Raw genomic sequence first — 89181 nt, forward strand, 5'->3', positions numbered from 1 at the left:
CCGTTACAGTGACTTCTGTAACGGCGCGTTTTTGTATCTTATAAGCTCATCATGGGTATGAACCCGATTAAGCTTTATGTTCCTGGTTACACTTCCATTCACATGGCACTTCATAAATCAGCTCTTCAATCGAGGTTGGATTTAGAGCCCACTCTTCATCAATATTGAACTTGCTGACCATCTGCGTGTTGAAAAGCTGCCAATGCTTAAGTAGGGCGTCTTCGGGTGAGGTGACCATATCACCTTCATTCCAAGTGCTTTCCATAAAGGGAGTGAGGCATACAGCGCCGTTTGCGTACATGATCATTTGCCATTTAACTTCGTAAATGTTGATCATTTTGTCTGGGTTAGCTGCATTGTACTCAGCGGCAAGCCCGTTAATCTCTTTTTCAACATCGCCGACATTGTCGATGAAGTAATCAACTAGGTTGTCTTCTTGGCGAACAGAGTCTGAAATAAGCTGCATTGGCCTACGTGAGTGAATCATGTTGGTGAACAGACGCATGCTAAACAGGTAGATAGCGATATTTGGCGCAACATCTTTTGGCAGCTCTTCCATAATCTTACTGATGTAAGACTGAAAATAATCGTGTAAACAATCACTTATTGCATGCCAAATCTTTTCTTTGCTACCAAAGTGGTGGCGGATAAGGCTATGCGAGACGCCTGCCTTTTCACTGATGTTTCGCAGTGATACACGATCGTAGCCAAAGTCACAGAACATGTCTGCGGCAACGCTCATGATCAAAAATCTAGTCTCTTCAGCGTCTTTTGCGCTTCTTCTACCTTGTTTCTTTTCGGTCATCTTCATTTCACATAATTACCTGATTACAACATTCTACACTGTTTTTACTGAAATAAAAAATACTGCACAAGTGGAAAGTAAAGCTTGAGAATTATTTAATATTAAATATACTGCCCACCTGTGTAATAAATCATAATAATTAAACGGAGAGGCATCATGCAGTTCAATTTGTCGATCAATGCCATATCGAGCAAGCGCATGGGAGCTGTTATTGCAGCACTATTGCTCGCAGGCTCTCTAACTGGATGTGACAAAGTTCAGTCAGAGGAAAATGTGCAGGTAATCAAGCCAGTCAAGCTGTTCGAAATCCCACAACAGACTGATATTGATCTCGATAGCTTCATTGCAAAGGTTGATGCAACCGACCGTGCGGCACTTTCTTTCCAAGTGGGTGGAGATATAGAAACCTTCGATGTTCGTATGGGACAAGAAGTGAAGAAAGGTCAGGTGTTAGCCGTATTAGACGCGACGGATTACCGTATTGCCGTTGACGCAGCCCAAGCTAAATTTGATCTGGCGAACAGCCAATACAAACAAGCTTCTGAGTTGTATGCGAAAAAACTGGTCAGTACCGATTACTACGACCAAGCCGTAAACACCTTTACTGCCGCTGAAGTTGAGTTGGACCAAGCAAAAACAAACCTTGGCTACACTACCTTAGTTGCTCCATTCGATGGCGTGGTATCGATGGTGTTTGGAAAGCAATATCAATTGATCGCAGAAAAGCAGCCTGTACTGAATATTTTGAATCACAGTGAAATGGATGTGACGTTTTCAATTCCAGTATCAAAGCTTGAAGACCGTTCTATTCAAGACCTAACGAGCTCAAACATGTGGGTTGTGATGGACAGCCACCGCGGCATTCGTATCCCGACTCGCTTTAAAGAAATCTCAACGCAACCAGATGAAGATACCAACAGCTACCAAGCGGTTGTGTCTATCGAAAAGCCAGAAGGCATCAATCTACTTTCTGGTATGACAGCGCAAGTTGAAGTTCAGAAAAGTAAATCTGACTACGGCATTGGTATTGTGGATTCAGCTTGGTTAAACAAAGACGTAGGCCATGGTGAACTATGGCGTTATAACCCTGACTCTCAACTGATTTCTAAAGTACAAGTCCTTCTTGATGAGCAAGGCAAGGTTATCGACGGATTGTCGTCTGGTGACCTTATCGTTGAAGCGGGTGTGGATGCGTTATCAGACGGACAACAAGTAAAAGCTTGGCTTCGTGAGGGCGGTATTTAATGAACCTTTCAAAATTATCAGTTGTTGTCGCGTCGGTTCTGTTACTTCAAGCCTGTAACAATGAAGCTGTACACCGTGAACAACCGCCTTTGTTGGTTTCTACCTTTGAAGTTGGCGCGCCGCTGACTAATCAGTTCAGAAGTTTTAATGGACAGGTGATGCCAGCTGAATTGACTCCCTTGGCATTTAAGCTTGCAGGCGAGATTCAACAAGTACTAGTCGAAGCGGGCGATAACGTCGAAAAAGGGCAGTTATTAGCCACCTTAGATAACGCAACGTACGTACAAGATCTGACTGATGCTCAATCTCAATTCAAACTGGCAAGCAAACAGTTGGCCCGTGGAACGGAGATGTTTGGCAGCGAAATGTTATCGCAATCAGAACACGACCAACTGACGGCTAACTATAAGCTCGCATCGGCGAATTTGGCGGCGGCGAAACGCAAGCTGAGTTACACAGAACTTTTAGCGCCGTTCTCAGGAACAGTTTCAACTGTCGATAAGCAACGATTCGAAAATACGACGCCTGGAGAAACACTACTGAGTGTGTACCAGAGCGACAAGGTGTATGTGCGAATTCAAGTATCAGATTCGATCTTGGCGTCAATTAGCCCAGACATGCGTTCAAATAGCTATCGTCCTGAGGCGACCTTTGGCGGTCACACAGGCCAGTATCCACTGACGTATCTTGAACACACCAGTGAACTGCACCCACAATCCCGTACCTACGAGTTTTGGATGCAGATGCAGCAGCCTGAAAGTGAAATTCTGCCGGGCACGAGCGTTACGGTCAATGTAGATATGGCGAAAGCGGGCCTGAGCGATGTTCAAGGCTACCAGTTACCAATGACAACGCTAGAAGCGGGCTCTGAAGCGAATCAGTTCTATGTGTGGAAAATGGAAGACGGACAAGCATTCAAAAGCGAAGTAGAAGTCGACAAGATCAGTGGCCAAGGCGCACTCATCGCTCATGGTGTTGAGCAAGGTGAGCTACTCGTAAATTCGAATTTAAGAAAACTCCGTGACGGAATCCAATTGTCAGGAAAAGCAGAATGAACATCGCAGAATATTCAATAAAGAACAAAGTAATCAGCTGGCTGTTTCTAGTCATTTTGGCCATTGGCGGTGTGACGTCTTTTGGTAATCTATCCCGTTTAGAAGACCCAGCTTTTACCATTAAAGATGCAATGATTATTTCAACTTACCCTGGCGCTACGTCAATGGAAGTTGAAGAAGAGCTGACTTACCCACTAGAAAAAGAGATAAGACAGCTTCCGTACATCGACAAGATTACCTCGACATCATCGAACGGTATGTCCCAAATTATGGTCAGTATGAAGATGGACTACGGTCCAGACGAGCTGCCTCAGATCTGGGATGAAATGCGCCGTAAGATCAACGATCTACAACCAACACTTCCAAGTGGTGTAAATTCCGTTCAGATCATCGATGATTTTGGTGATGTGTTTGGTGTGATGATCATGCTGACCGGTGATGGTTACGATTACGTTGAGCTCAAACAGTACGCAGATTACCTAACGCGTGAAATCGAACTGGTCGACGGTGTCGGTAAAGTAAGCATTGCAGGTGACCAACAAGAACAACTGTTTGTTGAGATGTCACTGGAACGCTTAGCCGCATTGAACCTAGATATGTCGACGGTTACGTCACTGCTAGCACAGCAAAACAGTGTGGTATCGGCAGGCGAGGTGATGCTGAATGGTCAAAGCCTTACGATCAAGCCAAACGGCACCTTAAGCACGGTTGAAGAACTAGAAAACCTGATCATTCATGGTCGCGATACAGGTAACCTGATTCGCTTGAAAGATGTCGCTGAAGTAACTCGTGGTATTCAAGAAAAGCCGGGCAATGTATTAACGTACAACGGTAAACCAGCAATCAACTTGGGTATTGCGTTCTCTTCTGGTGTAAACGTGGTTGAGATTGGTAAAGCACTGGATGCGGAACTGGATCGCCTAGAAAGCATTAAGCCAGCGGGTGTAGAACTGAATTACTTCTACAACCAAGCGCAAGAAGTAGACAAATCTGTGGCTGACTTCTTAATCAGCCTAGTTGAAGCGGTAGCCATCGTTATCATTGTATTGTTGTTCGCAATGGGCTTACGCAGTGGTTTGATCATCGGTTTGGTTCTTCTATTGACGGTATTCGGTACCTTCATCCTGATGGATTACAACGATGTTGAACTGCACCGCATCTCTCTGGGGGCACTGATCATCGCGCTGGGTATGCTGGTGGATAATGCGATTGTTGTCGTTGAAGGTATTTTGGTGGGCTTGAAGAAAGGCAAAACCAAGCTTCAAGCAGCGAAAGACATCGTCAAGCAAACACAATGGCCACTGTTAGGTGCGACCATTATCGCTATCACAGCGTTTGCACCGATTGGTTTGTCGAAGGATGCGACAGGCGAATTCATGGGTTCACTGTTTTGGGTACTGTGTTTCTCACTGTTTTTGAGTTGGGTAACTGCACTAACACTAACGCCATTCCTTGCCGAGATGTTGCTTAAAGAAGAAGACAAGGTAGATGAGAACGAAGACCCATACAAAGGCATCCTGTTTGTGGTATTCGGTGCGTGTCTGAAAGTAGCACTTCGATTTAGATGGCTTACTGTAGTTAGTATGGTCGCTTTATTAGCAGTTTCTGTCGTCGGTTTTGGTATGGTGAAGCAGCAGTTCTTCCCGCCGTCAAATACCCCAATGTTTTACGTAGACATGTGGATGCCAGAAGGTACCGATGTTCGTGAAACGATCAAGCAGACAGAAAAAGTTGAAAGCTACATTCGCCAGCAAGACGACGTGGAGTTTGTAACGACAACGGTTGGGCAGGGCATGCAACGTTTCGCACTGACTTACCAACCAGAGAAAAGCTACGAAGCGTACGCCCAGTTACAAGTAAGAACCACTGACCGCGACACTATGTTTAAGGCTCTAGCGGCGCTAGACAAAGACTTAGCGAACGAATTTGAGCAACCAACGTTCCAGTTCAAGTTGATTGAGTTTGGTCCGTCACCCGCTTCAAAAATTGAAGCGCGTATTATCGGTGCCGATCCACAAGTACTGCGTAACATTGCAGTTGAAGTCGAAGACATCTTGCTTGCCGATCCAGGCTCTCGAAATGTTCGTCATGACTGGCGTGAACGCACTAAAGAACTTGTACCACTGTTCAACGAATCTAAGGCTCGTCGCCTAGGCATTTCAAAAACTGACTTGTCTGAGACATTACAGATGGCGTTTGGCGGTTACAACATCGGCCTACTGCGTGATGGTACTCATATGTTACCTATCGTGGCGCGTTTACCGGAAGAAGAGCGTTTTGATTTCGAATCGCTAAACAATGTGAAGATTTGGAGCCCATCACTACAAACTTACATCCCAGTTGAGCAAGTGATTGATGGCGTAGAGCTTCAATGGTCTGAGCCACTGATTCAGCGTCGCGACAGAAAACGTACGCTAACAGTATTGGCTGACCACGATGTTCTTGGTTATGAAACGCCAGCGAGTCTGTTTGCTCGTGTGAAACCAAAGGTAGAAGCATTAGATTTACCAGAAGGCTACAGCATTAGCTGGGGTGGTGAGTACGAAAGCTCTAAAGATGCGCAAGAATCTCTGTTTGGTTCACTGCCAATGGGTTATTTGCTGATGTTTATCATCACGATGCTTCTGTTTAACTCGGTTCGTAAGCCGCTTGTGATTTGGTTTACGGTTCCACTCTCTATCATTGGTGTTTCAATTGGTCTGTTAGGTACCAATATGCCATTCAGCTTCACAGCGTTCCTTGGCTTATTGAGTCTAAGCGGCATGATTTTGAAGAACGGCATTGTACTGCTTGACCAGATCAACAGTGAGCTATCAACAGGTAAAGACCCATATTTAGCGGTTGTCGACAGTGCGATTAGTCGTGTACGACCGGTATCTATGGCAGCATTAACGACTATCTTGGGTATGATTCCTTTGGTATTCGATGCATTTTTCGGCTCGATGGCGATTACCATCATGGCAGGCTTAGGCTTTGCTACCGTACTAACGCTAATAGTAGTACCGGTGATGTTCGCTATTTTATATAGAATCAAACCGTCCACTGCGGGTTATTAGGGAATGATATAAAACAGATTCTTTTAAGCCAGCCCAGTCAAATTTGACTGGGTTTTTTATGCGTGTTGTCCCGTCCTGAAATGTGTTGACACGTGAGAGCGGTAAGAGGGTACGAATAGGCAAGCATTAAAAAATCCGCTACTCAATGGGCAAGCGGCTTTAAGAACAATAGGGCAATTCTAGATTGCTAGGCGTATGTCTAATTCAATCGGCTTTGGCATGGCTAAGTGATAGCCTTGATACATATTGAAGCCTAAGCTCTGCATCGCTTGGAGTTGTTGTTGGGTTTCTATGCCTTCAATCACTGTCTTTGCGCCAATTTGGTTTGCAAGATCAAGCACTAACTCCATTTCTCGAGTGTCGCCTTGTTCAAAGTCCAACATAACCGAGCGGTCTATCTTGATGATATGAGGGTTAATGTGACGAACGCGTTGTTCGGTTGATGCTTGTGTTCCGAAATCATCAACAGCGATTTGAAAACCATTTTCCGCCAATGAATGGGCTGCGTCTTTCAAACGTTCTTCACTCTCTACATTAAGCTCGACCAACTCCATCACAATTTGTTCGCACGATAAGTTAAGCTCATGCAGGCGCTTAGCTAACAAGCTATCGCTCACTTTCTCTGCGGCAAATAACTCGCCAACATTAGGAAGAACATTCAAGAATAGGTGTAAATGACGAATAGTCGACTGTGCGAAGTTGCGTATATGAATGGCTCGGCTCAGCCTCTCGACATTAATTTTGTCTGTGCATGAGGTTTCGTCGGAATGAAAGAAGTGATCAGGGCGAACAATGGCACCTTTGCTGTTCGAAATTCGAACTAAAGCCTCTACACCTATCTGAGTCATAGAAGAATCAAATATAGGTTGGTAGACACTTCTAAGTGTTAGGTCTTGATATTTCGCAATAAACTGCATATCGGCATCCACAGATATACAGCTAATAAATTCACTTCTGTCTGATAAAATCATAGTCGCTAATAAAGGTGTTTATTTAATGACGAGAATATACGTCACGGCTGTCACAATATTGACAGGTGTTACTAAATTGTCAATTGATAAAAATTCATTTGTAACGTCAATATTTAAATTAATATAACTAACGAAAAATCAGCATGATAAATGACATTAACCATTAAATTTACTTATCACTGGCTGTGTTTGATAGTTTAAGTGAATCTAATGGCTAAGTAACGTCTCACATATTAACCCCAACCAATATAAGGCTAGAACGCTGATACACCAGAGAAAAGTAGGGTTAATGGCTTAAATTATGGGGGAGTGTCAAAGTTATAAAATAGATTGACTAAGCGAGTTACACAGAAATGATATCTATCTCTCAAAATCGAGACTGTGAGTCGATCGGCTATTAATAATTAAAACAGGAAGTTCGAATAATTAATGAACAGGGAATGAGTTATCTTTTATAAAATGTTGGGATGGAGGTCTAACTATTTACTTTCAAGACTGATTAAAAAAGTTGACCCGTATTCTTACTGCCATTGAAGTACTGCGTAAAGTTGCAGATATTTACGAACCAGTTGTTGATTTCCTGACCGCTTTAAAGGGTGTCCAAATTTAATGAAGCAAGGGCTGATTTTAAAATTATTATTTAAGTCAGTAGCAAATTGAGAATCACTCTCTCTTAGCGTGATACCTTGTTGACTATATTCCGTGATCTCATCTGGGAGTTCACCCATCCACCAATGCAATAATTCGCCACTGTTTTTACTTCGGCTAATCCAATGGTCGGAGACAATGATCAAAACGTCATTGGGTTGAATGGAAAATCCATACTCTTGTTGCCAATTATGGATGTCCAACATCAACTTTCTACGACATGTTTTCCCGGCGCTCACCATATGATGACTGATCATCCAAACGGTACCGATTTCGGAAGATATTCGGAAGTGTCGAGGCGTTTCTCTAGAGGAAAGCATTTCAAGTGGGCTGATGTTGCTTGCATGATTAAAGCTAACGAAGGTGTGCTCCATTCGGCGGGCAAATGCCTTACCTATATGGTGCTCACTGATCCCTTGATTGTGTACAGTAGGGTAGTGGCGTTCACAGAGCTTTAGGCAATCGTCTTGAAATTGATTAACGCTTTTAATCACTAGATCTAATAACAATGAAGTCCCTTATACACAGCTACTATCTTATTGATGGGCAATAGTACGGTAATTGCGGTTCCGTTACCTATCGTCAAAGTGCGAGTTCTTGATCTCTCTATCAAAATTAACCATTGCTGAGTGATTTTATGGATAGCACTGGCGCTCTACAGGTCTGTATTCTAAATTATGAGGAATTCTAGCTAGTTACCTCGACTATAGTCTAGTCAGCAAATCACAATTGATCTACTTACTCTTTATTTGGAAACATTCATGACCATTCAATTAGATTCGAAACAAAAGTCTGAGCTTACTCATACGCTCCAAAAGTACCTGCAGGATGAACTCGATGTGGAGCTTGGTCAGTTCGACACAGAATTCTTGGTCGATTTCATAAGTAAAAAGTTTGGGGCGGTTTACTACAACAAAGGGATAGAAGACGCTCAAAAAGTCATGGAACGTAAAATGTTAGATATCTCAGATGAGCTTTACGAGATCGAACAAATCGTTGAAATCTAACGTTTAGCCCAAACTTGTTCAAATAATTTGAATAACTCGTTTAATTTGAAATGATGTTACCAATGTAAAGCTTGGTAAATAATATGTTACACAAACTTGGTGTAGGGTACGCTTTTCGAAACTACACTACTCGTTAACATTCGGAAGAGATGCATGGACAACAACGTTAGAAATTACAACCCTTTAGCAAGAGCGATGCATTGGATTTCAGCTCTCGCGGTATTTGGCTTATTTGGTGTAGGCCTGTGGATGGTTGATCTTTCATACTACAGCGAGTGGTACAAAACAGCGCCAGACTATCACCGCTCGGTAGGCATTCTTTTGGCTGCCGTTACCGTTATCCGCTTGGTCTGGAAACTAGTTACCGCGTCACCTAAAGTGGAAGGTAAAAGCTATGAAGTTGCAGCAGCGAAGATCGCTCACGGCTTCATGTACATCAACTTAGCGGTTTTGTTTATTTCAGGTTATTTGATTTCGACATCAGATGGCCGCGGGATAGAGGTATTCAATTGGTTCACTGTACCAAGTATGGGCGAACTGTTTGCAAACCAATCTGATCTCGCAGGTACGGTTCACTACTATGCTGCATGGGTACTGATCATTATGGCATCAGTGCACGCCTTAGCGGCGATAAAACACCACGTTATCGACAAAGACGATACGCTACGAAAAATGATAGGAGCTTCAAAATGAAAAAGTCAATTATCGCTACAGGATTAGCATTTGCTATGGCAATGCCTTTCGCTGCGAACGCCGCTGATTACGTGATTGATACAAAAGGTGCGCATGCTTCAGTTAACTTTAAAGTTAGCCACCTAGGTTATAGCTTTATCCAAGGCCGTTTTAACACATTCTCAGGTGATTTCTCATTTGATGAAAGCAACGTTGAAGCATCAAAAGTAAACGTAACTATTGATACAACAAGCCTTGATTCAAACCACGCAGAGCGTGACAAGCACATCCGTAGCTCTGACTTCATTGATGCAGGTAAATTCTCTGACGCTACTTTCAACAGCACAAAAGTGGTTGATAAAGGCAACGGCAAACTTGAAGTAATGGGTGACCTTAAGCTTCACGGCGTAACTAAGCCAATCGTTATCGAAGCTGAATTCATCGGTGCTGGTCAAGACCCTTGGGGCGGTGAGCGTGCTGGTTTCGTGGGTACAACTCGTCTAGAACTTGCTGACTTCAACATTCCAGTAATGGGCGCTTCAAGCTATGTAGACATGGAACTACACGTTGAAGGCGTAAAAAAGTAATCTAGCTTTCTAGCTCTCTGACAGGTATCAACATTATTTAGAAATATCAAAAGTTTGGTCGATACTAAATAGGTCAGCAGTTAGAAATAGAGAAAGGCGCAAAGTTTTCACTTTGCGCCTTTTTTATTGAGATAAATGGCAACGCGTTTAGGTCTGTTTTGTGTCAAACCGTTTAGTACGTTAAAAGCCACCATTTGCCTCTAGCCAGTCAACGTTGCCATGACTGAGTTATCTAATTGAACTACTAATCCCTAATAGTTCAACTTACGATTAGTTAAGCTGTTTCTAGTTCAGCTTGAGGAACCACGTTTAGTCGGTCACCGTAGATTGGACGCAGTGCTTGCATCACTTCAATGCGAGTCAACACACCCACCATCACGCCATTTTCTAACACTGGAAGCATATGTGGTTGGCTTACTTTCATCGCTTTTGCACGCTCTTCTAGAGAAAGAGATGTCAAGCGAGTTGCGAAGCCCATGCTTGTCGTCGGGTACAGTTGCTCTTTGTCGATGCATAGGAACTCAGCAACGTCTACTAGCTTGTCGTTTGCATCGATTGCCACAACGTCACGGCTCATTAGGTCTACAACTTTTTGGCCTTTAGTTGGGATGTAATCTTGGCACCAAAGGTCAACCATTACGTCATGAACAGAGAAGATACCCACTAGACGACCTTCAACATCGCAAACAGGAGCGCTAACAAGTTGCGCGTCTAAAAGTGTATCAATCGCGACTGATGTTGGCATTTCTACGCTCAGTGTAATTGGTTGAGTGTTCATGATTTGCTTGATAGTAGTTGCTGTGTTCATAGTAATTTCCTTAACTGACGTAATTTCTGTTGTTTGTGTAATAGCGGTAATTTTTGCTGCTTTAAGTTGTGGGCGACGGTAGATGCTCCAGTTCGCTAAGCCGACCAATACTGAACCACCTACGATGTTGCCGATTGTCACTGGTATTAAGTTTGCGGTGACAAATTGCATGACGTTTAGGTCTGCATACTGGGCTGGTGTTGCGCCGATTTGCATCCAGAAGCTTTCTGGTGCGAATGCTTGAATCGTGATGCCTAGCGGAACCATGAACATATTCGCCACACAGTGTTCAAAGCCTGAGCTTACGAACATTGCAACGGGTAACACGGTCATCATTGCTTTGGTCATTGCGTTAGCAGAGCTGAACGTTAACCAAATCGCTAAACACACCAACAAGTTACAAAGCACACCCAAAGCAAACGCTTGAACTGGGGTGTGGTGTAGCTTGTGTTGAGCAATGTTTAAAGCGTTTAAGCCCCATTGCCCGCCATCCAGTTGATACAAGCCTGCTGCGCTTACCAAAGCCAATAGGAACATGGCACCGATAAAGTTGCCGACATACACCTTGCCCCAGATAGACAGCATCTTAGTGAAGGTGATTTGCTTGTTAGCCCATGAGATGCTTGATAACACTGAGCTGGTAAATAGCTCACCACCGCAAATCACAATCAAGATCAAACCCATACTGAAGGCAAGACCGCCGGCTAAGCGACTCAGTCCCCATCCAGCATCAGCGCTGCCCGTGGTTACCGTGATGTAGAATAAAAAAGCAAGCCCGATGAATGCGCCAGCCATGATTGCCAAACTCAATGTCATGCTGCTGGTTTTATTTGCTTTACTTAATGCAAACTTCTCTGCTTCCGCCATCATTTCTGTTGGTGAGAACAGTTGATGATTTTCAGAAGTGCTGGTTGCCATATCCCCCCCTTGAACAATCCGTCATGTGTAATTCCTAGTGTTAATGACCTGGTTAATCCGTAATGGTTAATCAGTAATGTTTTGCAGGGCTCGTTGTGTCCTGCCATTCCAGATTAGGGCGTTGAGGGGTAGAGGTAAAATTGATAATTTTTAGAAACCACATCAAATTTATTGATATAGATTTGGTTACGCGTAGAATGAAATTGATTGCTCATTGGCTTTATAAAAAACGAGCATCAGGACACAAATAATTAAAAGCATTAAGGATGAATTTTGCGTTATTCATTAAAGCAACTCGCGGTATTTGATGCAGTAGCAGACTCCGGGAGCGTTAGTCAGGCAGCAGACAAATTGGCGTTGACTCAGTCAGCAACAAGTATGTCTCTTGCACAGTTGGAAAAAATGCTCGGCAGGCCTTTGTTTGAAAGGCAGGGCAAGCAAATGGCCCTGACTCATTGGGGCATGTGGTTAAGACCAAAAGCGAAGCGTTTACTGCAAGATGCGCAGCAAATTGAGATGGGTTTTTACGAGCAGCATTTGTTGAGTGGCGAACTCAAATTAGGTGCTAGCCAAACTCCAGCGGAACACCTCGTTCCGGATCTCATCAGTATTATTGATAACGACTTTCCTGAGATGCGAATCTCGCTTGGCGTGCAAAGTACCGACGCAGTCATTGATGGTGTATTAGATTATCAATATGACTTGGGTGTTATCGAAGGTCGTTGTGATGACAACCGAGTTCACCAAGAAGTGTGGTGTACCGACCATTTAACGGTGGTTGCATCGGCTCATCACCCGTTTGCGAAGCGTGAACGAGTCAGCTTGGCACAATTAGAACAAGCAAAGTGGGTATTACGCGAACATGGTTCGGGTACTCGCAAAGTTTTTGATAGCTCTATTCACCATTTAATTGGCGATCTCGATGTATGGCGAGAGTATGAACACGTTCCTGTTTTAAGAAGTTTGGTTGCAAACGGCCCATATTTAACGTGTTTACCTTATCTAGATGTCGAACAGTTTGTTGAGTCAGGTCAACTTGTGACGTTGAATGTTTCTGAGCTTGAAATGGAAAGAACCTTGTCCTTTATTTGGCGTGCTGACATGGCAGAGAACCCACTTGCTGAATGTATCAAGCGTGAAGGTAAGCGCATGATGAAAGGCAAACGGTCGGTTCTTTAGCCGCTATTCAACACCAATGCTAATAACTAAATGTGTTGAATAAGCGATTCCGGTCTCTATCTAGTGATAAATGAACAACTTCATACATTATTAATGTGATCGTGATCGGCTAAATAAGGGCTATCTTCCCATAGTATGCTTACTTGATTTTAAGTGAGGCTAAATCCGGTTGCGTTCAATTACGTAATTAGGCTTTAGAAATAGTATGAGTACATTAGTCGCGATTTCATTAACAACAGGTATTTTGTCAGGTCTATGGGGATGGATTGCTATCTCTTTCGGCTTATTGTCATGGGCAGGTTTCTTAGGTTGCACCAGTTACTTTGCTTCGCCAACAGGCGGCGTTAAAGGACTTGCAGGTAGCCTATTGACCAACATGACTGGCGTATTCTGGGCAATGGTGATTATCGAAAGCTCAACCTTCGCAGGGTTAGAGATTTTAGGCTACATGATTACTGCTATTGTGGCTTTCTTTATGTGTATTCAAGCGAAACAAGCGTGGCTAGGTTATATCCCAGGCACCTTCATTGGTTGCTGTGCGACGTTTGCTGCAGGTGGTGATTGGCAACTTGTAGTGCCATCTTTACTGCTTGGTGGTGTATTTGGATACTTGATGAAAGCAACGGGGCTATGGCTTCACGAGAAATCGACTCAATCTTCGGAAGTTGTTGAACAACACGCTAAACAGGCAAAGGCTTAATTCGTTAGCCTAACCTTAGTTAGTCACTGTGAACTCTTGCAAGATAACCCCCAATTAATTTGTATATCGATTTATACAGGCACACCGTTTGGTGTGCCTTTTTTGGTTGAGGTGACTAGCTAAATATTTCATCAGTAGAGCAACTGATAGCATCTATAAAACAAATTATGTTTAGGTATTTCCATTCGCCATGGTGATCACGCGTTTTAATGTCCACCTTAATAAAAGCGGAATGCATTCTTGTCCTTGATTCTCGCAATGAGAAACAATGGCGAGTGCAAGGTCGGGTTTTGCATGTTTCTTCAATACCTTGGCAACCACTTTCTTTGGAGGGATAGGGTGATCGTATGGAATCTTAACCATGTCACGGAAAAAGCTCTCAAATCCATTCATATATAGGTAATGCTCGATATCTTTATCTGGCAGTTCCGTGAGTCGATGTCTTTCCTGATCATTACCAAGCTTCGATAGCACCGTTGCTGCGTATTTTTTACCCGCCGCATCGCCGTCAGTTACCACATGCCAATCGATGCCAAACTCTTGCGCGACCTTAATCAGTGCCTTAAGTCCTGATTGGGCGAACTCAATAATCTGCACACCTTCTGCTGCTAGGTTATAGCCACATTGGTTGGCAAGTTCATTGAACAACCAAACCTCGGTTTCACCTTCTACTAATAGCCAACAGCGAGCAAATAGTGCCCCAGAGCGGTGGAAGCGGATATGAAAACCAATTCGTCGAAGTTCATCCTTACTGAAATGGTTCATGTTGAGTTGATTGGCGATGGTTTTGTCTGACTGACGAACCAAGCGACGAATCGATTGAAGTGGGACCGCCGCAAGTAGGTCGCCACTGTTGGTGGTCAGGATTTTCTGCATGGGCAATTTCTGCATCAAGCTCCAAGCCCTTGCCAAGTGTGTTGGGTGCAGTCGACCCTCTGGATCTTCAAGGATCAAAAGAGGGCGCGCACATCGCCTTAAGTCGTTTGGCCCTTTAGCTTGTAGATAAGCGTTAAGTAACCCCATGAATAATAAGCGAGTTTGTTTGTTCTTGGTCTCTTCGACAAGTTGATGAATACTCTGATCATTGGCACCCGCAGAATAAAGCAATCCGTCTCGCTGTTTTCTAGGGTTACGACGAGAAGTACTTTTGAAAGAAAAATAGTGCTCAATCAGACTTTGCATCGACTCTAGGCTACTACGCATTTCACCTTTATTAACATGTCCGGGTATCGCCATAAGACGGCGGCAGGTGTTGTCTATTCGTTTTTCTATTCTTGCTTGTCGACCATTACCGTTATTGGCGCCGTTTCCATTTGTTGTGCCATTGCTCGTGTGATGGTTCCCGTTCCCGTTCCCGTTTGAATTTGCATTAGTTGCGTGAACATTAGTCGGCAGGTGAGCATTGTGGTTAAGGGACTTGCCGTTGAAAGGACGATCAAAGTGCCTTGCATCACGCAAACGGATAACGGGATGTAAGGTCATTAATTCTTGAGCAAGCTTTTCTGAATGATGAAGCTTGAGCGGATTACCGTCCAAACCAAGAAATGCATAGTGTGTTGTTGTCTCATACTGTTCTAACGTCGCGCTGATGCGATAGTAGATGCGAAATACGCCAAATTCATCTTGAACCCAAATAGGTTTGAGTTTGCGATAACGACCTGCGTTAAGTTCGCTCTTATCGTTAGCTTTTAAAGCGAGAACAATTTGAAGATGTTGAGACTGCGGGTGTGAAACAGAGTAATCGACATGAAAATCGGTCATTTCAAAGTGATATGGCACACCGTCTGAGGGCAGAATGACGGAAAGGGCATCCAATAATGAAGACTTACCCCAAGTATTTTCACCAATAAGCGTGGTTAGCTCGTCAAACGCGAGTGACATGCGCTTGATACCTCGAAAGCCAGAAATCTCGATTCTTTCTAGTTGCATAGGCTTACTCCTAACGGAAGGCTCTGCTAATTATTTGAAAGCTAACAGATATCTTTAATCATAATCGAAAAATCCAAATCCGGTATGCTCACCTGTCACAAAACCCGTTGTTTATTAATACGGTGCAAAATGAGATTTTTGATCTATCTCGAGTATTTTTTTGCAGTGCAGTTTCATAAAATTCACGATTCTGTCATGATTCTCGACCTAGTATGAAGGGACAAAGAGAGAAGAAAATATGACTAAAAAGAATAAGCCGACAAAAATAGTGTTGGCACACATCAACGACACCCACTCATACTTTGAACCAACCTCGTTACAGCTATCACTTAAAATGAACAACCACATCATTGAACCTTATGTCAGTGCTGGTGGCTTTGCTCGAATTTCAACACGCTTCAAACAAATAGAACAAGATGCCCAGCGTCAGAAGGTTGGAACCTTGTTCTTGCACGCTGGTGACTGCTTCCAAGGCACGTTGTACTTTTCCTTATTCAAGGGAAAAGCCAATGCCGATTTGTTGAATGCCCTTAATATAGATGCCATGACGCTCGGTAATCACGAGTTAGACATGGGTAATGAGCCCGTTGCGATTTTCGCGAAAAGAATCAAATTCCCGCTGTTGGCCGGTAACTGGAATCTATCGAATGAGGATATCAATAAAACTCATACGCTAGCGGACAACGACATTGTTAAGCCTTATCTGCCTGAAACACGAAGTGCTTCTTTTATAACGAAAGAGTTTGATGGCGAGAAGGTCGCAATATTCGGCTTAAGCATCGACAAGATGGCAGGCATCGCTAACCCAGATATCGATACACCGTTTGAAAATGCTTTGGAAACAGCAAAAGGGACCATTGAGCAAATCCATCAAGCAGGTATCAACAAGATTGTGTTACTTAGCCATCTTGGTTACGAAGCTGATTTAGAGTTAGCAGCCAACGTAACAGGTATTGGTGTCATCGTTGGTGGTCATAGTCATCGCTTACAAGGTGATTTCTCTGATATCGGCTTAGTTAAAGATGATGAATACGGTGTGAAAATTGGCGATACCTATGTTGTGCAAGCGGGTTTCCACGCCATGAGCTTAGGACACTGCGAAATCGAGTTCGATTCTCAAGGCAAAGTGACGCACTTCAATGGTAAAAACGAACTGTTATTAGGCCGTCGACTCTTTATAGACGCGAAACTGAGTGAAGTAGGGCAAGACGATGCCCACGATATGGCGTGTGAGTTTTTAAACAATCACCCTAATATTGCAGTGTGTAAGAAAGATCCTGAGCTGCAGAGCATTCTGACGGATAAATACCAGCCGCGAGTTCGAAAGCTTCAGCAACAAGTGATTGCTCATGCAGACACTAAACTTCGCCATGTACGTATTCCAGATGCTAAAGGCCCGAGTCAACTAGCCCCCTTGGTTGCTCAATCATTTCACCATCTAATGAACAAGAAAGGGCATCAGGTTGACTTTGCCATTCACAACGCCGGTGGTGTAAGAAATTCACTGAACAGCGGCGATGTCTCTGTTGCCGATATTGCCGGAAAACTACTACCGTTTGCCGTACCTATTGGTGTGTATGAAGTAAAAGGTGAAACGATCGCTTGCATGCTTGAAGGTGCAATCAATAACGCGATTGATAATGGTGTCGTGGGCACAGGTTCAGGTAGCTTTCCTTATACACATAATTTGAGGTTTTGTTACCACAAAGAAGCGCCTATAGGACACAGGATTCACCATCTAGAAATTCACTCTGATGATTCAGGTTGGCAAGCTGTTTCTCGCAACCGTATTTACCGGGGCGCGTCGTCAGCCTATACAATGAAAGGCAAAGAGGGCTATAACGCTGTGTTGGATATGATCGGTGATGGCACGGTCACCACTGACTCTATGGCAGACTGCTTCATCGAGTTTCTGCAAGACCACCCAGAGTCGCTTCAACTCAATGAACCGTTGAATTGTATGGAGTGTTTTAGATAACTAAAGCTGATACTGATATTTAACACTATTACTTTGGGTTATTTATAAAATTGGCATTGTTTATGCTTTATCTCTGCAGGTCGCCTTCTTGTGGAGATATGCATGGATAAGAAAGATTGGTTAGATGCGGTAGCGGTTGTCGGTTGGGTATCAGTTTGGTCAGCGTTAGTGTATTTAATACCTGCCGCAGGGCTGTAAATTGCTCTTTTTGCAACTTCATTACGCAGTGCAATAGTGTGTTTGACTTGCGAATTTATTCTTAGAATCAATTCGCGTGTTTATTTGACAAAGTGGCATCAATCAGAAAGGAGCGTTTGCTCCTTTTTTGCTTTTTCCGTGCAAATTTATATAGACGAAACACAACCAGAGGATTATTATCCACGCGTTTGGGGAGTAGTTAGCGCAAGTTTACATATCGTCATCTCGTTAGGCCAAGAGTCTATCCGGTATGTAAAAGTGAAATCCCATATTTCACTTCAACGAGACCAACGCAATCACAGTCAAGATCCGTAATGGAGCTTGATATGCTTTGTTTGCGGAAGGTCTTTGTACAGTTCTTCCGCCCGGAGGAATAATGAACTCAACTCAATCTCTATTATCTACAAATAGTGAATCCTTTTTTTCATCGCCAATCATGACGACTTATGCGGGCTTTTTCCTGCTAACGGTTATTCTCGTCTCTATTGATATCTATCAGACTCGTGGCGGTAACGTTACTATCAAGAAAGCGGCAATCTGGAGTGTTTTCTGGTTTGTACTTGCGTTTTTGTTTGCTGGCTCGATTTACCTATTTTGGGACATTTATGCGCCGAACAGTGACTACACAGCGCAAAAAGCAACCGTGTCATTCATTACGGGTTACTTGTTAGAAAAATCCCTTAGCGTAGACAACTTGTTTGTTTTTGCGATGATCTTTGCTCAATACCAAGTTCCTGAGCATCTAAGACCTCGTGCGCTTCTTTGGGGCGTAATTGGTGCATTGGTGCTTCGTGCAATTATGATCGCACTAGGCGCACAGCTATTGGCGGAATATCACTGGGTGCTTTACGTGTTCGCTGCGTTCTTGATTGGTACAGGTATTAAGCTGGCCTTAGACAAGGGCGAAGAGGAGAGTGTGAATACTCTGCCTGAAAAGCTACTTCGTAAAGTGATGCCGGTAACAGAGGACTTCCATGGCCCTGCATTAATGGTTAAACAGGGTGCTAAATGGGCATTCACTCCAATGATGTTGGTCATCGGTGCGATCGCAGTCATGGACGTGATGTTTGCATTAGACTCTATCCCTGCGATCTTTGCGGTAACACAAGAACCGTTCTTGGTACTTGCGGCTAACGTGTTTGCGTTACTTGGTCTTCGCTCGTTGTATTTTGTACTGCAAGGTATGATGGACAAGTTCATCTATTTGAAACCCGCGCTTTCATTCATCATGGTGTTCATTGGTGTGAAAATGCTTCTGGTTGATAGCGAGTGGGCTATCCCAACTTACTGGTCATTGGCGGTATTGGTTTCTACGATGACGATTGCGGTTATAGCGTCGGTTTATGCGAAGAAGCCAGGCATTGAACAAGTAAATTAAAAACAAATATAACTTATCGAAAAGTCGATAATGAACACGTGGCTGATGAAGTGGAAAATTTATTTATGTAAATTTTCTGTGACATTGGCCACTTTTGTTTGCGGGGTATTTGTACTAAATGCATGATTTAAACACTATATTGAATTTGTACTCACATAATCTGCATATCTATTTTGTGGTATTGTTAATGGTTTGTTTTATTAGAAAAACTAATCCCAAAATCTAATTTTAGTCATTTTTTAACCTGCAAAAAATCACCTATTATTCTTGTCATCAGAACGAAACACATTAATAAATTTATAGAGAGGCAATCATGGCTCAAGCAGTACAAATGAATACTATCGCTGTTCCTAACTCTATGGATAAGAAAACCTACTCGGTTAACTTCAAAGGATTGATTGCACACATTTTCGATATTCTTTTCGTAGACAACTCTCCACGTAGTTACTACGCAAGCGACCTATCTGGTCACATGCAACGCGATATCGGTATTAACCGTTAATCTCAGCGTTAACATGTAAATATAGAATTTTAAGAAAACGCCAGCTTCTAAAGCTGGCGTTTTTGTATCTGAAATAAACTCAATCTCTTCGTAAACTAAGCACCTGAAAGAAACTCATCACCTGAAAGAAATACTTAGGCATAACGGTCTGTATTTGAGCGCCAGTAAATTCGCTTTGTACAAGGATCTCGGTATGTCACACGCCAAACGCAATTCATCATTGATTAAACTTTGTTTATTTGCCTTACCGATCGGCTTCTATTCCTCAGTGTCGCTTGCACAAACCTGGAGTAATGAAGGCCAGCCCGCACAGGTTATCGAGCTCTTCACCTCTGAAGGTTGTTCAAGTTGTCCACCTGCTGATGCCTACCTTAGTACTTTTGAAGACCACCCTAAACTTTGGACACAAGTCATTCCGCTCGCCTATCACGTCGATTATTGGGATTACCTAGGGTGGGGAGATAAGTTCGCGAGCAAGGCGTTCAGTCAGAAGCAACGACTGTATAAAGCTTATGGCGTAACAAGTGGGGTTTACACGCCGGGCTTTATCGTCGATGGAAAAGAGTGGCGTGGTTACTTTAACTGGTTAGACAGAACCTTGCCTTCGCTTAAACAACAAAATAACCCCAAGCTAACGGTCAATCACAAAGGTGATACGTTCAGCGTAAGTTACGAAGGCAAAGGGGATTATGTTGCTCATATAGCCTTGTTGGCGATGAACGAAGTCACCAGCGTTAAAGCGGGCGAGAACAGAGGTAAAAAACTTGAGCACGATTTTGTCGTGGTTTACGACGGCTATCAACGTGGTGAATTCAAATGGCAATTCAATATCGACTTCTCCCCGTTAGTCGCCACGCCAGATGCTGTAGCCGTGTGGTTAACTGAGCTCAACTCGTACACGCCAGAGCAAACGGTAGCGGGCTGGCTTAACTAAATTTGCGATAACTTGATATCTGGATGTGTTTTAGAGGGGCTTAATCGCTGAAACACGGGAGAAAGGGGCGATTTAGTTACGTAATACTGCTGAAATACGTTAATATAGCGCGCTATTATTTTAGCTTTGAGTTCCTGCAATTAATGACTAACACCACAACACCAACCAACTTCTCTGATCTTGGCTTAATCTCTCCTTTGATGGCTCGTTTAACAGAGCTTGAATACCAACAGCCAACGCCTATCCAAGCGCAAGTTATTCCAAGTGTGTTAGCAGGACGCGACCTAATTGCAGGTGCAAATACGGGTTCAGGTAAAACTGCAGCATTTGCACTGCCGCTGTTACAACAAATCCATGAAGATGCGCCTTTAGACCGCAGAGCAGGCAAAGGTAACTTTGTGTCTGGTCTTATCTTGGTGCCTACACGTGAACTTGCTAAGCAAGTGGCTGACAGCGTTAAGTCTTACGCAGTACACTTCAATGGTGCGATCAAAACGGTTTGTGTATTTGGTGGTGTATCGGTAAACACTCAGATGCAAGCGCTACGTGGCGGCACTGATATCTTGGTGGCAACACCGGGTCGTCTGCTTGACCTTATTTCAAGCAACGCTATCAAGTTAGACAAAGTGAAAACGTTAGTGCTTGATGAAGCTGACCGAATGCTAAGCCTAGGTTTTACCGAAGAACTTGATGCAATCTTGAAGCTCTTGCCGAGCAAAAAACAAACCTTGTTGTTCTCTGCAACTTTCCCAGAGCAAGTTAAAACGCTGACTCACGAACTTCTAAGCGATCCAATTGAAGTTCAACTTCAAAGTGCCAATGCGAGCACACTGGTTCAACGTGTATTCGAAGTAGAAAAAGGTCGCAAGACAGCGTTACTCGCACACCTAATTCAACAACATGAATGGCGCCAAGCTCTGATCTTCGTTAATGCGAAGAACAGCTGTGAGCACCTAGCAGACAAGCTTTACAAGCGCGGTATCATCGCAGAAGTATTCCACGGCGATAAAGGGCAAGGTTCACGTACTCGTATCCTAGAAGATTTCAAATCTGGCGAGATTGACGTTCTGATCGCGACAGACATCGCGGCACGTGGTCTGGATATTGAGAAGCTTCCAGTGGTAATCAACTTTGACTTACCGCGTAGCCCGTCAGACTACATGCACCGTATCGGCCGAAGTGGTCGTGCAGGTGAAGTTGGTCTTGCGTTATCTCTGATCGATCACGAAGATTACCACCACTTCAAAATCATCGAGAAGAAGAACAAGATTCGTCTTGAGCGTGAGCAAATTGAAGGCTTTGAAGTGGATGAAGAAGCGACAGCTGAACTGATCGCAGCACTAAAACCTGTTGCGCCACCGGCCGGTACTGGCAAGAAGAAAAAGAAGAAGAAAGCTCCAAAAAACCAAGATGTGTGGCTGAACAACAACTGATCTTGAGTCAGCAAGCCATATAAATCAATAAGTAATAGACATTCAAAAGGTGCTTAATTGCGCTTTTTTGTGTCTGTAGGGCTGGGATTTGAGTCGTTAATAAACGACTGTTGCGGTGTTAAACAACCCGATAATCCGTTCGAAGGATAGCGTCCTACATAAGAGATTCAGCGATTTAACGCTTTGCTTATAACCTGTTCGGGTTTTGAGCAATTGGGTAACCGCGTGAAGACCTCGATTAAACAATTAGTGCTGGCCACTTCATTTTTCCTGTTTACCCAACACTCTTCTAGTGCTGCTGAATTTGAGGTTAAAGGGGTTAATAAAACTCTCACCGAAAATGTAGAATTATATTTAGAACCTTTAGCCGATGTTCCTGCATCACAGCTATCGAAAACGAAGCTATCTAAACGTATTCAAGATGCACTCAACCCTTATGGTTATTATCACCCACAGCTCGATATCGACCTCAATGATTCTGATAACGTGATCATTAACATCGATTCTGGTCCTGTCATGCGCATCGCAGAATCGATAGTAAAAATAACAGGTGAAGCTAGCCTAGATGCGGAGTTCATCAATATACTCAATCAAAGCAAGTTAGGCTCAGGTTTAACTTTGTCTCACCAAGAATACGACCAAACTAAGCGTGCGATTTTCTCTTTAGCAAAGCGGAAAGGTTATTTTGACGGCAGGTTTATCGAGTCAAAGATTGAAGTTATTCCTAGCGAGAACATCGCGAATATACACTTGTATTTTGCAAGTGGTCCACGCTACAAGTTCGGTTCTATAAGCATTCCTGATGATGGGGTTGACCCTACTCGTATCGAGAAAATACCCACCTTTAAAAAAGGTGATGACTTTGACACCATCAAGTTAGGTGAACTGCAATCTGATTTGTCAGACACTCAATGGTTTCGAAGTGTCATCGTACATGGTGACTTTGACAAACTTGATGACAACCTAGAAGTTCCAATTGAAATCATTGCCGAGCCAAGTTCTCGAAATATCGTGCAGGTCGGTAGCGGCTATTCTACAGATCTCGGTTTACGCGCCTCTCTCAGTTGGTCAAAGCCTTGGTATAACCGGAGAGGCCACAGCTTTGAAACACAGACATATTTGTCTGAACAGGAGCAATCACTTCAGTTGGGGTACAAAATCCCCACAGAGAAAGTCACAACGGATTACTTTGGTATTCAGTTTGAATCGAAACGAATTGATCATCGAGACACCAATAGCTTTACAAACGATCTTAAGTTCGAACGTTACTGGCAATTAGACAGTGATTGGCAAAGCACCATTTATGTCAAATACTTGCACGAACAGTACCGTCAGGCGTCTGAGGAAGAGCAATCGCAATTGCTGTTACCTGGCATCAGTTTTTCTCAGGTTGATCGTAAAAATGATCAGTTGGAGCTCAATCATCGACACATCTATTCTGTCGAGTATTCTGACCCTAGTCTGTTCTCTGACTCAAGGCTGTTGCGGTTGGAAGGAAACAGTGTCCTTTCATGGGATATTAGTGACAGGCAGAAGCTCCATTTCCGCTCCAACGTAGGCATCAACATTGCCAAATCATTATCTGATGTGCCGTCGTCACTGCGGTATTTTGCTGGTGGCGATGGAAACCTGCGAGGTTATGGTTACGAATCTATTTCCCCTAGAGACGAGAATGGTGAACTAACGGGGGCACGTTATATGTTAACTGCTGGGCTCGAATATCAGCATCAAGTCTATCGTTCAATTTGGTTGGGCGCATTTCTTGATGTGGGTGATGCATTTGATCAACAAGCGGATTGGAAGCGTGGGACGGGCGTGAGTTTGATTTGGAACTCACAGTTAATGCCAGTTAAGCTCGATTTTGCTTACGGCTTAGATGCGCCTGAAGGCGACGAATTTCGTATTCATTTTTCCTTTGGTACTCAATTCTGATTTTTGTACGCTGTTTATGCACTCGCGAGGATGCGAACCATCTAATAGGATTCAAGTAAATCGAAAGAGCGTAATAACCTTTGTGCTTTAGCAAACACAAAGGTAAAAACAATGAAAAAGCTACGATTCGGTGTATTTGGTAATATGGGCCCTGAAGCAGATGCTCTGTTCCAAGATATCGTCGCCAAGAAAGAAATTGAACACGGCGCACTTAAAGACTAAGACCACATGGCCATGATAGTGGTGAAAAACTCAGATATCCCCGATCGATCTGAAGTGATTAACGAAGGCGGTACCGATCCTGTGCCTGAACTGATTGAGTCAGCGTGCATTTTAGAACATGCCAATGTTCAGTTTGGCGTAATGACCTGTAACACCGCTCATTACTTTAGACCTGAGGTTCAAAAGCACACCAACGTTTATATCGTCGACATGCTTCAAACCACCGTTGATCAAATCAAAGAGCAGAACTCTGAATCTGTTGTTGGTATTTTATGTACCAACGGCACATACAATTCGGGAATCTATGATCGTTACCTAACGGACGCGAATCTGGTGTTCGTTAAGCCAGATTCCTTTGAGCAAGAGCATAACGTGCATAGTGCTATCTATTGTGAAGTAACCGGTGAGATGACAGAGTGTGGACAAGCAATCCGAGAAACCAACGGGATCAAAGCGGGCGAGTTTGAGCGTAATGCCGCACTGCTTGCTGTAGCGATTCAATCCATCGTAGAGAAGGGCGTTGATACGGTTATTTGGGGATGCACGGAACTTCCTTTGGTTAGAAAGCAACTTGAAACGGCATTTCCAACAGTCACTTTTATTGATCCTATGGAAGCGGTAGCTGAGCGTGTCGTTGATATTTACCGTCTCGCTGAGCAATATGTGGAGCGTGGACATGTGGATTACAACATTAATGATGTTAATTCGATCTTCACAACGCTTGATATGGTGAACTACGTAGCCCAAAGAGCGATGACCTACCGTCTATAAGCTCAGATACGTGTATTTGAAACATGAGAAAGCCGCGAATTACGCGGCTTTTTTACATTTGGACTGGAGAAAATTAAAAATTAAGATTCGAAGCTGAACACTTAAAGCTCGAACTCGCCATTCATTTTTCGAAATAACCAATCAGGTACCTTGTTCCATGAACTGTAGTTCGGGTTCTTAGTATGGATTTGTTCCTCTGAAGCCCAGATGGTGTCACCTGATTGTTCTCGCGACACAGCCCAGAACAACTCCTCTTTCTGACGTGTTAAGTAGTGTGTCACTTGCTTCGCAAACTCTTCACTGTCAACCAACACCCCAAACTCAACGTTGAGAAAGTCTGATCTTGGATCGAAGTTAGAAGAGCCAATATAGGTGACACGCTCATCTAAAATTACTGTCTTGTTGTGGTAGTAGGTATCAACATGAAAGTAGTGATCATCATTGATCGCTTGGCTTTTGTACTCATAGATACTTACGCCTTTGTCGAGTAGAGTCTCACGGTGTTTTTCGTAATACGCAGGCACAAAGCCCGAATCATTAGAAGCCGATGAATTCGTCAGTAAGGTGACTTCGGCTTCGCTCTCTCTAAGTGCATCGACGAATACAAACTTGTTATCGCTTGGCACCATATAAGGCGTAGAAATAATAACCTTAGAAGGTGTCGGCACTTTTTGCTTCATCAAGTGTTCAATACGTTGGCGAAAGTAGGGCTTGTTGTCATTGAGTTTCTCCAGTGAGTCAAATACCGGCGTGACAGAGGCTGAAATGAACTTCGGTTGGTTTAAGCTCTTTATCTGCCTTTCGACTTCAGACGTGATCAATGCTTGATTCTTTTCACCTTTGTTCAACGCTTTGGTGAACGCTTGGTATTGCTCTTTCTCTTTGATTTTAATGCGTTCTTGAATTGGCACTACATGCTCACTGTTCCACAACGCTTGGTAGTTTCGGTCGAAAGCAGCAATCACGTCGCCTTTAAACAGCACATCCATATCAAAGAAGTTGGCACTTTCGCTGTAGCCAAAGTAGTCATCACCGATGTTGCGCCCACCGAGGATCATCGATTGGTGATCAACGTTAAAGTATTTCTCATGCAGCCGATTATCTAACTGTTTTTGATGAGTAGAGAAGTTGAGCGCACGACCAATCCAGCCAGCTTTACGTGACTCAAAAGGGTTGAACAGTCGAATCTCAATATTGGCGTGTGAGTCCAACTCCGCAAGCCATTTGTCATTGAATACCAACAAGTCATCCAGTGTGAGGCGCACGGCCACATCGCGGTCAGCGGCGTGTTTCAGCTCGTTTAACAGCATCAGACCCAGAGTGTCGTTTTCCCAAGAGAAGTAAGTCATATCAATCGAGTGTTTTGCTTGGCGAACCAGATCAATGCGGCGCGCAAAGGCTTCAGGCGCACTCGGGATCAAATAGACTTCGGCTTGATGTTCTGTGCTTTGCCAGTTAGCTTCGAAGTCAGGTTCAACATCGGGGTAAGGTTGGGCGCAGCCAGTAACTAAGATCGACAAAAGCAACACCATCAACGCATGAAGACGTGTGAAGTTCATAATGGGGTTCCGCGTGGAGTATAGAAATGACAGTGGCCGTATAACTGGCCACTGTTTTATGTTGACGTTACTTAATGTAGTGTTGAAGCAATTTCTTATCTTCAAGTCCGGTCAAGCGACCTGGGTATAGTTGTGCATCTTCGCTTTGGTTAAATGTACGATCCCAATCTAGTTCGTAGTTTAGGTCTCCATCTTTTGAAATGACTAGTACGTTATCAATAGAAGAATCGTATTCATTATTGAACAGCGCTTTGTTGAACCATACACGTGACATTTCATTCATAAGAGCTTTGTCTTTGGTTGTTGGACGTACATCAGTCCCATCCAATTTATATGCTTTGTTAAACACGAACGGAAGCTCCGAAGCATTACAAGCACCGTATAGGCAAGCAATAGTCTTAATCATCCCCCCGATATCGGGAATAGAACCATCTTCATTCTTTTCGTAACTCCAAACATTAAAACTCGGACTGTAATCAAAGCTGTACAAAGCGGAAGCATTTCCAACGCTTTTTATTGCCATATTGCGATTGGGACCTGCATAAAGCATGTCATTCATAAGACGCTTAAAGCGTTTCATATTTCCTGTTGCGTTACTTAACTCAGTTTCGTTAAAGGCTTGATAGTCAGTAAATGAAATCAAATTACCAGTTTCACTTGTATTTTCTAACCCAAAAAATAAATGGGTGATTGCTGAATAAGCCGAGTTAGGAATCAGTCCTAATTTACTTAATAAATCTATAATTGTGCCTAAGTCGAGTTCTTCAGCGAACGCATTATTTGCTTGTAATTCTTTAAGCAATGAATCGTGACTATGCAGGCTCAATATTTGGTCGAGTTGAGTTTGTAGTAACGTTATGTCTAGCTCACCTTCCTGTTCCATGTTTGAAGCTAGTTCAAGAGCCGGCGCAATCAAAAATGTTAAGCTAGGAAGCATTGTCATAGTCTCTGCGTCCTTAGCGTTTTTCCCTAGCACTGTAGGTACAACCAACGCGTTTTTTGCAGGCTGTGTCTTTACATGGTATCCACCGGTCGTTACAGGTATACATATATCACCTAAACATTTTTCCTCAATGTAACTATCAATGTAAGGCGCGAAAGGCATCAAACTGGCCATTGGTGATGCGTCTGATTGAATAGGGTCGATTCCCGGTATAATTGAAAGCTTTGAGAATGTTCCCCTAGTTAGCCAATCAACAAGTTTGTTCACGGGTGAAGTTAGCTTCGCTTGAATTTGTTTAATGTCATTGATATCAAACTGAACAGAGTCTTTTAGATCTTCAATTTTCAAGCAGTTGTCGTTTTCTGCACATATGGTTCTTGTATAATCTTTTGCCGTTTCATAGCTTTTATACTCGAAACCATAGGGGTTACTTTGCATAATGGCGTTTTGAAAATATGTTTCTTTCGTAACAATATTTTCCTCACTATCAGTTTGTTGAAGAATACCCACAGACATCGCACCTGATCCTTGTCCCATCAAAGTGACATCCTCAGCCTTACCGCCAAATTTAGAGATGTTCTCGTTCACCCATTGAAGCGCACGTTTTTGATCACCGATGCCGAAATTACCGCCTTGTTCGTCGTCTACCCACATTGTGCCCAAAAGACCCAAACGGTAGTTAAACGACACATAGATAAAAGGATTACCTTCACTAGCACCTTGAGCCACAACATTATCGCCTTGAATCAGAGGCTCAGCACCAGTGCCATATTCAAAGTCACCACCGTGGATGAATACATAAACCGGTAGTTCTGCATCAGAATCAACGCCTGCTGGACGCCAGATATTGAGGTTAAGGCAGTTCTCGTCTTGTGTTTGTGATGTCGTTTTTAGTTGAGGACAAGCATAACCAAACTGAGTCGCATCCAAAGTACCTTCAACAAGGCTTACAACCTCACTGTGCTCGAAGCGCTGAGCCTCGGCATATTGAATCCCTTTGAAAGATTCAACAGAAGCCAGTTTGTCGTCTTCGGTATTCGAAGTTATAACCAGCTCTTCTTTGGTCGCAGTAACCATCACATCGCCGATTTGAGTGGTAAAGGTTTCTGAAGGTGCTGGAATTAAAGGTTCAGGTTTATCAGGGAAAGGAACCGTTGGTTGGCTATCGTCGCCACAGCCTATAAGGGCAGTAGCAATAGACAATGCGATAAGTGAGCGGTATGCAATATTCATATTTAATTTTCCACAATAATATTCGGTATAGTTACGATCAAACGCACTTGTATCGACAATCCTGCAGTTCCATTGGGTATTGCGCTCCATCTATGGAGCATCGACATGGCATATATTTGAGTTGTCATCTTGCTGGACGACTGAGCTTCAGAGGCTCGTATGAAAATATCGCTCTAACGAATCTATATTCACAATAGAGCTATGGTTTGACCGTTAGAAGCGATAGCCAAGGTTCAATGTCACAGCCGAGCGAGTTTCACCTTTGTTGTACAACAGGGTCATGTTGTAGTGCTTGCCAATCTGTTTGTTGACTCCGGTTAAAAATGCCCACTGGTTAATGTCGACACCAACGTCGTAATCAAACTCAATATCGTCTGTCTTTACAGTACCTTGCATACGTGAATCTAAACCTTGGTATTCAGCACCAACGAAGAATTGAGCGCGATAATCAACTAATTGGTAGCCCAACATTGGCTGAATCGTGACAATGCCGTCACCCCAATCATCCATCCCTTTCAGACGGGTTTGTGAATAGGTGCCGGTCAGTGATGCAAAGAACTCTTTGTAACCAACAGATAGTGTTGTACCCGCACCGCGTAAGTCATATTCGAGATGCAGTGGTACATTTAAACGCCCACTGTTACACAGTGCTGATACGCCCTCGCACAGTTTGTCACCTAGACCAGGTAGTTTGTTATTGAGTTTATCTTGTAGATATTCTCCCGCAGCGCCGGTGTAAGAGGCATCAACATTCGCGTCAACGTTTACCTTTCCTACATATCCGAATACATTCCAGAACGGCAGAATATTCACATCACCACGTATTGAAAGACTTTCTGCTTTAACCGTTGCAACGCTATCTTCAGGGTCGAACAGGTCATTCAAGCGCACACCGCCAATCACGTAATCGGTCATAGGAAGGTTCATGTCTTGATTGCGATAAGCAACTGAAACACCGAATGGTAATGGCAAATCGATACCTTGACGACGCACCATGTCACCCATTAAAGGGAATACTCGATCTAACTTAACACTCGCTTCTTGCATACGAGGATCTGAAACTTCTTTTAGACGCTCTTCATGCAGGACATTAACGCCGTTGTCGTCTTCATAAATTGCGACGGGTTCAGTTACAGCGCTCATGGTCATCGGTTTCGTTTTAGACGTACCCTCGATGTTAATTGTCTTACGTTCAATAACGACTTTACCAGAGTCTAACGTTTGGAAATCAATCACTTGGTAATAGGTATCGACTTTTGACTTACCAAGATTAAATGGCTTGTCGTTGGTGATTACCATGCGTTTTGGTGTGCCGCCTACAAGTTCAATATCAACATTCAAGAAACGGAAATAGGCGATGTCTTGTGGTAAGCCGTATCTCGAATAGTTGAAGCTAATGGTCACGTCGCCGTTGTCTTTTTCATTGACTTTCACTGACGATGGATCGAAGCTTTCTGCATAATTTCTTAGTCGATACTCAGTGCGCGTAAACTCTTCAATTTCATCGACCAGTTTTTCGTTTTCATCCAGCTCTTGCGGGTTGTATTTGATGCGCAGGTCGATGTTGCCTTTGCTGTCTGTGTTTTTTATCAGATAGACGCTTGAGTCACGAACCTCATCGCCAATTTGTATGGTTCGATGTACGTGTTCAACTAGGTGTTCGCCCTGTACGAGCGAACTGATTGCTAGCTTTGGTAAATCATGACTGATGCCATATTTGTCAAATAGTGCTCGACCTTTTTCCATAACTTCGCTGTAAGTCTTGGTTTCTGCCGCAGACGCAAAATTGGGGGTGGTAAGTAATAGGGCGCTCGCTAACACAGAAAGAGTATGGGTCTTACAGGCGCTGGTGCGTATTTCAAAAAAACTCATGACGGTTTCCACGCTGAGTGGCCTCAAACCTTCGAGACTCAAACAGTCGATGTAATACTGAACGTCGTGTTCAGTTGTTATGTATTTATCCGTTAGGATTGCTAGTGTGAATGTCGCGACTAAAAATGCATTGCGTCAATCAATGAGAGGATTTTAATAGGAGGTGGCAGATCGCGTTAATCGCTTTTGATGGACGCTATCCTCACTTAGTAATAATTAGCATTAATCAATTGATTTATAATGATTTTCAATAGATAAAAAAACGGCCTGTGAAGTAAAAATACTTGGCAGACCGTTTTGTTGTGAGTTGTTAAGCGCATTTAGTTCTAAGCAGCTACCCTCACTCTAAATAGATCAGTAAACAACTTCGCTATCATCAGAATAATCAAAATGTTTACGAGCATCAAAAGTGGCGTTTCAATTCCATAAACAGGTGTGAGGTTGAGCGCACCAGATGTGAGAACAACTAATAAGTTAATACCCAATATTCGGTGTACCATGAGCTTAGGTGTCGCGAACACTTTCCATATCACCATAATGTTAAGGAAGTAAAATAGTCCCAGCTCCCATAGTTCTGTCATTAATGGCATCACAAAGATGTATTGCAACAGAACCACCGACCCTGTACCCAACACACCATAAAAAGCGTCCTTAATAACGCTTGGTGGCATGGTCGGCACCATAGAAGAGAATACACCGGCTAACATAGGAAATATGAAACCACCTGGAACTGGAAGATAAATCCAAACCAACAGCGATGTGATAAACATCGACACGCCTTGCAGCACTTTGCGCCCATCTTCATTCAAATGTTCAACAAACGTGCGATGTGCATGATGCCAAGACACGTCTTTATGATCACCTATGACATTGAGTTCACCCTCAACAAGAGATTGTTCTGGTGTTAATACATCGAACGTCTTCAAGTTGTGAGTAAGAACTGCCCATTGGATATCTAAGTCTGATTCGCTGTTACTTTGTTTGAGTAATGTATCTTGGATATGTGCCATTTCATCGATACGCAAGCGCCATGTTTGGATGTTCTCTTTAAGGTGGTAGCTTCCGGTCAGTGGCAGATCTAAAAGTTGATACAGCTTATCAATATTCGCGGTGTTGCTTTCAAGTGCGGCAATGTCGATGTTGTCTGTTTTTTCCATCGCATCTAACAACGCTTGTTTACTGGTTTCGAAACGTTGTACAAAGTTGAGTTCAGTATTCACAGGCCACACGATGCGATACACAATAGAGAACACAACAACACCTAATAGTGTTTCTTGAAGTCTAAGTACAGCAAAGTGAAAGGTGGTTTGGTTATCAAACCCGCCCATACAAGCAACAATCGAACACACGGTAAATCCTATTGAAAAGATGTAGCCGTATTTCTCGTCACTAGACATGAAAATACAAGTGCCTAAGAACACGGTAAGAAATGTTAGAAACAAAAATCGATCTTGTGAAAACATCGCAATGAGGAAAAAGGCATAACCGGTCCCTAACAAGGTTCCCATTAACCGGTTATGGCCTTTGTTTATTGAATGGGCGAAGCTCTCGTTCAATGCCATCACTGCGACGGCTATCGCAGCCCAATACGGTTTTTCCCAACCAAACCACAACGCTAGGCAGATTGCGATAACGATAGAGAGTGCGACTTTAATCGCGTCTTTAGTCGATGCAGTGAACATAAGAATCACCTAGCTATTTTTGATTATTTTGATCGAGGCAGTCATACCAACACGCAGTTGTACGTCTTCTGGTATTTTGTCTAACTTCACTTTGATAGGGATGCGTTGAGCTAGGCGTATCCATTGGAAGTTTGGATTCACGTTTGGCAATAAATCATTACCTGTGCTGCCGTCTTGCTTCGCGATACCAAAACCAATACTTTTGATATGTCCTTCTAGCTGAACATTGTTGTGCATCATTAAGGTCACATAAGCAGTGTCCTGAGCATCGACACCGACTAAATCAGTCTCTTTGAAATAACCTTCAATCCAGAAGCTATCTTCATCAATTAGCGCAACCACAGGTGAATTCGCGACAACTTGAGAGCCAACACGTAGGTTCAGATTGGTGATATAGCCGTTAGTAGGCGCATATACCTTGGTGTACTCAAGGTTGAGATGTGCTTCTTCTACGTTCGCTTTTGCCAGTTCGACATTTGCGGCGCTGGTTTCTACCGCGTTGTTCAAGTTGTTTAGTGTCAGCACGGGCACGGCACCGGGCGTTCTTTTCTCTAAATTCAACGCGCGTTGCTCTTCGTTTTTGGCTTTGGCGAGTAGGGCAAATGCTTGTTTTTGAGTCGCAAGTGCTTTTCTGTAGGTCGCCTTGTAAATACTCGGATCGATCTCAAAAAGAAGATCGCCTTTTTTTACCTTCGAGTTGTCTTCGACATGCACTTCAATGACTTGACCCGTGACTCGAGGTGTAATCGAGACGATATAAGCGCTGACTTGTCCGTCTCTGGTCCATGGGTTACTTGAGTACGACTGGTAATAGCTATAAACCACAGTTCCCGCAGCAGCCAATAATAAAAGTGTGATGAGATAACGTTTGATCACAGTAAGTGCCTCAAAAAATGGTAATAAAATGGCCGATAGCGCCAGTAAAAATCACGATCAAGCTCAGTTCTGCTATTGCAGGAAAGGCGACGTACTTATGAAGGCCAAACCGTGTCGCGATTGACCCTGTTAGCATTGTCAGTATGTAAGCCAGTGCGATAACCAATAACAGCGGTGGGAAGTAGACTTCATCCCACACAAGCTCATGCGGCATGGTATTCATGGTTCTGTTCTCTATTTGTTTGATGAATGCAACGATAACGGAGTTCGATTTATTGTGATAATCGCTTATAGAGGATCGTACCCATCAAAATCCAACTTTATTCGGTGATTATGCCAACTGCCTCTTTGTTGAGAGCCGTAAGCCAGTAAAACAACGGTAGGAGGTTGTCGTTCTTGAAGTGGAAACACTTAATTGAAATTGATTTCGAAAATCATCTACTTTTTCCGGTTTAAGATAAATCTATTTAAAACAATCACTTAAGATGTAAATTGCACTTCAAAAACTATGCGAACAGTTAAAGTGATGATTTGATCCATCAAATGGGATTACATAATAAAACCTTTTGTTCTTAATATTCGGTTCGAAGCAACGAGATGCTTTATTTATTTTGAATAATCCAACAAATATCATTATTAAGTTATTCGTTAGATTATTTACTCCTTATATTTAGTAACAAGAGTAAATTTGTCATGGACATTATTTCTAATCTGTTTGACATGGCACCATTTGTCGCACTATTTATTACACTCTCATTGGGTTATATGGTTGGTAAAATTACTATCGGCCGATTTGTTTTAGGCGGTGTGGCCGGAACATTATTAATGGGCGTAATTATTGGGCAATTTGGTGTTCAGATTGATCCCGGCGTAAAAAGTATTTTCTTTGCGCTCTTTATTTATGCTGTGGGTTATCAAGGCGGCGCACAATTCTTTAAAGCGCTTAACTTTAGAACCATCAACATTCTGTTGTCTGCGGTTGTTATGACGGTTTCAGGCTTATTGTGTGTACTTGCCGCTGCGTGGTTGTTTGACTTAGATAGAGGTACTGCTGCGGGCCTAGCTGCCGGTGGTTTAACTCAGTCTGCGATCATTGGTACTGCAGGCGATGCGATCGCCCGTTTGGGTGGTGTGTCTGAAGAAGCCAAACATCTGATGCAAACTAACGTTGCTGTAGGTTACGCTGTAACATACATCTTTGGTTCATTAGGTCCAATCTTGATGGTGACTTGGGTATTCCCAACGTTGATGAAGTGGGACATTCGCTCTGAAGCAATCAAAATGGCAGAAGCGAACTCAGATGGTAATGCAGAGCTTGGTGCTGGTGAATTCAATGCGATGACAAAACTTGAGACTCGCGCTTTTGAAATCAAAGCAGAGAGCAAAGTGAATGGTTTGACACTAGCCCAAATCAATCAAGATTCAATAGACGCATGCATCGAAGTTATCGAGCGTGATGGCAAAGCGATTGAAGCAGACAAATTTACTAAGCTTCAACAAGGCGATGTTCTGGTTATCACAGGTACTCGTAAAGCCATTGGTCAGTTGAAAGGTGACTCTGTTGGCTCTGAAGTTGTGCTTCCAGAAGAGTACGAAGTCATTGAAGAGAACCGTCAGCTTATCGCAGACAACAAACAACTGATTGGCCGTACACTAGGTCAAATCAAATCAGAAGCGAACAAAGGCACTTACCGTGGTGTTTATGTGACTGACTACCTTCGCGAAGGTGTATCAATCCCAGTTCACGCTGACCTTGTTGTTAAGAAAAATGATGTTATTCAATTAACTGGCTCACCAAGCGATATTAATCGTGTTCAAGGTACAATCGGTAAGCCAATGAACTCAGCAACAATGACTGACTTCATTGTACTAGGCATGGGTATGGTATTGGGTCTTTTGATTGGCCTAATCAACTTCAAAATTGCAGGTATTCCGGTCACTATCGGCTCTGGTGCAGGCTGTCTAGTGTCAGGTCTGATTGTTGGTTGGTTACGCAGCCGTAACCCACATGTGGCGCAATTCCCAGAATCAGCAGCAAGCTTTATTCGCGACTTCGGTCTAGCAGCATTCGTGGGTATCGTTGGTCTTGAGGCTGGCCCTCAAGCGGTAGACACCATCAAAGAACACGGTATGAGCCTACTATTCTTGGGTGTTGCGGTAACCATCATTCCACAGATTATTTCATTCTTCTTCTCGTACTTTGTATTGAAGATAAAGAATCCGGTAGAAGCTTTAGGTTGTGTAACCGGTGGTCGAAGTGCAAACCCAGCGTTCGCTGCATTGATGGAAAAAACAGGCAACGCAACGCCAGTATTCTCTTTTACTGTGACTTACGCCGTAGCCAACGTGTTACTGACTCTATGGGGCCCAATTATCGTCGGCATTATTACCGTTAATGCGGGTATGTAATTAAAACCTACAACTCATTATAGATTTAAAAAATCATCAACTTATTAACAGACCTACCCAATCAAAAATAGGGTAGGCCTGAATAATCACGCTTAAGTAAAACACTTTATTTAATTACAAGTGTTTAATATTAAATTATTAGGTAAATATTATGACTACACAAAATACAAATATCGACTTTTCAAAATTCGCTGATTTAAGCCCATTTGAATTAAAAGACAAATTAATTGAAGTGGCGCAAGCAGTGCCAGACCGTGCACTTCTTGATGCAGGTCGTGGTAACCCTAACTTCCTAGCAACGCTACCTCGTAAAGCATTCATCCGTCTTGGTGAGTTTGCGGTAGCAGAAGCAGAGCGTAACTACGCTTACCTAGGTGGTGATTTCGGTGGTATCCCTGATGGCGTCGGCATCGTTGAGCGTTTCGACACGTTCGCAAGCCAATATGCAACAGACAAAGGCGTTGATTTCCTACGTCGTGCACTAAGCTACGCAAAAGACCGTCTAGGCATCGAAAAACAAGCGTTCCTAAACGAGCTTGTACTGGCTTACCTTGCGTGTAACTACCCAGTGCCACCACGTATGCTAGTGAACATCGAGAAAGTGGTTAAACAATACATCGCAGAAGAGATGTACGGCCCAATGCCAATGACGACTAACTTTGACCTGTTCGCAACAGAAGGCGGCACTGCGTCAATGACGTACACGTTCGCAACCATGTTCAACAATGGTCTATTGAAAAAAGGTGACAAAGTTGCGCTAATCACGCCAATCTTTACCCCTTACCTAGAAATCCCAGAGCTTTCTGAGTACGAACTAGAGATCGTTGAGCTACGCCTTGATGAGACCACTTGGCAGCTACCAATGTCTGAAATCGAAAAACTGGCAGATACAGACATCAAACTGCTTTGTGTTGTTAACCCAGCAAACCCAGCATCAGTTAAATTCTCTGATGAAACACTGGATAACCTAGCAAACTTCGTCAACGAGCAGCGTAAAGACCTATTCATCATCACAGATGACGTGTACGGCACATTCGCAGATGAGTTCGTTTCTCTGTTCGCAAAACTACCGTATAACACACTATGTGTTTACTCATTCTCTAAATACTTCGGTGCAACAGGCTGGCGTCTAGGCACTATCGGTATTCACGATGAGAACGTGTTCGACGATACACTTCGCTCATTCAGTGAAGTGACACAGTGCCAATTGGACGACCGTTACAAAACGCTAACTCCAGAGCCACGTGACATCAAATTCATCGACCGTATCGTTGCTGATAGCCGCAGCGTAGCCTTGAACCATACTGCAGGTCTGTCTCTACCACAACAAGTACAAATGGCGATGTTTGCATTAACTTGTCTAATGGACTCAGAAGGTCGCTACAAAGCCGCTTGTAAACGCATCATCCGTGAGCGCTACACAACGCTTTACAAAAACATGGGTGTAGCAATCGAAGAGAACAAAGACCGTGTGGATTACTACACACTACTAGAGCTAGACACGCTAGGTGGCAAACTTTACGGTCAAGAGTTTGTCGACTGGTTCAAAGCTAACGAGAAAGGTAAAGACTTCCTATTCCGTCTTGCTCACGAAACCGGCGTAATCTTACTACCTGGTAAAGGTTTCGACACAGTACACGCATCAGTACGTGTATCACTAGCGAACCTTACTCACCACGAGTACGAGCTAATCGGCCGTGAAACACGCACTGTATTGGATGAGTACTTCGCTGAGTTTCAAGACGCATAAGTTCAAGTCTGGCTTAGAATCAAATACATGATTTAAAGCCGATGACGTCCAACTCATTAAGAATAAGCCTCGGCGATGTCGAGGCTATTCCGACCAAATAAGCACAGTGGTTAGATCGATAAAACTTCCTATCTTGATGTTCCGTTGTGTTTATTTAGTCGTCTTATCCAAGTATTCAAATCCATTTCAAACTGAAAGAGCGACGCATGAAAAGCATTATTTCTATTCAATCTCACGTGGTTTACGGGCATGCAGGAAACAGTTCTGCGGTTTTTCCAATCCAAAGAATGGGACTCGATGTGTGGCCAATCCACACTGTTCAGTTCTCTAATCACACTCAATATCAACAAGGTTGGACCGGGCAAACATTCGGCTCAGATGATATTCGAAACTTGATTCGAGGCTTAGACAACATCAACGTACTGAAAGACTGTTGTGCGATCCTATCGGGTTATCAGGGAAGCGCAGACCAATGTAAAGCGGTTGCCGAGTCGGTTAATTTAGTTAAAGAAAAGAACCACAGTGCACTCTATGTTTGTGACCCTGTAATGGGTGACCCAGATAAAGGTTGTATCGTTGAGGATGGCGTTAGAACCGCCATTACTAAACACTTGCTTCCTATAGCCGATGTTATAGTGCCAAACCAATTTGAACTAAGTGAATTGACCGGCATTAAAATCCTCTCCCTTTATGACGCGGTTACAGCATGTAAGAAAGCATTGGAGCTTGGTCCAAAGATGGTGCTCGTGAAGCATCTTCACTCATTACCCGATGACGCGTTCAGTATGATTTTAGCAACGAAAAAGGCATGTTATTTAGCCCAACGACCGAACATTGAATTTGCTCAACAACCGGTTGGTGTCGGTGACCTTATCTCTGGCCTGTTTACCGCAGGGTTAATAAAGAGAATGTCTCCCGTAGCTGCATTCCGACATGCAAATAACGCGGTCTATGGTGTGTTGGAGCTAACTAAAAGCTATGGCACTTGGGAGCTACAAACAATCAATGCACAATATGAATTTGTAGAGCCTACCCACGATTTCAACGTGGTCAAAATCGGGTAGAGCGTTTAACTCCGATAGTGGTGGAGGGTGTACCTATTCGATGGGTCGCATCCTACAAACGAGATTACGAGCTAAGACTAAACCTAGCTATATTACTCCCAGAAAGAGACGGACTTCACTTTATCCCTATTTATTAACTTCTCTGTTTATAGCTGTTCTTTTGATTAAACAGAGTCTCTGAATCATTTTAGATAACATTAAATGAGCCTAATTATGAACCGTCTAATTTCCTCGGGTTTTACCGTTGCTTTGTCATTACTTGTAGTGGCATGTAGCTCACCCCACACGTTGGATGTACGCGTACACAAAGACAATTACAAAGAAGTGGTTGTAGAAGAAGCGATATCAGTAAAAGAGCCATTGCGTATGTGGGCGAGTGAGACCCCAGACTTCTTATACTCTCCAATCGATCAAACAACGCCAATTAAAGTGTCAGGTGAGCAACTAAATATCTTAGCTTTGTCAGGAGGCGGCGCGAACGGAGCCTTTGGAGCCGGTATTTTGATAGGGCTGGAAGAATCTGGCCAATTGAAAGACTACTCAATAGTTACTGGCATCAGTGCAGGAGCGCTAATGGCACCATTTGTATTCATCGGCGGAGATGCATTTCCGAAGATGAAGGAGGTGATGTTAAACATCAATGACAAATCAGTGCTCGGCAAAAAGAACTTTTTAAACACCGTGTTTAAAGATGCTTTTACTGACGGTAAAAACTTGAATCAATTTATCGCTCAGGCGTTCCCTGAACCGATGATCGAGCAAATTGCTGCGCGACACCGCAACGGTAAGCGTTTGTTTATTGGTAGCACACACTTTGATTCTGGAGAGCTTGTCATTTGGAATGTGGGCGCAATTGCAAATAGTGACATGCCAGATAAGTCTGAACTTATATATAAGGTTTTAGCAGCAAGTGCTTCTATTCCTGGAGTCTTCCCACCGCAGTTTATCAATGTGAAGTACGAAGGTAAAAGTTATGAAGAACTTCACGTCGATGGTGGTTTAGCCGCTCAAGTATTTTTCAATCCATCTAACTTCGACTATCAGCAGATCTCAGATGCTCTTGGGTTAGAAAAACCACCACAGCTCGATGTTATTCGAAATGGAGCACTGAAAGCGCCGTACCACTCGCTGAGAGATAAGGGTCTAGATTTAGTAGCAAAGAGCGTATCAAGCCTGACTCTTGCTCAAACACGTGGTGATTTATATCGAATGAAATACATCTGTGAAATCAACAACATTGATATGCAATTTACTTACATCGAGCACGACTTTGGTTACGCCAAACGAACCAAAGACATGTTTGATGAACACTATTTATTAACCATATACGAATATGGTTATCACAAAGCAACTCAGGGCAAACCTTGGGTAACAGAATTACCTTAATTTAGGGATATCGTAAAATGAATAAAACAGTTTTAGCGCTACTTATCATGGCAACGTCTAGCGCTGCCATGGCACAAAATGTGACCTCAATGGAACAGCAAAAAGTCGATAACGACATGCTACAACTGGCCGACGTTCAACAACAAGCGGCGTTGTTCATGGTTGAAGAAAATTCAGACTACGTGGAGATTGACTACATTGGTCAGTGGGTTGACGTGAACAATTACGTCACACACAAAGAAGCTAAAGAACGCCAGCTTCAAAAGACCACCAAGAAATACATTTACTCGCAAACAGGTGAAACTCTAGAATCCATCGAGCAGAGAATTGCTGAGCATATTCAAGTGGACCAACCTAGATATTTCAGTGTCGATGTTTACCGTAATTACCACGGTGATTCTGGGGACTTTAACTATCTAGCTCGAATTATCGAATACATTTAAGTTATTCGTTTGACATCAACGATAAAACCTACTAGCTTAAGTAGGTTTTTTTGTTTCAAATTGACGAATTATTTTCACTAATATTATTCTGACAAAGTAGATATTTCGCCAACCTGTGATAATTTAAATACATAACGATTAAAAGTAAGCACAACAACATGAATTTCAGCATTGAACAACTTCTCGCGTTCGTTACCGTTTATGACCAACTCTCTTTCAGCAAGGCAGCAGTCAAGCTTAACAAGCACAGAACGACAATCGGGCAGGTTATAACTAACCTTGAAGACCAACTCGCGGTAAGCCTATTTGAAAGGGTTGGACGCTCTGTAAAGCCGACAGAAGATGGTCATCATCTTTACCACTACGCTAAGCAAACGATTGAACAGGCACGCACTTTCGACAAGGTAGCCTTGAGCTTGTCTTATGGCGGTTTGGAAAACATTACTTTTGCTTATTCAAGTGTGATACCTCATCAAATCCTTGTGGATATTCGAAAGAAGTTGCGTCGTGATTTCCCGATGATGCGAGTGAATTTTCTTGTACGAAATAAAAAAGACATTAAGCAAGGCCTTCAGAGCGGTGAGTATCATTTTGGATTGGTCAACGTGCATGACAGTCGTGGAATACACAGTTTTGATGCCACCTTTTTAGGCCATATAGAATTTTTTCCTTTCGTTCAAAAAAATGGTGAGTTTTCATCTTTGGCAAAAGAAGATGTACTTTTAGCGCTAAGAAATGCGAAGCAGTTTGTCTTAAAATCCTTCATTGAAGAAGGAATGTCCGAAAAAATAACCGTTAGTTCTGACAATGAAGAAGTCGACCAATTAGCGCTAGTTATCAAAATGGTTGAAGCAGGTCTAGGATGGGCACTTCTACCAAAAACGTTCGCTCATTCTGAATTTTCGCATTACGACATCGAACCTATACAATCGTCTGAAATGGAACAAGGATTTAAATTTGGCTTTGCACTATGGTGCCCTCATTCTAAACAAATTAGCGAAGTTAAGTCATCAGTATTATCAGTTATCAAAGAAAACGTAGAGCGATTGCTAAAGCGAGATTAATGAACCAATAACACAGTTTACTTGTTCACAGAGGCTCATTTATATGAGCCTTTTTCGTATTTGTCATCTTTAGAATGATTTGATTTTGTAGGGCTAGATCCTCCATATGAGAGTAGGGCAATACCACAGTTTGACCTATTCTAACCTTGTCGATTAAGGACCCCTTTATTGGCAATAAGTGTTTAATTTCTATGTTTATTGCAAGGAAGCAAACTTTCGGCCGGGTTTTATTACCCGGCCTTTTTTATTGAGGCCAATCTTATGAATCGCTGCGGCGGCTTTGCTCTTTTTTCTTACTCTTTGCTTACGATAACACCTTCCTTTGCATCGTTTTATGATCCTGTTGATAATCAATTTGATATGGGACATCACATTGCAGAAAATGCAACGGGGTTTTTACCTATACCTATACTAATTACCGAGCCAGCGGTTGGTTATGGTGGTGGTGTTGCTGGGTTGTTTTTACACGAGGGCGAAGAAGAAAAACGAATCCGTAAAGAAGCAGCGTTAAAGGCTATTGATGGTGGTGCGCAGTTAGTACCCTCAGCAATGTCAGTAGTGGGCGCAGTAGGGACAGAGAACGAAACTTGGTTTGTATTTGGTGGCCATAGACGATCTTGGATGAATGATTCCATTCGTTACATAGGAGGCGGCGGCTTTGGTGTTGCGAATTTGGATTTGTACACATCAATCAACTGGGGCCCCATAGATCATGACCTTAGAATAGGCACGTCAACTTCGGTAGCCGTACTTTCACAAAAGGTGCAGTTCCGGATTGGGCATACGCCTTGGATGTTGGGAATAAAGCAGTTATTAGCTAAGTCTGAGATTGAATTTGATAACATGGTTTTAGACCGAATTTTGGGTAACGAATCGGTTACTTCTGGTTTAGGGTTGGAGGCTGAATATGACACAAGAGATAATTTATTTTATCCAACCAAAGGTTACAAATTGTCTGCAGATTACATGGTGTACGACGATGCGATTGGCAGTGATTACAATTACCGAAATTTGAACATAGATGGCGAAGCCTATATCCCAATTGCCAATAAATGGACGTTAGGCTTGGCTGCAAATTATCAAAGCTTCGAACAGCAAGACCTGTTTGTATCACCCACAGCGAAACCGTACGTGTCGTTACGCGGGGTGTCATCTTATCGGTACCAAGGAGATGAGATTGAAACAATTCAAGGCCAATTGACGTATAGCATCACTCATCGTTGGAAGGTGTCTGGGTTTTACGGTTCAGGGGTTGCAAAGCAAGATAACGGCATAAGCCACGACAGTACCGTCAATGCCGGAGGTGTCGGCTTTCGATACCAAATCGCGAGACGTTACGGTTTGCACCTTGGGATGGATTATGCGCAAAGCCATGAAGAACGCGCTATCTACTTTAACGTAGGCAGTGGTTTCTAGAACAACGGAATAGGTTAAATTTTTCCAAGAAAAAAGGCGCTAATTAGCGCCTTTTCGTTTTCTATCACTTTCTTACAGTAAGATTACTTCTTACGGCAGAACTCAGCGATTACGTACATTGATTGACCGCCGTTTGTTTTACCAGAAACAAGCTTAGGATCGTCACCAACGCTGATACCACGAATAACAGTACCTTGCTTAATCACTTGGTTAGTACCTTTGATTGGCAGGTCTTTGATTACTGTTACGTCGTCACCTTTCTTAAGTTCAACGCCATTCACATCAAGAGGCTTGTCATCAGCAGACATGCCGATTTGTGCCCAAACTGATGTTTCTTCTTCAAGGTACATCATGTCTAGCGCGTCCTGAGCCCAGCTTTCTGTGTTCAGACGAGTAAGTTGACGCCATGCCGTTACTTGAACTGGCGCTTCCTGGCTCCACATGCTGTCAGTCAGACAACGCCAGTGGTTGATATCTTTAGGATCGTCAATCTCACCAAGACATTTGTCACATACCATGATGCCGTGATCCACTGTTACGTGGCTGTGTGGCGGCACTGCGTATGCAGTAAGAGAAGAATCAGAACCACATAGTTCACATTTAGATTGGCAGCGTTCTAGCATAGTAGCTTCAGAAGACATAATGGACTCACATTTATTAGGTATTAAATTACGGGGCTATTATCCACTTTATTTACAATAAAGAAAGAGGTCGTACGGTATTCTGTCTTGATTAATTTTAGCTGAGATCAACCATTTGTGTTTTAAAGTTTTATGCAAACGGTCAACTAGGGGACTTGTTCGAACGACAGATACAAAAATGCCAGCGGTTAGGCTGGCATTTGGTTAAATTAAATTTTGCTCATGCGCTTACTTACTCGCATCTAACAAGCCAGCGGTTACGCTTGCAATGCCAGTACCTTGCGACAAGGTAAATTGTACAATTTGTGAGGTCATTTCTGCGTTGGCTGCTGCATCACCAGCATTTTGCTGAGAAATTACAGTGGAGTGGTCTGCTTCTGAAGATGCTTTGTCAAAATACGAAGCCAGCTTGTCTCCCGAAGAGTCCAGTGCAGTATTAACCAAGGATAACTTTTTAAACAGGGGTTCGGTACCTGCTGTTGGAAACTCAGCGACCGAGTTTGGTATCGTTTCGTCACCATTCGCTTGAATACCAAGCACAGGTCCCGTAGTTGTAGATGCAATATTATATGGGTCAACGTTATCTAGAACTGTTTGCGCAGCATAAGTGAATGAAGTAAGGATCGAGTCGATTGTCGCTTTGACTGCTTTGTCTGAAGCTGAAGCACTATCATTACTTAGGGCTGTGTAGTATTCATTAAAGCAATCACCGCCTGACTTACTGACTGGCACACAGTTACTTACATAATGTGCTTGGTACTCGGTTACACTTGATAGGCTCACGGTGTGCTTAATCTCAGGAGAAAACGAGCCTGACTTAAGCAAGAAAGGGGCAATGCCACCACCTGGGTTAGCAAGTGTTGCACTTGTATAACTAAACATAGAATCAATAGCAGGGTTCAACGAACTGTTACCAACGGTATAAGAGCTGATACCTGTAATCGCCCCGATAGAATGCCCAAATAGAGACACATTCGTTTTGTCGAGGCTACTAAATGCTGCATCAGTAGCAGAATTTAACGCAAAACGAACTCCAAGACCATCAATGGCGCTCTGACGGATGTTATCTCGTGCAACAGGTAAATACTCAAGATTCATGTATACAGTAGGTGTTGTTGGTGTCGTAACAATATCTGCACTTAGTGCTCGTTGACCATGAAGCGGTTGGTCGATTGCGATGATAGCGTAGGGCTTGCTACTTAAACCTCCAGCAATATGTTGAATTGCAAATGCATAAGCACTCTCCTTCAAGTTAGTGATACCGTGTTGATATTGAAGAATTGGCAAATCGTTACCGATCAATGTTCCTTCAGGGACAAACATAATGAACGGTACTGACTTTACTGAGCGAATTTGCGGTACTGCGCTGTATTTAGTCATAACCCTAGAGCTATCCAATTGCTCTCCACTCGCAAGAGTTAACTTTTCTCCAATGAGTAATTGTTGGTACTCTGCTTGATATAGTTGAGTCGCAGGTTCAGTAATCCCGATACCTGCCAGCTGTGTAGCGATGGCTGTTTTGTCCGAGTCACTTCCTGAGCTGAGTACATTCAAGATAGTTAAAACACTAGGCATCGCACTGCGCCAAGGCGTTGTTTTCCACGCATTGTTAGTTAACGAATCTGACAGGAAGTACGGTAATTCAACTGTTCCTCGATACACTTGAATAGAAGCTGCTGCTGGTGTTGAAAAGTTAGTGTTATAACCCGCAGCTAATTGTGTTGCAGCATCGTCACCAAATGCACTCTTAAACATCGCGTCAGCTTGTACAGCTGTAGCAAAATCCTGTTTCGTTCCATCAACTGTAAATGTATACAGCTTGTCGAGATCAGCTTCCGAAATACTATTTGGATTCGCTAGGTTCTTCCATATATCAGACGGGGTAACTGCGGGGCTAACTGTTTGTGCAATTGCAGCTTTGGTCCCGTTCATAACGTTACCTGCCGACGCAGTAGTAAACCAAGATGAGTATATGATTTCATCTGAGCTTGATACAGAACCATAGCCAGCGAACAACGCTTCAACTTGATGGATGATTTTCTGTGGTAAATCGAGCGAGCCTGCTTGGTCAATATCTGTCGTTTTTAAAGATGCGTAAGAGCTTGATGTTCCAAGTGGTTCATCTGCACTATCAACAATTGAGTCAGTTAATGCGTAGATGTAGTCAGAGCTAGGGTCTAACCCCTTAAGAGGCAAAATATTAATGGTTTTGAAGTCGCTGGATACCACTAAGTAGTCAACACCAGCTGTTAGCTCAGTAAAGTTAGACATAACCCCTGTACTCAGATCAACATCCACTTTAGCGACTTTTACGCCAGCATTTAAGTGTTCGCTAAACGGTGTCGCCCCATTCATTACGACATCGTTCTTCAGCGTTCTATCACTTGGAAGATTCACATTAACAGTGAACGGCATGATAGTACTCCAACCATCAGCTTCCCCCATGGCTACTTTTGGATCATTCAATAAACCCGTTGAATTTGCATCTAACGGAATGTTTAACGTGTGATCGTTGGTATCGAATAGAAAAAAAGACGGGAGAGGAATATCTGCTTCAGGGCCTAGGAGTGTAAAGCTGACTTTTGAGCTTCGTTCCAAGGATTGTTCGATAGCATCAGAATAGATAGATCCTGAGCTTTCACTATTATCACCACATCCAGCAATTAGTAATGCCGAGCATACGAGAGATAAAGAAAATTTGTTGTTCATGTAATTGTTCCCGTACGGTTAGTTGAAGGTATAGTTTAGTTGGATCGCAGAAAGGTAAGCAGCGCCTTCAGCATCAAATGTTAACTTGTCATCGGCAGCATCAGTTTCTGTGAATGAACCACTTTTACTTTGCACGAGAGCAAATGCAGCATCGACAGTCATGTTTTCAGAAACTGCGTAAGTTAAACCCGCTGAATACCACATCCGATCGCTGTCTGGGATACTTAACGTTGCTTCACCTGCTTGTTCGTCATATGCCAAACCTGCACGTAAAGTCCAGTTTTGGTTAACCGTGTAAGTAGCACCTACAGACCATCTCTGATTGTCTTCGTAATGTTCGGTTTTTAAGAAACATTCATTGTTTTTACAATCTGAACTAGTGGCTTTTAACTCTTTGAACTTACTCCACTTAGTTAACTGCCAACCATAGTGTATTGCCCAAGCATCGTTAAGTTGATGAAAAGCAGATAATTCGAAGATATCGGGCAGTTCAATTTCTAGACGCCCTGTGGTTTTACCAGGAGCGCCGTTTTCCATTTTTAGACCTGTGTAATCAGTGAACTCACCGTCATCAAAGTCGAGTTCAACGGATGAGCGGTAACCAAACCCAAAACGGTTGTACTCGTTCAGTTCATATAACGCACCTACATTCCAACTAAAAGCAAAAGTCTCACCAGTCATCGAGATTAGTTTGTCACTTGGTGAGCCACCAACAGGAAGGCTGCCTTTGTGTCTGTTGAGCTCGGCCTCTGCATAAACAAAGTTAACTCCAGCTCCAACACTAAAACTATCGTTAACTCTGTACGCGATATTTGGATTTAAGTTGACTGAAATTAGTGATGTGTCACCTGCCAAATCACCAGCATAAATATCATCTGGGTAATCAGTGGCTACTCCGTAAGTCGTGAACATGCCAATTCCCCAAGCCCATTTGTCGTTGATAGGACTAATGTAATAAGCAGCAGGGACAATTTGTAAAGGAGCTACATCTGATGATTTTTGGTTGAAGTCGTTGTCATTGATTTTGGTTTGAGTAACGTCTACCTCGGGATCAACGATAGAAACCGCGCCTGAAAATTGGGCTGTATCAAATAGGGTCATTGCGGCGGGGTTTCTCGCTAGTACACTCGCGTTATCAGCTACTGCACCTTCACCTGAAAAGGCACGACCAAGACCTGAGGCAGAATGCTCAGCAACTTGGAAACCAGCCGCAAGTGAGTTACATGCAAATAGTACTGAAAGTGAAACGAGAGAGCGTTGTATTGTTTTCATCCTTGACCCTCCTAGGGCATCGAATTTCGTTATTATGGTTTGAAAACACACTGAGCATTTTTGGTGTTGAAGCTCTAATGTAAATGGCATGTTAAATTCATGTTTTATATAAAGTCAAAGAAAGAGTTGTTATTTTGTGAGGTTATGTTTTAAAGGGGCGGCACTTTAACATCGATAATATAAGTATAATCAATAATTTATTCGTGGTTGGAGGTGTGACCAGAGTGTTTATGCATCGTTGCGGTATAAATAGTGTTCAATAGCTCAATATGTAACAACTTTGTTTCTGTTTACCACCATTCGCTAAATCGGCATAATATCGACACTCGTTAGAAGTCATTAAATTGGAATTTTAAGTTTGGAATTACTCGCGATAGAGTTTCTTGGTAAACCGCTTCGTTTAGAGGGGTCAATGGCAGGGTGGCAACAGTTGTATTGGGACAACACTCTGGTATCTCAATTAGATGCGACCACAGACCAAGAAGACGCCCGAAAACACGAATTTACACTACGCGCTGGCGAAGAAACGTTGCAGTGTCACGTTGAATCGACCGTTCAGTGGCAACCGTTTGAGATGACGTATAAAGCGTCGGTGAATGGGCAAACCATTACCGAAGGCAATCGAAACACCAAAGATATTGAACAACAAACTCCTGTTGTCGCTCCTAAACCAGAGAAGCGTTTTAGCTTAATTGGGTTGGTGTCGCTTGGTATGAAAGCGCTTAAAAGCGCCAAGCTAATCAAGGTCGTACTTGCTTCTGCGAGTTTAGCGGCCTATTCATGGTTGTTTTCAATTCAGTTCGCTTTGGCCTTAATCGCCTGTTTAATGTTCCATGAGTACGGTCATATTAGAGCGATGAAATACTTCGGCATGAAAACCAAAGGGATCTATTTGATACCATTTCTTGGTGGCTTGGCGTTATCCGATGAAAAGATTAATACGCGTTGGCAAGATGTGGTTATCTCAATCATGGGGCCATTGTTCGGCCTGATATTGTCGTTAGTATTTATGGTGCTGTATTGGGCGACTGGCGAAATGTTCTTTGCCGGCCTTGCAGTATTTAATGCTCTATTAAACCTGTTCAATCTATTGCCGATTTTGCCTCTCGATGGCGGACATGTTCTTAAAAGTATCAGTTTCTCGATGAACAGTGTGCTTGGCATTGTACTTTGTGTCGCGGCTGCCGTTGCTGGTGTGGTATTGAGTTATCAGTTGAATTTAACCCTGTTTGGTTTCTTATTGATCATGGGCAGTGTTGAAATACTGTTTGAATGGAAAGGACGTCATCACAGTCACTTGTTACCGTTAGACAAATACGGGCAAGTCGTGTCGTTCGTTTGGTATGTAGGTTTAGTGAGCAGTTTGATTGGTGTTATCTGGTATTTTGCATCTACTGGTGATCAGCTATTAAGCCTACCATTACAAATTCTTGGTACTTAACGAGTGAGTTTCTGTTGTTGGAATTATCCAGCTGCTTAGTGCACTTGAACTGTTAGCAAGCAAGAAACTGAAAATGCCCTAACCAATATGGATAGGGCATTTTGTATTTACACCAGCTAGGCGATTCTTACTTAGATTACGCTTTGCAATTTGGTCTTGGTGAACCTGATTGAGGAAGCGTTTTTATCGTTGCTTGTAGATCTTTAATACGCGTACTGTGGGAAGGGTGCGTAGAAAGCAACTCTGGCGGTTGATTACCCCCTGATGCTTTCGCCATGTTTTGCCACAAGTTGACACTTTGGTTTGGATCGAAACCTGCTTGAGCCATATACTCTAAACCAACAACATCGGCTTCAGACTCTTGAGTTCGCCCATACGGTAGAATAACGCCATATTGAACGCCTAACCCTAACGCGGCCATCGTCATACCTTGATACTGTTTGTATTCTGATGCACCTAACGCAACGTTAGTAATAGATAAGCCCGTATTAGCGATTTGAGACTGAGAAAGGCGCTCATTACTGTGGTCCGCTAAAACGTGTGCCACTTCGTGACCGATAACCGTCGCGAGTTGGTCTTGATTGACTGCAACCTTGAGTAACCCTGTGTATACACCGATTTTTCCGCCAGGTAGGGCGAATGCGTTCACTTGATCACTATCAAACACAACAACTTCCCATTCACTAAAACCTTGTTTAGGAATATATTGAGTGATGCTGTTCGCTACGCACTGTACATAAGCGTTAGTTTTGGCATCTTTGCTGATGGGTTGTTCTTTTTTCATTTGTTCAAAAGACTGTGCTCCAAGCTGAGACATGTCTTTATCTGAAAAAAGCAGCAATTGGTTTCTGCCTGTCGGAGAAGCGCTACACGCGGTTAGGCCTGCAAGTGTGAGAAGCGAGGCAAACTTCATCCATGACGTCATACAATATCCTCTGTGTATTCGGTTTTTATGCATGTTAACATCAACTTGCGTAATAGCTAAGGGCTGTAAGATAACTAACAGCGGTAATATAGAAAAAAGCTATGCACGCGATAACAAGATCAATAATTAAGGAACCTATATGAGTATTTGGAAAAAGCCCGTTGACCTAGATACCTTCAACGCGACCTCAAAAAATACCTTAATTGAACACCTCAACATTGTTTACACCGAAGTAAATGACAATTCTTTGGTAGCAACCATGCCGGTTTGTCACTTTACGCACCAACCACTGGGTATGCTTCATGGCGGCGCATCGGTTGTGCTAGCAGAAACGCTTGGCTCATTGGCTGCAAACTTCTGCGTACCAGAAGGCTATTATTGCGTTGGGCTCGATATCAATGCGAACCACGTAAGGTCAATGCGTGAAGGGCATGTCATTGGTACTGCTGAGCCTATTCACTTGGGCGTCTCTACTCAAGTATGGCAGATCAATATCACTGATGATCGTCAACGCTTAGTTTGTACCAGCCGTTTAACCATTGCCGTTAAGAAACATAAGCGATAACAGACTAGGCAGTCGTACGCTGGTTTTGTCTTTAGAAGAAGTAATCAGTACTTAGAACAAGCAATCAGTATTTAAAGAAGTAACCCGAGAAGCCCATGGTCATAACGTTTAAAAGTGGAAAAGTCATCGCAACCGCACATGAATTGGTTGTTCGTTTAGATGGGGAGCATAGAGTCACGCTGCAAGCCCAAGTTGATGCAATTCAATTGATCGGAAAAGGGGCAAATGTTATTTCAGCTAACGGTTCTGAGTGTAAATGGTCGATAAAACTAGACGATGAACAGCAGCTCCGTGAAATCGCCAATGAAATTGGCTGCGATGTGATGTAATCCTATACTGTAAAAGCACTTACCCCTTCAGATTGAATAACATCTTAGGATGTCGTACTCAATAATTCACAATAAAATCGTGTCAGTAATATTGATTTTACGCCATAAAATAGGGAAACTGAATTCAATGTCTTTTGAATAAGTTTTCCTCTTTATGAGCAGCCCAAGACTTCGCGTTCAATTTGAAACCCTGTTTGAATACTTCGATGGTAAAGATTCTGATGTTCAACTCGACGACATCACGGATGTGCTTTGTTGTACCCGTCGTAATGCCCGAATGGTACTCAACAAGCTTGAAGAAGAAGGGTGGGTAGAATGGTTACCTGCAGCAGGTCGAGGAAAGTTATCTCAACTTATCTTTAAACAGAATCGTTGTGATGTCAGCGAGAACTTAGCAAGACGCTACTTGCAGGAAGGAAAAATTGGACAGGCGCTGTCAGTGCTTGATCACAATGCTGCCAAACTCACGCAAGTTATTCAAAACTACTTGGGCGTACAGTATCAAGAAGGCGAACAAGTTATTCGTTTGCCTTATTACCGGCCGCTTTCAATGCTTAACCCAACCAAATCGATGCGTCGTTCAGAGCAACATATCGCTTGTCAGGTATTCAGTGGGTTGACTCGTCTAGATGAGAATGACCAACTTCAACCCGATCTTGCTCATTCATGGCAAAAAATCAGCGATTACCAATGGCGATTCTTCTTGAGACCCGGTGTTCGTTTCCATAACGGGGAACCTCTGTTAACCAATCATGTTGTGGATACACTGCTTGCACTCGAACCTCTCAACATGTTTTCGCATATCAAAGATGTCTCTTCACCTGCAAATTGTGTAGTAGATGTTTTTCTCACACGTCCAGACAAGTATTTTCCCCTCGCACTAACGGAATCGGTCGCTAAAGTCACATTACCGATCACTTTACGTGGTGAAGACTACGATATTCGACCGATTGGAACGGGACCTTATCGCATTGAAAAGAACGACGAGAAACAACTCGTGTTAACCGCTTTCAATGGGTACTTTGGTTTCAGACCGTTAATTGATCGCGTTGAAGTTTGGGTGGTGGATGAGGCTTATTCTTCAATGGTTTACCCAAGCCTATCTAAGCCTGTTATGGCCGACCGTGGCGATAGCGATGAAGTAGAACTCGATCCTGGTTGCACGTATTTACTGCTCAATAGAAAGAAGGGTATTGCACAAGATCCCGCATGGGCACAGTTTTTATCTAACGCGTTGAATGCGGCGGATCTGTTTGTTCATATTCCAAAAGAGACTGTTATCGATTTGGGCGTGTTACACGCTTATGGGATAAAACCCGGTTGGTATGACATAAAGTTAAAAGTGCCCGTTTGTCCACCAGCAGATTCGAAGCCTACCATAAGATTAGCGTATCAATGCCAACACCCAATGTTCCCAACGCTTGCAAAGGCGATTGTCACGGTGCTGAAGCAATACAACGTCGATGTTGATCTTTACGGTTACGAAACCGATCCTCCGCACGCCGATGATGTTGATGTTTGGATTAACCCTATGGGCATCGCCAATAACAGAGACGACGCCTTGGCTGGCTGGTTAATGGACTACAGTTTTCTTGATGAATCTAGCCCGGCAGAAGACTTCGACCAATGGTGTCACATGATTGACCGTTGGCGTTCTGGTGAATTCGAGCAATTCCCAGCAAGACAGTTAGGTAAACAACTAGTCCAAAGCAATCAATTGATCCCGATGTTCCATTGCTGGTTAGGCGTCAATAAAGATCAATGTGGTACGTTGCAAAACGCGAAATGTAATGCATTAGGTTGGTTCGACTTTAGCCAAGTTTGGGTGAAGCCTGACGTTGATTGAAATCCAAGAAAACTCAATTAGGACCAAATAACTCATTTAGGAAAAACGATGCAAACTCTGATGGTTACATTTATTACGCTGGTGGCATTTGCTGCTAATTCAGTTCTGTGTCGCTGGGCCTTAATGGATCAAACGATCGATCCTTTGAGCTTTTCGATCGTTCGCATCTTATCTGGTGCGCTTACGCTTTTGATTTTATTAGTTTTATCTTCCCAATCTAAAGCTAAAAGTGAGTTAGCAAGTAACACATCGCTATACACAAAGCTCAAATCACAGTTTCAACTCACATCAATATTGTCACTGCTCGTGTATATGTTTGGTTTTTCGTTTGCTTACTTAGAGCTTGGCGCAGGTCTTGGTGCTCTGGTGTTGTTTGTCGCGGTGCAATTTACGATGATTGCCGCGCACTTGTTTTCTGGCAACAGAATGTCATTGATTGAATGGGGCGGATGTTTGTTATCGGTAGCAGGGCTTGTTTATTTATTAATGCCAACGGAATCGACACAGGCACCTGATTTAGTTTCTATTATCTTGATGTCTCTGGCCGGAGTTGGGTGGGGCATTTACACATTGGCAGGAAAGACATCGTCAAACGCACTGCAATCGACCACCGCTAACTTTGGATTCAGTTCGCTAGTTATCCTTTTGGCATTAAGCTTGTTAGTTTTGATTCCTAATGCGTTAACGCAAGTGTCTATCACTGAACAAGGTTTGATTTACGCGGTTATATCGGGCTCTGTGGCTTCTGGTGTGGGTTATAGTTTGTGGTATTACGTGGTGAAAAAGCTGAATACCGTGGTGGCGTCTATTGCACAGCTTTCTGTTCCAGTTATCGCAACACTTGGTGGTGTATTACTGTTATCTGAACCTGTCACCATGCAATTTATAGTCTCATCAACCGTTATACTTCTAGGGATAAGCTTGGTTCTTGTCGCCCCTAAACTTAAGAAATAAAGAGTTCAATCATTAACTTCTATGGCTAAACCAAACAAGAAACAACCGACCAAGACGGTTCAGATTTTCTGTGCCAAATGTAAAACGCAGCTTTTTAAGTATCGGAAAGGTGGCAAAGGTGCACTCGTGAAATGTTTTAAGGAGCGTATCGTTGAAGATTTCACGACAAAACCATGTGTGTGCCCTGAATGCGGGATTGAATTTGCGCGAGACACTTTGGTTCGAGGTACGCCAGCCTACAAGTTTGTTGGTGGCAAGGTAACGATGAAATAACCTGTCACGATGAAACGACCAGTCATATTAAAACGAGCAAACAATGCTGAAACTAAAAATGCCACAGCACGGTTTGTGTGTGGCATTTCAACATTGCTTTTGATACTCAGAGTAAAGAATTGAGCTCAGTAAGCTCTGACACGCCATTGAAGCTTAAGAAGTAATAGCGAGACAATTGCGCCCGTGGTGTCACACAGCATATCTTTCTGTGCATCCCAAATATCACCTTGTGAGCCAAGGAACGCGATACCTTCATCACCACCTGCAATCTCCGCGTACCACCACTCGATAATTTCATAACCTGCAGCCACACTCATGATCGCAAATAGCGCAAAGAAACATGCCAGCACCGGTTGAGCCAGTTTTTTACGAATCAAGTACTCAGCGAGTGGGTAAGCATAAAGGCCAATTGAGAAATGCGCGACACGATCAAAGTTATTACGCTCAGAACTTATCATGTTGTTGAACCAATCAAATGGCACTTCTGCGAAGGTATATTTCGCGCCTATCGTATGCAAAATTAGCCAGATAAACATTAAAACGTAAGCTGTCTTAGTGAAGGTGAGCTTTGTTGATAACCACCAGATTCCCAACAATATCGCAAGCGCTGGGACAATTTCGGCAATCCATACCGCTCTTGAAGAGGGAGCAAACGCTGAAAATAGAAACACAGTCAGATACAGCGTCGTCAATGACAGCAATGGTCGATTTTGAGCAAGTGGCGTGATTGTCATATCAAGATCTCTCGTCGAAGTTTTTAATAGTGTTACACAATAATGAACAGTGTTCAATTGGGTCTTAATCACCAGATTTGTTGAAAAGTGGTGTTATCGCCCAGTATCTAGACAAACGGTTGCTAGAGTTTCACAAAAGTTTGATTTACAACAAAGCGATCCTTAAAATCGCTCTATTACTACATAACAAGAAAGAAAGTCATGAAACTGGAAACTGTCGATTACCTTGCTGACGACGCAGCAGAACAATTTGTTCGCTCTCTACGTGAAACTGGTTTTGGTGTTCTTAAGAACCACCCAATCCCGAAAGAGCTTGTTGAGTCAATTTACGAAAACTGGTACCAATTCTTCATCTCTGAAGAGAAAGAGAACTTCCACTTTAATGTTGAAACACAAGATGGATATTTTCCACCTTCAGTGTCTGAAGTTGCTAAAGGCCACACTGTAAAAGACATCAAAGAGTACTTTCACGTATACCCTTGGGGCCAAATCCCTGAACAGCTGAAAGAACAGATTCTAGATTACTACCAACGTGCGAATGCTTTTGCTCAAGAGCTGCTAGGTTGGGTTGAAGCTCATGCTCCTAAAGAAGTACAAGAGAAATTCTCTATTGCGTTATCAGAAATGATCAACGGCAGTGAACAGACTCTGCTTCGTGTTCTTCACTACCCACCAATGCAAGGTGATGAAGAGCCAGGTGCAATCCGCGCTGCGGCACACGAAGACATCAACTTACTGACGGTTCTTCCTGCTGCAAGCGAGCCGGGCCTTCAAGTTAAAGCTCAAAATGACGAGTGGCTAGATGTTCCATGTGACTTCGGTAACATGATCATCAACATCGGTGACATGCTTCAAGAAGCATCTGGTGGTTACTTCCCATCGACAACTCACCGTGTAATCAACCCATCAGGTGAACGCCAAGAGAAGTCTCGTATCTCTTTGCCTCTATTCCTTCACCCGAAACCAGAAGTAGTGCTATCTGAAAAGTACACAGCAAACGAATACCTAATGGAACGTCTAAGAGAGCTTGGCGTTATCTAGTCAGTTCAATGCTTCGTCCCTAAAATTGGGATAGATGTGAAAGGTCAGCTAAGTCGCTGACCTTTTTTGTATCCGTACCAAAGAATTGCGGCTTTATTACTAGGGCGTGTTGATCTTTCGAGCTGATTTTTGAAGCGAGTTGTTGGGTATTTATACAAGGCAGAGGCATCGATGTGTAGCTAGCCTACATGAGAAGCCGATAACGTAGTAGAAATGACCAGCAAACGCTGCCCGAAGGGTTCGGCTAAAAGCGTTTTACTCTTTGTTGAGGGAGATTTGCTTAGAATGACTAGGCTACTTCTCCCTCGCCGCGATTAAAACGCTTTTATCTCGAACAAAATTTAACCGCGAAAGGTCAACACGCCCTAATGGTTGCATTCAACGAAATGGTACTCAGTTTTGACGATAAAAGGTGCCTTTAAGCCAAACGTTAGAAAGTTGTTTGTCCTTAAGCTCGACAAATCTTAGAAAATCGCTTTCAATTAAAGAAGATACGCAACGGATGCGAAACAGGTTACTTATAGTATCCACAGTTCTAGAAATCCATTAATTCAGAGAAGCTAACTGAGTCAACTATGTCGAATTATCAAGATGTGAGAGCAAACTTTCATTGCCATATGGAAAACCCATTGCTTTGGCCGATAATGGAAGTGCTTAAGCAAAAGCCAAGCGGATGGAAAGTACACACATTGGCAGCTCATCTGAACGATCTTGGGTTTGTGCCAGTGTTGGATGCTGTGCCTGAGAAAGAGTTGTTTAAAAAGAACTTCCTTATCATGAATGCGCTTTATCAGCTTCAAGAAACCTTACACCCAGATGGTTGGCTCCAAGTCCAAGCGATGGACATCGAATTGATGAATGGTCGTTATCACGGAAGCAGTCACAGCATCGATCATCAAGACCCACTTCGAGAATACTACATTAATTGGGTTAACTATGAAGCGGATGAAGGTGAAGTCAAAAGGCTGTTGAACGAATTTTGGACTCGGTATAGAAAGTATGTGGGTGGTGATGAACTCGATATGGATCGAAGTCGAGCATTGAACCTGTTTGAGTTACCTTTAGACGCGACACACCATGAAATTAGAAAACGTTGGCGACAACTGGCATTGAGATGGCATCCGGACAGAGACGAAGGCAACACCGCAAAATTTCAGACGCTCTGTGAAGCATGGCATGTATTAAGAAGCTCATAATCGACAGGCATTTTTAGCTGTCTAATTGCTTAGAACCCTAAAACAGAAAGCCCCACATTGTGAGTGACACAAGTGGGGCTTTGTCGTTATTACGTTATGTTTTGGGTAACTACGTTATGTGCTGTAGCGACTTAAGTTATTGGTGTTAGGAGTGATCTTTGCTCTCACCACTTTTATGTTCAAAGGCATAGTCGAGTACTTTACGGATATAAGGCGCACCAACTTTTGAGCCACCGTTACCGTGTTCAATAACCACAGTTGCGACATATTCAGGGTGTTCATACGGTGCGAAAGCCGTGTAAAGCGCATGGTCAAGCAAGTGTCTAGCGAGTTTCTTCGAGTTGTAGACCTGGTCTTTCGCAAGATCAAAGACTTGTGCAGTTCCTGATTTACCGCCGCTCGTGTATTCAGTTCCCTTAAATGCACGTCTGCCGCTGCCTCGATTACCGTGGTTTACGAGTCGCATCGCATTGATTGGCACATCCCAAATTCTATCCGGTACTTCGGTGATTGAGGGCATTGGCTCCGGTTCGACAAGTTGTTGTGTACTGAAATCTTCACCATGATCTAAGGTGGCTCTTAAGATATGAGGTGGCATCACCTTACCATGATTAACCAATACTGACGTTGCTTTAGCAAGTTGCATAGGTGTCGATGTCCAATAACCTTGGCCAATACCAATCGGAACTGTGTCACCCTGATACCAAGGGGTGCGATAACGCATCATCTTCCATTCTCGAGTCGGCATGTTGGCGGTACTTTCTTCATAGATATCAATGCCTGTCGGTTCACCAAATCCAAATCGGTTCATCCAACTTGAAATTCGGTCAATACCCAAATCGAAAGCGGTTTGATAGAAGAATGAATCTACCGACTCTTCAATGGCTTGAGTGACATCGACAGGTCCGTGACCCCAACGTTTCCAGTCACGCCACGATTTAGAGTTTCGTTTAGAGCCAGGAATTCTCCAAACGCCATGGTCGTTACGGATGGTATCTTCAGAGATGACATGTTCTTGCAGTCCTGCCACAGCCATAAATGGTTTAACGGTTGAGGCAGGAGGATAAACGCCTAGAGTGGTGCGGTTAACCAACGGGTGAGCCGGATCATTCAATAAACGTTGGTAGTTCTTACTCGAAATGCCGTCGACAAATAGGTTAGGGTCGTAACTCGGGCTTGATGCCATCGCCAACACGCTGTTGTCTTTCGGATCGAGAATAACCGCGCTTCCAGTTCGGTGATCAAGTTGCTCAAAGACGTATTTTTGCAGCTCAAGGTCAATATTTAACACGATATCTTTACCAGCTACTGGCGGCACGTACTCAATGGTTCGGACTATTCGCCCACGGCTGTTTACTTCGACTTCTTGATAACCTTTGGTGCCGTGCAGAATATCTTCGTAATAACGTTCAACACCCAGTTTTCCTATGATTGTTGTAGCTTGATAATTCGCTTCTATCCCTTGTTCTTCAAGCTTTCTGAGATCGCTATCATTGATGTGCGCCACGTAACCAAGAACATGGGTAAGCACTTCACCATTCGGGTAAAAACGCTTTAAGCTGGTATCGATAGATAAGCCGGGAAACTGATACTGGTGCACAGAGAACTTCGCAATCTCTTCTTCAGTTAAGTTCTCTAGAATAGTCACAGATTTAAAACGGCGGGTGTTGTGATAACGTTTTTTGAAACGAGCAATCTGCTCAGCATCACGCGGGACATATTTGTCTAGCTTGGCGAGCATTGCATCGACATCATCGGTTTGCTCTGGAATCATCGTCAGATCAAAGACAAGCTTGTTCTCTGCAAGCAATACGCCGTTACGGTCGTAAATAAGTCCACGAGTAGGGGCGATAGGTAATACTTTGATTCTGTTGCCATCGGCACGAGTTTGATAGCTTTTAAAATTTTCAACTTGAAGTCGGTATAGATTGCCGACTAAGACAAGAGTGAACATCAAGATCCCACAAAACGCGACGATTACGCGGTTTTTGAATAGGTTCACTTCGATTTTATGGTCACGCATCTTAACGCGTTTATGATTCATTGAAGCCTCAAGGGTCTGTTACATTTGGTTACACTTGTCGAATCGGGACTTTATCTGAATATCACTAGGGTTTTGTAAAAGCTGTGTCATGTTTTGAGGGATCGACAGCATTAGATGGCGGTAAACAGTGCCTTTAATTTTCTCATTATAAAAGATGATAAGTAATTGATGTAAAGATTGGTTTTATGAATTTATAAAGTTCAAGAGTTTTGACGACACTAGAGGTTAGGTCAAAAGAGGTTAGATAAATTTACGGCCCTCAGAATGAGAGCCGTAGAAGGTTAATTTGCTTATTTAGTGGATTAGAAGCTTTAGTAAATTAGAAGATTAAAACTTCAAAAACCTAGAAGCACAATAAATCCGATATTTAACGAAATCAGTTCGAAGGCTTGAACTGAGATTTACGCATACGGTTCAGAGCAGCCATCACATCTAACGTTCTTGGTTTCGCTAGGTCACCGTAGTTAGGCATGTTAGCGTGCCATTCGTTTTCTAAAATAGCGTTAAACTCTTTAGCAGGGTTGTTTGACCAACCTGGAGTTTGTGCGAATTGGAACCAAGCCCAACCGATCGCATTCACTTCAGACGGTGATTCTAATTGCTCAAGCGCAGAAAGGTCTGCAAACTCTTTACCAAAACGCAGTGACTCTTTGCCTTTAGCATTAACACGGAATTTACCGTCAGTCAGAATGTTCATCAGTGAAGCACGGTTCAATGAACGCGGTACAAACGTTTCTAAAGCAGTTTCACATTCGTTAGTACGCTGAGTAGGGTGCTGAGCAATCACGTCTTTTGCTTTTTCAGTCACATCTACCGCTTGGTAGTCGTGCATTTGAATCACAGTGTTCGCGACATCTAGGTAATCACCAGAGCCACCCATTACAACAATGGTAGAGATATCCATCTCTTCACGAAGCTGACCAATGCGGTCGACAAGTGGTGTGATTGGCTCATCGCCTTTTGACACTAGCGCTTGCATACGCTCGTCACGAATCATGAAGTTAGTCGCTGACGTATCTTCATCGATAAGTAGAGTTTGAACGCCGGCTTCAATCGATTCTTGTAACCAAGCCGCTTGAGACGTAGAACCTGACGCATCTTGTGTGCTGAAGTCAGATGTGTCTTTCTGCATTGGTAAATGGTTGATGTAGTTTGACAGGTTCAAGCTGTGCACACATCGACCATCTTCAGCGCGGATCTTCATCGTATCAATCGCAGTTACAATGCCTTCGCGACCGTCACCAGGAATATGGTTGTAGATAGAACGTTCAACGGCGTTCAACAGTGTCGATTTACCATGGAAACCACCACCAACGATCAGCGTAATGCCTTTTGGAATGCCTAGGCCGGTCACGTCACCTTGGTTTGGAGTATTTAACGTAACACTCAATGATTCTGGAGCCGCGAAAGGTACCGCGTCTTTCATTGGAAGGTCGCAGTTACCCGCGATACGAGGTAACACACTGCCGTTTGCAACGAAAGCGGCTAGGTTGTTTTCATCCAATTGAGCACGCAGCGCTTCTTGGTCTTCAACGGCTTCACAATGTTTGATCATTGCATCGATGTTTAACTCACGCTCAAGCGTCGCGCGACGAATAAACTTCGGTAAGTAGAAAGTGATGATGTTGTTCGCTTTCTTAGCAAGAATGCTACGACCATCAGCTGGTAAATTAATACGGAAACGAATTTCGATGCCGTGGTCTGTGAATACAACAGCTGTGTTGTCTAATACGGTTTGACCCGTCAGCGCGATAGAAACGGTCGACTCTTGTTTCGCGAACTCAGAGAAGCTACGTGCGATAAAGTCACGAGCGGCTACTTGGTATTCGTAAGATTTTTCTTTCAGCCAATCTAACCCGGTCAAAGACCACGCGCGCGTTGCACGAAAACGAGAAGCTGACGCGTATGGGTCACCTTGGATGTGGTCGATGTGTAATTCAAAATCAGCAAAGTCGTATTGACCTTTAATTTGTTGATATGCACGGTAGTTTTGTTTTTCGAGCTTTTTAAGCTTTGCAGTCAACTGATCCATAACGAGGAATGCCTATATAAGGGGAAAGATAAAAACAGAAAGGCGGCGATTATAAAAATCACCACCTTTAGAGTAAAGAGAAAGTAGGCCTAAATCCAAAACTAACTGCTCTTTTTCGCTTTAAGCGTAACGAGTTGTCCCCAAATAGTTTTGATTGATTAAGCTGTGTTCGAATTCTTGGCTCGGCATTGGTCTTCCGTAAAGGTAACCTTGGCCCACATCGCAGCCTTCGTTAATAATAAATTGCTCCTGAACCTCCGTTTCTATGCCTTCAATCGTCACTTTTAAGTCGAGCTTTTTGGCAATTTGGACAATAGAACGAACAATTTCCGAGTCTTCGTGCGAGTTGAGCATTTGGTCGATAAAGCTCTTATCAATCTTAATGGTGTCGAATGGGAACTTCTTCAGATAACTGAAGGAGGCGTAGCCCGTACCGAAGTCATCTAGTGACAATGTAACGCCAATATCGTGCAAAGATCCCAAGGTATTCTTGGCAACCACTTCATCTGCTATCAGTCCACTCTCCGTAACTTCAAGTTCTAAGAAACGAGGCTCTAAATGATAGGTTTCGAGTAGGTGAACCACTTGTTCCGCAAAGTGTACGTTCTTGAGTTGAATTGCAGACACATTCACAGCCATCTTGAAATCTTCAACGTATTCGGACCACTCTTTGGCTTTTTCAATCGCATTGCGTAAAACAAAGCTGCCCACTTCGAAAATCAAACCGTTTTGTTCAGCCATGTGGATCAGGGTTTCGTTAGAGATATCACCCAAAACAGGATGTCGCCAACGAAGCAAAGCTTCAGCACCGACCCAGCGATGCGTCAACGGGCTAACTTTGGGTTGAAAGTAGAGCATAAGGTCATCATTACGAACGGCTTGAAGCAAATAGCCTTCGATCTTATTAATGTGAGTTTGTTCTTCGGTATGGGATTGAGAGTAGTAAGCGAACTTTTGTCCTGAATCTTTGCAGGCTAACATCGCTTCAGAAGATTTCTGCAGAATGCTTTCCGCGTCATCTTCGTCGTTCGTAATTGCAATCCCAATAAACGCGTGCAAATGCACTTTGTCACTTTCGATGTCGAATTCTGAATGACCAACTTTAACGAGCGTCTGGCAAAGTTCTTCAAGGCGATGGTGTAAGTCTTTAACGCTAAACGCCAATACGAGGTCAACCGAAGTAGGGCGTGCAGTTAATACATAGATATCAGAAATACAGTCGATGCGTTTTCGGTATTCAACAAGCGCTTGGTCTAACGCGTTATAGCCGTAGCGTGCTTGTATGCGTCTACCGTTGGTAAAACCAATATGAACGACTGCAAATGAGCTGTCTGTCAGCCTTCTCTGTGACAGTAGCTTGTAGTTTAAGCGAGATTCAAATGCGTTTCGGTTTAAAAAGCCGGTGCCGAGGTCGTGATTCTTTTGGAAGTTAATCTTCTGTTCAGCCGCTTTTCGTTTATCAATTTCTTGATTCAACGAGTAATTAAGGCTCGCGAGATCTTTAGTGCGATTGTAAACGCGGTTTTTTAGGTCGCGATTCATTTGGGTAAGCTTGGCGTGTTGGAATAGGGTTTTAAGCTGAGACTCTATCGAGGTGCGAAAGCTCTGTAAAAGCTTGATATAGGTGGGGGTGTAGTGGTTTTCTTTCGAGTCTAAAATGCAGATAGTGCCAAATAATTCACCATTCGGCCAAAGCAGCGGAATGCCACAATAAGAGATTAAGCCAAGCTTCGTGTCGGGGTTGTTTTCCCAATCAACATCGGCAAGCGCATTGGGTACCACAAGTTGCTGCTGGGAATCCATCACCGTCTCACAGTAAAGCCCATTGCCTAGGGTTTCAGAATCACCTTTGTTGTAAGGGTTATTTTCATTTCGGCTGGTCGAGAATACTTCAATATAATTGGCGTGAACACGCATGATCAGTGCGGCGGGCACTTGAGTGATTTGAGCCAAGAGGTCGACAATATTTTGCCAACCAGACACCATATCGTCTGGGATATCTAAGTCTACTGTTTTTATCTTCTTCATATGACTCCGAGTCAATTATGCTAAATGCATCAACACATCCTGTGTTAATTATGATGAACCAAAGAAAACTATGAACCTTACGTTTAATAAGTATAAGAAATGTTGCACGAAAAAACCTCCGCAATTATGCAGAGGTTTTCAAATGTGAATCCGGGTCTCAGTAATGAGATAATTTTCGTTTAAGGCTTTAAGTTTATAAAATCTTCTGTATTAAGTTTTTGGCTATAATCTACCGAGGGTTGAGCAAACCCATTTAATTGCAGAAATTCCTCTTTAAACCCTTGGTAATCACCTAAAGTTTGGAAGTTGTTTTCATCCATCTTTTCTAGTAGTTCAGTTACGTGCGCTTGGGTTTCTGGGTCTAATTCCCAATCATCCATACGGATCAATCGCTCACCATCAAGTGGTACTTTGGATTGACCATAAAGTTTACTGCCAAACAGACGCTGCATTTGTTGGATACAACCTTCGTGGGTCTCTTTCTCTTTCATCACATTATACAAAGCAAGTAAGTAAGGGCTGAGTCCCGGGATGAAAACGCTCGCTTTAGTGACTAGTGCTTTACAGACAGTCGCGTAAGCGTTGCCATCAAAGTTAGCTAACTCTAGATTAAGAGCGTGGCTGGTTTGATGAAGGTCGATCTTAGCGCGACCTAAAGTACCGTCTAAGTAGATAGGGTGCGTCACTTCAGGGCCAACATAGGAGAAGGCGATCGTCTTACAACCCGGAGCAATAGACTCAGCGTTGATCAGTTCGTCTATCCAGTTTTCCCAATCTTCGCCTCCCATCACTTTGAGTGTGCTTTCGGCTTCTTCTTCCGTCGCGGCTTCAAGCGTGTTGGTGACCCAGTTGTCGTGTTCCAGAGAAATGGTTGCGCCAGTTACGCTTTCACCAATAGGCTTGATTGCAGAGCGCCAAAACTCATCGGAATCTGGTTTAGGACGAACGCCTGCAGCTAAGCTATAGATAATTAGATCTACTTCACCTTCGAAGTAGGTTTCGATGGCTTCGACAACTTGTGAGCGTGTTTCTTGCGAAAATGCGTCGCCAACGATGTTGATAGCAGTGCGTTGCTCTCGTTCGGCTTCTTTTTTGAAGTAGATGTTGTTGTACCAACCAGCACTACCTAGGGATTTTTCGTTTGGACCGCGCTCGAATGAGACGCCGATAGTGTCAGCTTTTGCGCCGCCAAAGGTAAGGGCAATACGAGCGGCAAGGCCAAAGCCTGAGGAAGCGCCGATAATCAGTACTCGTTTAGGGCCATCTTTGATTTGCGGCGCACTCTTAACAAACTTGATTTGTTGCTTTACGGCTTCTTGACAGCCAAGAGGGTGAGCGCTTTTGGCTACCACACCCTTGATAACAGGTTCGATCAGCATAAATAACCTTACAGTTAACAGTGATATGCACTCAGGCTAACGTAAAGCTGTGTAAAATTTATTGAGCTAGACCATTAAAACTTAAAGATACTGATATAATTCTTCGGCGACGAATTCAGCAATCCAAGGTTGAGCTTCTGGTTTTGGATGCAGTCCATCGTTCATCATCCACTCAGGTTTGAGGATGATATGCTCTAGGAAAAACGGCAAAAGTGGCACGTTTTGTTGATCAGCAAGCGCTGCAAAAACGTATTCAAACTGCTGGTTGTAACGCTTTCCGTAATTTGGTGGGATTTTAATCTGCATCATTATAGGTTTGGCGCCCGCAGCTTTTATCTGCTCAATGATCTGCTCAAGATTTGCAGACATCAGCTTAGGTGGGAAACCACGAAGTCCATCATTCGCACCAAGTTCGATAAGAACGGTGTCTGGAGCATGTTCTTCAAGCAATTGTGGTAGGCGGGCTAAACCATTGCCCGTTGTATCACCAGAAATACTCCCGTTAACCACGGTAACCGCTTTATCATGTTTTGCTAGCGCGTCTGGCAACAAACTTGGCCAACTCTGTTTGATATCCATGTTGTAACCAGCACTCAAACTATCGCCAAGTACCAATAACTTTGAATCTTGAGCTGACGCAGAGCCTTGAGCTAAAGAAGCGGTTGAAAATAAAATAAAAAATAAAAAGGAAATTAGTCGAGTCATGCATACATCCATCATTAAAGCAGAAGCTGTTTCCAAGACAGTGTCTACTAATCAAGAACATTTAACAATCCTAGAGCACGTTGATATCGATATTCGTGAAGGCGAAACGGTCGCGATCGTAGGCACGTCTGGTGCGGGTAAATCGACCCTAATGACGCTGTTAGCTGGTCTTGATGTACCAACGAAAGGCGAAATCAGTTTATTAGGACAGCCACTTTCACAGCTTGATGATGAGGCAAGGGCTAAGATTCGCAGTGAATCGGTTGGGTTTGTATTTCAAAGCTTCTTATTAATTCCAAGCCTTTCTGCGCTGCAAAATGTCACGTTACCTTGTTTGTTGAAGGGAGCAGACGAAGACATCGAACGCGCGACTGCTCTGCTTGAATCAGTAGGCTTGAAAGACAGGCTTGATCATTTGCCGTCGCAGCTATCGGGTGGTGAACAACAAAGGGTCGCGTTGGCGCGCGCATTTATGATTAAGCCAAAAATTCTTTTTGCCGATGAACCCACAGGCAACCTAGACCAACAAACGGCAGCCAAAATTGTTGAGTTGTTGTTTGAATTGAACTCATCCCACGGCACAACGTTAGTGTTGGTGACACACGATCCTAAGCTTGCACAACGTTGCCAAAGAACACTCAAGATGCATGTCGGTCAGATAGAGGAAGTCTAAATTGAATTCATCAAACGGACTGAATAAACGCCTGTTTTCATGGAGTATCGAAGAGATTCGACACGGCCAGTTGTGGCCAGTTTCAATCGCTTTAACGCTTATTATTGCTTGTGTATTTGCATTGTCGGCGTTGGCCGAACGTATGGAGCAGGTAATTGTTAAACAGGGCAAAGATGCGCTTACTGCTGATAGCGTGTTTATCTCAGCAAACCCAATTCCGCAATCCTTGTTAGACCTCACTCAAGTTGAACAATTAGAAAGATCTCAGTTGACTCGTTTTTCAACCATGGCATTCAGTGATAACTCAATGCAGTTAGTGACGGTAAAAGCAGTTGAAAGTAATTACCCATTACGCGGTGAAATGATCTTAGAGGGCGCTGATAAAGCATCAAGTAACCATGTTGAGCCGGGTGAACTTTGGCTAGACGAGCGTATATTTGCACAGTTAGAGGTTGAAATTGGTGACAATGTCACTATTGGTGATGCCGATTTAGCGATAACTGGACGAATCACTCAAGAACCAGGCTTAAGCTTTAACCCATTCCAACAAATGCCAGCTGTGCTGATTCATACAAGTGATATCGATGCCACGGGAGCGATTCAACCGGGCAGTCGCGTTAGCTTTAGATTGTTTTTAAATGGTGATGAATCTAAACTCAAAGCCGCACAAGACAGTATCGAACTGACACCAAGCGATCGCTGGCGTACTCAAGATTCTGCGAGCCGTACTAACGACATGTTCGAAAGCACGACTCAATATCTTTCGTTAACCGTTGCTATTGTTGTGATCATGGCTGCGACCACCTTGGTACTCACTTGCCAACATTATGTTGCGAGTCGCCGTAAAACCATCGCGATGCTTAAGAGTTTAGGTGCAAGCAAGCAGTGGATCGTTAAATGGTTGTCTGTACAGGTATCTTTGTTAGTGGTTATCGGTGCAGTACTGGGAATAACCATCGGTATCGGCTTGGAGTTTTTGCTTCGTATACCTCTGGGCGACTTATTACCAACGCCACTTCCTAGCTATGGTATTGAACCTGCAATCTTGGCGATTTTATCAAGCATCCTAATTGGTGTTCCTGCTCTTGGTATCCCGTTAATTGGCTTGGTCAACACCTCGGCAATCAGCGTTATCCAATCAAGTCACCAGTCCAATGAAAGCTACAAGAAATATTTGTTGTTACTGGTACCGATTATTCCAATGATGCTGATGTATGGCGACAATCTATTGGTATGGATAGTTTTAGCGGGTATCGCTTGCCTGTTCTTAGTGCTTGCGGTCGTCAGTACGCTTGTTCTGCGTTTAGTTAGTAAGTTGCCGACATCGACATCGATGCGTTTGGCATTGAGTCGAATTAATCGCACACCTTTAGCAACTGGGATTCAATTTGGCTCTTTAGCGCTTTCACTGATGTTGCTGTCTATCATCTGGTTGGTAAGAAGTGATTTACTGTCAGATTGGCAACAAACCTTACCCGAGAACGCACCGAATGCGTTTGCACTTAACATTGCAAGCTATGAGAAAGACAGTTATCTCGAGACGATTGATGCAAACGAAGTAGAGCGTACTCAAGCGTTTCCAATTATCCGAGGACGACTGACGACGATAAACGGTGTTGAAGCGTCGGAATACAGCGATACCTCAGGCGAAACAGACGCACTAAGTCGAGAGATCAACTTCACTTGGGGAGATAGCTTACCCGAGTACAATGAAGTGTTAGAAGGTAACTGGACGCAAGAGCATGGCGTATCTGTGGAATCGGATGTCGCGGAGCAACTGGATCTAAAGATTGGCGATGAGCTGTCATTCACAATCAACAGCCAGAATGTTTCTGCCAAGGTGAATAGCATCCGCAAAGTCGAGTGGCGAGAAATGAAGCCGAACTTCTACTTCATTTTTACTCCAGATGTCTTGAGTTCAATCCCTTCTACTTGGCTAGTGAGCTTCAGATTAGAAGAACAACACAATCAGATGCTCAACGAACTCTCTCGAAATCATCCAACCGTGAGTTTGATGGATATTCGTAAGATGGGTAGCAAGATCCAAGAGTTGCTTAAGCAGATTGTTTGGTCGATTACCGTACTTGCGGCGTTAGGTGTGGTGGCGGGGCTGTTGCTTATCTTCACTCTATTGCGATTGAGCTTATCTCAAAGACAACAAGAGATACGCTTGTATCGAACATTAGGCGCGAGTAAGAAGCGAATTCTCAATACTATTTGGTGTGAGTACGGTTTAATGGCGTTAGTCGCAGGCTCAATTGCAGCCCTTGGTTCTGAGCTCAGCGTGGCAGGAGTGATGAACTTTGGTTTTGAGTTACAACCTTCACTTCACCCGATGTTGTGGATAGCGCTACCGGTGCTAACGTTCATCACATTAGCCGCGGTAGTGAATAGCTTAATCAAACGTTTGTTAGCACCAGTAAACAAGGATTTTGGCTAGTCGTTAGCGAGATCTAGCCAAGCGCTTAAAACGGTCTAAAAGTGAGATTATTTATACTTAGTCATGCACTATTTATAATACGTCGCTTTAGACCGTTTTTTATTTAACCAACCGGCAGCATAAGTAAAAAATATCGCACCTTAGATTCCACTGTTTTTAGCATTTTTTAAGACTAATTACCCAATAATGCCGATTTAATGAACAGCGGTTAGTCCCTGTAAACAAAGGGTTTGCGCAACTTAGCAAGAACGTTATCAACAGTTATCCACAAAAACGGTGGATAACTTTAGGGATAAGTTAACCGCTATGTTTTAAGAGTACTGAGGCAGCCTTTATGTGGCGTCACTTAGGACAAATTTGACTGTTAGAATAACCTTTAAAACCCTATCTGGAGTTATTGAGTCAAGAGATTATTTATGTTTTTTACATAGATATTAAATCCCGCCTATCTAAGACCTTGATAAAAATGTGTTTTAATTCATCGCAGAACAAAAGTAGAATAGAGGCAGTTAATCTTATTCTACAGAACACGATGAACCACAACAAAACGGATACAAATCAACCTTCTATTGCCATTGTTGGTGGTGGTATTGCCGGAACAACGAGCGCGATTCACTTTAGTGAGTTGGGTTTTAAGGTCACTATCTTAGAAAAAGGGCCGAGTTTGGTTAATGGTCCACCAATTTGCCACCTGCACGCTGGCGGCAATTTGTATCGAGATATTTCTGTAGAGCAGTGTCTTCAATTGCTCACACAGTCAATTGATACCGTCCGCTTATTCCCTCATACGATCAATATTCGTCCGACAATCATCGCCGTTCCGCACAGTGATGGTGGAGAGCCGTTGGATCTGCTTCCTCGTCTCAAGATAATCAAAAGCGCTTATGCCGATCTTGTTAAACAAGATAAAAGCAACCAAGTGCTCGGTGATCCGGAAGAGTATTATAAGCTGTACAGCAAAGAAGATTTATTAGCACTTTCTGCGAAAACACAGCCTCTGAAACCAACATCGCTTGATGATTGGTGTATTCCTTTCGCCAAGCATACGGATTTAGAGACCCTAAAGTATCCTGTTGCGATGGTCCAAGAGTATGGCTGGAGCGTATTCCGACTTTCTGCGACCGCTCAACTCTCTTTGGGGCAACAAGCTAACTGTACTGTGTTAACCAACAGCCGATTACAATCTGTTGAGTCGACAGGTCAAGGTTGGTCTTTGACTTATACCGATGCCGAAAACCAAAGCTGCCAACTAACGACCGATTACTTGATTAATGCGAGTGGGTTTGAAACGGGTATCGTAGATGACTTTGTTGGCTCTAAGCAGCAAAGACTTGTTGAGTTTAAAGCTGCATACGTTACAGAGTGGCCATATTCGCAAGAATGTAAGGAAGAGTGGCCAGAAGTTATCTTCCATGGCCCGAGAGGCACACCGCAAGGCATGGCGCAATTAACGCCGTATGCTGATGGTGTGTTCCAACTTCACGGCATGACAGAAGGGATTACTCTGTTTGAGGGTGGGCTTGTTTCATCGTCAACAGACTCGTCACAGCCACAGTTGCCTTCGAAGCTGCTTAAGAAAATCGTATCGGGTTGGAGTGAAGATCAGCTTGAATTAAGAACTCGCGCGGCAATAACGCATATGTCTCAGTTCATCCCAAGTTTCAGTTCTGCATTGGTCGGTGGTAAACCTTTGTTTGGTGCACAACAGATTCCGGGAACCGATCCAAGCTTAAGAGCTTCAGACGTTTCATTCTGTGGGGATCGCTATGCTCGACTTGAAGTAGTAAAAGCTTCTTCAACATTAGAAGCGGCACAAAAGGTCGCTGAGCAATGGTTTGATGTATCAGAGGCGGCATCTATTGAAGACACACACTCAGTGACAATGTCACTTAATCTAAATGATATTGAAAACAGAGCGATAGATTTGACACAAGAACGTGGATACCCAGAAGCGCTTGCCAAGGTGTCAGGTCAAGATCACGCTTAATAGCCTATAATCATCGACTGCGTTTAATTTCTTCAATTCGGCTTACTGTAATAGGTAAGCCGAATCTTCATTTCAACATCTGCTTAGATACCGAACCTCATCTAAATGACATCTTCCTAGTTGATTATTCTCAGCTACATAGCATTTAGCACATAACACATCGCAAAAACTAATAGCCGAAAAACTGAGCCCATTGGCACCAAACATCTTGTAAGCCCAAGCGATCGCCCTTGCTGAACGATATCGCATGTCCAGGTTTTGCTTGCGCCAAGCGTGGTAAATCGATTCTGGCGACACATCCTATCTTCGGATAACCACCTATGGTCTGTCTATCATTAAGCAGCACGATAGGCTGTCCATCTTGTGGAATTTGAATCGCACCTAAGGCAATGCCTTCTGACAATAGCGAAATGTCAGGCGAGTCGACGGGTTCGCCACTGAGTCGATAACCCATCCGATTTGAGTTTTGGTCAACGTGATACTGCGCGTTATACAAAGTCTCTTTTGCTGACTCGGAGAATAGCTCGCTTTGATAGCCTTCAATCACTCGTAGGTTCACGGGTAGATTGTAATCAGGCGTGTATCGGAAGGTAACACTTACCGCTTTAAATGAATGTGATAGTTGGTGCTGGGTAAAAGCTATTTGTTGCCCTTGTTGGCATGGCTCTCCATCTTGCGTTAATCCACCAATCTTTTCACGAGTGACTGTAGAGCAGCTATCAAGAGTTGATGGAACATCGAAACCGCCCTTAATGGCTAAATACGCCCTTAGACCATTTTTAGGCAAACCAAATGAGAGAACTTGCCCCTTAAAAGCTTGAAAAGTGCTCCAGTTAGCCTGTGGTTTACCATCGAGTTTCGCTTGTAAATCACCCCCGCATAGTGCCATCTCGCAATCAAAATCGATTCTCAACGCACATTGCCCAAGCGTGATTTCCAACGCCGCTTGGTTGACTGGGTTGCCCAATAGATGGTTAGCCCAGCTATAAGAGTAGTCATCAACCGGTCCACCTTGCGTTAATCCAAGATGAGCAACACCAAATCGCCCAAAGTCTTGAATCAAACTCAACGGGCCGGGCTTAATCACTGTCAGTGTTGGTTTAGTTTTTGTCTTAGCCATTTACGATGCCTCCACCCAAATCTACAAATTCTTTTTTTGAAATCGCTATGAAACGGACGGTATCACCAACATTAAGCAGAGACAGTGGTCTTTGCGTGATATCGGCGTTCTTCAACTGGCTATGATCGAACAACGGAAGTGGGCAATTGCCAATAATATTCCAACCGCCCGGTGAATCCGAAGGGTACACAGCTGTTTTCGTATCCGCGATGGCGATACTGCCTTTGGGCACAATTAAGCGGGGTGTGGAGTGACGGGGCAAGGCAAGCTCATTAACCACATCCGACATAAAGGCAAAGCCAGGCGTAAACCCAATCGCACTGACGCTGTATGTCTGTGAGGTGTGATGTTGAATTATCTGGTCGAGCGACAGGCCTTTGTTTTGATATCGGTCTAAATCGAGCGCCGTTTCTGGTGAGTAATAGGCAGGAAGCTCAATCGTATCGCGAGTTTTACTAACACTAGAAAAGGACGACAGAGCATGACTCAACAAATTATTGAGCTGTTCAATGAGCTGCTGTTCTGATATTCGATAAGGGAGGTAGTCGACCAATATTGTTTGGTAAGCCGGTGTCACATTCATCAACACCGATGCTAAGTTTTGGCGAATGGCATCGGAAAAGTGAGCTATGTATTGCGCATATTCGGCGCTAGATTGATTATTTGAAGGCGATAGCGTCAAGGTCACCAAAACGCTGCATTCCGCGACTGGCGCTATATTGAATTCAATCTGATTCGTCGTCATTTCGTTTCCATACGTTTGTTATCTTGCCTTTTTTAGCTTACTTGGCGTGTCTCACTTCCGTGTCCAAGCCAATACAAATCAATTAGATCTCACGAGCGATTAGACCATGCGTCATACCAATCACACGCTTCATACTAATTAAAAGCGTTGAGGTCTTGTCTGATTTTTCTAATTAATGCGATGGATTGAGGGTTATCACCATGAACACAGATAGTATCAGCTTCAATAGGCAGTCTTTCGCCCTCTAAAGTCGTAACCGAGCCATAGTTAATGATTTGCATAACTTGGTTATAGATATCGTCTTGATTGACGTAAACCGAGCCTTTTTGAGTACGTGGCGCTAATTGTCCGTTATTTAAATAAGCACGGTCGGCAAACGCTTCAAACAAGAGAGGCAAGTCATGGTCGTCAGCAATATCCAAATACTGTTGATTGTCTGATGAAGAGAGAATCATCAACGGGATGTTAAACTCAGCGACGGCTTGGGCTACCGCATTGAACACATCAATGTTTGCCATCATATCGTTATAAAGAGCGCCATGAGGTTTCACATAGCCAACAGTGGTATGGTGATAGCGGCAAAGGGCTTGTAATGCACCGACTTGATAACAAACCAGCTCACTGATTTCGTCCATGGTGTGTGGAATAGAACGGCGACCAAAACCAACGAGATCTTGATAACCGGGATGAGCACCAATTTGGGTGTGATAGTGCTGCGCCAGTTTTATCGTCTTGGACATAACGTGCGGATCAGACGCGTGGAAGCCACAAGCGATGTTTGCCATATCGACCCATTCCATGACCGACTCGTCATCGCCCATCTTCCAATTGCCGAAACTTTCTCCCATGTCGCAATTAAGCAAAATCTTCGTTGTCACGTGGTGCTAATCCTTTACGTTGAGGTAAGTAATGACGGTCTTATAAATACCATAAATAAACAGTGACCTAACTCAAACTTTCGACACCGTAGATTTACCAGTATGGCATTTCATATATAGTTGAACTATTGATTAAAGGATTAATATCTATCTGTATATTAGGTGAGCACATGATATCCCGCCAGGTTTGCTTAGGACTAGCATTAACGATACCTGTTTTTGTCTCTGCTCAAGAAAACTCTCTAGACCAGCTCATGTCGATGAGCCTTGAAGAGTTGTCTATGTTAGATGTCGAAATGGAAACGGCTTCGAAAGTGACACAAAAACTTACCGAGATTTGTGTCAACCAAGAGTCTGTATATGTGAGGATCTCTCATGAATTCTAAATGGCTTAAGCACCGCATTAAGCTCGGCTTATCTAAACTAGGCTTAGCGGCTTTAACGATGCTTATTGTGCCGTTGAACACCTCAGCTGCTAGCTTCAAACCTTATGAAGTGAAAGCGGTGTACCTTTTTAGAATTGCGAATTTTATACGTTGGAATGATGAAAGCTCAATGAACGCTGTGAACTTTTGTGTGATTGGCGATGAAAAGGTAAGCCAAGTGCTAACGTCAATTACCGAGGGGAAATCTATTCGTTCGCTCGCTATCCGAGTTCAACAGTCGATTACTTCTAAGTGTGATATTACGTATTTGTCTGACCGTAAAAATGACCAATTTCTTAGTCAAGAGCACTCGCCACATACTGTGACAATCAGTGATATCCCTAACTTTACGGACTTAGGTGGAATCATTGAACTCACGCACATCGATAATAAGCTCAAACCTAAGATCAATCTAGAGAACGCAAGGCGCGGTGACTACGTCATTGGCTCGAACCTGTTACGAATCGCTATAGTGGAGGGCCAATAATGTTGTCTTTCATTAATAACATATCGATTAAAAACAAGCTGATATTACCCATTATCATCTTCATCGCAGTCACTTTTGTAACGATCCAATCGGTAAATTACACTGTCACGTTTGAGAGAGAGAAAGAGAGTCTTATTCAACGTGTTAAAGTGCTAGCACAAGGTGTTGCTTATAACTTGCAAGCCGCGATTTTATTTGAAGACAAGTCATCGGCTCAGGAAATATTGTCAGCTTTCGTCGCAGATAAAGATATTGTTAGAGTGAAGCTCTATGACATCAACGAACAGCTTTTTGCCAGCTATCAGGTGAGCAACACTCTGGTTCCAAGGCCAAACGCAGAAGAATTAGACGATATCGCCGATCATCAATTTGCCATCTCTGAGCATTTCATCTTCTTGCTCGTTCCAGTGACACTGGATGGCGCAGTGATCGCGAACTTGAGAGTAACAATATCGAAAGAGACGTTTAATTCGATCTTAACGAATATTTTCAAGGTTGCGGTCGTCTACCTGTTGTTTCTGGTGATGTTAGGCGGAGTAGTGGTCAAATTGGTGCAACGCTTGATTATCGAACCGATGTTTGACCTCAATGAGGCGATGCAAGCCTTTGTTGAGCGTCGTTCGAAGCAGCCTAAATTAGTCGTAACGAACCGCGACGAAATCGGCGATCTGGTTCGAGCTTTCAATACCATGTTAGAAAGGCTTCAACATCGCGATAACCAAATCAATTTTACGTTAGACAAGTTACAAGAAGAAAAATCATTCGCAAATGAGGTCGTTGAAACCGTTCAGCACTCTTTGTTGGTGGTGGATGAAAAAGGGCTCATTCTTCATGCGAACGCAGCTACTCGGGATATTTTTAAATGCTCGGAAGCCTTTCTTGAGAATTTGTTGATCCAAGAGTTGATCGCGACCAAGCAAACGGGTTACTTACAAGATGTTATTGATGCCAATATTGAACTTAATGACGAATTGCTGGAAACCACCGATCTCTTTCAATCAAAACGCTGGCTTCGTGTGAGCAGTCGTTCTTTGACAAAACATGGTCGTATTCTATGCAATCCAAGATGTCACCGACATAGAAACGGCCATGAGTCGCCAACGTATTGCTGCGGGTGTTTTCGAAAACAGTAAAGACGGCTTGATCGTGCTCAACTCATCCAATGTGATAACCATGGTTAACCCGGCGATCACACAACTTCTCGGTTATCACTCTGATCTGCTGGTGGGCAAAACACCATTTGAAGTATTTTCGTGGCAGCAATTTTCATCATTGATGCCGACAATTCGCAGTTCGTTAGAAAACTATGGTCAATGGCAAGGCGAAGTGTGGGAGAAAAGCGCGTCCGGCACGTTAGTTCCAATGTTTGTCAAAGTGAATCGAATTGCCTCAGACAACGAGAAAGACGAGTTTGATATGGTATTAACGCTGTCTGATTTATCCAACGTTAAAGAGATGGAAAGACTCGAACACTTGGCTCATCACGATGCATTAACCGGGTTAGCGAATAGAGCGCAGCTGTATAAGGTTATGGATGATGTTGTCACGTCGAGCCACTATTCAAATCAGCATTTTGCGGTTATTTACTTGGATTTGGATGGCTTCAAAGAAGTGAATGACAACTATGGTCACGATGCGGGTGACGAAATCCTTAAAGAAGTGTCAAACCGGTTATTATCTCAGGTAAGAGCGGGGGATTTGGTTGCACGTTTGTCGGGTGATGAATTTGTTCTTATTATTAAACAGACAAACAAAGTCTTATTAGCGAAGTTAGCCGAGCGATTGTTGGATCTGATCGGGCAAGAAGTGAATTATAAACAGCGTTCACTTCATGTTGGGGCGAGCTTAGGTATCAATTTAGTTGATGGCTCAGAGCGTGATATTGACGTGATTCTAAAGGTTGCTGATGAGGCTATGTACCAAGCGAAACGCAAAGGAAAAGGTCAGTTTGTGTTCGCTCGTGAGGGTAAATAGGCACCGGTGTTTGTGAGCTCACCCTAAGTTGTTGTATCATAAGTGATAGGTTGAATATTTTTAATTAAAAGGTCTGCTAAGCATGAATGTTTTAGTTACAGGTGGCATGGGTTACATTGGTAGCCATACAAGTATCCAGATGATCAACGCAGGTATGACACCTGTACTTTTTGATAGCTTGTACAACAGTAAACCAAGCGTTCTAGAGCGCATCGAAAAAGTCTCGGGCGTTCGTCCCAACTTCATTGAAGGTGACGTTCGTGATAAAGCGCTTTTGACTGAAACTATGAAGCAACACAACATCGAAGCGGTTATCCATTTTGCTGGTCTGAAAGCCGTCGGAGAGTCTGTGGAAAAGCCTCTTGAATACTACGACAACAACGTAAACGGCACTTTAGTTCTTGTTGATGCAATGCGTGATGCGGGTGTAAAAACCTTGGTATTTAGCTCTTCAGCAACGGTATACGGTGATCCTGCAAGTGTGCCAATTACTGAAGACTTCCCAACAAGCGCTACCAACCCATATGGTCGTAGTAAACTAATGGTTGAAGAGTGTTTAACCGATTTCCAAAAAGCCAATCCTGATTGGAGCATTACACTGCTGCGTTACTTTAACCCTGTAGGTTCACATCCAAGTGGTGAGCTAGGTGAAGACCCGCAAGGTATCCCAAATAACCTAATGCCATTTGTCTCTCAAGTAGCAGTGGGCCGCCGTGAATTCCTATCTGTATTTGGTAGCGATTATCCAACAAAAGACGGGACTGGCGTTCGCGATTACATCCACGTAATGGATCTGTCTGATGGCCACATCGCAGCGCTTGAGAAAGTAGGGTGCAAAGACGGTCTTCATATCTACAACCTTGGTACGGGTAACGGTTCAAGTGTGTTAGACATGGTTAAAGCATTCGAACAAGCAAGCGGTAAAGAGATCCCTTACAAGCTAGTTGAACGCCGTCCTGGTGACATCGCAGAGTGTTGGGCAGATCCAGCTAAAGCTCAGAAAGAACTGGGCTGGAATGCAAGCCGCACATTGGCTGAAATGACCGAAGATACATGGCGCTGGCAGTCAACAAACCCGAATGGATTCCCTGGTTAACCTAGTGGTTTCGTGAATGATTCAAAAATTAAAAGATGCTTTCGGGCATCTTTTTTGATCTTAATCGAATAAAAAGTAAATTAGTGGTTAAAAAGTATCATTCTGTATCCGCTGTGTTATTATGCTCGCGAATTATATGTTTAATGTTAATTTTCTTTGGAGTTAATCATGGAACTAGGCCTAATCATCACTTTCATCGTTGCTGCTGCAGTAATGGTTAAAAAAGAGATGGCAGAGAAGTAATTTCACTTATTACCTTTTTTATACAATTTTTTAGTGAAATAAATTAAAAGCCAGCAATTAAGCTGGCTTTTTAGTTTCTGCAATTCAGTTTTTTAACGAATTAGAATTCGTATTTAGCTGTAATTGACCAGTTACGACCTGCTTGCGTGTAATCTTTATCTTCTTGTGAGAATCCACGAACGTCATTCCACGAGTAGTACTCTTCATCCGTAACGTTGAAGAGACCTGCTCTAAGCGTAAGATCCTTCATCGGCAAGTAGTATGCTGTTAGGTCAACTACAGTTGCTGAATCAATTGGTAGAATTTCATCATTCAAACCATCGCTGTTGATATCACTAGACTTCTTACCTGCTGTGTAGCTTATGTTAAGTGATGTACCCCATAGTGCTGAAGGAGCATCATAGTTAAAACCAACGACAGCGTTCCAAGGGTTTACACTGTTAAGAGGATTACCTTCGCCATCTTCACCTTCAGTATACGTTGCAGAAACACGAGTACTAACACCTTTCACTGGCATGAAGCTATTCCAAGACTGTGTATTTGACGCTTCGATACCTTTAATTACGGCTTCATCAATGTTTACATTCTGATATATTGTTGGATCGGCCGGAGTGGCTGAGCCACTAACTGCTACGTTATCAATAAAGTTATCATAATCGCTGTAGAAGATAGCGATTTCGCTTGATGAATAATTTGTGTTATGACGCCAACCTAACTCGTATGAAATACTTTCTTCAGCTTCTAAGTCAGGGTTAGGGGCATTCAAATAACCGTGAGCAGGATTACCAAATGAGTAGTAAAGCTCTTGGAAATCAGGAGCTCTAAAGCCTTGGCTGATTTGACCGAAGATCTTATTTTCATCATTAAGCGTGTAAGTTGTACCCAAACGTCCGGTAACAGCTGAGTCTGAATATTTTGCATAAGACTCTTCTGGGTTACCACTTGGGTTTTGACTTGTATCACCTGGATCAGTTTCAAAACCATCAAAACGAACACCCGGAGTAATCATCCAATTTCCGATCGTCATTTCATTTTGAGAAAAGAATCCATATTTTCTTTCAGATGCGGCAGGGATGTAGAAAATAACTTGGTCTGCGCTGATGGAGTTATATTCGTTATTAACGTTTTTAATGTCTTTGTCCGAATATGAAGCGCCATAGATAAAGTAGTTTTCTACATTACCCGTCATGAAGAACTTATCGAATTGCACATCAAATTGATAACCTTCATCCTCGTAGATATAGTCCTTTTTCTGAACATTACCTGCCGGAGGTAGGAACATACCGCCATTAGAAGTACGATTAGTTACGCCATTCTCTTCTTTGCTCAGCCAGTCAGCTTGCCAAGTAATAGTATCTGCAAACGCTAGGTCAGCATCCCAAATATGTTTGATACCGATTTGCTGTTGGCTAGTTGTGTCTTCGCCAGTGTAGTCGGTGTAACTTGCACTATTTAAATCGGTATCACCAGAATTCTCAATGAAGTTACCAGAAAACTCTAAACGGTGTTGTTCGTTTAATTGGTACTGAAGCTTAACCAACAAGTTGTTGTTCTGAGTATCTTGCTCATCAGGTGTACCAAAGTTATCAGTTTGCTCACCGTCTCTGCGAGTATAAGCAACTAACGTTTCTAGGTCGCCAATACGATTTGCTAAAGCAACCGATTCGCTAAAGGTATTATCAGATGAAGAGTAGTTGAACTTCGCGTGGCCACCGAAGTCTTTGTCTTTTAAAAAGTCACTCGGGTCTTTTGTTTCGAACGCAGCAATACCACCAATCGCGTCAGAACCATACAGAGAAGAAGCCGCACCTTTAACAATCTCGACAGACTTCAACATATCCGTATCGACATCAATGCGTGAAGAGTTAATGAAGTTATATGACTGAGTACCACTTGGAGTAAATTGGCTAGTTTGTGATACTCCATCAACGATAACCTTTACTCGGTTACCTTCCATACCACGAATGTTAATACCTTGAATCCCTTGGCGAGAATTCGTAGTCACCGTGACACCTGGTGTGTACTTAAATAAGTCTTCTACATCCGTAACCATGTTTTTTTCGATATCTTTATCGTTAATCACAGTTACCGACGCAGCAACATCTTCAAGTTGTTGATTAGTACGAGTCGAAGATACAACAACCTCATCAAATAGGGCATAATCTTCAGCAAAGGCTGACGTTGATGAAAGCGCTAAAACGATTGAAGCAGAGAGTAGGGATTGCTTATACATCTGATAGTTACCTTAGTTCCATAGTATTATCTTGATTTGCGAAGATGATATTGGATCTAAATGATAATTACTATTATTTGCATTTAATTAATTTTCAACTTTATCAACTAATTCATAATTAATGCTCTTAAATATCTGTATTAAAAAGACTTTTACAGTTCCATTCACAGTCTGAATGCTTCTGTTTTTGTGATTCAAGTCTCATTTATAAAGTAGGAAAGCTATGCATAGTCCAATAACACTTGAAGCGTTACACATCCTAGACGCCATCGACCGACGTGGAAGTTTCGCCGCCGCGGCCAATGAAATGGACAGAGCGCCTTCATCACTCAGCTATCAAATACAGAAGCTTGAACAAGATCTAGACATCATGATTTTTGACCGCTCAGGCCACCGTGCAAATTTCACGGAAGCGGGTCAGTTGATACTTGAGCAAGGTAGAATCATTCTTGGAGCTACAGAACGTCTTGTTAACGAGGCAAGCATTCTAGCCAATGGTTGGGAGCTCGATTTGACCATCGCCTTTGATGGCATTATCCCGATTGCTAACTTTTTCCCACTGGTAGATGAACTAGGAAAAATCAGTAAAACACGCGTTCGTTTGCAAGAGGAAATCTTAGCGGGTTGTTGGGAATCTCTCACAGATGGTCGTGCTGACTTATTGATATGCCCTAAGCTCGATACAATTCCAAACGATATGAAAAGTGACGTAATTGGTAAAATGGAGATGGTGTGGGTCGCGGCATCAAGCCACTATGTTCACAATCGTTCTGGTGAATTCGATCAGAAGGCGAGAGAAAGTTACAGGGTTATTGCCATTGCAGACACCGCACGCGATCAGCCAGCACTAAGCATCAATATTCTAGAGAAACAGCCACGTTTAACCGTGACAAGCTTTCCTGCGAAAGTAGAGGCTTTGACATCAGGACTAGGGATTGGCACCTTACCGAATAGTGTCGCTAAACCTTTGATTGAATCTGGCGTACTACAGCAGATCTCCGGTACAGAACCACAACCGATCGATATTGTTATGGCTTGGCGACGCAACAAAATGGGCGACGCCAAGTCTTGGTGTATCCAACATCTTAAAAAGACATGGGCGTTAAAGTAACGGTAACACCATATCTGCAGTACCATCTTCAAAACTGATATCTAGCTTAAAACCGAGCTTTTGAGCTAGTGTCAGCATCCCTCTATTGGTTGGCATCGTCATACCCGACATCTGCTTGGTCTGCTTCGCACGGCAGTAATCGATAACCTTGGTCATAAGAATGCGACCTAGACCAACACCTTTAAGGTCAGAACGAATCAATATTGCGAATTCGGCGTCTGTGTTCTCAGGGTTAATCAGCGCACGGGACACGCCGATGATCGCTGGAACGCCTTGTTCCTCGCGAACGACCACAAAGGCGATTTCTCTATCGAAATCAATCTGAGTGAAATTCGCCAACGCCTCATGATTGAATTCACCGACATCACTAAAGAAACGCTTATAGAGATCTTCCTTAGACACACGGTTAATGAAGTCAGCATGAAGCGGTTCATCTTCGGGAAGAATAGGGCGTAACAACACTTCGGTTCCATCTTTTAGCTGGATACGTTCTTCAAGCTCGACCGGATAAGGGCGAATCGCAAGACGTTCCTGTGGATCGCCTTCGTACGCTTTCAAGATGATATCGGCATCTAATATCGTGAACTTGTCACCATTGGCCAGTACTGGATGGATATCCAAATCATGTATTTCAGGGCAATCCACTACCATTTGCGATATACGTACCAATAACTCAGACAAACCTTCTATATCGATGGGGTTAGGGAGTTTTTGTAGACGAATCTTGCCGCTTTTTATCGCTCGAATAATCAAGTAACGCGCCAGTGTCATGTTGAGCGGTGGAAAAGCAGCTGCGGCATCAATCGACTCATCCCACTCCGAACCACCTTGTCCAAGTAATATGATTGGGCCGAAGGTTTCGTCTGTTGTAACCTTAATACGCAACTCTTGGCCGCCCGCGAGCTTAGCCATACCTTGAATTAACAAGCCGTGGATGTTTGCTGTAGGGAAGGATAATTGAGAACGATCGAGAATTGCCTGAGCCGCATTGGCAACTTCACTGCTGTTTCGCAAATTGAGCATCACGCCTTGTACGTCTGACTTATGTGCAATATCCGGCGAACGTAATTTTACTGCGACGGGATAACCGATCGTTTCAGCGATGTGTACCGCTTCACTTGGGTCAGAAGCGATCCAAGTTGGTAACACATCGAGGTTGAAGCTCTTGAAAAACTGACTGTTTTGGTGAGTATCAAGGCTAACTGTATCTTTATCCAGTAGTTTTCTTTCTATCCAACCTTTCGCATCTGCTAGATCTTCAATGTGTACTTTTTCTGCAGTGGTCGGCGTTTCCATTAACTGACGTTGGTTACGTCTGTACTCGACTAAGTGCATGAATGCGACCACAGAGCTTTCAGGGGTCCGATAAGTTGGGAAACCCGCTTCGGTAAACAGCTTTCGTGCGGGCCTTGCTGTTAGCTCACCAGACCAATTCGTCAGGATGTTAAAGCGCTTGTGGCGAGGGTGCTTCTTAATCGCTTCAATAATTCGTTCTGCCGTTTTAGCGGAATGTGCGACCGCTGAAGGGCTGTGCATGATAAGAATCGCGTCTGCTTCATCGCCATCGAGTAAGATGTTTATAGTGTCGATATAACGTTGATCACCAGCGTCGCCGACAATATCGATAGGATTGCTATGAGACCAACTCGATGGCAAAACCTTGTTCAACTTATCAAGTGTCTCTTCTGAAAACTCTGCGAGCTTACCACCGCGGTCAAATAGGGTGTCCACAGCCATAATCGCAGGGCCGCCACCATTAGTAACAATAGCCAAGCGCTCGCCTCGCAATGGTACTGAATGAGTCAGTGTTTCTACCGCAGCAAACAGTTCATGTAAGTTCTTAACTCGTAGCATGCCGCTGCGTCGGATTGCGGAATCATAAATAATATCTAATGTGTCGGCACCGCCAGTGTGAGCCATTGCTGCGGCTCTGCCTTTCGCCGTTCGACCGCCTTTCAACACCAAAATTCGTCGGTTACGCGAAGCCGCACGCGCTGCAGAAATAAAGCGCCTCGCATCAGTAATGCTGTCTACATAAAGCAATATCGCTTCGGTGTGAGAGTCGGTACTGAGATAATCCAATAACTCCGAGAATTCGATATCGCTACCATTGCCTATAGAGATAAACGCCGAAAAACCGATCTCTTTGTCATTAGCCCAATCGAGAATAGTGGTACACACAGCTGCCGACTGAGAAACAAAGGCGATCTTACCGGGTAATGCTGTCACTGGAGAGAATGAGGCGTTCAAATTTAACCAAGGGACAATCACCCCCAAACTATTGGAACCCAACACTCGAATGTTGTGCTTTTTGGCAATCGCTAGGCATCGTTCATCATACGTCTCACCATTATCGCTTTCTTGCTGCATGTCTGAAGAAAGCAAAATGACAGAGGCTATACCTTTCTCAGCCAGTTCTTCAAAAATAGCGACATTACGGGTCGCATTGGTACACAAGATTGCGAGGTCAGGAACAATCGGTAACGACAAAATGTTCTTGTAAGAAAGCACACCGGCCACTGAATCATATTTCGGCGTAACCGGCATCACCGCACCTTTAAAATCCCCATGCAACAAATTGTTCATAACAATATATCCTGCGCGTGTTTCTCGTTGAGAAGCACCAACAACAGCGATTGAACGGGGTTTAAGTAGGGGATCAAGATGATTCATAGACATATCCTAGCAATGCACGTAAGTTCATCGTAACTTACTTTGCACTCACAGGTTGATGGCAAATTCACCGAATTCAGATGAATAAGCAAACACTGCATAAAGTTTGTGAAATAGGTCACCCACTAATGGTGTATAATCCCAAAGTTAACTTGATTCTAAACCGACGTATCGGCATGATTTATAGTAATTATTATTAAGGATATAGAGCTTTCCATGAAAAAATTTGCAATTGTGACTTTGCCACTGCTCTTGGCTGCATGTGTATCTGACGACTACGTTACCAATGTCACTTCAGATAGTTATCAAGAAGAGTACAAAACGGCAAAAGTTGAAGCTCCAGTTGTATCTCAATCTGAGCAAACAAGCGTTGTTGAAGAAAATGTTGTCAACGTTATCAGAACCGAACCTGTTGAACAGAAAGTCGCTCAAACGACTAAAGCTAAGCCAGTTGCAGTAGTGACAGGCCCAACCAAGAAACAACAAGACATGAACCAACGTTTTGGTTACACAGTTCAAGTTGTTGCTGTTGGCAGCCAAAGTAAAGTCGATTCTTTCGTGAAAATGCTACCTACGACTTCTCAGCCAGTTTGGGAAAACTACAAAATGGTTAACGGCACTAAGTGGTTCACGGTACTTTATGGTGACTACGCAACACGCTTAGAAGCTAAAAAGGCAATCTCAACACTGCCGAACACTTTCCAAAACTTGAAGCCGTTCGTTAAGAGCATTGATGACATCAAGAACTCTGAATACCCAACGCTTAACAAGTTGAACTAAGTTTTGATTCATAAAGAAGGGGCAAATGCTCCTTCTTTTGTTTTAAGACTCGCTGTTTTGTTTAATAGTTAATCGCTCGATCTTTCGAACGCAATTTTAACAATCAAAACACTGTACCTATCTCGACTTTTGTTTATCATTGAAGTCAGTACTCCTAGTTTCAAGGACCGAATTTACCCATGAACACCACAAACATCCTTCTACTTTGCGGCGGTGGATCTTCAGAGCATGAAGTATCTTTAGTTTCAGCCAATTACCTTTTTGAACAACTTAATAGCGTTGCAGATTTTAACGTTGTAAGAGTTGAAATTAAGAACGAAGGCTGGTGTCTTGATTCAGGTGAATTGGTTTATCTTGATATTAACGACCAAACCTTACGCGGTGACAATTTAGCATCTAAAGTCGATTTCATTGTGCCTTGCATACACGGTTTCCCAGGTGAAACAGGTGACATTCAATCACTGTTTGAAATGGCTAAAATTCCATACCTAGGTTGTGGTCCAGAAGCAAGCAACAACAGCTTTAACAAAATCACGTCAAAGCTTTGGTACGACGCACTTGGTATTCCAAACACGCCGTACCTGTTCTTATCAGACAACAATGATCAAGCTCACTCACAAGCAACTCAAGCATTTGAAAAGTGGGGTAAAGTGTTTGTGAAAGCGGCTCGTCAAGGTTCTTCTGTAGGTTGTTACCAAGTTAACCAAGTAGAAGATTTAAGCGAGGCTATCAACAAGGCGTTCACTTTCTCGGACCAAGTATTGGTTGAGAAATCAGTGGTGCCTAGAGAGCTAGAAATTGCTGCTTATGAAATCGATGGCGAGCTACACATCAGCAAGCCGGGTGAGGTGATTGCACCGAATGGCGCATTTTACTCTTACGAAGAGAAGTACAGTGCAGACAGCCACTCGATCACTGAAGTTGAAGCAAGTAATTTAACTGACGAACAGCGTGAATTGATTGCAGACAGCGCACGAAAAGTCTTCACCCAGATGAAGCTTCGTCACTTGTCTCGTATCGACTTCTTTTTAACGCAAGACAACGAGATCTACCTGAACGAAGTCAACACCTTCCCAGGTATGACGCCAATCTCCATGTTCCCTAAAATGGTTGAGCATCACGGCCACAAATTCAGCCAGTTCTTAGAAAACTGCGTGAGAACAAGCCTTTCTTAGGTTTCTAACTCGTTTTCGTTCACTTAGAGCTGAACCCAAAAGTGCCTTAAGCTTTCGCCAAGGCACTTTTTGTTTTTAAAGCTAGCCGTTTTTTACGAATCTATCATTTAGCCACAACTTATATCCAAGTAACAATATCCAAGTAATTACGAACCGTTTATTGCCAAGGTATTAGCGCCTTAAACTTCATCTTCTCACTCTCAGCCGTTCCCGTGAAACCCACATATTGGGCTGGCATGGCAGGGCTAAGCCAGCGACCAAAGTCCTGAATCTCTCTAACCTTAAGACCTTGTTTCGACAACTCTTGTGCAGCACCAACACGAATCGAATTTCCAGAGAAATGGTGATTTTCTGGCAGTTGAAGTAAGTCGCTAGCTCTTCTCAATATCCTATAGATGGACGAATCATCTAAAGGCTGCAAACCAATATTCTCATGCTTGTCTATCGCACGAAATACTGGCAAGTCATCTTGTATACCAGTAAACGAAAGCCAACGTTGAAGTGCAACACTGGCTATTTGTGACAACTGATAAGCTGAATCTTTGACTGTTACTTGGTAATGATCTTCAACGTACTCAACATCACTCATCGATAACAACTTAAGCTCTGAGCGCTTTAAAGCACACTCGAACATCACGTTATAAATAGCAATGTCTCTGATCTCTTTCAGGTTTGCTTTCTCATGGGAGAGTAACGTATTCAAATCAGTGAGATGCACAGATGTCATAGCATTGGTTTGTTTAGCGTCACCGGCCATTTGAGATTGTAAGTGGAGTAGGGTAAAGCGAACTTGCCTGTGCTTGATCGGGTTAGCAAAGCTCAACACAGTATGTAACATGCTAAGCGTTGCAGTGTAACGTTTTAGCGATGCGTATTTTCTATCGTTAGACTCCGTTTCAAGAAAACGACGAACAGCGGTTATAGATGCGGGAAGTGTGTTAATACGATGTTTGGTACAGAACGCATGATAGCGATTCCAATCACTGTAAATGCCCAACAGTGAATTGCGAGAGTATTGAAATCCTGTCAACTCATCTATAATTTCTATTGTCGCGTTGCTGTTTAATTTTTCAACAAATGAATTAATTATCACAGAGTCAGTTAAAATAGGGACTTTTTTTCTCAAATTACCATACCTCGACAGGTGTTTTTACCATATTATGCTTGATATCATTATTAGTATACTTATGATTAATGCAGTGAAAACAGAAAGATGATTAATAGATATGGCTAATTCAATTTACCGAAGCGTCCATCTTCAATCGATAGATGCTAACAACACAGTTTGGCGTGCTAAGTTAAAAAACAACGTTATTCAGGGCAACCTAGCTGCCGTGAAAAAGAGTATTGATTGGTGGATTGATACCGCATCTATTATTGATCCAAAAGAATTCATGTCATTAAATAAGTCGAGAGGAACTGGTGGCTCGACTGAAAACTTCAACGGCTACCAAATCAAGAATGACACCGGTGAGCCTAATGCGTGGTATTGCATGTTTAACGGTCGCTTAATCAAAGGCGGCAAGGTTGCAATCCAACGCCATATAGAAGCTTACTTACTCGCAAAACAAAAAGCAGAGCAACAAAAGAAGTAAATTATGAGCCTAGTATATTCAACAGAAACAGGTCGCATTAAGCCTGAAGAAGAGAAAGTCCAACGTCCTAAAGGCGATGGTATCGTTCGAATCCAAAAAGAAACCAAAGGCCGTAAAGGCAAAGGCGTTTCTGTCGTAACTGGCTTAGACCTAGATGACGCACCATTAAAACTAATGGCAGCAGAACTCAAGAAAGTTTGCGGCTGCGGTGGCTCAGTAAAAGATGGCAACATCGAAATTCAAGGTGACGCGCGCGACAAGATCAAAGCGCACCTTGAAAAGAAAGGCTACAAAGTTAAATTTGCTGGCGGTTAATCTCTAACTAATACCAGGGTTAAAATCGAAGATTATTATCACTGGTTATTAGGTATTTTATGGTAAATAGCCAGTATGGTTAAATACACAGTATAAATTAGAGAATATCGGCACAATACAAAGGCAGGGCATCGCACAAAGATACCTGCCTTATAAATACCAAACACCATTTAACATAACGTACATAATACGCACTTAGACTGTAAGCCCCAGATAGTAATGTCACTATTTTCTAAAGCTATTCTTTTCATCGTTTCCCTTTAACCCTTAATACAACTGGTGTCTCAAGCATATTGAGTTCATCAGCATTCTCTAAACGCTGTTTTAACCCAATCATTATTGTTCCGTCTGTCTAAGTACTAATGATTCACCGCGCAGTGTGCAAACCTTGTGGGCATTGCTGTCGTTTCTTTTTCAGATTTTACACACGCCACCGTGTTTCTTGTTGGCTATACACGTTGAACTCTGTTTTGATGAGTTATCCACTAGCCAGTTAAGTTTTCTCACACGAGCTCGTCTGTAAGTTTCCATGCTGAATTTTTTTAACTCAACTTGCAGCTCGCAATAAAGTTTGTGTTTGTTGGTTAGATTATTGGATTACTCTGTGTGTTCCTCAGATCTACATAATGTCATGAACAGACTTGTTCAAATCGGTTAAGTCACTTTACCTAAACCACAAACATCCACGCTCGCGGTTACTTGCCGTTAGATCATCAATAGTTTTGACTGATAATCTATAAGGCTATTTAGTCTTCGACTCTTAACACGACGTTGCCCTGCTCTAGCAGATCAGAAATCGCTTGTTGGTACGCTTCTTCGACAAGAGTTTGTTCCAAACGCGCTCATAATTAGGTAAGACTTGCTGCCGAAAGATAGTCGATACGCCGAAGCTCAATTCACCCTCAATACGGTGTCGTCGAATGGTGACCAATTTGGCCTCAGTCCATGAAGGCACTGGTTTGGTGGGACGTTGAGAATGAAGTACTTTTTTCTTTTTTCACCATGTCGAACCCTCGTCTTCGTAGACCATCAGCCTACCAGAGGTGGCAAAAACGCTTTACTGTTTACTCAGCAAAAATCGACGTAAATCTCGATCAGCGCGCATGACAAACAAGATGTACACTTTGTCACCTTCTTGCTTGTAGAAAACCCGGCATGGATTCACTACGACTTCGCGATAATTGAGGTGATCGAGCTCAGGAGGCAGACGCCCTGACTCAGGAAAATCGACAAGGCGTTCGACTTTGTCGAAGACGTTTTGAACGAGTTGTTTGGCTGCGACCAAATTTTCAAGAGCAATGTATTCCGCGATATCGTTAAGGTCAGATAACGCGGGCTCACTCCAAATCACTTCAGCCATTTTGACATCTTGTCTTTGGCTTCGTCATGACTCAGTGCCTTGCCTTCAGAAATGGCACGCTCACCACGTGCGATCCCTTCGAGGATAGCCAAGCGGTTTTGCATAAACTGATAGTCATCGACGTCAACCAAATATGCAGAAGGTTTGCCATGCTCGGTGATCAACACGGGCTCTTTGGTGTCGTGTAGGTCGGCGAGGATTTTAGTCGCTTGACGCTTAAGGGAAGTAACGAGCTCGACTTTCATGAGAATAACTCCAACTGAAGATTAAAGTGATACTATTGTATCACTCTTAATCTTACAAGTTTAGCGCATAAAAATACCGGGTATTACATCATACTCAATCATTTTACTTATATTCTTCCAGAATGTTAGCTCAACCCTTTTAACGTGAGCGCTTTCATAATGCAGTAAAAGTTCATCCGCGTGCTTGATGCTGTGTGTATCTGTGATCCTATGGTAAGCCACTCTCATAAACAGTCCAGCGAAAGCTACTAATATTAAATACCAAGCCAAATTAGGAAGACCAATCGTTAATTCAAAGAGTTCTGTCGTCGTGACTAGTGAGATGAGTGCCACACATAAAAAAGCGGCGGGTAAGGCTGACACCATATACAAGGTGAAGTTCTATAAAAGTACTCTCGCAATCGCTTTGTGTCATCAACGTATTGCTCTTTGAAGCGAAACTTTCCTTCTTCACAAACCAAGTACTGACCACCATCTTTATACAATTCGACCGTACTAGTTGGCTTTTGACTTAACAGCAAAACACAAATTTCATCATAGTTCGCTTCATACTTAAAGAGTAACCGAAACTGTTGTTCGACGACCAACCTCGTTGCAGGGTTAACTTCCTTTTCAAAACTATGGAACAACAACTCTAAGTTCTTCACTTTGAACTGCTTGTGAGATGAAACCAGCTCATGAAAAATCTAAAGAAAGGCAACAGACCAACTAAAACGGCTATTGCTGCTCTAGTTGAGAACCAATCATTATACAATGAATCCATGTATTCTCCCTAAATGCAGGCTTAAGTAGTGAGCGACACCAACCTGATAAAAATTGCTCCGTAAAAACTGATTAAAAAGTCTGTCTTAAGCGCTTACCTCAAGGTGCATATTTCGGAGCATTCC

General features: G+C 43.1%; 70 protein-coding genes and 1 pseudogene. 42 read left to right on the top strand and 29 right to left on the bottom strand.

Annotated elements, in window-relative coordinates; all coding sequences use genetic code 11:
* Positions 1-67: 67 nt before the first annotated feature.
* On the bottom strand, positions 68-811 hold the full coding sequence (locus AB4263_RS03230; protein WP_017064637.1) for a TetR/AcrR family transcriptional regulator: 744 nt from the start codon (positions 809-811) through the stop codon (positions 68-70).
* A gap of 150 nt (positions 812-961) precedes the next feature.
* On the opposite strand from AB4263_RS03230, the gene AB4263_RS03235 reads away from it, so the two are divergent.
* The 3 genes from AB4263_RS03235 to AB4263_RS03245 are packed head-to-tail and all read left to right on the top strand — an operon-like array spanning position 962 to position 6161.
* A complete protein-coding gene (locus AB4263_RS03235) occupies positions 962-2050 on the top strand; it encodes an efflux RND transporter periplasmic adaptor subunit (RefSeq protein WP_065584249.1) in 1089 nt (362 codons plus the stop codon).
* On the top strand, positions 2050-3105 hold the full coding sequence (locus AB4263_RS03240) for an efflux RND transporter periplasmic adaptor subunit (RefSeq protein ID WP_372097480.1): 1056 nt from the start codon (positions 2050-2052) through the stop codon (positions 3103-3105). Before AB4263_RS03235 ends, AB4263_RS03240 begins: the two co-directional genes overlap by 1 nt.
* Complete coding sequence (locus AB4263_RS03245) at positions 3102-6161, top strand: efflux RND transporter permease subunit (protein WP_372097482.1); 3060 nt, start codon at positions 3102-3104, stop codon at positions 6159-6161. Before AB4263_RS03240 ends, AB4263_RS03245 begins: the two co-directional genes overlap by 4 nt.
* A 179-nt stretch (positions 6162-6340) precedes the next feature.
* Here AB4263_RS03245 and AB4263_RS03250 read toward each other — a convergent pair whose 3' ends face one another.
* Both AB4263_RS03250 and AB4263_RS03255 read right to left on the bottom strand, forming a co-directional pair.
* A complete protein-coding gene (locus AB4263_RS03250) occupies positions 6341-7078 on the bottom strand; it encodes an EAL domain-containing protein (RefSeq protein ID WP_372097484.1) in 738 nt (245 codons plus the stop codon).
* A 575-nt stretch (positions 7079-7653) separates the two neighbouring features.
* The gene (locus AB4263_RS03255) at positions 7654-8289 is read right to left on the bottom strand and encodes a hypothetical protein (RefSeq protein WP_017067365.1); all 636 of its coding nucleotides are present in this window, start codon (positions 8287-8289) and stop codon (positions 7654-7656) included.
* Between the two features lie 252 nt (positions 8290-8541).
* On the opposite strand from AB4263_RS03255, the gene AB4263_RS03260 reads away from it, so the two are divergent.
* The 3 genes from AB4263_RS03260 to AB4263_RS03270 all read left to right on the top strand — a co-directional run bounded on the left by AB4263_RS03260 (position 8542) and on the right by AB4263_RS03270 (position 10046).
* Entirely contained in the window at positions 8542-8787 is a 246-nt protein-coding gene (locus AB4263_RS03260; protein WP_017059821.1) for a DUF2164 domain-containing protein, read from the top strand.
* Between the two features lie 153 nt (positions 8788-8940).
* On the top strand, positions 8941-9480 hold the full coding sequence (locus tag AB4263_RS03265; protein ID WP_017067366.1) for a cytochrome b: 540 nt from the start codon (positions 8941-8943) through the stop codon (positions 9478-9480).
* Positions 9477-10046 (top strand): YceI family protein, encoded by a 570-nt coding sequence (locus tag AB4263_RS03270; RefSeq protein WP_017064630.1) that lies wholly within the window; start codon positions 9477-9479, stop codon positions 10044-10046. The genes AB4263_RS03265 and AB4263_RS03270 overlap by 4 nt, the downstream gene beginning before the upstream one ends.
* A 274-nt stretch (positions 10047-10320) precedes the next feature.
* Here the strand turns inward: AB4263_RS03270 and focA are convergent, their stop codons facing one another.
* Positions 10321-11772 (bottom strand): formate transporter FocA, encoded by a 1452-nt coding sequence (gene focA / locus AB4263_RS03275; protein ID WP_050650436.1) that lies wholly within the window; start codon positions 11770-11772, stop codon positions 10321-10323.
* 273 nt (positions 11773-12045) lie between these two features.
* Between focA and AB4263_RS03280 the strand changes: the two genes are divergently transcribed.
* Positions 12046-12951 carry a LysR substrate-binding domain-containing protein gene (locus AB4263_RS03280; protein ID WP_102333462.1) on the top strand — a complete coding sequence of 302 codons (906 nt, stop codon included), beginning with the start codon at positions 12046-12048 and terminating at the stop codon, positions 12949-12951.
* A 205-nt stretch (positions 12952-13156) separates the two neighbouring features.
* On the top strand, positions 13157-13651 hold the full coding sequence (locus AB4263_RS03285; protein WP_017059817.1) for a DUF1097 domain-containing protein: 495 nt from the start codon (positions 13157-13159) through the stop codon (positions 13649-13651).
* A gap of 171 nt (positions 13652-13822) precedes the next feature.
* Here the strand turns inward: AB4263_RS03285 and AB4263_RS03290 are convergent, their stop codons facing one another.
* Positions 13823-15580, bottom strand: a complete 1758-nt coding sequence (locus AB4263_RS03290) for an ATP-dependent endonuclease (protein WP_372097486.1) — start codon at positions 15578-15580, stop codon at positions 13823-13825.
* Positions 15581-15818: 238 nt separating this feature from the next.
* Between AB4263_RS03290 and AB4263_RS03295 the strand changes: the two genes are divergently transcribed.
* The 7 genes from AB4263_RS03295 (at position 15819) to AB4263_RS03325 (ending at position 24928) form a co-directional block, all read left to right on the top strand.
* A complete protein-coding gene (locus tag AB4263_RS03295; protein ID WP_017072165.1) occupies positions 15819-17558 on the top strand; it encodes a bifunctional UDP-sugar hydrolase/5'-nucleotidase in 1740 nt (579 codons plus the stop codon).
* Between the two features lie 574 nt (positions 17559-18132).
* Entirely contained in the window at positions 18133-19134 is a 1002-nt protein-coding gene (locus tag AB4263_RS03300) for a TerC/Alx family metal homeostasis membrane protein (RefSeq protein WP_017059813.1), read from the top strand.
* A 313-nt stretch (positions 19135-19447) separates the two neighbouring features.
* The gene (locus AB4263_RS03305) at positions 19448-19636 is read left to right on the top strand and encodes a hypothetical protein (RefSeq protein WP_017059812.1); all 189 of its coding nucleotides are present in this window, start codon (positions 19448-19450) and stop codon (positions 19634-19636) included.
* 193 nt (positions 19637-19829) lie between these two features.
* On the top strand, positions 19830-20570 hold the full coding sequence (locus AB4263_RS03310) for a DUF1223 domain-containing protein (protein WP_372097488.1): 741 nt from the start codon (positions 19830-19832) through the stop codon (positions 20568-20570).
* 143 nt (positions 20571-20713) lie between these two features.
* Positions 20714-22003, top strand: coding sequence for a DEAD/DEAH box helicase (locus AB4263_RS03315; protein WP_372097490.1), 1290 nt, complete (start codon positions 20714-20716; stop codon positions 22001-22003).
* A gap of 213 nt (positions 22004-22216) precedes the next feature.
* Entirely contained in the window at positions 22217-23935 is a 1719-nt protein-coding gene (locus AB4263_RS03320) for an autotransporter assembly complex family protein (RefSeq protein WP_372097535.1), read from the top strand.
* A 228-nt stretch (positions 23936-24163) separates the two neighbouring features.
* Positions 24164-24928, top strand: coding sequence for an aspartate/glutamate racemase family protein (locus tag AB4263_RS03325; protein WP_372097492.1), 765 nt, complete (start codon positions 24164-24166; stop codon positions 24926-24928).
* Between the two features lie 101 nt (positions 24929-25029).
* On the opposite strand, the gene AB4263_RS03330 is transcribed toward AB4263_RS03325, so the two are convergent.
* From AB4263_RS03330 to AB4263_RS03355, 6 genes are all read right to left on the bottom strand, one after another.
* Positions 25030-26487 carry a phospholipase D family protein gene (locus AB4263_RS03330; protein ID WP_372097494.1) on the bottom strand — a complete coding sequence of 486 codons (1458 nt, stop codon included), beginning with the start codon at positions 26485-26487 and terminating at the stop codon, positions 25030-25032.
* Positions 26488-26554: 67 nt separating this feature from the next.
* Positions 26555-28663 carry a carboxylesterase family protein gene (locus AB4263_RS03335; RefSeq protein ID WP_372097496.1) on the bottom strand — a complete coding sequence of 703 codons (2109 nt, stop codon included), beginning with the start codon at positions 28661-28663 and terminating at the stop codon, positions 26555-26557.
* A gap of 213 nt (positions 28664-28876) precedes the next feature.
* The gene (locus tag AB4263_RS03340) at positions 28877-30535 is read right to left on the bottom strand and encodes a hypothetical protein (RefSeq protein WP_372097498.1); all 1659 of its coding nucleotides are present in this window, start codon (positions 30533-30535) and stop codon (positions 28877-28879) included.
* A 326-nt stretch (positions 30536-30861) separates the two neighbouring features.
* Positions 30862-32217 carry an FUSC family protein gene (locus AB4263_RS03345; protein ID WP_372097500.1) on the bottom strand — a complete coding sequence of 452 codons (1356 nt, stop codon included), beginning with the start codon at positions 32215-32217 and terminating at the stop codon, positions 30862-30864.
* A gap of 9 nt (positions 32218-32226) precedes the next feature.
* Positions 32227-33093, bottom strand: a complete 867-nt coding sequence (locus AB4263_RS03350; protein ID WP_017059803.1) for an HlyD family secretion protein — start codon at positions 33091-33093, stop codon at positions 32227-32229.
* Positions 33094-33103: 10 nt separating this feature from the next.
* Complete coding sequence (locus tag AB4263_RS03355; RefSeq protein ID WP_017059802.1) at positions 33104-33316, bottom strand: DUF1656 domain-containing protein; 213 nt, start codon at positions 33314-33316, stop codon at positions 33104-33106.
* Between the two features lie 470 nt (positions 33317-33786).
* Here AB4263_RS03355 and aspT point away from each other — a divergent pair, with 470 nt between their 5' ends.
* From aspT to AB4263_RS03390, 7 genes are all read left to right on the top strand, one after another.
* Positions 33787-35502 (top strand): aspartate-alanine antiporter, encoded by a 1716-nt coding sequence (aspT, locus tag AB4263_RS03360; RefSeq protein WP_372097502.1) that lies wholly within the window; start codon positions 33787-33789, stop codon positions 35500-35502.
* A 151-nt stretch (positions 35503-35653) separates the two neighbouring features.
* Positions 35654-37252: a bifunctional aspartate transaminase/aspartate 4-decarboxylase gene (locus AB4263_RS03365; protein WP_372097504.1), complete on the top strand. Its 1599-nt coding sequence runs from the start codon at positions 35654-35656 to the stop codon at positions 37250-37252.
* Between the two features lie 206 nt (positions 37253-37458).
* Complete coding sequence (gene pdxY / locus AB4263_RS03370) at positions 37459-38316, top strand: pyridoxal kinase PdxY (protein ID WP_372097506.1); 858 nt, start codon at positions 37459-37461, stop codon at positions 38314-38316.
* A 213-nt stretch (positions 38317-38529) separates the two neighbouring features.
* On the top strand, positions 38530-39702 hold the full coding sequence (locus AB4263_RS03375; RefSeq protein WP_372097508.1) for a patatin-like phospholipase family protein: 1173 nt from the start codon (positions 38530-38532) through the stop codon (positions 39700-39702).
* Positions 39703-39719: 17 nt separating this feature from the next.
* Positions 39720-40145 carry a hypothetical protein gene (locus tag AB4263_RS03380; RefSeq protein WP_372097509.1) on the top strand — a complete coding sequence of 142 codons (426 nt, stop codon included), beginning with the start codon at positions 39720-39722 and terminating at the stop codon, positions 40143-40145.
* A gap of 158 nt (positions 40146-40303) precedes the next feature.
* On the top strand, positions 40304-41209 hold the full coding sequence (locus AB4263_RS03385) for a LysR family transcriptional regulator (protein ID WP_016767437.1): 906 nt from the start codon (positions 40304-40306) through the stop codon (positions 41207-41209).
* 261 nt (positions 41210-41470) lie between these two features.
* Entirely contained in the window at positions 41471-42625 is a 1155-nt protein-coding gene (locus AB4263_RS03390; protein ID WP_372097510.1) for a BamA/TamA family outer membrane protein, read from the top strand.
* Positions 42626-42708: 83 nt separating this feature from the next.
* On the opposite strand, the gene AB4263_RS03395 is transcribed toward AB4263_RS03390, so the two are convergent.
* The 3 genes from AB4263_RS03395 to AB4263_RS03405 all read right to left on the bottom strand — a co-directional run bounded on the left by AB4263_RS03395 (position 42709) and on the right by AB4263_RS03405 (position 47247).
* Positions 42709-43266 carry a PhnA domain-containing protein gene (locus AB4263_RS03395; protein ID WP_017060062.1) on the bottom strand — a complete coding sequence of 186 codons (558 nt, stop codon included), beginning with the start codon at positions 43264-43266 and terminating at the stop codon, positions 42709-42711.
* 228 nt (positions 43267-43494) lie between these two features.
* Positions 43495-45975 (bottom strand): VolA/Pla-1 family phospholipase, encoded by a 2481-nt coding sequence (locus AB4263_RS03400; protein ID WP_372097511.1) that lies wholly within the window; start codon positions 45973-45975, stop codon positions 43495-43497.
* Positions 45976-45993: 18 nt separating this feature from the next.
* Positions 45994-47247 carry an outer membrane protein transport protein gene (locus AB4263_RS03405; protein WP_372097513.1) on the bottom strand — a complete coding sequence of 418 codons (1254 nt, stop codon included), beginning with the start codon at positions 47245-47247 and terminating at the stop codon, positions 45994-45996.
* Between the two features lie 358 nt (positions 47248-47605).
* On the opposite strand from AB4263_RS03405, the gene AB4263_RS03410 reads away from it, so the two are divergent.
* Complete coding sequence (locus tag AB4263_RS03410) at positions 47606-48688, top strand: site-2 protease family protein (protein WP_017060065.1); 1083 nt, start codon at positions 47606-47608, stop codon at positions 48686-48688.
* A gap of 136 nt (positions 48689-48824) precedes the next feature.
* On the opposite strand, the gene AB4263_RS03415 is transcribed toward AB4263_RS03410, so the two are convergent.
* The gene (locus AB4263_RS03415; RefSeq protein ID WP_017060066.1) at positions 48825-49613 is read right to left on the bottom strand and encodes a M48 family metallopeptidase; all 789 of its coding nucleotides are present in this window, start codon (positions 49611-49613) and stop codon (positions 48825-48827) included.
* Positions 49614-49752: 139 nt separating this feature from the next.
* Here AB4263_RS03415 and AB4263_RS03420 point away from each other — a divergent pair, with 139 nt between their 5' ends.
* The 5 genes from AB4263_RS03420 to AB4263_RS03440 all read left to right on the top strand — a co-directional run bounded on the left by AB4263_RS03420 (position 49753) and on the right by AB4263_RS03440 (position 53580).
* Positions 49753-50178: a hotdog fold thioesterase gene (locus AB4263_RS03420; protein WP_017060067.1), complete on the top strand. Its 426-nt coding sequence runs from the start codon at positions 49753-49755 to the stop codon at positions 50176-50178.
* A gap of 95 nt (positions 50179-50273) precedes the next feature.
* Positions 50274-50507: a DUF3389 domain-containing protein gene (locus AB4263_RS03425; RefSeq protein WP_017064605.1), complete on the top strand. Its 234-nt coding sequence runs from the start codon at positions 50274-50276 to the stop codon at positions 50505-50507.
* A gap of 154 nt (positions 50508-50661) precedes the next feature.
* Entirely contained in the window at positions 50662-52353 is a 1692-nt protein-coding gene (locus AB4263_RS03430; protein WP_017069657.1) for an SgrR family transcriptional regulator, read from the top strand.
* A gap of 48 nt (positions 52354-52401) precedes the next feature.
* Positions 52402-53307 carry a DMT family transporter gene (locus AB4263_RS03435; RefSeq protein ID WP_372097515.1) on the top strand — a complete coding sequence of 302 codons (906 nt, stop codon included), beginning with the start codon at positions 52402-52404 and terminating at the stop codon, positions 53305-53307.
* A gap of 21 nt (positions 53308-53328) precedes the next feature.
* Entirely contained in the window at positions 53329-53580 is a 252-nt protein-coding gene (locus tag AB4263_RS03440) for a hypothetical protein (protein WP_017060071.1), read from the top strand.
* Between the two features lie 125 nt (positions 53581-53705).
* Here AB4263_RS03440 and AB4263_RS03445 read toward each other — a convergent pair whose 3' ends face one another.
* The gene (locus tag AB4263_RS03445; protein ID WP_372097517.1) at positions 53706-54314 is read right to left on the bottom strand and encodes a DUF2238 domain-containing protein; all 609 of its coding nucleotides are present in this window, start codon (positions 54312-54314) and stop codon (positions 53706-53708) included.
* Between the two features lie 201 nt (positions 54315-54515).
* Here AB4263_RS03445 and AB4263_RS03450 point away from each other — a divergent pair, with 201 nt between their 5' ends.
* Positions 54516-55355 carry an isopenicillin N synthase family oxygenase gene (locus AB4263_RS03450; RefSeq protein ID WP_017060073.1) on the top strand — a complete coding sequence of 280 codons (840 nt, stop codon included), beginning with the start codon at positions 54516-54518 and terminating at the stop codon, positions 55353-55355.
* A gap of 575 nt (positions 55356-55930) precedes the next feature.
* The gene (locus AB4263_RS03455; protein WP_029235437.1) at positions 55931-56551 is read left to right on the top strand and encodes a DNA-J related domain-containing protein; all 621 of its coding nucleotides are present in this window, start codon (positions 55931-55933) and stop codon (positions 56549-56551) included.
* 145 nt (positions 56552-56696) lie between these two features.
* Here the strand turns inward: AB4263_RS03455 and mrdA are convergent, their stop codons facing one another.
* From mrdA to AB4263_RS03480, 5 genes are all read right to left on the bottom strand, one after another.
* Positions 56697-58595, bottom strand: a complete 1899-nt coding sequence (mrdA, locus tag AB4263_RS03460; RefSeq protein ID WP_136981853.1) for a penicillin-binding protein 2 — start codon at positions 58593-58595, stop codon at positions 56697-56699.
* 376 nt (positions 58596-58971) lie between these two features.
* Positions 58972-60627: an ABC-ATPase domain-containing protein gene (locus tag AB4263_RS03465; RefSeq protein WP_017064599.1), complete on the bottom strand. Its 1656-nt coding sequence runs from the start codon at positions 60625-60627 to the stop codon at positions 58972-58974.
* 120 nt (positions 60628-60747) lie between these two features.
* Positions 60748-62655: an EAL domain-containing protein gene (locus AB4263_RS03470; protein ID WP_372097519.1), complete on the bottom strand. Its 1908-nt coding sequence runs from the start codon at positions 62653-62655 to the stop codon at positions 60748-60750.
* Positions 62656-62834: 179 nt separating this feature from the next.
* Complete coding sequence (gene fabV / locus AB4263_RS03475; protein WP_372097521.1) at positions 62835-64034, bottom strand: enoyl-ACP reductase FabV; 1200 nt, start codon at positions 64032-64034, stop codon at positions 62835-62837.
* A gap of 81 nt (positions 64035-64115) precedes the next feature.
* Complete coding sequence (locus AB4263_RS03480; RefSeq protein WP_017069908.1) at positions 64116-64739, bottom strand: arylesterase; 624 nt, start codon at positions 64737-64739, stop codon at positions 64116-64118.
* On the opposite strand from AB4263_RS03480, the gene AB4263_RS03485 reads away from it, so the two are divergent.
* The 3 genes from AB4263_RS03485 to AB4263_RS03495 all read left to right on the top strand — a co-directional run bounded on the left by AB4263_RS03485 (position 64738) and on the right by AB4263_RS03495 (position 69839).
* Entirely contained in the window at positions 64738-65412 is a 675-nt protein-coding gene (locus AB4263_RS03485; RefSeq protein ID WP_017067780.1) for an ABC transporter ATP-binding protein, read from the top strand. The genes AB4263_RS03480 and AB4263_RS03485 overlap by 2 nt on opposite strands.
* Before the next feature lies 1 nt (position 65413).
* The gene (locus AB4263_RS03490) at positions 65414-67852 is read left to right on the top strand and encodes an ABC transporter permease (protein WP_017060080.1); all 2439 of its coding nucleotides are present in this window, start codon (positions 65414-65416) and stop codon (positions 67850-67852) included.
* Between the two features lie 532 nt (positions 67853-68384).
* Positions 68385-69839, top strand: a complete 1455-nt coding sequence (locus tag AB4263_RS03495) for an FAD-dependent oxidoreductase (RefSeq protein WP_017060081.1) — start codon at positions 68385-68387, stop codon at positions 69837-69839.
* Positions 69840-70008: 169 nt separating this feature from the next.
* On the opposite strand, the gene AB4263_RS03500 is transcribed toward AB4263_RS03495, so the two are convergent.
* The 3 genes from AB4263_RS03500 to AB4263_RS03510 form a co-directional block, all read right to left on the bottom strand.
* A complete protein-coding gene (locus AB4263_RS03500) occupies positions 70009-70959 on the bottom strand; it encodes a biotin-dependent carboxyltransferase family protein (RefSeq protein WP_017060082.1) in 951 nt (316 codons plus the stop codon).
* Positions 70952-71704, bottom strand: a complete 753-nt coding sequence (locus AB4263_RS03505; RefSeq protein ID WP_372097523.1) for an allophanate hydrolase subunit 1 — start codon at positions 71702-71704, stop codon at positions 70952-70954. Before AB4263_RS03505 ends, AB4263_RS03500 begins: the two co-directional genes overlap by 8 nt.
* Positions 71705-71838: 134 nt before the next feature.
* Positions 71839-72582 carry a 5-oxoprolinase subunit PxpA gene (locus AB4263_RS03510; protein ID WP_017060084.1) on the bottom strand — a complete coding sequence of 248 codons (744 nt, stop codon included), beginning with the start codon at positions 72580-72582 and terminating at the stop codon, positions 71839-71841.
* Between the two features lie 170 nt (positions 72583-72752).
* Here AB4263_RS03510 and AB4263_RS03515 point away from each other — a divergent pair, with 170 nt between their 5' ends.
* The 4 genes and pseudogenes from AB4263_RS03515 (at position 72753) to galE (ending at position 76564) form a co-directional block, all read left to right on the top strand.
* A complete protein-coding gene (locus tag AB4263_RS03515; RefSeq protein WP_102394477.1) occupies positions 72753-72968 on the top strand; it encodes a hypothetical protein in 216 nt (71 codons plus the stop codon).
* Complete coding sequence (locus tag AB4263_RS03520) at positions 72958-73494, top strand: YfiR family protein (protein WP_017060086.1); 537 nt, start codon at positions 72958-72960, stop codon at positions 73492-73494. Before AB4263_RS03515 ends, AB4263_RS03520 begins: the two co-directional genes overlap by 11 nt.
* Positions 73494-75468 (top strand): annotated as a pseudogene (locus AB4263_RS03525) (diguanylate cyclase domain-containing protein). The gene AB4263_RS03520 and the pseudogene AB4263_RS03525 overlap by 1 nt, the downstream one beginning before the upstream one ends.
* 82 nt (positions 75469-75550) lie before the next feature.
* Positions 75551-76564: a UDP-glucose 4-epimerase GalE gene (galE, locus tag AB4263_RS03530; protein WP_017060088.1), complete on the top strand. Its 1014-nt coding sequence runs from the start codon at positions 75551-75553 to the stop codon at positions 76562-76564.
* A 343-nt stretch (positions 76565-76907) separates the two neighbouring features.
* On the opposite strand, the gene AB4263_RS03535 is transcribed toward galE, so the two are convergent.
* A complete protein-coding gene (locus AB4263_RS03535; protein ID WP_372097525.1) occupies positions 76908-79040 on the bottom strand; it encodes a TonB-dependent hemoglobin/transferrin/lactoferrin family receptor in 2133 nt (710 codons plus the stop codon).
* A gap of 223 nt (positions 79041-79263) precedes the next feature.
* Here AB4263_RS03535 and AB4263_RS03540 point away from each other — a divergent pair, with 223 nt between their 5' ends.
* Positions 79264-80151, top strand: a complete 888-nt coding sequence (locus AB4263_RS03540) for a LysR family transcriptional regulator (protein WP_065584957.1) — start codon at positions 79264-79266, stop codon at positions 80149-80151.
* Here the strand turns inward: AB4263_RS03540 and AB4263_RS03545 are convergent.
* Complete coding sequence (locus tag AB4263_RS03545; RefSeq protein WP_372097527.1) at positions 80143-82824, bottom strand: GNAT family N-acetyltransferase; 2682 nt, start codon at positions 82822-82824, stop codon at positions 80143-80145. The two genes, AB4263_RS03540 and AB4263_RS03545, sit on opposite strands and share 9 nt — an antisense overlap.
* A 216-nt stretch (positions 82825-83040) precedes the next feature.
* Here AB4263_RS03545 and AB4263_RS03550 point away from each other — a divergent pair, with 216 nt between their 5' ends.
* Together AB4263_RS03550 and AB4263_RS03555 are read left to right on the top strand one after the other, a co-directional pair.
* Positions 83041-83604 (top strand): SPOR domain-containing protein, encoded by a 564-nt coding sequence (locus tag AB4263_RS03550; protein WP_017060092.1) that lies wholly within the window; start codon positions 83041-83043, stop codon positions 83602-83604.
* A 179-nt stretch (positions 83605-83783) separates the two neighbouring features.
* The gene (locus AB4263_RS03555) at positions 83784-84779 is read left to right on the top strand and encodes a D-alanine--D-alanine ligase (RefSeq protein ID WP_372097529.1); all 996 of its coding nucleotides are present in this window, start codon (positions 83784-83786) and stop codon (positions 84777-84779) included.
* Between the two features lie 157 nt (positions 84780-84936).
* Here the strand turns inward: AB4263_RS03555 and AB4263_RS03560 are convergent, their stop codons facing one another.
* Positions 84937-85905 (bottom strand): tyrosine-type recombinase/integrase, encoded by a 969-nt coding sequence (locus tag AB4263_RS03560; RefSeq protein WP_102320805.1) that lies wholly within the window; start codon positions 85903-85905, stop codon positions 84937-84939.
* Between the two features lie 100 nt (positions 85906-86005).
* Between AB4263_RS03560 and AB4263_RS03565 the strand changes: the two genes are divergently transcribed.
* Positions 86006-86374, top strand: coding sequence for a DUF3319 domain-containing protein (locus AB4263_RS03565; RefSeq protein ID WP_017060095.1), 369 nt, complete (start codon positions 86006-86008; stop codon positions 86372-86374).
* A 3-nt stretch (positions 86375-86377) separates the two neighbouring features.
* Complete coding sequence (gene yciH, locus AB4263_RS03570; RefSeq protein ID WP_008221404.1) at positions 86378-86689, top strand: stress response translation initiation inhibitor YciH; 312 nt, start codon at positions 86378-86380, stop codon at positions 86687-86689.
* 1057 nt (positions 86690-87746) lie between these two features.
* On the opposite strand, the gene AB4263_RS03575 is transcribed toward yciH, so the two are convergent.
* Both AB4263_RS03575 and AB4263_RS03580 read right to left on the bottom strand, forming a co-directional pair.
* Positions 87747-88049, bottom strand: coding sequence for a type II toxin-antitoxin system RelE/ParE family toxin (locus AB4263_RS03575; RefSeq protein WP_108194665.1), 303 nt, complete (start codon positions 88047-88049; stop codon positions 87747-87749).
* The gene (locus tag AB4263_RS03580) at positions 88037-88294 is read right to left on the bottom strand and encodes a type II toxin-antitoxin system Phd/YefM family antitoxin (protein WP_016787072.1); all 258 of its coding nucleotides are present in this window, start codon (positions 88292-88294) and stop codon (positions 88037-88039) included. Before AB4263_RS03580 ends, AB4263_RS03575 begins: the two co-directional genes overlap by 13 nt.
* Positions 88295-89181 lie beyond the last annotated feature (887 nt).

The sequence above is a fragment of the Vibrio sp. 10N.261.55.C5 genome, from assembly GCF_041470505.1.
Lineage (GTDB): Bacteria > Pseudomonadota > Gammaproteobacteria > Enterobacterales > Vibrionaceae > Vibrio > Vibrio crassostreae_C.

Excerpts from the sequence above, each read along its gene's own strand:
- yciH (WP_008221404.1), top strand. The coding sequence starts at position 86,378 with ATGAGCCTAGTATATTCAACAGAAACAGGTCGCATTAAGCCTGAAGAA.
- AB4263_RS03365 (WP_372097504.1), top strand. The coding sequence starts at position 35,654 with ATGACTACACAAAATACAAATATCGACTTTTCAAAATTCGCTGATTTA.
- AB4263_RS03500 (WP_017060082.1), bottom strand. The coding sequence starts at position 70,959 with ATGGCTAAGACAAAAACTAAACCAACACTGACAGTGATTAAGCCCGGC.
- AB4263_RS03495 (WP_017060081.1), top strand. The coding sequence starts at position 68,385 with ATGAACCACAACAAAACGGATACAAATCAACCTTCTATTGCCATTGTT.
- AB4263_RS03465 (WP_017064599.1), bottom strand. The coding sequence starts at position 60,627 with ATGGATCAGTTGACTGCAAAGCTTAAAAAGCTCGAAAAACAAAACTAC.
- mrdA (WP_136981853.1), bottom strand. The coding sequence starts at position 58,595 with ATGAATCATAAACGCGTTAAGATGCGTGACCATAAAATCGAAGTGAAC.
- AB4263_RS03385 (WP_016767437.1), top strand. The coding sequence starts at position 40,304 with ATGAATTTCAGCATTGAACAACTTCTCGCGTTCGTTACCGTTTATGAC.
- AB4263_RS03355 (WP_017059802.1), bottom strand. The coding sequence starts at position 33,316 with ATGAATACCATGCCGCATGAGCTTGTGTGGGATGAAGTCTACTTCCCA.
- pdxY (WP_372097506.1), top strand. The coding sequence starts at position 37,459 with ATGAAAAGCATTATTTCTATTCAATCTCACGTGGTTTACGGGCATGCA.
- aspT (WP_372097502.1), top strand. The coding sequence starts at position 33,787 with ATGGACATTATTTCTAATCTGTTTGACATGGCACCATTTGTCGCACTA.
- AB4263_RS03470 (WP_372097519.1), bottom strand. The coding sequence starts at position 62,655 with ATGAAGAAGATAAAAACAGTAGACTTAGATATCCCAGACGATATGGTG.
- AB4263_RS03455 (WP_029235437.1), top strand. The coding sequence starts at position 55,931 with ATGTCGAATTATCAAGATGTGAGAGCAAACTTTCATTGCCATATGGAA.
- AB4263_RS03580 (WP_016787072.1), bottom strand. The coding sequence starts at position 88,294 with ATGAAAGTCGAGCTCGTTACTTCCCTTAAGCGTCAAGCGACTAAAATC.
- AB4263_RS03295 (WP_017072165.1), top strand. The coding sequence starts at position 15,819 with ATGACTAAAAAGAATAAGCCGACAAAAATAGTGTTGGCACACATCAAC.
- AB4263_RS03480 (WP_017069908.1), bottom strand. The coding sequence starts at position 64,739 with ATGACTCGACTAATTTCCTTTTTATTTTTTATTTTATTTTCAACCGCT.
- AB4263_RS03300 (WP_017059813.1), top strand. The coding sequence starts at position 18,133 with ATGAACTCAACTCAATCTCTATTATCTACAAATAGTGAATCCTTTTTT.
- AB4263_RS03485 (WP_017067780.1), top strand. The coding sequence starts at position 64,738 with ATGCATACATCCATCATTAAAGCAGAAGCTGTTTCCAAGACAGTGTCT.
- AB4263_RS03260 (WP_017059821.1), top strand. The coding sequence starts at position 8,542 with ATGACCATTCAATTAGATTCGAAACAAAAGTCTGAGCTTACTCATACG.
- AB4263_RS03520 (WP_017060086.1), top strand. The coding sequence starts at position 72,958 with ATGAATTCTAAATGGCTTAAGCACCGCATTAAGCTCGGCTTATCTAAA.
- AB4263_RS03420 (WP_017060067.1), top strand. The coding sequence starts at position 49,753 with ATGAGTATTTGGAAAAAGCCCGTTGACCTAGATACCTTCAACGCGACC.
- AB4263_RS03545 (WP_372097527.1), bottom strand. The coding sequence starts at position 82,824 with ATGAATCATCTTGATCCCCTACTTAAACCCCGTTCAATCGCTGTTGTT.
- AB4263_RS03315 (WP_372097490.1), top strand. The coding sequence starts at position 20,714 with ATGACTAACACCACAACACCAACCAACTTCTCTGATCTTGGCTTAATC.
- AB4263_RS03575 (WP_108194665.1), bottom strand. The coding sequence starts at position 88,049 with ATGGCTGAAGTGATTTGGAGTGAGCCCGCGTTATCTGACCTTAACGAT.
- AB4263_RS03325 (WP_372097492.1), top strand. The coding sequence starts at position 24,164 with ATGGCCATGATAGTGGTGAAAAACTCAGATATCCCCGATCGATCTGAA.
- galE (WP_017060088.1), top strand. The coding sequence starts at position 75,551 with ATGAATGTTTTAGTTACAGGTGGCATGGGTTACATTGGTAGCCATACA.
- AB4263_RS03340 (WP_372097498.1), bottom strand. The coding sequence starts at position 30,535 with ATGAGTTTTTTTGAAATACGCACCAGCGCCTGTAAGACCCATACTCTT.
- AB4263_RS03565 (WP_017060095.1), top strand. The coding sequence starts at position 86,006 with ATGGCTAATTCAATTTACCGAAGCGTCCATCTTCAATCGATAGATGCT.
- AB4263_RS03335 (WP_372097496.1), bottom strand. The coding sequence starts at position 28,663 with ATGAATATTGCATACCGCTCACTTATCGCATTGTCTATTGCTACTGCC.
- AB4263_RS03535 (WP_372097525.1), bottom strand. The coding sequence starts at position 79,040 with ATGTATAAGCAATCCCTACTCTCTGCTTCAATCGTTTTAGCGCTTTCA.
- AB4263_RS03395 (WP_017060062.1), bottom strand. The coding sequence starts at position 43,266 with ATGTCTTCTGAAGCTACTATGCTAGAACGCTGCCAATCTAAATGTGAA.
- AB4263_RS03415 (WP_017060066.1), bottom strand. The coding sequence starts at position 49,613 with ATGACGTCATGGATGAAGTTTGCCTCGCTTCTCACACTTGCAGGCCTA.
- AB4263_RS03405 (WP_372097513.1), bottom strand. The coding sequence starts at position 47,247 with ATGAAAACAATACAACGCTCTCTCGTTTCACTTTCAGTACTATTTGCA.
- AB4263_RS03505 (WP_372097523.1), bottom strand. The coding sequence starts at position 71,704 with ATGACGACGAATCAGATTGAATTCAATATAGCGCCAGTCGCGGAATGC.
- AB4263_RS03450 (WP_017060073.1), top strand. The coding sequence starts at position 54,516 with ATGAAACTGGAAACTGTCGATTACCTTGCTGACGACGCAGCAGAACAA.
- AB4263_RS03345 (WP_372097500.1), bottom strand. The coding sequence starts at position 32,217 with ATGTTCACTGCATCGACTAAAGACGCGATTAAAGTCGCACTCTCTATC.
- AB4263_RS03230 (WP_017064637.1), bottom strand. The coding sequence starts at position 811 with ATGAAGATGACCGAAAAGAAACAAGGTAGAAGAAGCGCAAAAGACGCT.
- AB4263_RS03245 (WP_372097482.1), top strand. The coding sequence starts at position 3,102 with ATGAACATCGCAGAATATTCAATAAAGAACAAAGTAATCAGCTGGCTG.
- AB4263_RS03290 (WP_372097486.1), bottom strand. The coding sequence starts at position 15,580 with ATGCAACTAGAAAGAATCGAGATTTCTGGCTTTCGAGGTATCAAGCGC.
- fabV (WP_372097521.1), bottom strand. The coding sequence starts at position 64,034 with ATGCTGATCGAACCTGTTATCAAGGGTGTGGTAGCCAAAAGCGCTCAC.
- AB4263_RS03305 (WP_017059812.1), top strand. The coding sequence starts at position 19,448 with ATGGCTCAAGCAGTACAAATGAATACTATCGCTGTTCCTAACTCTATG.
- AB4263_RS03445 (WP_372097517.1), bottom strand. The coding sequence starts at position 54,314 with ATGACAATCACGCCACTTGCTCAAAATCGACCATTGCTGTCATTGACG.
- AB4263_RS03330 (WP_372097494.1), bottom strand. The coding sequence starts at position 26,487 with ATGAACTTCACACGTCTTCATGCGTTGATGGTGTTGCTTTTGTCGATC.
- AB4263_RS03515 (WP_102394477.1), top strand. The coding sequence starts at position 72,753 with ATGATATCCCGCCAGGTTTGCTTAGGACTAGCATTAACGATACCTGTT.
- AB4263_RS03285 (WP_017059817.1), top strand. The coding sequence starts at position 13,157 with ATGAGTACATTAGTCGCGATTTCATTAACAACAGGTATTTTGTCAGGT.
- AB4263_RS03250 (WP_372097484.1), bottom strand. The coding sequence starts at position 7,078 with ATGCAGTTTATTGCGAAATATCAAGACCTAACACTTAGAAGTGTCTAC.
- AB4263_RS03310 (WP_372097488.1), top strand. The coding sequence starts at position 19,830 with ATGTCACACGCCAAACGCAATTCATCATTGATTAAACTTTGTTTATTT.
- AB4263_RS03430 (WP_017069657.1), top strand. The coding sequence starts at position 50,662 with ATGAGCAGCCCAAGACTTCGCGTTCAATTTGAAACCCTGTTTGAATAC.
- AB4263_RS03555 (WP_372097529.1), top strand. The coding sequence starts at position 83,784 with ATGAACACCACAAACATCCTTCTACTTTGCGGCGGTGGATCTTCAGAG.
- AB4263_RS03400 (WP_372097511.1), bottom strand. The coding sequence starts at position 45,975 with ATGAACAACAAATTTTCTTTATCTCTCGTATGCTCGGCATTACTAATT.
- AB4263_RS03550 (WP_017060092.1), top strand. The coding sequence starts at position 83,041 with ATGAAAAAATTTGCAATTGTGACTTTGCCACTGCTCTTGGCTGCATGT.
- AB4263_RS03540 (WP_065584957.1), top strand. The coding sequence starts at position 79,264 with ATGCATAGTCCAATAACACTTGAAGCGTTACACATCCTAGACGCCATC.
- AB4263_RS03380 (WP_372097509.1), top strand. The coding sequence starts at position 39,720 with ATGAATAAAACAGTTTTAGCGCTACTTATCATGGCAACGTCTAGCGCT.
- AB4263_RS03270 (WP_017064630.1), top strand. The coding sequence starts at position 9,477 with ATGAAAAAGTCAATTATCGCTACAGGATTAGCATTTGCTATGGCAATG.
- AB4263_RS03265 (WP_017067366.1), top strand. The coding sequence starts at position 8,941 with ATGGACAACAACGTTAGAAATTACAACCCTTTAGCAAGAGCGATGCAT.
- AB4263_RS03425 (WP_017064605.1), top strand. The coding sequence starts at position 50,274 with ATGGTCATAACGTTTAAAAGTGGAAAAGTCATCGCAACCGCACATGAA.
- AB4263_RS03435 (WP_372097515.1), top strand. The coding sequence starts at position 52,402 with ATGCAAACTCTGATGGTTACATTTATTACGCTGGTGGCATTTGCTGCT.
- AB4263_RS03240 (WP_372097480.1), top strand. The coding sequence starts at position 2,050 with ATGAACCTTTCAAAATTATCAGTTGTTGTCGCGTCGGTTCTGTTACTT.
- focA (WP_050650436.1), bottom strand. The coding sequence starts at position 11,772 with ATGGCAACCAGCACTTCTGAAAATCATCAACTGTTCTCACCAACAGAA.
- AB4263_RS03390 (WP_372097510.1), top strand. The coding sequence starts at position 41,471 with ATGAATCGCTGCGGCGGCTTTGCTCTTTTTTCTTACTCTTTGCTTACG.
- AB4263_RS03375 (WP_372097508.1), top strand. The coding sequence starts at position 38,530 with ATGAACCGTCTAATTTCCTCGGGTTTTACCGTTGCTTTGTCATTACTT.
- AB4263_RS03440 (WP_017060071.1), top strand. The coding sequence starts at position 53,329 with ATGGCTAAACCAAACAAGAAACAACCGACCAAGACGGTTCAGATTTTC.
- AB4263_RS03235 (WP_065584249.1), top strand. The coding sequence starts at position 962 with ATGCAGTTCAATTTGTCGATCAATGCCATATCGAGCAAGCGCATGGGA.